Origin of the sequence: Agrobacterium sp. 10MFCol1.1 (assembly GCF_000381165.1) — a bacterium.
In the GTDB taxonomy this organism is placed as follows: domain Bacteria; phylum Pseudomonadota; class Alphaproteobacteria; order Rhizobiales; family Rhizobiaceae; genus Agrobacterium; species Agrobacterium tumefaciens.
On record NZ_KB906072.1, the window covers coordinates 719,539 to 832,346 of the forward strand.

A 112,808-nucleotide genomic window follows, 5' to 3' on the forward strand; every position below is an offset into this window, starting at 1 on the left:
TCTCACCGCCTGGCTGAAGCGCATTGAAACCGCGAATGGCGTTCGCCACTTCCTCACCCGAGCCTTCCCCCTGCACCTTGACCGGCCAGACGACGACATGGACCGGAAAACGATCCGAAATGCGGTGGAGAATATCGCGAATGACTGCGCCCGTGGGCGATGTGACAACACCGATGACACGCGGCATGAACGGCAGGCGGCGTTTGCGTTCCGCATCGAACAGCCCTTCCGCCGCCAGACGCCGGCGGCGGTCCTCCAGCAAAGCCATCAGCGCGCCCGCGCCGGCCGGTTCCAGGCTTTCTATGACGATCTGATATTTCGAGGAGCCGGGAAAGGTGGTGACCTTGCCGGTGGCGATGACCTCCATGCCCTCTTCCGGGCGGAACTTCAGCCGCGAGAAAGTACCCTTCCAGATAACCGCATCGATGCGGGCGCGATCGTCCTTCAGGGAGAAATAGGCGTGACCCGAAGAATGCGGACCCCGGTAGCCGGAAATCTCGCCGCGCACCCTCACCTGATCGAAAGCCGTCTCCACCGTTCGCTTGATGGAACCCGACAGTTCGGAAACCGAGAACTCGGCAAGATTGCTCAATGCGGCATTGGAGAAAATATCGCTCATGCCCGTTTGTAACCAAAACCCGTCGATTCGGAAATGCCGGTACTGGCCGGGTCTATTTTAACGGCGGTGAAACCATATCCTCAACTAACGAGTTAGGAAAATGGGTGAGGGAGGAGAAAACAAGGGTTCGTTAGGGAAGAGGACGCTACGTCTTATCCTAGACCCGGCAACCAAAGAGGAGGCGGCATTCATGATTTTTCTTACCGCCACATTGCTCGGCGTAACCGCAGTTGCGTTGCGTTCGGTATTCAGCATCATTTTCATCTGCCTGATGGTTATCGGCGCCTATGGTGTCGCGATGGCGATTTCTGCAACCGCCGTGCCGCTGATGTCGCTGCTCCTGGCGCTTGCCGGTTATAATTTCGGCGTTGTGAGTGTGGTCATCGGCCTTCTCGTGCTGCAACGTCCGCGTTCCACCCAGCCGACGCTTTAAAGCACACGGCCTTGCGGCTTCGCCACTTCGCCCTGACCGAGGTTTACGGACTGGCTGTAGACCTTTCCATCTCTTTTCTGCTGATTTTTTATATCGGCATCGACCCGCTTGCCGCCCGTCTTCCGGGCGCTTTGGCAGGGCTTGCGACGAGTTGGAGGCTAAACCATTCGAATGGCGATGGCCCCAATGAGCTGAACGGCTTTCTGATGAACGCCGTCACGCTTATCTCCCGCATGGTTGGCGTCGGGCTGTTCGCCCTGCTGCAATGGCGCAATCCACTGGTGCAGCCGCTGGTCCCGCTCGCCTTTTCCGCACTCGCGGCACTGGTGCTGGCGCTTTACGGCTATAGGCGGCTTCAAAAGCAGCGTGCGGATCAGGATTAAACCGTCTCCCAACCGTCCTTTTCCGCCGCACGGTAGATGGCATCGATGAAAAGCTGGTTCTTCCTCGAGCTTTCCAGGGTGACGACCTCGCCCTCACCTTTCACCGCGCGGGCAAAGGCCTCCGCCTCCAGCTTGTACTGGCGACTATCCTGAAACCGGAAGACTTGCGACTGGTTATGGCCCTGGTTGGTCAACTCGATTTCCTCCGCACCCCAGCGATTTGCATTGAAGGGAGACTTGATCTCGATGTACCCGTCCGTGCCGTGGAAAACCATCAGCTGGCGGGCGGCAAGCTGCGTCGCGAGATAAAAGCTCAGTTCGAAGCCGCCGAAATCGGCCCTGACGCTGGAATAGATATCGGTACCGAGTTCTTTATCACGCTCGACGCTCGCCTGTACGCGCTTCGGCTCGGCACCCGTGGCAAAACGGGTGACGATGGTCGGGTAGACGCCGATATCCGGCAAGGCCCCGCCGCCCAGTTCGGGAATATTGCGCATATTGCCGGGATCGCGGTTGAAGTAGCTGAAAGCGCCCTGCACATGCTTCAGCGTTCCGATTGCACCTGATGCCAGCAATTCCTTCACCTTGGCCCAAACAGGAGAATAGGTGACCATGAAAGCCTCCGACACGACAACGCCATTGTCGTCCCGCGCCGCGATGATGGCGTCGATCTCTTCAGCCTTGAGTGAGATCGGCTTTTCACACAGCACGTGTTTGCCGGCATTGGCAGCTTTTATGGTCCATTCCACATGTTGCGAGGTTGGAAGCGGAATATAGACGGCATCGATCACATCGGATGCAAGCATTTCCTCATAGGAGCCGAAGGCATGCGGGACGGAAAAACGATCTGCAACCGCACGCGCCTTGGCATGATCGCGGCTGGCGATGGCGCTGACCACACAGTTCCGCGCATCCTGAATCGCCGGAATGACGTGATCCTGAGCGATTTTCGCCGTTGAAATTATTCCGAAGCGCAGCATCTCATTCTCCCACTTTGTAATTCCGGGAAACTTACCATTGTCGCGACGACTGGCAAGTCGCACGAGACGTGATTGCAACCACTATGGCCGGATTCGTCCTTCCTTTGTCGGTTTCCATGCTTTTATCCAGCCTTTCAAAGGTGAATTATGCTATGCATGAACCCAATGGAGAATCATGAAATGTCCTCTTCTCACACAGCACTCCTTGTCATCGACGTTCAGGAATCCTTTCGGCACACCCCCTATTTCGAGGAAAGCGAACTTCCCGCCTATCTGGAAAAACAGCAGGTACTGATCGACGGCGCCAAGGCGTCGGGCATTCCCGTCGTGCAAATCTTTCATGTAGATGGCGACCGGGCCTTTGCAGAGGAGAGCGGCTATATTCGCGCGCTGGAAGGTGTGCGCATTACCCCTGACGTCACCTTTCGCAAGAACCGCCACTCTGCTTTCGCCGGCACCGGCCTCGATATCTGGCTGACGCAAAAGGGTATCAACCGGCTGATCGTATCCGGCATCCGCACCGAACAGTGCTGCGAAACGACCACACGGCATGCATCGGACCTCGGTTACACAGTCGATTACGTCACCGAGGCGACGCTTACCTTTCCAATGACGCACGCCTCAGGCACCGTGTTCAGCCCTGATGATATTCGCACCCGAACCGAGCTGGTGCTGGCTGGTCGCTTTGCGCGCATCGCAACCGTCGGCGACGTTCTCGAAACGGTACGAAAGGCCGCCTGATGGACAATGGCGGCACGCGGACCATTCCCTTTTATACGCTTGTGCCGCCACACGCGCTGTTGCTCGATATTGCCGGCCCGCTGGAGGTGATCCGTTATGCCAACGCGGAACAGCGGGACGTCCATTTCGACTGCCGTTACATCGCGGAACATGACCAGCAGCAATCCTCCATCGGCCTTGGGCTTTGCGGGCTGGAGGCCTTGCCCGAGAGCCTGCCGGACAATGCTTTCCTGCTGATTTCCGGCAGCATCTCCCGATTCGACAACGCGCCGGAGATGCGACGGGAGCGGCAGGCGCTGGTGGCATGGTTGCGCCGCGCAGTGCGCGCGGACACCACAGTCATTTCCATTTGCTCCGGCGCACTGCTGGCGGGCGAAGCAGGACTTTTCGACGGGCGGAGCTGTACTACACATGCGGATTGCATCGAAGCGCTGCGCCGCACCGCACCGCTGTCGCAGGTAGCCGAGAACCGTCTTTTCGTGGAGGATGGCAACCGCTTCTCCAGCGCCGGTATTTCCACCGGCACCGACCTCATGCTGCATGTCGTTTCCCGACTGACATCGCCTGCGGTCGCGGCGCGCATTGCCAAAAATATGGTCGTTTATCTCAGGCGCAGCGGCAGTGATCCGCAAATCTCCCCCTGGCTTACCGGCCGCAACCACATTCACCCCGCCATTCACCGGGTGCAGGACCGGGTGATGACTGAACCGGCTCAGGACTGGTCGCTGGAACGGCTGGCCGATATTGCCGCACTCAGCGAGAGGCACCTGTCCCGCCTGTTTCGCGAGCATACCGGCATCAGCGTCATCGACTACGTCAACCTGATGCGGGTCAATCTTGCCCGCGACATCCTTGCAAACAGCCGTCTGGATATGGAGACAATCGCGGAGCGGGCGGGCTTTGCCTCCGCCCGGCATTTGCGGCGCGTGTGGCAACAGCACAATCACCTCCCGCCCAGCCATTATCGCGGCTTTCAGGCCTGATCTCACCCGCTTTTGCCCGTTGCCTGATGAATGCCATCAAAGGAATTGAATGGTTATGCCGGCAAGCAGTTGATAACCTTGCCGCCAAAGACAGCAACAGGAGCATTCCCCGTGGAAAAACGAAGCCTTGGCCGCACCGGCCTCTCCATCGCCCCGATCGTCTTCGGCGGCAACGTGTTCGGCTGGACAGCGGACGAGAAGACTTCCTTTGCCCTGCTCGATTCATTTTTCGACGCCGGGTTCAACGCCATCGACACGGCAGACGTCTATTCCGCCTGGGTAGACGGGCATGAGGGCGGCGAGTCCGAAGCCATCATCGGAAAATGGCTGAAACAGTCGAGCGTCAAGCGTGAGGACGCGGTGATCGTTACCAAGGTCGGTTTCGACAATCGCGGTCAGAAGACAGGCCTCAGCGCCAAATGGATCGCAGAGGCTGTCGACGCCTCGCTGAAGCGCCTGCAAACCGACTATATCGATCTCTACCTCGCCCATAAGCCGGACGCGGATGTGCCGCTGGAGGAAACGCTTGCAGCCTTTGCAAAGCTGAAGGAACAGGGAAAGATACGCGCCATCGGCTGCTCCAACTATTCGGCGAGCCAGCTTCAGGAGGCGCTGGACACGGCCGCGAAGAACGATCTGCCCCGTTACGATGTGCTGCAGCCGGAATATAATCTCTACAACCGTGCGGATTTCGAAGGCCCGCTTGCCGATCTTTGCGTCGCCCAGGAAATTGGTGTCATCAATTATTATAGCCTCGCGGCCGGGTTCCTCACCGGGAAATATCGCGCCAAGGCGGATACCGAAGGCGTCGCCCGCAGCTACCGGGTGGGTGAATATGTCAACGCCCGCGGCCTTGCCGTTCTGGGCGCCATGGATGCGGTTGCCGTGGAAACCGGAGCCAAGCTTGCCGATATCGCGCTGGCGTGGCTATTGCGGAAGAAGGCCGTGACGGCACCGATTGCCAGCGCCACCAGCCTGTCGCAACTCGAAAGCTTCAAACGTGCGGTCAATCTCAAGCTGACGGATGAGATGATGACGCTGCTCGACAAGGCGGGCGCGTGACATGGATCTTGTAATTCGCGACGCGGAGCCGGAAGACCGGGCAGAATGGCTGCGCCTGTGGAACGACTATCTCGCCTTCTATAACGTACACCTTGCCGAGGAAGTTACGGACCATACATGGGCGCGTATCCTCGATCCGGCATCACGCGTTACCATGCGCGTGGCTCTTCTGGGCGACAGGATGGCCGGTTTCGCCATCCATCACTTCCATGATTCCACCTGGGTGAAAACGCCCGACTGCTATCTGGAAGACCTGTTCGTTGACGGCGCGATCCGCGGCAAGGGAACAGGCCGGGCGCTGATGGATGACCTCATTGCCATATGCAAGGAAAAGGGCTGGTCCCGGCTTTACTGGAACACGGACGAGCACAATCACCGTGCCCAGAAGCTTTACGACAGCTACGTCAAAAGCGACGGCCATATCCGCTATCGCATCAAGTTCTGATCACCCTCTGAAGCGGAAGAAATCCACGAAAGCCCTTAGCGCCGGGCGCATCTGCCGGCGCGAGGGGTAATAGATATAAAAACCATCAAAGGGCGCGCACCAGTCCTCCAGCACCCGGACCAGCCTGCCTTCCTTGATGTCGTCTTCTACGCGCTGTTCGAAAACGAAAGCCAGACCCGCACCGTCAATCGCCGCCCGGCGAATAAGGCTCTGGTCCGACAGGACGAGCGGCCCCTGCACATCGACCACCAAAGGTCTGCCGTCCTTTTCCAGCTCCCAGCGGTATAGCAGACCGCTGGAGAAGCGACGGAGAATACAGCGATGCCGCATCAAATCCCTCGGCTCACGGGGCGGGGGATTTTCTTCGAAATAGGTGGGCGCGCCGACAATCGCGCCACGCCATGGGCCGCTCGCCTTCACGGCAATCATATCCGCTTCAAGATTCTCGCCGAGCCGCAGGCCGGCATCGAAACCTTTCGCGACAATATCCTCGAAGCGGTCATCGGTCGAAATCTCCAGCGAGATATCTGGATATAGCCGCAGGAACTCGCCAAGCCGGGGCATGATCAGGTCCTCCGCCGCAAGTCTTGGCAGGGTTATCCGCAACGGTCCGGCCGGCCTTCCGCCATGCTCGGCAAGCGTATCGATGACGGCATCGATTTCAGCAAGGGCCGGCCCAAGCGTCTCGAGAAGCCGCCTGCCCTCCTCTGTCGGCGAAACGCTGCGGGTGGTACGATGCAGCAGGCGCAGGCCAAGGCTCGCTTCGAGCGACGATACTGCATGGCTGACGGCGGAAGGCGCAATGGCAAGTTCGGCGGCAGCTTTACGAAAGCTGCGGCCTTCGGCAACGGCAGCGAGGACAGCGAGTTGAGAGAGTTGCACACGGTTCATTGTTCTAAATAATAGAACAACCCGCAACGATTTGCAGCGATTATTTTTGCCGTCTTAGGGCGCTATCTTCTCACCACGCCCCTGACAACGGGCGGCTCCTCATGGAAGGACGAACAGATGAAAAAAAGAACTCTCGGAAACAACCTTTCCGTTTCGGCGCTTGGCCTCGGCTGCATGGGCATGACCCATGCCTATAGCCCGACCGGCGACGAAAATAGTGCAATAGCGACGCTGCACCGCGCCGTCGAACTCGGTGTCACTTTTTTTGACACGGCAGAGGTCTATGGGCCCTACAACAACGAAATCCTCGTCGGCAAGGGTTTGAAGCCCTATCGCGACAAGGTGGTCATAGCTACAAAGTTCGGTTTCAAAATCGACGCCAGCAAACCCGCAGGCCAGATGATGGTGGGCACCGACAGCCGCCCGGAAAATGTGCGCGCCGTCGCCGAAGCCTCTCTCAAACGCCTAGGCGTCGACACCATCGACTTGTTCTATCAGCATCGCGTCGATCCGGATGTTCCAATCGAAGATACGGTCGGCGCCATGGCGGAACTGGTCCGGCAGGGCAAGGTGAAACATCTAGGCCTTTCGGAAGCGAGTGCCGAAACACTTCGCAAGGCGCATTCCACTCACCCGATCGCTGCCATACAGAGCGAATATTCGTTGTGGACCCGCGACGTGGAGGAAAACGGCGTGCTGGAAACCTGCCGGGAACTCGGTATCGGTTTCGTCCCCTTCAGCCCGCTCGGGCGTGGTGCCCTGACGGGCGCGCTGAAATCGCTCGACGGACTTGCATCCGACGATTTCCGCCGCGGCCTGCCGCGCTTCCAAAGTGAGAACTTCGATGCCAATCTGGCGCTCATCAAGCTTCTGGAAGATATGGCTGCCGAAAAGGGTGTTGCCGCCGGGCAACTGGCGCTGGCCTGGGTTCTGGCGCAGGGTGACTTTATCGTTCCGATCCCCGGTACGACGAAAATCGCCAATCTTGAGACAAACGTGGCGGCAGCGAATATATCGCTGACGGCAGAAGAAGTCGCCAGCCTTGGCGCGTTGCTTTCTCCAGCAAAGGTTGCCGGCCAACGATATCCCGAGCGTATGTCCCAGATGGCGAACCGCTAAAAACAAAAAAGCCGAGGCGACTGCCTCGGCTTTTTCAATTCATGGAAACAGAGCTTTACGCTCTCAGCACGCCGCCCGTCGATTTCTCGACGTTACCGACGATCTTTGCGGTCAGCGCCTCGAAATCCTCGTCCGTCAGCGTCTTGTCGACCGGCTGGATCTGAACTTCAATGGCGATGGACTTGCGGCTTTCGCCAAGCGATGCACCTTCGAAGACGTCAAAGACATTGACGCCGGTGATCAGCTTGCGATCAGCGCTTGTTGCAGCCTTGATGATGGCCCCTGCCTCGACCGACTTGTCGACCACGAAGGCGAAGTCGCGCTTGACCGCCTGGAAGGGCGAAAGCTCAAGGGCCGGCTTTGTGCGGGTCGCCTTCTTCTTCGGCTCCGGCATGGCGTCGAGATAGATCTCGAAACCGCTATAGACACCGGAAACATCCAGCTCTGACAGAGTCTTCGGGTGGAATTCACCGAAATAGCCGAGCACGACCTTCGGACCCATCTTGATGGTGCCGGAGCGGCCAGGGTGATACCAGCCGGGAGCGCCGGCCTCGATCTGCACATTGGCCATCGGCAGGCCACAGGCTTCGAGCACCGAAAGCGCATCGGCCTTGGCGTCATAGACATCCACCGGCTTGCCGCCGCCCTTTGTGGCATTGGACCACATGCGGCCGCTGCCTGCGAGCGAGGCCGTGCCACGGCGTACACCGCCGGCAACACGGCGCTGGGTGTCTGGCGTGTCACCCTCATAGGTGCCGGAGACCTCGAAGATTGCCACATCGCCATGGCCCTTGTCGGCATTGCGCTGTGCTGCGGTCAGAAGGCCCGGCAGAAGCGAAGGACGCATATCCGACATATCGGCCGCGATGGGGTTGGCCAGTTTCAGAGCGGGCGAACCGCCACCGAAAAGCTTCGCGTGAGCTTCCGGGATGAAAGACCACGTGACGGCCTCCAGCATGCCACGGCTGGCAAGCGCACGGCGCGCGGTGCGGGTGCGCACCTGCAGCGTCGTCAAGATGCGGCCGTTGACGGCACCAAAGCTCTCCAGCGGTTCCGGCTTGATGTTGTCGACGCCATGAATGCGCATGACCTCTTCCACCAGATCGGCCTTGCCGTCGACATCCGGGCGCCAGGACGGCACGGTGACGGAAACACGCTCGCCCGTTCCCTCGATGCCGAAACCGAGACCCTTGAGAATGGCCAGGCTTTCTTCCGCCGAAACTTCGAGGCCGGTCAGACGCTTCACTTCCGAGAGCGGAAAATCAACGACCTTGGGCTGATGCCCCTTGTAACCGACGACCTTGGCTTCGCCGGCAACGCCGCCGCAGAGTTCCAGAACCAGTTCGGTGGTGCGTTCCAGACCCGGAACCATATATTCCGGATCGACGCCGCGCTCGAAGCGATAACGGGCATCGGTGATGATGCCGAGCGAACGGCCGGTCTTGGCGATGTTGATCGGATCCCAGAGAGCGGACTCGATCAACACGTCAACGGTGTTTTCATCACAGCCGGAGTGTTCGCCGCCCATGACGCCGCCGATGGACTCGAGGCCCTTTTCGTCGGCGATGACGACATTGTTCGGGCCGAGCTTGTATTCGCGCTGATCAAGCGCGAGGATCGTCTCACCCTCCTTCGCACGGCGGACCGTCAGATCGCCCTTGACCTTGGCGGCATCGAAGACGTGCATCGGCCGGCCCTGATCGAAGGTCATGTAGTTGGTGATGTCCACGAGCGCATTGATGGGACGCAGGCCGATCGCCATCAGACGCTGCTGCATCCACTTCGGGCTCGGGCCGTTCTTCACATCGCGCACGATGCGCAGCGAAAAGCCGGGGCAGAGCGCCGCGTCATCCAGCTCCAGCTTCACGTCGACCGGGGTTGAGCCTTCGACCTTGAAGGACGGCGCTGGCTTGGTCTTGAGCTTGCCGAGACCGGAAGCGGCGAGATCGCGGGCGATGCCATAGATCGAGGTGCAATCCGGGCGGTTTGGCGTCAGATTGATCTCGATGACCGGATCGTCAAGTCCGGCATAGGTCGCGAAAGAAGTGCCGACCGGCGCGTCTTCCGGCAGATCGATGATGCCGTCGTGATCGTCGGAAATGTTCAGCTCTTTTTCCGAGCACATCATGCCGTGGCTTTCGACACCGCGTATCTTGCCGACGGCAAGCGTGACATCGATGCCCGGCACGTAAACGCCAGGACGCGCCAGCGCACCGACAAGGCCGGCGCGCGCATTCGGCGCGCCGCAGACGATCTGCACCGGCTTGCCGTCACCGGCATCCACCATCAACACCTTGAGGCGGTCGGCCTCGGGATGTTTTTCGGCGGAGACGACCTTGGCAATGACGAAAGGCTTATAGGCCGCCTTGTCGTCGACGTCCTCGACCTCGAGCCCGATTGCCGTCAACCGTTCGCAAATCTCGTCCAGCGTCGCATCCGTTTCGAGATGCTCTTTCAGCCAGGAAAGAGTGAATTTCATGTCTTTGCTCCTTGGCTAACCGGATTAAACGCTCAAACCGCCGAACAGCGTCGGCATGTCGAGCGGGCGGAAGCCGTAGTGGTTCATCCAGCGGACATCGGCGTTGAAGAAGTCACGCAGGTCCGGCATGCCGTATTTCAGCATGGCGATGCGGTCGAGGCCCATGCCCCAGGCAAAGCCCTGATATTCATCCGGGTCCAGACCGCCGGCGCGCAGCACATTCGGGTGCACCATGCCGCAGCCAAGGATTTCCATCCAGTCGTTGCCTTCGCCGAACTTGACGATCGGGCCGGAGCGGTCGCACTGAATATCCACCTCGAAGCTCGGCTCCGTGAAGGGGAAGAACGACGGGCGGAAGCGCATGACAACGCTATCCACCTCAAAGAAGGTCTTGCAGAACTCTTCAAGTACCCAGCGCAGATTGCCAACATGGGCCTTCTTGTCGATCACCAGACCTTCGACCTGATGGAACATCGGCGAATGGGTGGCATCGGAATCCTGACGATAGGTCTTGCCCGGAATGACGATGCGGATCGGCGGCTTCTGGCTTTCCATGGTGCGAATCTGCACCGGCGAGGTGTGCGTGCGCAGCACCTTGCGCTCGCCGTTTTCATTCGGCTGGAAGAAGAAGGTGTCATGCATTTCGCGAGCCGGATGGCCTTCAGGGAAATTCAGCGCCGTGAAGTTGTAATAGTCCGTTTCGATATCCGGACCTTCGGCGATCGAGAAGCCCATATCCGCAAAGATCGCGGTGATTTCATCGACGATCTGGCTGATCGGATGAATGCGGCCGCGCTCGGTCGGAGACTGGCGGACCGGCAGGCTGACATCAAGCGTTTCCGCCTTCAGGCGGGCGGCAATCGCGGCATCTTTCAGGCCGCTCTTGCGTTCACCGATCAGATCGGTGATTTCGGTCTTGAGCTGGTTGATGGCAGCGCCCCGGGTCTGGCGCTCTTCCGGCGTCATCGACCCCAGCGTCTTCAGAAGCTCCGAAACCGAGCCCTTCTTGCCAAGCGCGGAGACGCGCACGGCTTCGATGGCCGGCTCATCGGCGGCGGCGGCGATCTCCGACATCAGTTGCGATTTCAAGGTATCAAGTTCAGTCATCTTTTCCTGCCTTGCCGGTATTTTTAACAGCGGCTTCGGGGTTCACAGCATTCATCAGATAGTCGGTCGCCATGATAAAGCGTCGCAGATCACTACCCATCCGCACGCGCCCGATCAACCGGGCAAGCGGTAAAAATCGCCCCAGAATGCCGATCAGACGGCACAATTCTTCAAGCGCCCGCGGCGGGGCGTTTTCACGCCAGCGGGCAAAGGCGGCGTCGCAGGTTTTAGGCGCATCGCAGGCGCGGGTCGCGACCTGCAAAAACAGCAGCCAGATATCGCGCGCCTGCGCCGTCTCCAGCGGCATGACCTCCTGAGGGCGCTCCTCGAAATCCATGAAACCGATACGGTCGTCTTTTAAAAAGAAGTCACGCACATGCGGGCGGCCGTGGCAGAGGCCCGCCGCATGCAGCTCGCCAAGCGCTTCTGCGGATTTCACAAGCAAGGCGTCATGTTGCACCGGATCGGACGCCTTTAGCGCATCCATCCGCTCCATGAGCGTCGGACCGACATCTCCCAGCACCATTGCTGTGCGCGACGAGTAGATCAGCGGCGGAACCGGGAAACCGCCTTGCTGGAACTGCTGCAACGTTTCCAGTTCTCGCTGCATGAGGCCCGCGCCGTCCAGCGGTTCAGAAGGGCGAAGAAAAGCATAAGGCAGAAGTTTTGACAGCAGCTTCTGCATTTTCATCCACCAGGTCACACGTTCCGTGCCCTGCCGTTTGATCCACACCGTCAATTGCGAGAGCTCGACCTTTTGAATGCGCCGGTCACTTTTCAGGAGGACGCGCATCAGGGTTGCGATGTCGTCATCGTCGAGATGAACGCGAAAGCCTTCTGCTTCCACAACCTGAATTTTATTGACCAGCATTTCCGTCCACCAAGGATTTCGCTTCAAACGGCGTGAATACTCCAACTCTTCTAAATTTCTAAATTAAAAAACGCCGATAGAGCTGTATCAGAAACTGAAAACGAAAAACCCGCGCCGGAGGACCGGCGCGGGTTTCAAATGAACAACAGATTGTCCGCGCCGTAATTACTTTACAGCGGTTTCAAACTCGTTGGTCGTACCAGCTTCCTTGAGGTACTCAAGAGCCTTCTTAGCGGTCTCGACGAGCACGCCGAATGCTGCCGGCTCATGGATAGCCATGTCGGACAGAACCTTGCGGTCAACTTCGATACCAGCCTTGTTCAGGCCGTCGATGAAGCGGCCGTAGGTCAGGCCGAATTCGCGAACAGCAGCGTTGATACGCTGGATCCACAGAGCGCGGAAGTTGCGCTTGTTGACCTTGCGGTCGCGGTAAGCGTACTGCTTGGAACGATCCACAGCAGCCTTTGCTGCGCGGATGGTGTTCTTGCGGCGGCCGTAGAAGCCCTTGGCTGCCTTGAGTGTCTTGGTGTGCTTGGCGCGGGAAGTTACGCCACGTTTTACGCGTGCCATGTCATGATCTCCTTAAAGTGTCCAAAAGTGCGGAAAAGTCTCAGAGACCGTTCGGCAGGTAGTTCTTGACGACTTTTTTGCCGTCAGCTTCGGCGAGAACCATGGTTCCACGCGCGTCGCGAATGAACTTGTTGGTACGCTTGATCATGCCGTGGCGCTTACCGGCGGCGGCTGCAACAACCTTGCCGGTGGCGGTGATCTTGAACCGCTTTTTTGCAGCGGACTTCGTCTTCATCTTGGGCATTTTGCTACTCCGTGTTTTTGTATCGAAACAGGCAGACGAGGCCTATTTCAAGCTATTCAGGAACGGCCTCGGCATGCCCTGCCGGACCGTTCGGACGCGCGCTTATAACCGCAGTCGGTTAAAAGCGCAACGGGGAATACGAACTTCCCCTTGCGGTGGTGCTTCATGCCGCCCAGGCGGTGTGCGCGAAAGAGTTATTTCGGCGCGAGAACCATCATCATCTGACGGCCTTCCAGCTTCGGCTCGGCTTCAACCTTGGCAATCGCCTGGGTATCTTCCTTCACTTGGAGGAGAAGCTTCATGCCGAGTTCCTGGTGGGCCATTTCGCGGCCGCGGAACTTCAGCGTCACCTTCACCTTGTCACCCTCGTCAAAGAAACGGTTCATCGCCTTCATCTTCACGTCATAGTCATGCGTGTCGATGTTGGGGCGCATCTTGATTTCCTTGACCTCGACGATCTTCTGTTTCTTGCGCGCTTCAGCGGCTTTTTTCTGGGTCGAGTATTTAAGCTTGCCGAGATCGAGGATCTTGCATACCGGCGGTTCAGCGTTCGGCGAAATCTCAACGAGATCGAGACCGGCATCCTCCGCCATTTTCAAAGCCTGGTCCGTCGGCATGCTACCGAGGTTCTGGCCCTCTTCATCAATAAGCTGAACTCTGGGAACCCGGATTTCCCGGTTGGAGCGCGGGCCCTCCTTGACGGGGGCATCGGCTTTGAAAGGTCTGCGAATGGTCGTATTCTCCTGATCTGTTTCTGGATCACATCGGCAAAAAACAGCTTGTTTGGTACAAGCGGCGGAAATGTCGTTATTGCCGTGGCGAAGTCAATAGCATATCTGCCCGAAAAGATCACCTGTTGTCACGGTTTTTGCAAATACGCCGCCTTTGTTGCGCGAAATTCAGGAGAATTGCATATACATGACTGAACAAGCCGCTGAATTCCTGCGTGTAGGCATGGGCGACGACGCCCGCGACATCGCCGTCCTTCATCGCCCGGCAACTTCACGAGAAGATGCACCCACGCTTGTCTGGCTCGGCGGTTACCGTTCCGACATGACGGGAACCAAGGCGGTGGAACTCGACCGCTTTGCAGCGGAAAACGGCATTGCGTGCCTGCGGCTCGATTATTCCGGGCACGGCGCTTCCGGCGGTGACTTCCAAAAAGGCACGATTTCAAGATGGCTGGAAGAGGCACTTGCCGTCGTGCGCGAAAAGGCGCCATCGCGCGTCGTCCTTATCGGTTCGTCGATGGGTGGATGGATCGCGCTGCGCATGGTCGAGGAACTGCGCAAGGCTGGCGGCACGCCGTCCGTCGCTGGTCTGGTCCTCATTGCGCCAGCCCCCGATTTCACGGCGGACCTGATAGAGCCGAGCCTCACGGATGCGGAAAAACGGTCGCTTGAAGAAAAAGGTTATTTCGAGGAACATTCGGAATACAGCCCCGAGCCGAACATCTTTACGCGCGCGCTGATGGAAGACGGGCAGCAGAACCGCGTCCTCACCGGCATCATTACCACGGGCTGCCCGGTTCACATCCTGCAGGGAATGCGCGATCCCGATGTTCCCTATCAGCATGCGCTGAAGCTCCTCGAACATCTTCCTGCTGACGACGTCGTCTTGACGCTGATCCGCGATGGCGACCACCGGCTGTCCCGGCCGCAGGATATCGACAGGATGCTGGCTGCCGTCAAAGCCCTTGCAACATAGGCATTTGCGCAACGATCTTAACCATATTTAACGAGTCTTGCGCGCCGCCGATGGCTAGTGATTGACTCCTGCCCCCCAACCCTCTTAACTTTTCATTAAGAATTAAGGGACGGGTTTCATGATGAACGCACCGCTGGCGCGTGCGCTGCTGTTTGCAGTTGCCGCCGGGCTATTGACTGCTGCCTCCGCCGTGGCGGAAACCAAGGGAAGCCCTTCCATGGTGACGGGCGGGATCACATCCCAGCCGATCGGCCATTATGAGTTCTGCCAGAAATACGCGAGCGAGTGCAACATTCGAAGCAAGCTGACGCCGCCACCACGCGTCACCGAGTATGGCTGGGGTGTAGTTCGCGAGATCAACACATCCGTCAACACCTCGATCGTCGCCATGACCGACATGGAAATCTACGGCAAGGAAGAAGTCTGGGAATATCCCACGACCGCTGGCGATTGTGAGGACTTCGTGCTGCTGAAGCGCAAGAAGCTGATCGAGCGTGGGTTTTCCGTTGCTGACCTGCTGATCACTGTCGTGCGCAAGCCTGATGGCGAGGGCCACGCCGTGCTGACGCTCCGCACCACCGATGGCGATTATATTCTCGACAATCTCACCGACGACGTGAAGCTCTGGACCGACACCAACTACACTTATCTGAAGCGGCAGGCGTCCTTCAATTCGGGCCGTTGGGTTTCCATCGAGGATGGCCGCGACGTTCTGGTCGGCGCATTGCGCTGATCGACAGATATTATAGGCTCAATGCAGAAAGCCCGCAGCAAACGCTGCGGGCTTTTTTATTCACTAGGCGTTGCCGATGATGATACCCGCGGCCAGCACCAGCGAACCGCCGAGCACTACCTGAAACACTGCCCGCAGGAACGGCGTTTCCATGAAGCGGTTCTGAATAAAGGCGATGGCCCAGAGTTCCACGAAGACGACGACCGCGGCGATGGCCGTTGCTGTCCAGAAATGCGGAATGAGATAGGGCAGCGCATGGCCAAGGCCACCAACGGCCGTCATGATGCCTGAGGCGAGACCGCGCTTTACCGGAGAGCCACGACCGGAAAGCTTGCCATCATCATGGGCCGCCTCGGTGAAGCCCATGGAAATACCCGCGCCAACGGAGGCCGAAAGGCCGATCAGGAAGGTTTGCCACGTATCCTGCGTGGCGAAGGCGGCTGCGAAGATCGGCGCCAGCGTCGATACGGAACCATCCATCAGTCCCGCAAGACCCGGCTGCACGAAGGTCAGAAGAAATTGCCGCTTTGCGGTTTCCGCCTCTTCTGTCTTGCCGTTTTCGTCGAGATGTTTCTCTTCCAGCATCTGCGCGATGTCTTCGTGACCACGCTCCGCCTCGGCCAGATCGCCGAGCAGCTTGCGGGTCGAGGCATCGCTGGTGCGCTTGACAGCCTCATCGTAAAAACGGATCGCCTGGGCCTCCATCAATTCCGCCTGCGCACGAATTTTGTCGAGCGACAGGTTCTTCACCAGCCAGTCCGGCGTGCGCTCGTAAAAGCCACGCACATGCTCACGGCGGATCAGGGGGATCGTTTCCCCAAATCGCCTGCGGTGCATGTCGATCAGCACGTTTCGATGCTGCTGCTCCACCTCGGCCATATCATCGAAGATTTTTGCGGATTGCGGATATTGCGCGCGCAGATGATCGGCATAAGAGCGGTAGATGCGGGAATCGTCTTCTTCGGACGAGATGGCAAGTGCGAGGATTTCCTGTTCGCCAAGCGAGGAGAACGGGCGTTTGGACAGGGAAAAAAGACTGCGGAACATGGCTGGAACCTCTTTAGAATAATTCTAAATACATCCTGGTCATGTCACAATCAAGCCTTTTAGAATTATTCTAATATGCCAAAGGGTCGCATTGCGGAGTGTCGAAGAGCCACGTAGGTTCTGCCGCAAAAGGAAGCACAATGCAGGACCAGATCGCGGCAAAGGCCGCCCACAACGCGGAAATTCAGAACAGGGCGGAAAAGGCCATGGCGGCTATCGGCATCGACGCCGGTTTCATCGACCTGCTGGTCGAGACATTTTACGGCCGCGTTCTGGAACATCCCACGCTGGGCCCTGTCTTCGATGCGCGGCTTTCCGGGCGCTGGCCGGAGCATATGGCCAGGATGAAACAGTTCTGGGCCGCCGTCGCCTTCAAGAATGGCGGCTACGGCGGCAAGCCGGTGCAGGTGCATCTTGGCGTAAAAGGCATGTCGGCGGAACTGTTCCCGCAATGGCTGGCGCTTTTTTCGGCCACCCTTGACGATATCGCGCCGAGCCCACAAGCCCATAGCTGGTTCATGGAAACTGCGGAACGTATCGCAAAAAGCCTGACGCTTTCGCTGTTTTATAATCCTGCAATGGATGATCCGGCGTTAAGACGCATGCGTCCGTAGCCCCATCCGGGCGATGATAGCAGGCCCGGCAAGTTCAAATATTCCCCTTGATGGCCGCAAGGATAAATGTTTAGTAGCCAGTGGGAGGCGTACCGTACGGTTCGCCTGTAATATGCAGACATATCAGGGCTTATCGACATGGATCGCAGATCATTTATTCGCAAGGCGGGCGCTGTTGGTGCCGGTGTTACCGCAACCGTGCTGGCCGCTCCGGCCATTGCGCAGGAAAACCCCAAAATCACCTGGCGCATGACGTCGTCATTCACCAAGGGCCTCGACATTCTATTCGGTGCCGGCCAGATCGTCGCCGATCATGTCAAGGAAGCATCCGGCGGCAACTTCGTCATCCAGCATTTCGCCGGTGGCGAAATCGTGCCGGCGCTGCAGGCAGCGGATGCGGTGACGGCCGGAACCGTCGAAATGGCGCATACCTGCTCATACTACTATGTTGGCAAGGACCCGACCTTCGCGCTCGGGACCTCGGTTCCCTTCGGTCTCAATGCACGCCAGACGAATGCATGGTTCAATCAGGCGGGCGGCAACGAGTTGCTCAATGAGTTTCTTGCCCAGCACAATATCTACTCGATCCTGCTCGGCAATACCGGCGCCCAGATGGGCGGCTGGTTCCGCAAGGAAATCAACACCATCGATGACCTGAAGGGCTTGAAAATGCGCATTGCCGGCCTGACCGGCCAGGTGATGCAGAAGGTTGGCGTGACACCGCAGCAGATCGCCGGCGGCGATGTTTACGCCGCTCTCGAAAAGGGCACCATCGATGCAACCGAATTCGTCGGTCCCTATGACGACCAGAAGCTCGGCTTCTACAAGGTTGCGAAATATTACTACTACCCCGCATGGTGGGAAGGTGGCCCAGCCGTTCATGCTTTCGTGAACCTGCAGAAGTTCAACGAGTTGCCGGAGAACTACAAGCGTATTCTGAAAGATGCCTGCGCCGCCGGCAGCGCCAGCATGCTGGAGCGTTATGACGCACGCAATCCGAAGGCTCTGAAGGAACTCGTGGCGCAGGGCGCCATCCTGCGGCCGTTCAGCCAGGAAATCCTCGACGTCTGCCACAAGGCGGCTCAGGACACCTATGCGGAGATTTCGGCCAAGAACGAAAGCTTCAAGAAGATCTACGAAAGCCAGCAGGCGTTCAAGAAGGACGCCTATCTCTGGGCACAGATCGCCGAATATACCTATGACACCTATATGATGATCCAGCAGCGCAACGGCACGCTCTGATCCTCATCTCAGTATCTTCAAACGGCCATCCGGCATCTGCCGGGTGGCCGTTTTTGTATTCGATACCAGCTTCCACACCTCGCGTTCACGCCAGTCCATCGGGCTCATGCCGGTGACGCGGCGAAATTCCCGGTTGAAGTTGGATTTGGTCTGAAAGCCGGAAGATAGCATGATCGCAGTGACCGACTGATCCGTCTCCTCCAGCAGCCGACAGGCTTCGCGGATGCGCAGCTGGTTGACATATTGCGAGACGTTAACGCCGAGCGAGCGATTGATCGCGCCCGAGATTTGCCGGCTCGGCAGACCGAGACGTTTTGCGAGCCGTGACAGGTTTAGGTTCTCATCGCGGTAGAGCGTGTGGGTCTCCATCAAGCGATCAAGCCTTTCGACAACGTCCCGGTCCTGTTGTGAAGGCGCCGGCAAAGACAACTCCGCAGCAGGCTGGGCAGCCGTTTGCGGCGCTTTGCTTTTGCCGGCAAGTGCAGCCATGAGACCGATCAGCAGAAGCCCGAGAAGATTGGCATTGCTGACAAGTGCGGCGACATTTTCTCCATGCGCCCACTCGAAATCGAAAAACACCAGAAGATCGAAGAACGCGGAAACGCAGAGAGCGACCGCGGCGACAATAAGCGCCTTATGCGCAGATGCGACGCTGGCAAATTGCGCCTCGTCCAGCCCATCCGGCCCTTTTCTTGCCAAAAGAAGCAAGGCAATGGCGTGCCCGACAAAAATCACGATCAGCGCAAAATCGATCGCAACGGGAAGGACGAACTCCAGAAAGACGACGAATAAAGGTGAAAGCACAAGACTGGCAAACATCGCTCTCCTGCTTTCAACTCCAACGCCCATCAGTCCGCGAAAGGCGATGTAGACGAGAGGCGGCAGGCAGGCAGCCAGAACAGGCAAAACATAACGCGCTTCGCTCACACCATATCCCCAGCGCAAGCCGACAAGAACGGACTGCACGGCGCAAAGCGCGATGAGCGCCAGAAACGCCCGGTTGGTTCGCATATCCTCTGCGCCTCGAAAAAAGATGATGAACATGACGACCAGCAGAAGTGCGACGACAAAAGGCAATGGAATGAAAAGCACGGATAACGATCCCGAAGCTAGGAATTACCACCCATTCATGGACCAGATCGCGTTTCGGCACGACCTTTAACGCGATCAAGGACGCATTTATTCGCCCTAAAAGGAAAACGGGAGCATCCACCTTGTCAAACGGAGAGGCTCTCATGACACTGAAAAACACCCTTGTCGCACTTCTTATGTGCGCGGCTTTTTCCCCGCAGGCATTTGCCGCAGAGGATGTCGGGCTTACAAGCATCCCTGTTCCTTCCAAGGCCCGCAACACAAACCTTGACGTTACGATCTGGTATCCGGCCAAAGGCGGAGACGGCACACCGGCGCTTTCCTCCGAGAACCGTATCTTTCAGGGAACGGCGGTTCGGAAGGACGCGACCATCAAAGACGGCCATTTCCCCCTCGTGTTGATTTCGCACGGGTCCGGCTCGCGCGCTGAAGGCATGGCCTGGATCGCCGCGAAACTCGCCAGCGAAGGTTTCATCGTCGCCGGAACCAATCATCCCGGCACGACCAGTGGTGACTCGACGCCTGCCGATACGCCGAAAATCTGGGAACGGACGAACGATCTATCCACAATCGTCACGGCCTTGACGACGGACGGCACGTGGTCGGGTGCAATCGATGCGCAACGCATCGGTGTTCTCGGCTTTTCGCTGGGCGGTAGCGCGGCGATGGAGATTGCAGGTGCACGCGCCGATCTTGACGCCTATGTGCGCTATTGTGAAGAGAATGCAGCAATGATGGATTGCCAGTGGTTTGCCGGCGGCCGGGCCTATGTCAATAACGAGCCGGTCAGCGTACCGAAGCTCGATCTCAGAACCATCGACAAGACCCGTTTCGAGCAGCAGAACCGCGATCCACGCATCCGTTCCGCCGTGTTGGTCGATCCGGGTCTGGCGCTGGCGTTCCAGCCGGACAGCCTGAGACAAATCGATATTCCGCTGACCTTCATCAATCTTGGCAGCGAAGGTAAAATACCGCCCGCTGTCCTTGCCGACGAGCTTGCAGCACAAGTGCCTGCCTCTACTTACCAACAGGTCGACGAGGCCAACCATTTCAGCTTCCTGCCCCTTTGCAAGCCGGATGCCGACGCGTTTCTCAAATCCGTTGGCGAGCGCGATCCGATCTGCGAACCGGCCGGGCCCCGCGACCGTAACGATATTCATGCACAGCTGGAAATGATGATCGTCACCGCCTTCAACCGCACGCTGAAGCCGGGTCAATAACCAGAAGAACCTAGCCGATCCTTTTGTAAAACAGGGTCGTGCCGCAATAACGCCCGTCGGGAAAAAGCGCATAGTCGGGGATGACGCCGACGCGTTCCCAGCCAAGACGGGGATAAATTGCCTCCGCATCGCTACCCGTGGCCGTATCCAGCACCAAAAGGGTACGGCCACGTTTTGCCGCTTCCTGCTCCACCTTTTCCATGAGCTTTCGTGCAAGTCCCAGCCCGCGTGCCGACCGATGCACAAGAAGCTTCATCAGATCACCGCGATGTGGCTGGTTGGGCTTGGAGGCCAGACCGACCTGCACCGTGCCCACCACTTTATCGTTTACTTCCGCCACCACATGAATGGTGCCGCCTGCTTCCACGGCATCGGCTACATCCTGCCAGAACGGCTCGGCATCTTTTGGGGAGAAAGGCAGCATGAAACCGACAGACGCGCCGCCATTAACGCAGTCGGCGATAACGTCACAAAGTTCGGGCAAGGCATTGATCGTCTCTGCCCGGTTCAATACGCGGATGGTGGCCATTAATAACTCCTGTCGGGGAAAATCAGCGCTGTCTTTGATCCAGCACGACGGCATAACGGGCAGGTTTTTCTGAGGGATTGTGGAAGACATGTCCCTCACCCACCGGCATGAAAAGGCAATCGCCGGGTTCAAGCCGGTGCACGTCTCCACCGCTCGTCATCTCCAGCACACCGTCAAAAAGCCAGACATATTGCGTCATTCCGCGGCTTGCCGCATGCGGCGGGAAACCGACCCGTGCGCCCGCCGGGAACTCGACCTCGACAATATCGACATCGGAACCGACGCGTGGCGGGGAGATGGCACGGCGCACATAACCGGTCTCCGGGTCTGTCCAGAGCTGCTGGTCACGCTTTTTCACCAGCGGTGAAACAGCCTCTTTGTCTTCGGCGAAAAAGCCGGAGAGCGACAGGCCTAGCGCTGCGCAGATGCGGGCAAGAAGCGAGGCCGTGGGGCTCGCCTCGCCACGTTCGATGCGGGAAATCATGGCGCGGCTGACGCCGGATTCGGCGGCGAGCCGGTCCAGGGTCAAACCATTTTCGGCGCGCAACGTCTTGATGCGGTCGCCGATAGAGCGTTCGAGAATATGATCTTCGTTTTCCATCATGCGAGAATACATTCTCACATGATGGAGTCAATATCTACCATAATGGAAATTACGATCGCTTTTTTATCGCTTGGTCTGCGCGCGTCAAAGATGCATCAGGCACCGACCTGGGCGATCCAATCGTTCAGATTATAGTAGTTCGTTACTCGACTAACTTTTCCATCCTTCAGGTCAAAGAATGCACCAGCCGGCAGGACGTATGTCTGGCCATCGGCTTCCGGCAGGCCTTCATCGGTTGCGAGATATTCGCCGTTCACGATGAATTCCGCAGAGGCGCGCTTACCGTCCTCGCTCGCCATGATGACCATGTCGGTGAGGTTTTCCTTATAGCAGCGGTTCATGTGCTGCATGAAGGACGCAAAAGCCGGCTTTCCGGTCTGACGCTCGCCCTGATTGATGTCATGTACCACCTCGTCGTGAAGAAGCGCCAGAAAGGCATCCATGTCCTGACGGTTGAAGGCATCGTAATAGGCGCGGATGGTCTCAGTGGCGGTCATTGTCTTCTCCGTTCAATGCTTGCGCGGGTTTTCCATGACGGTATAACCAGTGCAACCGAAAGTGAAAATGCCCATGACCGTCGAAATCAAGTCTCTTTCCGGCATCGAGGCCGCGCCCTATTTCGATGACCTTGCGCGCCTGCGGATCGAAGTGTTTCGCGCCTTTCCCTATCTCTATGACGGATCGCTGGATTACGAGCGCAAATATCTCGCCACCTATGCCGACACGAAAGGCGCGGTTTTCGTGCTGGCGCTGGATGGCGCACACGTGGTGGGCATGTCCACCGGCATGCCGATGGCTGCCGAGACCGACGAGGTGAAGGCGCCCTTCCTGAAGGCGGGTTACGATCCGGACCGGATATTTTACTTCGGCGAAAGCGTGCTTCTGCCCAGCTATCGCGGGCATGGCATCGGGGTGCGGTTCTTTGTGGAGCGGGAGGCGCATGCGAGCAAGCTCGGCTTCAACTGCTGCACCTTCTGCGCGGTCGAGCGCCCCGCCGACCACCCGCGCCGGCCATTGGATTACGTGCCGCTGAATACCTTCTGGGAAAAACGCGGCTATCGCCATCACCCGGAATTGCACACCAGCTTCACCTGGCGGGATCTAGACGAGAGCACCGAAAGCCCAAAGCCCCTGTCGTTCTGGATGAAGACCATTGCTGCCGGAGAGGAAAACAGATGACGAAACTCGCCGCCAGCCAATATGCCATCGAACTCATCGAGACATGGGAAGGCTATGCCGCCCATCTTTCCGCGATCGTGCGCGAGGCGAAAGAAAAAGGCGCCGAGCTGCTGCTGTTGCCGGAATATTCGGCCATGACGCTGACCGGGCAGTTGCCGCCGGATGCGCGCTCGGACCTACACCGCTCCATCGAAGAGATACAGCCGCTCATCCCCTCATGGGTCGAGCTTTGCGAAGAGCTGGCGCGGCAACATCAAATCCTGTTTCAGCCGGGCAGCGCGCCAGTGAAAGACAAGGACGGCAAGTTCCGCAACCGCGCATGGCTGTTCGGCCCCAACGGACTGATCGGGTATCAGGACAAGCAGATCATGACGCGGTTCGAGCGGGAGAAATGGAACATCCATGCCGGCATCGAGGGTCTGAAAGCCTTCGAGACGCCGATCGGCAGGCTCGGCATCCTCATCTGTTACGACAACGAGTTCCCGATGCTTGGCCGGAAGCTGGCCGAGCTTGGCGTCGAACTGGTTCTCGCTCCCAGCTGCACCGATACGCTGGCCGGCGCCTACCGGGTGCGCATCGGCGCGCAGGCGCGGGCATTGGAAAACCAATATACCGTTCTCTCCTCCCCCACGGCGGGTGAGGCTCCATGGTCTCCCGCCGTCGATGAAAATCGTGGCCGCGCAGCACTTTACGTGCCATCCGACTATGGCATGCCGGCATCGGGTATCGTCGCGGAAAGCGAAAGCGATGCGGTGACACACAGCACGTTGCTGATCGCCGATATCGACCTTGCTGCCGTGGCCAAGCTTAGAACCGAAGGACAAGTGGCCACCCGCCGCGACTGGCCGGAGCAGTTTGCGATCTGAAAAGCCCATTTTAAAGGGCTTTTAACCAAATTCCCGCTTTGCGGCATGAGAAGCCCCTGCTATAGCGCGGGGCATGAGCACAAATTCGACCCGCACGCCCCTGGACCATATCCGCAACTTCTCGATCGTTGCCCACATCGATCACGGCAAATCGACGCTGGCCGACCGGTTGATCCAGTCGACAGGCGGCCTTGCCGAGCGCGATATGTCGGAACAGGTTCTCGATTCGATGGATATCGAACGCGAGCGCGGCATCACCATCAAGGCCCAGACCGTGCGCCTGCACTACAAGGCGAATAACGGCGAAACCTATGTGCTGAACCTCATCGACACGCCCGGTCACGTCGACTTTGCCTATGAAGTGTCCCGCTCGCTTTCGGCCTGCGAAGGTTCGCTGCTGGTGGTGGACGCATCTCAGGGTGTGGAAGCCCAGACGCTGGCCAACGTTTATCAGGCGATCGACAACAATCACGAGTTGGTGACGGTCTTGAACAAGATCGACCTGCCGGCTGCGGAGCCCGACCGCATCAAGGAACAGATCGAGGAAGTAATAGGCATCGATGCTTCCGAAGCTGTGTTGATTTCGGCCAAGACCGGGCTTGGCATCCCCGATGTTCTCGAAGCCATCGTCAACCGCCTGCCACCGCCCAAGAGCGAAGTCGGCGAGAACGGGCCGCTCAAGGCGCTGCTCGTCGACAGCTGGTACGACACCTATTTGGGCGTCATGGTTCTCGTGCGCGTCATCGACGGCGTGCTGACCAAGGGCCAGCAGATCCGCATGATGGGTTCCGGCGCGAAATACGGCGTCGAGCGCGTTGGCGTACTTACCCCGAAGATGGTCAATGTCGACAGCCTCGGCCCCGGCGAGATCGGTTTCATCACCGCCTCGATCAAGGAAGTCGCCGATACGCGTGTTGGTGATACCATTACCGACGACAAGCGCCCGACGGCGCAGGCCCTGCCCGGCTTCAAGCCAGCGCAGCCCGTGGTTTTCTGCGGCCTCTTCCCTGTTGATGCAGCCGACTTCGAAGATCTGCGCGCGGCGGTGGGCAAGCTTCGCCTCAACGACGCCTCCTTCTCCTTCGAAATGGAATCGTCTGCCGCTCTCGGCTTTGGTTTCCGTTGCGGCTTCCTCGGTCTGCTGCATCTTGAAATCATTCAGGAACGCCTCGAGCGCGAGTTCAATCTCGATCTCGTCGCCACAGCACCTTCGGTCGTCTATGAAATGACGCTGACGGATGGCACCGAGAAGGAACTGCACAACCCGGCGGATATGCCTGATGTCGTGAAGATCAAGGAAATCCGCGAACCGTGGATCAAGGCGACGATCCTGACACCCGACGAATATCTCGGTGGTATCCTGAAACTCTGTCAGGACCGGCGCGGCCTGCAGACGGAGCTGACCTATGTCGGCAACCGCGCGATGATCACCTATGAATTGCCGCTCAACGAAGTGGTGTTCGATTTCTACGACCGCCTGAAATCCATCTCGAAGGGTTACGCCTCGTTCGACTACAACATTATCGACTATCGTGAAGGCGATCTCGTCAAGATGTCGATCCTCGTGAACGGCGACCCGGTGGACGCACTCTCCATGCTGGTCCACCGCTCGGCGGCTGACCGGCGCGGACGCGGCATGTGCGAAAAGCTGAAGGAACTCATTCCGCCACACATGTTCCAGATCCCGATCCAGGCGGCCATTGGCGGCAAGGTCATCGCCCGCGAAACCGTGCGCGCGTTGCGCAAGGACGTGACGGCGAAGTGCTACGGTGGCGATGCGACGCGTAAACGCAAACTTCTGGACAAGCAGAAGGAAGGCAAAAAGCGCATGCGCCAGTTCGGCAAGGTGGAGATTCCGCAGGAAGCTTTCATCGCTGCGCTGAAGATGAACGACGAATAAGCGGCCGCTAAATCGTCGCTGATTTGACAAGGGAGGCTCACGGCCTCCCTTTTTACATTCACGGCAGCTGCTCAGGCATGCAGCTTCGCGCCCTTGGTAATCTTGTCTACGATTTTCTTGTCCGCCCTAAGCGCCATGCCGACGACCTTTGCATTGTCGGGAGAAAATTCCGAAAACACCTGGCGGTTGGCAACATCATGACCGGTTGCGAACATTTCCTCGATATAGAGCGATGTCGTGACCTCGCGTTCCAGGGATCGCTGATGGATTTTGCGCAGTGCCTCCTGATCCGTGGCCATGACGACTATCGGCTGGACGGACAGGGGATTGTAGACGTTACCCGCCCCGTCGCGGTATGGTTCCCCGATGATCTCTCTGGTCTGGGCGACGATGCCGGACATGAGAAATGCGGTGACGTTCAGTTTTTGCCACACGGCAAGGTCATCACGAAGGATGACGGCGATCTTGGTATCAAACATGCGAACTCAATCTGGCTGTGGTTACGAAAGAGAAGCGACCCTAGCCCCTCAGGGTACGAGCGATCTTGAACGTTCGTGCAAATTCGAGGGGATCGTGCAGGCCCCTTCCAGCGAAGGGATCGAGCGCATTGAAGCGCGCTTTCACGGCAACGCCTATGCACCCCATCGCCATGACACCTATGCTCTGGGTGTGACGCTTTCTGGCGTCCAGACGTTTTCCTATCGTGGCACATCGCATTTCAGCACGCCCGGAAAGGTTATCGTGCTGCATCCGGACGAAGTTCACGATGGTGGTGCCGGCACCGACGAAGGTCTGCGCTACCGTATGCTCTACCTTCCGCCGGAAAAAACCATGCAGGTGGCGACTGGATTTTACGCGCTGCCATTTGCAAAAAACCCCGTCATCGAAGACGATGAGTTCCGGCAATGCCTGATAGAGGCTCTCGGCAATCTCGAAGGCGAGCCGGACAATCTGCTCCTGACCGACTGGCAATCGAGACTTTCGGATCTGCTCTGGAAGCATTCGAACGGAAACCAGAGAACAATCAAGCGGCTTGACCGGATCGCCGTTTTCCGTTGCCGGGATTACCTGCTGGAGAACAGCGCGCTTGCCGTCAGCTCAGAGAAGCTGGAGCAAATAAGCGGGCTTGATCGCTTCACGCTCTTTCGGCACTTCCGCTCCCTGTTTGGCACGAGCCCGCACCGTTATCTCATCATGCGGCGTCTGCAAAAATGCAAGGACATGATGCGGGCGGGTGCGGGTCTTGCGGAAACGGCGTTTGCCTGCGGCTTCGCGGATCAGGCGCATTTTACCCGCCACTTCAAGAATGCCTTCGGAATGCCTCCGGGGCGCTGGCTAAGCCTTGTTTCGCACTGATCATTCCGGAAACATGATCGACCTGTGAGCCGCAGTCCCTGCCATGGCGCCATCGCCCACGGAAAGAGCGACCGAGCCGGAGGGCCTTGCCACATCACCGCAGGCGAATATTCCGCGCACTGTTGTCTGTTTCATGGCATCCGTCACGATGCTTGAACCCATCGGCCCTTCTTCCACGGTGCAACCGAGCTTTTCGATCCAATCCGAGGCAATCCGCAATTTCGGTTGCGTGAAAAGACCGGCCAAAGCAATGCTGCACCCATCCGCAAGAACAACATCCGCATGCCCTGCGATCTCTCTGATACGCTCTTTTTCCACCCGAACGCCCCGGGCTGACAAAAGCGCACTCTGTTCGGCATCCGGCACGAATATACCGTTGGTAAAAAAGGTCGTTTCACCCCAGTCCGGAAGCATCAGTGCATGGTGGATGGCCAGCGGTGAGGCCGCGATGACGCCGATCCTGCGCTGATCCAGTTCGTATCCGTGGCAATAGGGGCAATGGAAGACGGCGCTGCCCCAGCGTCCCTTCAGCCCGGCTATATCAGGCAGTTCATCCGTAACGCCTGTGGCAAGGATTAGTCTGGCCGCCCTTTCGCGGCGATTGCCATCGATCTCGATGACGAAGTCATCGAATGATCCTTCGGCATTCGTTACCCTGCCCTTTGCCCAGTGTATCGTCGGGTAGCGCTCGATCTGGCGGCGTGCCTCGGCGATGATGTCGCCCGGCGCCTTGCCGTCCTGTCCGAGAAAACCGTGGGAATGGCTGGCGAAGCGATTTCTCCGCTCACCCGCATCCACCACCAAGATGTTTTTTCTCGCGCGCCCGAGCTGCAGGGCGGCGGACAGGCCCGCATAGCTGCCGCCGATGATGATGACGTCGTATTTCATGATGCACCTATCGTTCACCGAGCCGGAAGCGCCCGTTCGTTTCACGATACTTATATTGTTACATGAATTTTAGAGTCAATAGTCACGCAACTTATATTGTTACGTCATATGCTAACTGGTAATGTCGCGAAAAACAGGCGGATTTCACCGATGAGACACGACACGCGCCTTTCACGGGTGCTGCATATTCTGATCCATATGGAGAAACACGAGGGTGCGGCGACCTCGGAAAGCATCGCGGCGATGTTGCAGACGAACCCGGTGGTGGTGCGCAGAACCATGGCGGGCTTGCGGGAGCACGGTTACGTGTCATCGGAAAAAGGCCATGGCGGTGGCTGGGTTCTGGCGCGACCGCTCAGCGAAATCACGCTGCTCGATATTTACCGGGCGCTTGGCGCGCCGGAATTGTTCTCGATTGGGCTGGCAGGAGATAATCCTAACTGCGTCATAGAGCAGGCCGTCAATGCTGCCCTTTTCGACGCCATGAACGAGGCGGAGACCATTCTCCTGTCCCGCTTCGGAAACATTACGCTTTCGGCGCTGGCGGAGGAATCGATGGGCCGCTGGTCCAGATTGTCCAACCACCCCTCCGCGATGGATCAGCTCTAACGCCGCAGAGTTGGCGCAATAAAAAACCGCCTGCCGGAAGGCAGGCGGTTTTGTCAGATGATCTAACCCATTACGGCTGCGTCTGCGTGCCGCCGGTATTCGGGCTTGCCGGTGCTGCATTGTTGGCAGGCGGTGTTGCCGGGACAGTCGGAGTCACGGGCGCCGGTGCCTGTTGCGTTGCCGCAGGCGGCATGGTCGAGGATGTCGTGGCCGGATCGGTGTTCGGGCCGCTCATCTGCGACCAGGCAAAAACGCCTACCAATGCGACAACGAGAATCGCCAGCCATGGCATCCAGGACGGAGACTTGCGGGCAAGCGGTTCATTGCTGATATTCAGTTCCGGACGAAGATCACGGTCCGGGCGCGGATTGTTTGGATCGAATGTCATGGTATTTCCTCCTCTTCATTCTGAGAAGAAAACGGCGTTCACGGGATTTTGTTCCGATTCTCCTCGGCCAGCACGATATGAGCGACAATTACGCGCTCTGCCTGAGGGCATCTGCCAGCACCGCCATGACCTGAGGAGCGGCCATTTGCGACACATTGAAACGCATGAAAGCGGATGCGTTCTGCGCGGAGCTGAAAACATTGCCGGGTGCCAGCACCACCTGTTGCGCCAGTGCCCGACGTGCAACATCGGCGGCGTCGACCCCCTCCGGCAGGCGGCACCATAAGAACATGCCCGCCTGCGGTTCGATCCACGGCACACATCCAAGCGCTTTCAAACGCGCCGCCGCCTCAGGCACCGCCGCCGCGAGACGCTGTCGAAGAGCCTCGACATGCTTGCGATAACTACCGTCAGTCAAAAGCGACAGGATCAATGCAGCCGAAAAATTTGCTCCACCAAAAGCAGTGGCAATCTTGAGATCGGTCAGGGCTTCCACCCATGCCGGAGGCGCTGCGATGAAACCGCACCGCACGGAAGCAGACAGGGTTTTAGAAAAACTGCCGATCTGGACGACCCGGTTCAGACCATCGAAAGCAGCCAGCCGTGGTGCCGCCTGCGTTTCAAAATCGGCAAAAATATCATCCTCGATGATGGTGAGGCCCGCCTGTTCGGCCAGCATCAGCAGGCGATGGGCGGAAACGGCGGAAAGCCTTGCGCCTGTCGGATTATGGATCGCGGAATTGGTGATATAAAGGCGCGGCTGATGCTCTTTCACTGCCTGCTCGAAAAGCGGCAGGTCCGGTCCAGCCGGCGTATAGGGCACACCAACGATTTTCACCCGATGCGCCCGCAAGAGAGCGCGGAAGTTAAAATAGCAGGGATCATCGACAATCACCGTATCCCCTGGCTGCAGCAGGAAACGACACAGGAGATCGATCGCCTGCGTGCCGGAGTCGGTGAGCATGATCTGGCTGGCGCCCGCCTGTACGCCATGTTCGGCAAGTCTGCGGGACAAAAGCTGGCGTAGCGGCAAGAGCCCCATCGGGCTCGCATAATCCGTCAGCAAGGAAGCATCCGCACGGGCAAGCGCCCTCATCGCCCGCCTTAGCGCTTGCTCCGGCATCCATGACGCTGGAAGCCAGCCGCAGCCGGGCTTGGCAAGCGCCGCCCCCTCGTCCAGCGCCTGGCGCGACACCCAGAGCGGATCCACAGCCCTGTCCAGCCGAGGCTCGATATCGGCCAGAGACAGGGGCGCGAGCGGACCCGCCACATAAAATCCCGAACCCGGTCGCGAGCTTATGGTGCCATCGGCAACCAGCCGGTCATAGGCCTCGACGACGGTTGAAGTGGAGACCTGCATGGCCTTCGCAAGCGCTCGAACGGATGGCAATCTGGCGCCGGGAACGAGGCTTCGCGAGGCGATGCGTTGCCGCATGCTGGTCATCACCTGTTCTATGCGCGTTCCAGTCGCGAGTTGCCCGTCCACATTTCTCTCCAACCGTACCGTCCAAGTAACCATAACAGTTTCTTGAAATTGTATATGATTGTCGCTGTTTTCACCAGCCGTTCCGGATCAAGAAAGGGAAATTGCAGGAGACGGTCATGGACAAGACGACAAGCGGTTGGCTGAGCGGCCTTATCGGCGTGGTGATATTCAGCGGCTCGCTGCCCGCCACGCGGGTTGCGGTAACGGGTTTCGATCCGGTGTTCCTGACCCTCGCCCGCGCCAGCATAGCCGGCCTTCTGGCGCTCGCTTTGCTTTTTGTGTTCCGGCAAAAACGCCCGGCGCGCGATGATCTGGCATCGCTTTTCATCGTATCCTTCGGCGTGGTGGTTGGCTTCCCGCTGTTGACTGCTCTCGCCTTGCGGCACATCACCTCGGCCCACTCCATCGTCTTTGTCGGGCTTTTGCCGCTCGCAACCGCGGTTTTTGCCGTGCTGCGTGGGGGAGAACGCCCGCGGCCCGCCTTCTGGTTCTTTTCCTGCCTGGGCAGCGTCCTCGTTGCCGGCTTTTCATTGTCGAATTCGCTGGCCTCCGGGCTCGGAGCCTCACTTGCCGGCGATCTCTTGATGCTGGGCGCGATTATCGTCTGTGGGCTGGGATATGCTGAGGGTGCTGCCCTTTCCCGCAAACTGGGGGGCTGGCAGGTCATCTCATGGGCATTGTTCCTCTCCCTGCCTCTGATGCTGCCGCTTGCCTTTTTCACAGGGCCGCAAACCCTCGCAGGCATCGACCCGCAGGCCTGGGGCGGCCTTGCCTATGTCTCGCTGTTCAGCATGCTGATCGGCTTCATCTTCTGGTATCGCGGGCTGGCGCTTGGCGGCATTGCCGCAGTGGGCCAGCTGCAATTGCTGCAGCCGTTCTTCGGGCTGGTGCTTGCAGCAACCCTGCTTCACGAGGAGGTCAGCCCTGCGATGATCGGCATCACGCTCGTGGTGGTGCTCTGCGTTGCCGGCGCGCGAAAATTTTCGCGCTGACGCCCGCCCCGTCAACTCGAGCGGCGGTCTACCCAGCGATGCCAGGCATCCTCATTGCCGTTGAAGACATTGAGATCGATGCGGCCATCGACACCATGCGACAGGCCGGAGCCGGAATACTGCCAGAACAACCACTTGCGGCCGGGATAGACCACGGACGGATGCTGGGCAACGGCGCGCAGCCAGAAGGGATAGTCCTGGAACTCGCCGGTCAGATTGTCCTTATAAAAATCGGGCGCCGTATAGATAATCGGACGCTGGCCGTAATGGCGCTCCAGCTTGTCCATGAACACGCGCATCTTTTCCAGAATACGCTCGCGGGAATGGCGCATCTTGCAGCTCGATTCGCCGTTATATTCCACGTCGATCACCGGCGGCAGCGCATCCGGATCGCGCGGTACGTTGCGAATGAACCAATCCGCCTGCTCGCCGGCCGACCGGCACCAGTAGAAGAAGTGGTAGGCGCCACGACGGATGCCCGCTTCCTTTGCACGCTGCCAGTTGGTGCGGAACATCGGGTCAAGATGATCGCCGCCATCCGTCGCCTTGATGAAGGCGAAGTTGGCACCGCGTGTGCGCAGCTGCGGCCAGTCTATATTGGCCTGCCAGCGCGAGACATCCACCCCGTGGACCTGAAAATGGCGCGGCTGGACCCTGCCGAAATTGATGGGTTTGGCATCGCTGAAGCTGGAGCGGAAAATACGCGAACGGATCTGCGCACCGGCACTGGCCGCCGGGGCTGCAGCCATGGCCAATTGCACCGGACGCTCCATCGGACGCTCTGCCGGTCGTACCATTCCAGCCTGTGACGGTGAGGGCAAACGGGTTTCAAGCGCGTTCTGCGGCACGGGCGCTCGTGGGGTAACGGCTGAAAAGGCCTTTAGCTCTTCGGGCACCGGCCCGCCCCATGCCAGAACTTCCTGTCGCGGCTGGGCCGTGATGGGTTGGCTGCCCACGCTTGCCTGCGGCACCGGCGCGGATGGCGTAACCGAACTCGTGGTTTCCTTCGACGGCAGGCCGGCCATCAGGCTTTCCGGCCCGGAACTGGACGTACAGCCACCAAGCAGAAGGCAACCGAAGAGAAGTGCTGGCACAGCCGATGAACGCATGAGAACCCGTACGCAAAACAATCCAGGGGCACTCTGACGCCGCCCGGGAACCTCGAAATACAATTGCTAACGGAAGATTATCAAAAAAGACTGAATCTTATCTTTACGCCGACACCTTCCAACGCGCCCGTCATTTCTGGCAGGAGAATGCCTCGAGGTTTCGCGAAACGGAGAGCTTCAGGCGGTCATCGTGCTCAGATCGACCGTATCGGCGCCGGGGGAATTTTTCTTGATCGATTCGATGGCGTGGATGGCCGATGCCTTGGCCTTGTATCCTTCGGACGAAAACATCGTTTCCCCATTGGATGCTTTGAAGCGGAAGCGATATTCCCCGGCCCTGTCCTGATAGATTTCGAATTTATACATGATCTTGGTGCCTCCTTGGCAAACGTCGGTGAAACACACTCAATTCTGAGCGGCCTTGGCCATATTCGCAACCGATAATTGCCAGATCAGACAAGCCGTACCCAGGCACGGGCAATTTCCAGACCGGTCGCATCGGCCACATCTGCACGCCCGCCACGGTGATCGCGGTAATTGTTGATCCAGCCGGGCGCCATTTTTTCTACGGAAGCAGGGAACGCCTCACACCATCCTTCGACCACAGCCGTGGATGCCTCAAAATGAAATTGCGTGCCATAGGCAGCGCGGCCAACGCGAAAAGCCTGATTTCGCGTTGCACCATTGGTCGCAAGTCTCGTCGCCTCGGGAGGAAGCGTGAATGTGTCGCAATGCCACTGAAAAATGGGAAATGTCTTGTCGAGTCCCGCCAATAGCGGATCGGACGCGCCCTCTTCCGTGAGGGATACGTCTTCCCAGCCGAATTCGGGCGGGCCGGCCAGAATATTCTCTCCGCCATAGGCGCGCGCCAGCAACTGGCTGCCGAGACAGACGCCCATCACGGCCTTGTCCGCATCGCCAAACGCTTTCATCAAAAGTGCGAGGTCTGGAAGATAGGGATAAAGCACGTCGTCAAGAGCGTTCTGCTCCCCGCCCAAAACGACGAGCGCATCGTGTGCAGCTGCATCGAGAGGAAGAGGCTCACCCGCATAGGCGCGGATGACATGCACGTCAGCCCCTGCCTCTTCCAGAGCGACGCCGATCTGTCCATGCGGCGTGCCCGCCATATTTTCGATAATTGCAACGCGCATGGGGCCTCTTGCCGACAACGGGGAATTCGATCGGCCGGTATCGCCGATCGAATTCAGCTTCACCACGAGAAAAACGGATTTTCAAGAGGCGCAATATCGTCAGCAAGGCAATAAGCGGACAAGCCGGCCTGTGGCATCTTAAAATTCCCGCGACAGCTTCGCGTCGACGGAATGCCGGTTGCCGCCGCGGACAGCGAAGAACAGGAAAATGGCTGCCCAGAGAACTGATTTTTCCGCGCCACCCAGACCTTCCGCCTTTACGATACCGTGAAAATAGACCGTTACTAAAAGCACGATCATTGCGGCAAAGGATGCCGGCCGCGTGAACAGCCCAATGGCCACGAGAATTCCACCGAAAAATTCGGTGGCGGCCAGGAGAGGTGACCAGAATACACCCGGATAAAAGCCGAGGCTCTCCACCATGCCGACAGCCCCGAACGGATTGGCGATCTTGCCGAAGCCGTGGGTGACAAGAAGAAGCCCGGCCACGACGCGCAGAACGGTCTCCACCAGATCATGTGTCGAATTATAAAGAGGTGCGACCGCCGGAACGAAAAGACGCTGACGATTATTGTCGAACTGGGCCATGGGATCTCCGCGTTTTAGCCTTCGATGGCTTATCTGTTCGCAAAGCAGCATGATAAGAACAAGCATGCCGCAGGTAAAAACATGAGTGTCATAGTTGACATTATCGTGAGCATTATTGTCATCGGGCGCTGAAGGAGACGTGATCATGGCCGAGACCAAGCCCCGCATAACCATCCGCTACTGCACACAATGCAACTGGCTGCTTCGTGCGGGATGGATGGCGCAGGAGATTTTGCAAACCTTCGCTTCTGATATCGGCGAAGTCAGCCTCATTCCCTCAACGGGTGGCCTGTTCGAGATCACCGTAGATGGTGAAACCATATGGGAGCGTAAGCGCGATGGCGGTTTCCCCGGTCCAAAAGAGCTCAAACAGAGAATCCGCGATGTCATCGACCCGGAACGTGACCTCGGTCATGTCGACAGGACGAAGCATGAGGGGCTCGACAATTGACGCGGCAACATGTTTCAACAGCGTCTAACCAAGTTTTTTCCCTTTAAAATCAATGATCTTCATAAAAGTTCAAAAAGTCTGTTGACACCGGGCGGCTGCCCTCGTACATCGCTCTCCGTCGCCCAGATGGCGGAATTGGTAGACGCGCCAGCTTCAGGTGCTGGTACTCGCAAGGGTGTGGAGGTTCGAGTCCTCTTCTGGGCACCATTCCATTTTTGATCTTAGCCAGATCAAACACTTAGACGAAAAAACAGCAACATTCAGTCCTCCTGCAAAACGCAGGGGAACATGTTGCGGTTTTTCGTTTTGCTGGCGATCAACCCCGATTTTTCCCATAAAAATACTGCCCAGGACGAGCACTAAGCATTTGTCACTTTGACAAAATGCCAGCCATTCCCGCGCGCGGAATTCCGATATATTCAGACCTGGTATTGGGTTGCAGTTCGCTTAAGGCTGGGCGTCTTTGTCGCCACTGTTTTGCGAATGCTGTTCGCAATTCGGCGTACAGGAAAGCACGGTCCGTTCCGTTTGTCGAAAAACGCGAACCGTATTGCCCTCATCGATGGAGACGAGAATGCGCTCATCGACGATTGGATTGCCCTCGGCATCGAGAAGAACAAGATTCGTCGTACCGAAACTGCGCCCGGTCAGCACGATCGTGGTGGCATCGGCAACCGTCGCATCGGCGACTTTCGAGTTGCCGACAATAACCTTGCTCACGGGGCGGTCGAGGCGAAGGACACGGGCGTGGTTCATCGAAACGCGCAATATATCTTCCTGAGCAAAAACAGGCTGTAACGAACCCGATAGGATGACGGACAAGCCGACCACGATTTTCGCCAGTTTTCCGGATGACACGCGTTTCGCCCCTGCTCACTACCCGCACTTACTGTGCAGCAGAATGCGTGTTTTTAGTGAATGAAGCGTTAAATGATAGAGGCCCCTAATGTGAACGGTAACCATGCCTGACATGGCAACATTTTCGAGGCTCTCGCTGTCCTGCACCAAAACTGAACATCTATGTCTCACCGGGAGGACACTTTGCCGGAAATAAGAAACTGACAGTCTCTGGAATATATTTGTTTATCAGCAACAATAAAAATAGAGACAATACTTTTTTGTTTTGTTTACCAAGAGAAACTCATCCTGTCGTTTACTTTGGATTAATCCTCTTCTTTAAGCGCTTGGAAATCGCTCACCTGTAATTTGAACGCAACCGAACAACGGAAAACAGTTGTCGGCGTGCTGAACACAACACAAGAGTTAGGAGAGACCCATGACCAAGATTTTCGCTCGCTTCCTGAAGGATGAGTCCGGCGCCACGGCAATTGAATACGGCCTGATTGCTGCGCTTATTTCTGTTGCCATCATCGGCGGCGCCACGACGGTGGGCACGAAGCTCAATACCGTGTTCTCCAACCTTGGCACCAGAATTGGCAACAATACGCCTTCCGCCACGAACTAAGCCTAGACGCGTGTAAATTAGATGTAAGTACGCCGCCAATAAGGCGGCGTACTTTTATTACAAAACTTACGGTCTTGAACAGAAATGCCTTGGGAGGCGACCATGGTAATAGCTGCAATTTTCCTGATCGTACCCCTTTGTCTCGCCTTTGCCGCTCTCAACGATCTTTTCAGTATGACTATCCCCAACAGGATACCGCTTCTACTGCTCCTATCCTTTGCTGTGGTTGCCCCCTTTTCCGGCATGGACTGGCAGACTTATGTAATGAGCCTTGTTGCGGGTATTGTTGTATTGTTTGCTTGCTTTGCGCTATTCGCTACCAATGTCATGGGTGGAGGAGACGCAAAGTTATTGACTGCTGCAGCGGTCTGGTACGGCTTTAACATCTCCCTTATAGAATTTCTACTTTCGGTCACCTTCATCGGCGGCGTTTTGACGCTTGGAATCCTGCTTTTGCGATCGCGATCGCAGGAAATCATGGCGGCCGGCATTCCCATTCCGGATTCCCTGCTGGTTGCGAAGAAAATCCCCTATGGCATAGGCATCGCCATTGCCGGGCTTTTGACCTATGGCGAAACACCAATTGTGAAAGCCGCCATCGCAAGTCTTTCCTGAGAAATCTGCGTTCACTGCAGGTTAAAGGCCTGTTAACCAGAAATCCAAGCATAATATTAACCATAATTATACCAATGACGGGCCATCCTGACGGGAGAAGAATCTGATTCCCTCAAGGATCGAGCATGAAACCGTCGCGTATCGTCATTCTGTCCGTTGCCCTGGTCGCCGCCGGTCTTGCCGGCATCGTTGCCATGCAGATTTCCGGCGCGAAGCAGGTCATCGAAAAAGCGGAAACGATCATAGAGAAGGAACCGACGGTTAACGTTCTCGTTTCCTCGGTCAACCTACCCGTTGGCAGCCGCCTGAACGATAGTTCGGTACACTGGACGCCCTGGCCCACTGGTAACGTCATCGACAGCTTCATAACGGAAGCGAAAAACCCGAACGCCATAACCCAACTATCCGGCGCTGTCGTGCGGCTGCCTTTGTTTCAGGGCGAGCCGGTACGGCCTGAAAAAGTGGTAGATTCCAGCACCCGCATCATGTCCTCGCTTTTGCCGGCCGGCAAACGCGCCGTCGCCACGGAAATTTCCGTCTCGACAGGTGCTGGCGGTTTCGTGCTGCCGAATGACCGAGTCGATGTCATCATGGTCCGCAAGGGCGATTCAGGTCATTTTTTAACTGAAAATGTTTTGAACAATGTCCGTGTTCTGGCGATCGACCAGCAGATCAAGGAAGGCGAGGACGGCACCTCAGCCGTCGTGGGCGCAACCGCAACGCTCGAACTCACGCCCGAACAGGCCAAAATAATCACCGTGGCGCAACAGATGGCGGATCGCCTTACGCTGGCTTTGCGCTCAGTCGCCGATGCGCAGGAAAACGACACGCTTTCAGCAGGTTACCTTCTCAACGGCGGCTCCGGGCAGCCGGAGATTCAGGTGATCAAATCCGGTTCGATCGTCAAAGCCGGACAGGGAGCATCGCAATGACCGGGGGTTCCATGGCAAAGCGCATTAAACAACACCTGCGTTCCTCGATGGCGGGCAGCCTTGCATTTTGCCTGGCTTTTTCAGGTATTCCGGGTCAGCACTCACCCGCGTTTTTGCGTATCAGCGAAGCCGAGGCTCAAAGCGCGAGCATCGTGCGGATCACCGAAAGCGGTAGTGGCATTCGCAAGCGCCTGAAGCTCGGTCTCAACAAGGCACTGGTCATCGATCTGCCGGAGGATGCCCATGATATTCTCGTCGCCGATCCGAGCCTTGCCGATGCCGTAACCCGTACGTCCAAGCGCATCTATCTGTTCGGAAAAACGGTGGGCCAGACCAATATCTTCATTTTCGGAGATGGCGGGCGCGAAATCGTCAGTCTTGATCTTGAGGTCGAGCGCGATATCTCCGGGCTTGAGGCCAATATCCGTCGTTTCATTCCCGAATCGGACATCAAGGTAGAGATCGTTTCGGACAACATCGTTCTCACGGGATCAGTGCGCACACCTCAGGATTCGGCACGCGCTGTCCAGCTTGCCGAAGCATTCCTGAAAGGCGGCGAAGCCACTACCCGCAACATATCGCTGACGGGCGGCAATAACGGCGGTGACGCTGCGATTTTTGCCGAAAACCGCCAGACATCGCAGATCGTCAATATGCTGACGATTGAGGGCGAAGATCAGGTGACGCTGAAAGTCACCGTAGCTGAAGTTAGCCGGCAGGTGCTGAAACAGCTTGGCTTCAATGGTTCCATCAGCAGCTCGACAAGCAGTAACGGTTTCGAATTTTCAAATCCGTCCAATCTCGGAAATGCAATTAGCGGTGCGTCGCGAATAGCCAGTGGCGCGATTGGCTCCGGCTCGCTCAACTTTGCTTCCTATCTCAACGCCATGGAACAGGCGGGTGTCGTGCGCACTCTGGCCGAACCAAGTCTTACCGCCATCTCCGGCGAACAGGCCAAGTTCTACGTGGGGGGCGATTTCCGTCTGCCTGCAGAGCAGGAAGTTACCATCGATAAGGAAACGGGCCAGCCAACCATAACGCGTACCACCAACACGGTCGACTACGGCATCACGTTGAACTTCAGGCCCGTCGTGCTTTCACCGGGACGGATCAGCCTTAAGATCGAGACCAATGTTTCCGAGCCGACATATGAAGGCAACGTTGTAACCGGAAATGCGGGCCGCACCATCCCAGGTTCTACCTACATGTCGATCCGCAAACGCGAGACATCGACAACAGTCGAACTTCCATCCGGCGGCTCAATTGTCATAGCGGGTCTGGTTCAGGACAATATTCGCCAGGCCATGTCAGGACTTCCCGGCATCTCCAAAGTCCCGATCTTCGGCACGCTTTTCCGCAGCAAGGATTTCATCCGCAACGAGACGGAGCTTGTCATCATAGCAACGCCCTATCTGGTACGTCCTGTTGCGCGCAACCAGATCGCCCGGCCGGATGACAACTTCAACCCGGAAAACGATGCCGCCATGTATTTCATGAACCGTGTCAACAAGGTCTATGGCCGCAAGGACCAGGTTCAGGCGGCTCCCTATCAGGGATCAGTGGGGTTCATCTACAAATGACGACACGCGCACGAAATCCCCTTTTCACAGCAAGCCCGGTCCGGGCAGGAAACGCCATGCAGGAAAACCCTTCCTCCTTTTCCTCAAGCCTGCCGGGCAGACGGGCAGGTCTCGTCGCAATGGTAGCGCTTGCCGCCGGCCTGTTGCAGGGTTGCGCACGCGACCCGATGACGACCAACGCCATTCCTGACGACTACCGCACGCGCCATCCGATCACCCTGTCGGAAGCCGAGCATTCGCTGGATATTCCGGTATCAGCAGGCGATAGCCGGCTGACCACGGCAATGGCGGATAATGTCCGTGGTTTCGCCCAGAATTACGCCTCGATGTCGACCGGTATCGTCAATATCCAGATGCCATCGGGATCAGCCAACTCGGCAGCGGCTTCAAAAATGGCGAGACAAATCCGCTCCGCGCTTTCCGGCGCTGGTGTGCCTTCTGGCAAGATCATGGAAACACGTTACGCTGCATCCCCGAATGGCGACGCCGCCCCCATTCGACTGAGTTATGTGGCCGTTACCGCCATGACCGGGCAATGCGGCCAATGGCCCGAAGACCTTTCCGACAATACCTTTGCTAACAAGAACTGGTACAATTTCGGATGTGCCTCCCAGAGCAATCTCGCGGCACAGGTTGCCAACCCCATGGATCTGGTTGGCCCGCGTGGCATGAGTCCGATCGATGCGGAGCGCCGAGCAGTGGTGATTGACGCCTATCGCAGCGGCAAAAACACGGCGACGCCAAATTGACGCGGTTCCAACAATTGTCAGGGCAGGAAAGACGATGAGCGCTGTAGAATACGATATCAAGTCAAGCGGCGACGCGGAAGCCGAACAGCCGGCGCCGCGTGCCTCGGATATGGATCGCCTGCGGCCCCTGCCCCGCATATCCGTCCATGCCTTCTGCGTCAGCGAAAACATGCAGCGCGTGATGGATGCCTTATCCAGTGACAGGCGGATGAGCAAGGTCACCCTGCGGGTAACCAAGGGCGACATCAACGCGGCGGCGACGATGTTTTCCGCCTCACCAACGCCCAACCTCATCGTTCTCGAAACAGCAAGCTCACCGTCTTCTCTGCTGGATGATCTCGCTCCTCTGGCAGAGGTCTGCGACCCCACCACCCGCGTCATCATCGTTGGCCGGCACAACGACATAACGCTTTATCGCGATCTCATCCGTAACGGCATTTCCGAATATCTCGTCGCACCGATCAACATGGCCGATCTATTGGCCTCGATCGCGACGATCTTCGTTGATCCGGAAGCGGAGCCGCTCGGTCGCAACATCGCCTTCATCGGTGCCAAAGGCGGGGTGGGCTCGTCGACGATCGCGCATAATTGCGCCTTCGGCATCTCTACCCTCTTCTCCACCGAAACCATTCTGGCGGATATGGATCTTGCCTATGGCACGGCCAACATCGATTTCGATCAGGATCCCGCTCAGGGCATGGCGGAAGCGGTGTTTTCGCCGGAACGGCTGGACGAGGTGTTCCTCGACCGTCTGCTGACGAAATGTTCCGACCACCTCTCACTTTTGGCCGCACCCTCTCTCCTCGACAGGACCTATGATTTCGATCGTCAGGCGTTTCTGCCGATTCTTGAGGTCCTGCAGCGCAGTGCGCCCGTCGCGGTTCTCGACCTTCCCCATCAATGGTGTGACTGGACGCGAGCGGTGCTTGCGGAAGCCGACGAGGTGGTCATTACGGCGGTTCCGGATCTCGCAAACCTGCGCAATACGAAGAACCTGTTCGACGCGCTGATAAAACTGAGACCCAACGACAAGTTACCGCATCTCGTTCTCAATCAGGTCGGCATGCCGAAACGCCCGGAGATCGCCCCTGCGGATTTTCTCGACCCACTGGAAATCGAGCCGGTTGCCATCATTCCGTTCGACACCCAGCTGTTCGGAAATGCCGCCAACAGCGGTCGCATGATCAGCGAGATGGACGAAAAATCCCAGATCGCGGAAACGTTCTCGCAAATTGCCCATACCATTACAGGCCGTACCATTCTGCGCAAAAACAAGCGCGGCGGTCTGGACAAGCTCAAGAATATTCTCAAGCGCAAATAGGCTCCCTTTCTGGGCCTTTAGACGGAAACGCCGATGTTCGGAAAACGCGGGCCAGAAGGCCCAGCCAGAACCATAAAGCCGGATTTTGTCGCGCCTGCCATACAGCAGGTGAAGGCAACGCCTGAGCCGCGATCTCTGGCGATCGACACTTTGGAGCCCGGCCAATCGCCTGCAACGCGGCAGGCACAATCTCCCATGCAATCGCCGCAGAAAAAGCGTGCCCGCACGGAAGATTATTACAATACCAAGGGCCAAGTCTTTTCCGCGCTCATCGATACGATCGACCTTTCGCAGCTCGCCAAGCTCGACGCGGAGAGCGCACGCGAGGAAATCCGTGATATCGTCAACGATATCATAACGATCAAGAATTTCGCCATGTCCATCGCCGAGCAGGAAGAGCTGCTCGAAGACATTTGCAACGACGTTCTTGGTTATGGGCCGCTGGAGCCGCTTCTCGCACGCGATGATATTGCCGATATCATGGTCAACGGTTCCGGCCAGACCTTCATCGAAGTCGGCGGCAAGACCATCGAATCCGACATACGGTTCCGTGACAATGGTCAATTGCTTTCCATCTGCCAGCGCATCGTCAGCCAGGTCGGCCGACGCGTGGACGAATCGAGCCCGATATGCGACGCCCGCTTACCCGATGGATCGCGTGTCAACGTCATCGCACCACCGCTCGCCATCGATGGTCCGGCGCTTACGATCCGAAAATTCAAGAAGGACAAGCTCACGCTAGACCAGCTGGTGCGTTTCGGCGCGATCACGCCTGAAGGCGCGACCCTGCTCAAGATCATCGGCCGCGTCCGCTGCAATGTCGTCATCTCTGGTGGTACCGGCTCGGGCAAGACCACGCTTCTCAATTGCCTGACGAGCTTCATCGACAAGGATGAACGCGTCATCACCTGTGAGGACACCGCCGAACTGCAACTGCAGCAACCGCATGTGGTGAGGCTGGAAACGCGCCCGCCGAATATCGAAGGTGAAGGCGAGATCACCATGCGTGATCTGATCAAGAACTGCCTTCGTATGCGGCCTGAACGTATCATCGTCGGCGAAGTGCGTGGACCGGAGGTTTTCGACCTTCTTCAGGCGATGAACACCGGCCATGACGGATCGATGGGAACGCTCCACGCCAATACGCCGCGGGAATGCCTCAGCCGTATCGAATCGATGATCGCCATGGGCGGGTTTACCCTGCCGGCAAAGACGGTACGCGAAATCATCTCGGGCTCTATCGATATCGTCATTCAGGCCCAGCGCCTTCGCGACGGCTCGCGCCGGATAACGCAGATCACCGAAGTGATCGGCATGGAAGGCGACGTCATCGTGACCCAGGATCTGATGCGATACGAAATTGACGGCGAAGACGCGCACGGCAAGCTGATCGGCAAGCACGTCTCCACGGGCATCAGCAAACCCCATTTCTGGGATCGCGCGCGCTATTATGGCGAGGAAAAACGCCTGGCCACCGCGCTCGACGAGATGGAAAAGACATCCTAGAGCAAGTCTTGTTTAAACGGAATTGTCTGACGTGCTCTAACTCTTTGTTTCTACGCATTTTCCGGACGGAAAACCACTACGCAATTTTACCGGAAATGCTCTAAGGAAGGCGACTGCCATGGACCCCACAATCCTGTTACTGGCCGCACTTGTCGCTATTTCGGCAGGGGCGCTTGCTTATGCCTTCCTCTTCCAGCAGATCGAGGTCGAGAAAAAGACCACTAGTCGCGTCAAGCGGGTCAAGGCCGCCGAGACGGATCACGCAAACATCAAGGCCGCGCGGGACCGGGTCCAGGAACTTGGCAAACGCCGCAAGTCCATGCAGGACAGCCTGCGGGAAATGGAAAAGAAACAAAGCGAAAAGGCGAAGAAAGCAAAGAATGTCGGTTTGCGCGAAAAGCTGGTTCAGGCGGGACTGCAACTTTCTGTCCGGCAGTTCCACCTTCTGAGCGCAGGCGCGGCTGCTTTCTCCGTCGTCATTGCGCTTCTTTATGGCCTGTCGATGCTTATCGCTCTGCTCATAGGAGCCGTCGTGGCTTTGGGACTGCCGCGATGGGTATTGGGATTTATACTCAAGCGCCGGCAGAAAAAATTCCTCGAGGAATTCCCAAATGCGCTGGATGTCATGTGCCGGTCGATCAAATCCGGATTGCCGCTCAACGACGCCGTGCGACTGATCGCGTCGGACGGACAGGAACCGGTGAAGACGGAATTCCAGCGCGTCGTCGATGCGCAGCAGGTTGGCATCGGCATTCCGCAGGGGATCGAGCGCATGATGCTGACCGTGCCGCTTTTCGAAGTGAGCTTCTTCAGCACCGTCATCAACATTCAGGCGCAGGCGGGCGGCAATCTTTCGGAGGCTCTTTCCAACCTTTCGAAAGTTCTGCGTGAACGCAGGAAAATGCGTGCCAAAGTCAACGCGTTATCGATGGAAGCAAAGGCCTCGGCAGTTATTATTGGCGCGCTGCCTTTCATCGTCATGCTGCTGGTGCACTTCACCTCGCCCGACTATCTGTCGGTGCTCTTCACCGACATGCGTGGGCACATCATTCTGGGGGTGTCGGGATTATGGATGCTGATCGGGATTTTCATCATGCGCCAAATGATCAATTTCGACATATGAGGGCACGACCATGACAGGAAGCCTCTTTTCCAGCCTGACGGACCCGCAAACGATCATTGCCATTCTCGTCACCCTTGCGGTTTTCGCAACCCTCTATACGCTCATCATGCCGCTCTTCGAGCGAAAAGACTTCGCCAAGCGCATGAAAGCCGTGTCATCGGAGCGCGATCTCATTCGCAGCCGCGAGCGTGAGCGCCTGGCCGCCGCCACCAGGGACGGGAAGGCCTCCCTGCGTGGCAATAATAATAAATCGGCGCGCCGCATCGTCGAAAAATTCAACCTTCAGGAAGCGCTTGCCGACAAGAACACGATGAACAAGCTGCGCGCTGCGGGTTTTCGTTCACAGAATGCGCTCAACACATTTCTTGCCGCCCGGTTCGTGCTGCCATTCGTTTTTCTGGCCCTGGCCTTTACCTGGGTTTTCGTTCTCGGAAACCTCGCCGATAAGGCTTTCGTCGTCCGGCTGATGGCAGTGCTCATTTTCGGTTATCTGGGTTTTTACGCACCCAATATCTATGTTTCCAACGCCATGAACAAGCGGCAGGCCTCGATCAGGCGCGCTTGGCCGGATGCGCTGGATCTGATGCTGATCTGCATCGAATCCGGTGTGTCCATGGAGGCCGCCATGCGTCGTGTTGCGGAAGAAATGGGTGAGCAGTCGCCCGAACTGGCGGAGGAAATGATGCTGACGACAGCGGAGCTTTCCTTCCTTCAGGACCGGCGCATCGCACTTGAGAATTTTGGCATGCGCACGCAGCTGGACGGCGTCAAAAGCGTGGTGCAAGCACTTATCCAGGCGGAACGATACGGCACGCCATTGGCTCAGGCGTTGCGCGTTCTGGCCCAGGAAGGCCGCGACGAGCGGATGAACGAAGCCGAAAAGAAGGCCGCCGCCCTGCCGCCAAAGCTGACCGTGCCGATGATCATATTTTTCCTGCCGGTGCTCATCGCAGTCATTCTCGGACCAGCCGGCATTCGCGTCGCCGATACGTTCTGACACGCTAAACGCGACCGCACTGTAGGCGGTAGCGAGTGATGAGACGGAGCTGTGAATATTATCTGCGATCTGGTATTGATGGACGTGCCTGAACCCGCATCAGCCTGCTGGCTTGTTGTCCTTCTTCGCCAGTTGCTGCCAGGAATTCTGCTGCGACAGCATTGCACGCAGATAACCGAGATTTGCCTGTGCCTGCTGTGGCGAAAGTTCCTGAACCGCGATGCGCTCAGCCTCGGCAAACCGTCCCTGAAGACCCACCACGAGCGCGAGGTTCTGGCGAACGCGGCTGTCGGCGCCCGGCTGGGCGATGGCCGATTGCAGATACGTCTCGGCGGTACGGGGATCGCTCGACAGGACATAGGACATGCCAAGGTTCGAGAGCACACTTGGATCGTTCGGTTTGAGATCGAGTGCCTGTCGGTATTTTGTGCGGGCCTCGTTCGACCTGCCAAGCTGGTCGAGCACGGCACCTTCGGCAGAATACAGCCGCCAGTCTGGACGATCAGGCGTCTGTGCTCTCTGGATGGTTGAAAGGGCCTGTTCGAGCTGGCCTGATGCTGCCTGCGCCTTGCCATAGGCGGCAAGCACCTCGCGGTCGGCCGGATTGGCGATGGCGATCTGCTGCATGACCGCGAGCGCCTGCGTGTTCTTGCCGGTCATCATCAGCACGTTGGCATAATTCATGCCGACGGACCTGTCCTTGGGGCTGCGTTCATAGGCCTTGCCGGCCGTCTCTTCCGCCTGCCGGAGCTGGTCCATGTTCATGTGGTCATAGGAGCGTGTGGTGGCAGGAATGGAGCCGGTGGACATGCGATCCGGCTTGTTGGTGCTCGCGCATCCGGAAACGGCGAAAACCAGCGCTGCGAGACATGCTCCCCGCAGTAAGCCTGTCCGACCTGTCTCGCTCAAAGAAAAAGCAGTCATGGCAGTGCTCCAGCCCAAGAATTATCGATCTTGCGCCCGACATACGACAGACTCACATGACGCAACTTTCGCTTAAGCAATAATCTGTTAACCCTAACAGAGCGTTAATCGCACCGATTCTCGACAGTTACGAAAGCAGACCATGGCGCCCTATCAGTTCATCGAACGCCCGACACCTTTCAGCTCCAAGGCTGGCAGCACCCTGCCGGTTTTCGCCGTGACGCCAGCCCATATCGAACAGGGTGCCATCGATCCTGTTGCTCTGGACTGGGCGAAAAAAGCGGGTTTCAAGGCCGAAGCAGGCGCCGTATTGCTTGTTCCCTCTTCCGATGGTTCGCTGGGTGGCGTTCTTCTCGGCCTTGGCGGCAATCCCTCAGAAATCCCGTTCATAACCGGAAAACTGGCCCGCGAGCTGCCCGAAGGCGAGTGGCATATTGAAACCGCGCCATTGACGGCCAATCGGCTGGCTCTCGGTTTCGGCCTCGGCAGCTACCGCTTCGACAAATACAAGACAACCAAAACCAGCGGGGCCAAGCTTCTCATTCCGCAGGATGCCGAAGATGGCGAGATCAAGCGCGTTCTGGCCGGCGTCTTCCTCGCCCGCGATCTCATCAATGTTCCGGCCAACGATATGGGACCGGACGAGCTTGAGATCGCCTTCCGCAGCCTTGCCGCACACTACAAGGCAAAGGTGGGCGTCATTACCGGCGACGATCTGCTGAAGGAAAACTTCCCACTCATCCACGCCGTCGGCCGCGCCAGCGAAAGCGCACCGCGCCTTCTGGAAATGAACTGGGGCAAGAAGGGAAATCCCCGCCTGACCCTCGTTGGCAAGGGTGTCTGCTTCGATACTGGTGGTCTCGATATCAAGCCAGCCGCCTCCATGGCGCTGATGAAGAAGGACATGGGTGGTGCGGCCAATGTTCTCGGTCTTGCGCTGATGATCATGGACGCGAAACTGCCGGTCAATCTTCGCGTCCTCGTGCCCGCCGTCGAAAACTCCATTTCCGCCAACGCCTTCCGTCCCGGTGACATCTACAGGAGCCGCAAGGGCCTGACGGTACAGATCGACAATACGGATGCGGAAGGCCGTCTCGTTCTGGCCGATGCGCTGGCCTATGCAGACGAGGATGCGCCGGACCTGATGATTGACATGGCAACGCTCACGGGTGCCGCCCGCGTTGCTCTCGGCCCGGATCTGCCGCCCTTCTATACCGATGACGACGATCTGGCCCACGATATTGCGGAAGCCAGCATCGATACCGACGATCCCCTTTGGCGCATGCCACTCTACATGGGGTACGACAAGGATATCCGCTCACGCGCGGCCGATATCACCAACGCGCCATCAGGCGGCATGGCAGGATCGATCACCGCCGCCCTGTTCCTGAAGCGTTTCGTCACCAATACGAAAAAATGGGCACATTTCGATATTTACGGCTGGTCCTTGAGCGAAAGGCACCATTCATCGATCGGCGGCGAGGCTCAAGGTATCAGAGCACTCTTCCATTACATCACACACCAGTTTGCGAAGTAAGTCGGTACCACGGTTGATCTGACTGGCCCACGGGCGCTTCGTTAAGAGGAGCGCCCGGCCTTAATCAAACCAGAACCTTCTGTTCCTTGAGATCTTCCTCACCAAAGAACTTCAGATAACGCTCCACCTCGGATCGTTCGCCTGTCGCTTTTTGCGGATTATCGGAGAGTTTCACGGCTGGCCGACCATTGGCGTCGCTGACCTTGCAGACAATGGAAATCGGCTTCAAGCTGGCGATGGTCTTCGGCGCGCAACCGGCGAAATCATTGGTCAGATTGGTGCCCCAGCCGAAGCTCATGCGCACCCGGCCTTCGAAATGCCTGTATGTATCGACGATGGCATCGACATCGAGACCATCTGAGAAAATCAGCATCTTCTTGCGGGGGTCACGGCCCATCTTCTGCCACCACTCGATGATCTTTTCCCCGCCTTCGATCGGCGGCGCGCTGTCGGGACGGAAGCCCGTCCAGTCCGCCACCCATTCCGGCGCGTTGCGCAGAAAGGCCGCCGTGCCAAAAGCATCGGGCAGCACGATCAGCAGATTGCCGCCGTAAAGCCGGTTCCAGTCCTTCAGAACCTGATAGGGTGCTGCGGCCAATTCCTCGTTGGTCTGCGCCAGCGCCGCAACCACCATCGGCAATTCATGCGCATTGGTGCCGACCGCCTCAAGGTCGGAATCCATGGCGAGAAGGACATTGCTCGTGCCGGTGAAGGCAGGGCCGATGCCTTCCTTCAGCGCCTCGACGCACCAGCGCTGCCACAGAAAACTGTGGCGGCGACGGGTGCCGAAATCGGAAATGCGCAGGCCCGGCAGTTCCCGCAACCGTTCGACCTTTTCCCACATCTTGGCCTTTGCGCGGGCGTAGAGAACATCCAGCGTGAAATAACCAAGCGAGCGCATTGCGCTGCGCGAGCGTAGCTCATTGATGATCGCCAGCGCCGGGATTTCCCAGAGTGTCGTATCCATCCAACGGCCGTGGAAATTCAGCTCATATTGCCCGTCGCGCTTGAAAAGCTCGTATTCGGGCAGTTGGTAGCTCGAAAGCCAGGAGAGGAATTCAGGCTCGAAGATTTGCGAGCGGCCGTAGAAGGTGTTACCCGCAAGCCAGATGTTCTCCTTCTTGGAGAGGCGCAGGGTACGCGCGTGATCGAGCTGCTCGCGCAGTTCCATCTCGTCGATCTCTTCCGCCAGCCGCACCGTCTTCGTGCGGTTGATGAGCGAAAACGTCGCGTCGACTTCCGGATAGAGTTTCCAGATCATCTGCAACATCAGCAGCTTGTAGAAATCCGTATCGATCAGGCTGCGGACGATCGGATCGAGTTTCCAGGTGTGATTGTGGACACGGGTTGCTATATCGGTCTTCGTCATGCTTGCATTCCCCAGCATCGGCCCAGAACATCGGCAGGGCCGACGTCACCCCGCACCTCGGCAGGTATTATCAACCTGTCATGTCAAAGATTTATCTGAAAAAGCAACAACAAGTCCAGAGTGCGGGCGGCGCAAACGCCGCTTTAAGTCATATTACTTCAGAAGGTCGGGTCGACTGGATTGATGCCGGGATACCAGTCCTTGGAGATGGGATTTCTGCCACCGAAGCTGGAGATGCCGTTCTCATCGGTGCAGCGATAGCCCTGAACCGGCAGACCGCGGCTACCGAAAACATCCCGGTATGGGCCGCGGGCATATCCAGTTACACCGAGTTCGCTATGGCAATTGTAACGCACCTTGGGCTGTAGCGTTCGCGGGTCCTTGACACCCGGCAGGTTCGCATAGGCATCTGGAGCCGGAGCAAAACCATTCTGAAAAACGGTCTGCGCCTGCGCGGAAGCGCTCATTAACACCGCTGCCAGGATCGCTGCCAATCGTGTTGCCATTTTTGTCTTCATCGATGCCGGTCCCGTACCATCACTCAACCGATGTAGGCTTTCGGCTGTGGTCGCACAAAGGGCGAGGCAGGCACAATTTCGTGAAGCCGCCGCCTCAGCCTTCCAGACGCCGGAAAGCCGTCGGCTTTTCGTAAAGCCAGCCGATGCGCTCGATGGCCTCATTGAGATTTTCGCGTGCAACATTCATCGTGTGGCCATTGGCATGCAGCAGCGTCTCTTCGTTTTCCATAAGGCCGACATGGCCCTTCCAGAAAACCAGATCGCCGCGGCGCAATTCATCGCGTTCTATTTCCACGCCGAGCGATTTCACCTGCATGTCGGTATCGCGCAGAACCCGTCGGCCCGTCATCGCCATGGACAATTGCACGAGGCCCGAGCAATCGATGCCAAAGCCGGAGCGGCCGCCCCAGAGATAAGGCGTCTCGATAAAGCGCAAGGCCACCGCAACATAGTCCTCTTCGAGAGCGGCATCGACTGGTCGGCAATGGGCAGCGATTATGCCTTCGCCTTTTTCGGTCAGCAGATAGCGGGTGCCGCGTGTCTCGGCCTCACCAACGATCCGGACCATGCTGCCCATGGAAATGGCTGCGACCGGCGGTTTGCGCAATTCGGCGGAAGGATAGAGGAAGGTGCGTGGCGCAACCACCTGGTGGGTAACGGCAACGACATCGCCGATTGCCGTCTCCGGCACGTAACCGGCATAACCGTCAGCATCCGCCTGCACCCAGGCCCAGCCATTCGCCCGGTCGAAAATGCGCACGGTTTCACCAAACAGCAGCTCCGTATCGATGCCGGCGGCAAGGTCAGGCGTTGGCCGCAGGCCAATAACCGGCACCGCGATCTGGGCGGGCGAACCGCTGACGAAACGCTCGGCCTGAACCACGCCTTGCAGTTTCTCATCGGCCAGATCGGAGCGGAAGACATTCAGGCGGCGGTCGAGCATCATGGTTTCACATCCAGAGGTTAGATCTTGCGTGCCTGATCAATAATCAGATCGCCGAATTTTTCCAGATAGAGCGCACCTGCCACGGTGCGTTTTATCACGACATTGCGCTTGTCCCGTTCGTCCCGCACCCTGTCAACCAGCCCGAGCGCCCCCAGACTGTCGAGTGCGCGGGTGATGACCGGTTTGGTCACGCCCAGCAAGGCGGCGAGGCCCCGGACTGTATGTGGCGGCGGCACGAGGTATATCTGCAGCAGGATTGTAGTCTGCCGCAAGGTCAAATCCGGCGCATCGGCCGTGACCTGCGCAGCAGATACGCGATGCCAAAGCCCCAAGGCCTCCGTAGGCGAAAGTTCTGCAGGCAAACCGGTAACCTTCCAGTCGTTATCTCACCGTTTTCATTCAACGGAGCGGAAAACTCAAGAAGCATACCGCACAAACAGAACCGCCGCGCCTTCGCAGATCATAAAAGATCGCGCGGCGCGGCGGTGTTGTTTAAACCCGTTTGTCGGGCCTTTAATGTCCCCTCTGGACTTGCAAGATGAGATGCAGGAAGCGTGCCAGTTTTACTGCAGTGCACAAATACGAGCAAAAACAGGTGCTTGGGGTATAATTCCGATGTTATGTTCAAATTTTCCGCAAGGCGGAAACAGCAACAAAAACAGGCAATCAGCAATTCAGTGCTTAAAAACTGCCTTCCGCCGTAACAGCGGAAGGCTGGGATCGGGATGGGTCAGATTTCCGCACCGCGAGCGGCATCGGTCGCATCTGCATTGTGCCGCCGGTTATGTCGGATCGACGACCAGAGCGAAATGCCGATCAGGGTCGCGCCACCAAGGCCGGTAATGACCTCCGGAATGTGGAACATCGTCTGCACGTACATGATGACGGACAGGATGAGGATCGCGTAGAAAGCGCCGTGTTCCAGATAGCGGTATTCGGCGAGCGTTCCCTTTTCCACCAGCATGATCGTCATCGAGCGCACGTACATGGCGCCGATACCGAGGCCGATGGCGATGATGAACAGGTTCTGCGTCAGCGCAAAAGCACCGATGACGCCATCGAAGGAGAAGCTTGCATCGAGCACTTCGAGATAGAGAAACGCACCGAAGCCGCCTTTTGCAGCGCCTTCGAGCACTTCCTGGCTACGATCGAGAATACCGCCGACGACTTCCACCAGCAGGAAGGTCAAAAGACCCCAGATTGCCGCATGGAAAAAGGTGTTGGCCGCAACCGGACCAAGCTCCGGATTGTCGCTGGCGCCGATGATACGAGAGAAGGCCAGCATGACGACCAGCACGAAGGCGATCTCGATACCCTTGACGGAGGAATAGACCGCAGCCTTTTCCTCGATCCAGCGCACCCAGTGCACGTCCTTTTCATGGTCGAAGAAGAAGTTGAGACCGACCATCATCAGGAAGGTACCGCCGAAAGCAGCGATTGGCAGATGGGCGTCACGCATGATTTCTGCATAACGTTCCGGCTGCGTGGCCGCCATGACGAGCGCCGTCCAGGGGCCGACATTGGCGGCAACGACCACGATCAGCAGCGGGAAGACGATACGCATGCCGAAAACGGCAATCAGAATACCCCAGGTCAGGAAGCGATGCTGCCAGACTGGCGTCATCTCTTTCAGCTTGTTGGCGTTGACGATGGCGTTGTCGAAGGAAAGCGAAATTTCCAGCACGGCAAGCACCGCACAAATGAAGAAGATCGTCGCTGTTCCACTGACAGTTCCGGTCATTTCCCAGCCGAGATAGCCGCCAAGGATCAGACCGACGATGGTGACGATAAAAGCCCACTTGAAGTAGGAAAGTGTGGTTTTCTGGGCGGCGCTCATGTCCGGTTACCTCCGGTAACGAGAGCGATTGCGGAACGACGCAGGACGTCGGGCCGCACGCAGAAAGCACGCGCGCGAAGCACATTCAGGTTTTTCATAGTTTTTAATCCGCCGGCCAATTTTTGCAGGCGGTACCGACATCACGAGAGCGCCGTAAAACTCTCGCCAGAGGGGCCCGGCACCTTTGTTTCCTCTGCCCTTGCGAGACATATGATCGCAGGACCTTCTCTTACTCCTCGAAGATCACCTCTTCGTCAAGTCCCGTGATGATTTCGGCGGCAACATCACGGGTAAACAGAGGAAATGTCTAGTCCGCAGCCAGTATATCCACCTTTTCGCGACCGCGTTTGAGCGTATTTTCACGGAAGAAAATATAAAGGCCGGAAAGAACGATCAGGCCCGCACCGACGACGATACTGGTCTGCGGCACATCATCAAAGAACAGCCAACCAAAGACCACCGCCCAGAGCAGCAATGTGTATTGCAGCGGCGCGACGGTCGCGGCGTCCGCGAGCTTCAGAGCGCGGTTGACCAGCACATGCGCCGCCATGGCGACCACGCCGAGCAGGCCGAGGAAAGCGAGATCGAAACCGGACTGGACCGGCAACCAGCCAGACGGCGTGACGAACACCGCAACGAGGCCCGCAAGCCCCGCACCGATGATCTGCCAGAAAGCGAGCACCGTGTCAGGCGTGTTGCGTAGCTGGCGTCCGGACAACATCATGAAGGCGAAGGCGGCGCTGCCGAGAATGGAAAACAGTGCGGCCGAGGTGAGGCTTGCCGAGCTTGGCTGCAAGGCAATGAGAACACCGACGAAACCAATGGCGATGGCCGTCCAGCGACGCCAGCCGACCTTTTCTCCCAGGAGAAACGGCGATAGAGCCGCCACATAAATGGGGGCGGCGAGCCAGTAGGTCATCACGTCTGCCAGCGGCAGGGCAGCGACTGCGAAATAGAAACAGAAAAGCTCGGCGGTGGAGAAGAATACGCGCGCCACCTGAAGAGACGGTCGCTCGATTTTCATGAGGCCGGAAAGACCGCCTTTCCACACGATCGGAACCAGAATGACAAGGGCAGCGACGCTGCGGATGAGGATCACCTGCCCCTGGCTGTAGGTCGAAACCAGCCATTTTCCCATAGCGTCGTTCAACGCGAAAAGCAGCATTCCAAGCAGCATGACGGCCACGCCGAGGCCAGTCGGCGAAAGCTTTCGTAATATATTCGGCATGTCAGGTTCCGTTCTCTCCCAATGGCTGCATTGGTCGTTCAGCCAGCCCTCGTTTGTCAAGCCCGAAGCGGGAGGAGTCGCGTATTAATAGTACTAATAAATCGGCAATTTCGATGTCACGCGAACATGCGCTTCTCTTCGGCAACGAGTTCCTGGAGAAAATCGACCACCGTGCGCACGCGGACCAACTGACGGGCGGATTCGTGATAGGCCGTCCAATAGGACCGACTTATGCTCATATGCGGCATGATCCGCAGAAGTTCGGGATATTGTCCGGCAATGTAATTGTGCAGGATGCCGATACCGGCGCCCGAGCGCACCGCCTCGGTCTGACCGGTGGCGCTGGATATTTCAAAGGCGGCGTCCCAGTCGCGCATGATCTCGCCGGTATAGTTCAGAGAAGGCGAGAAGATCAGATCCTCGACGTAGCCGATGCGCCGATGGCGCTTGAGTGTTTCCACATCCGCCGGCGTTCCATATTCGGAGAGATAGGACTTCGATGCGTAGAGCCCCAGCGAATAGTCGGTGAGCTTGGAAAACATCAGCCTACCCTGTTCCGGCCGCTCGATGGTGATGGCGATATCGGCCTCTCGCTGCGACAGGGAAAAGGAGCGCGGCACCGGCACGAGCTGGATTTTCAGGTCGGGATAACGCGCGGTCAGCCGGCCAAGCCGTGGCGCAAGAAAAGAAACCCCGAGACCATCGGGCGCGCCGATGCGCACCGTTCCCGCCACTGCCGTATCGACACGACCGAGATTTGCCTGCGCATTCAGCATTTCGGTTTCCATGCGCTCGGCGGCGCCCAAAAACAGCTGACCTTCTTCGGTCAGTTCGCAACCGTTCGTCCGGCGGATGAATAATTGGGTCTTCAGTGCCTGCTCCAGCGACGTCAATCGTCGCGAAAGCGTTGCGTGGTTGAGGCCGAGCCGTTTCGATGCGGCAAGGATCTGCCCGGAGCGGGCAACGGCGAGGAAGATGCGGACGTCATCCCAATTCATGGTTTGCTGCGCAGCATTATGGGTTCGACGTCAAGCAAGGTCAGCGACGTCACCATTCCTGCCACACCCTCTTTGTATTTCAGAAAATGCGGCGTTTGCAGATGCGCTTCATATGCCGCCCGGTCCGCGTAGACTTCGAGGATGCGAATCTTTTCCGGGCTGCCTTTAATTGCCACCGCATTTAATGCAAGCACACCAATTTCCAGGCTGACCGAAGCTTCGATCTCTTCTGCAAGCAGTCTGCGGTAGGCATCCAGCTGGGTTGGATCGATTTCGATTTCAGCCATCCGCACGACCGGTTCATCGCTCATCAAGCTTCTGACCTTCTGTTGACCGGCGAACGTGTGGGTGTCGGAAATCCGCCGCCACCCTCAAAATACTCGCCTTGCTTCAATTTACGCACAACGGTTTCTTATCTGAGTTCATTGATTTGTACAAATTCAAGTGCAATGCTACACCCATCAAAAAATCGCGGAGGAAAGCCCCATGAGGGAAATCGGTCACTTCATCAACGGCAAGCATGTGTCTGGCACAAGTGGCCGCACATCTAACGTCTACAACCCGGCAACCGGCGAAGTGCAGGCGACTGTCGCGCTTGCCAGCGACGCCGAGCTGCGCGCTGCCGTGGAAAGCGCAAAAGCGGCACAGCCGAAGTGGGCCGCCACCAACCCGCAGCGCCGCGCCCGCGTTTTCTTCAAGTTCGTCGAACTTCTTAACCGCGACATGAATGAGCTGGCGGTGCTGCTCTCCAGCGAGCACGGAAAGACCGTCGAAGATTCCAAGGGCGATATCGTGCGCGGCCTCGAAGTCTGCGAATTCGTCTGCGGCATTCCGCATCTGCAGAAGGGTGAGTTCACCGAGGGCGCAGGTCCCGCGATTGACATGTATTCGATCCGCCAGCCGGTCGGCATCGGTGCGGGCATCACGCCGTTCAACTTCCCCGGCATGATCCCAATGTGGATGTTTGCGCCGGCAATCGCCTGCGGCAACGCCTTTATCCTCAAGCCTTCCGAGCGCGATCCGTCCCTGCCGATCCGCCTTGCCGAACTGATGATCGAGGCAGGTCTTCCGGCCGGCATCCTCAACGTCGTCAATGGTGACAAGGGCGCTGTCGACGCCATCCTGACCGATCCGGATATTGGCGCGGTTTCCTTCGTCGGTTCCACGCCGATTGCCCGCTACGTCTACGGTACTGCCGCCATGAACGGCAAGCGCGCACAGTGCTTCGGCGGCGCGAAGAACCACATGATCATCATGCCTGATGCCGATCTCGATCAGGCCGTGAACGCCCTGATGGGCGCCGGTTACGGTTCGGCCGGCGAACGCTGCATGGCTGTGTCGGTTGCGGTTCCGGTTGGCGAAGAAACGGCCAACCGTCTCGTTGAAAAGCTCATCCCGCAGATCGAAGCACTGAAGATCGGCCCCTACACCGACGACAAGGCCGATATGGGCCCGCTCGTTACCAAGGAAGCCCAGACGCGCGTCAAGGGTCTGATCGACAGCGGTGTCGAGCAGGGCGCGAAACTGCTAGTCGATGGCCGCGACTTCAAGCTCCAGGGTTATGAAGACGGCTATTTCGTCGGTGGCTGCCTGTTCGACCACGTCACCCCTGACATGGACATCTACAAGACGGAAATCTTCGGACCTGTTCTCTCCGTCGTTCGCGCCAAGAACTACGAAGACGCGCTGGAACTGCCGATGAAGCATGAATATGGCAACGGTGTTGCGATCTACACCCGTGACGGCGATGCTGCGCGTGACTTCGCCAGCCGCATCAATATCGGCATGATCGGCATCAACGTTCCGATCCCTGTTCCGCTCGCCTACCACTCCTTCGGCGGCTGGAAGGCCTCAAGCTTCGGCGATCTCAACCAGCATGGAACGGATTCGATCAAGTTCTGGACGAAGACCAAGACGATCACCTCGCGCTGGCCGTCCGGCATCAAATCGGGTGCCGAATTCGTCATGCCGACGATGAAGTAAGCAATGCGTCTCTAAACAATGAACCGGCGGGCGATTGACCCGCCGGTATCCTAACCGGTCACAGGCGTGTTAACGGCGTCAATTGGTCGGGCCGTCGTTGAAACCCACTTCGTCCACCAGCTCGGATGCCTGTTTGCGGTGGGCGGCAATATCCGTCAGTGGCAGCTTGTCCGGATTGATGGGGCCGAAGCCCTTCACGACATCGGAAGGCTCCGCGCCGGGCAGCACCGGGTATTCGAAGACCTGCTTGGCATAGATTTCCTGCGCCTCGCGCGATGCCAAGAATTCCATCAGCTTCAGCGCATTGTCCTTGTTGGGTGCGTATTTGGTCAGCGCCATGCCGGAAATATTCACATGCGTTCCGCGATCTCCCGCATTGGGAAAGATCACCCGCACCGATCCCGCCCAGACCTTTTCCTCCGGCTCGCGGTCGTTGGTCAGCATCAGGCCGACATAATAGGTATTGCCGAGCGCGATATCGCATTCGCCGGAAAAGATCGATTTGGCCTGGCTGCGGTCTGTTCCATCAGGCTTGCGGGCAAGATTGTTCTTAAGGCCGGTCAGCCATGTCCGGGTATAATCGACGCCATGATGGGCGATCATCGAGGCGATCAGCGCGATATTGTAGGAATGCTGGCCGTCGCGAATGCAGATCTTGCCCTTCCATTTCGGATCGGCAAGCTCTTCATAGGTGATGTCTTTCTGGGTGACCCGCTCCTTCGAGGCATATACCACGCGGCCACGCGTCGTCAGGCCGAACCATTCGCCTTGCGGATCGCGCAGATTGGCCGGGATATCCTTTTCAATGACGGGATCGTTCAGCACCGGCTGTGTGACACCGCCTTCTTTTGCCTCGACAAGCCGGGCGATATCGACCGTCAACAGCACGTCGGCCGGCGAATTGACGCCTTCTGCCTGAATGCGCTCCACCAGACCCTTGTCGAGGAAGAGAACGTTGGCCTCTATGCCCGTTTCTTTCGTAAAGGCATCGAGCAGCGGCTGGATCAACTCGGGCTGCCGGTAGGAATAGACGTTCACCTCGCCGTCCGCAAAAGCAGCGGGCGCGGCCCAAAGGATCGTCAGACCCGAAAAAACGGCAGCGGAAAAACACGATTTCAAGCTTGCCATTAAGAATGCCTCCATTACATTCAGATTCTTGACTTGTTTGTTCATGAATCATCAAAGCGGTCAACAACGCTGTCCGAGAAATATCGGATGGCTGCCAGTTTTTTCAGTTTCTGGAATTGTTCTAAACTGAAAAAGAGACTATATAACTCCACATTGAGAGTTAGGAGACCAGCATGCGTTTGACCAAACAGACCAACTATGCCGTTCGCATGTTGATGTATTGCGCCGCAAATGAAGGCAAGTTGAGCCGCATTCCGGAGATCGCCAGGGCTTATGGCGTATCTGAGCTGTTCCTTTTCAAAATTCTGCAGCCGCTCAACAAGGCCGGTCTGGTGGAAACCGTGCGCGGCCGTAACGGCGGCGTGCGTCTTGGCAAACCCGCTGAGAAAATCAGCCTGTTTGACGTGGTGAAGGTGACCGAAGACAGTTTTGCCATGGCGGAATGTTTCGAGGACGGTGCTGTCGAATGTCCGCTTGTAGATAGCTGCGGCCTCAACTCGGCGCTTCGCAAGGCGCTCAATGCCTTCTTCGATGTGCTGGCGGAATATTCCATCGACGATCTCGTCAAGGCGCGGCCGCAGATCAACTTCCTGCTCGGCATCGACACGGAAATGCCGAAGATCGCCGCCTTGCCGGCCGCCTGATCATCCCATTGCCCAAGCAACAATTGCGCTAGCCCGTGTCCGCCGGTCACCGGCTTTTCTTTTATAGAATACTTCGGAAATGCAATATTTTTGGTCGAGCGTGTTGACGCCAGGAGACGAAGCGGCGCATTTGGTCGCGAGCTTTTTTGAAGCAATCAGCCAGCGTCGCAATGATCATCAAGCCTGAATTCCATACATTTGCACTTACCGCGCTCGTCGGCAGCATGGGTGCGCTGCTTGCCAGTCTCCTTAACGTTCCAGCGCCGTTTCTGTCCGGTCCGGCGCTCGCCGTGACGATTACGGGACTGGCGGGCGTGAAGCTTGGGATTCCCGCCTTCATCCGCAATGCCTGTTTCGTTGTGGTCGGCATTTCGATGGGAACGAGCGTAACGCCGTCGGTGATCGATGCCGCGAAGACATGGCCGCTGAGCTTCGTCATCGTGCTCGTTGCTGTCGTCATCATGCTGTATGTCGCCTATTGGATCCTGCATTACGGCTTCGGATACGACAGGACGACGGCAATGCTGGGCGCTTCGCCCGGGCACCTCAGCTATATCATCAGCCTCGGCGCCGAGACGAAAAGCGACCTTGCGACCGTCAGCATCGTGCAAAGCGTGCGGGTGCTGGCGCTGACGCTTTCCGTGCCGCTGATTGTTGAATATTTCGATCTCGTCAGCACGGAACCGCTCATCGCCAATCCACCGATGGGCCTGTTCACACTGGCCCTGACCATTGGCGCGTCGCTTGCGATGGGATGGCTGTTCCTTCGCTGGAGATTTCCCGCAGCCCTGCTGCTGGGCGGCGTCGCGGTTTCCATCGGCACCCATATTACCGGCCTTACCGAGGGCGGCGTTCCGAGCTGGCTCAGCCTGCCGGTCTATGTGCTGATCGGCTGTCTCATCGGCACGCGCTTTTCGAATGTGTCGCTGATGGATGTGCGAAAAGGCTTTCTGGCAGGTTTCGTCGTCACCATCGCCGTGATGGTGATCGCCGGAAGTATCGCCTGGATGATTTCCAACATTACAGGCGTTCCGCTCAATGCGGTGATGATCGCCTATTCGCCGGGCGGGCTTGAAACCATGGCGGCGATGGCCGTGATGATGCATGCCGATACCGCCTATGTCGGGTCACATCACGTTCTCAGACTTCTGTTCCTGTCGGTTCTCATGCCGCTCGTCATGGGCAAGGATGCACGCAAGCGGGACGGCGAAATCTAAGCTGGGCCAGCGCCCTCGCCATTCAGGTAAAAAACGCCAATGGCGTTGCAACCATTTGTTCCTCTGGCCGTTCATGTTTCTCCGCAATTGCGGCGGCGATTTTTCGCGTGTTCGACAGGCTGACCCACCGGAGGACTATTCATGAACCGCTTGATGATGTTGACAGGCGCCGGATTTGCGCTCGCCCTTTCTGTTTCCTTCGCTCAGGCGCAGGTGGTGGTGTCGTCTAAGATCGACACGGAGGGTGGCGTTCTCGGCAACATCATCCTCGCCGTGCTGAACAAGAACAATATTGAGACGACGGATCGCATCCAGCTCGGCGCTACCCCGGTCGTCAGAAAAGCGATCACGGCTGGCGAGATCGACATTTATCCGGAATACACAGGCAACGCCGCCTTCTTCTTCTCCAAGGCGGACGACCCGCTCTGGAAAGATGCCGCCAAGGCTTACCAGGAAGCCAAGACACTCGACTATGACGCCAACAAGATCGTCTGGCTGACACCATCGCCCGCAAACAACACCTGGGCGATTGCGCTGCGCAAGGATGTTGCCGACAAGAACAATCTGAAGACGCTTTCGGATTTCGGCAAATACATTGCCGGTGGCGGTGAGGTGGTTCTTGCCGCCTCCTCGGAATTCGTCAATTCCGCAGCCGCCCTGCCGGCATTTCAGACCACCTACGGCTTTACCATGAAGCCGGATCAGCTGATCACGCTTTCCGGTGGCGACACGGCTGCCACTATCGCTGCCGCCGCAAACCAGACGAACAATGCCAATGCTGCCATGGTCTATGGCACCGATGGTGGCATAGCGCCGTCCGGTCTTGTCGTGCTTGAGGACGACAAGCATGTGCAGCCCGTCTACCAGCCTGCGCCGATCATTCGCGAGGAAGTTCTGAAAAAGAACCCCAATATCGAGACATTGCTGAAACCCGTTTTCGAAAAGCTGGATCTGGCAACCTTGCAGGAGCTGAACGCCCGCGTGCAGGTGGGAGGCGAACAGGCCAAGGCAGTTGCGACCGACTTCCTGACGAAGAACGGTTTCCTCAAGTAATTGCCAGAGAACCGTTGGGGCGGGATATCGGAAACCATGTGAGGTTCACCATCCCGTCCGAACCTATGATCCGGGGGAGCGGAATTTGACGAAATGGCCTGACAAGGTAGGCGTACTGATTTCGTGCCTGCTTCTCTACGCGCTTGCAGTGTCCCCCTTCATGACATTCCGAGCTAACCGGATCATTCAGGGTGAAACGCGAACGATCTTCGAAGCGCTTCCGGTTGCTGCTGCTTCCCTCCTCGTCGCCATCATTGTTGTCGCCGCCTTCATCGCCTTTTTCCGGTTTCCGCCGCGCCTGAAACTCGCCGCTGCGCTGGTCGGTCTCGCGGCACTGGCGATCTTCGTCGGGCAGGCGGCGTCTGCGCTGACACCTGAGGGCAACAGTTTTGCCCGCGTATCGCCCGCCAGCGGTTTCTGGTTGATGTTTGCAGGGCTTGCATTGCTCGCCGCCGATTGCATTGCACGTCTCCAGCCGAAACCCACTTTGCGGATTTTGCTGTTGCTGGTGGCAACCGGGACGCTTGCGGCGGTACTGACAAGCGGCCTCTGGGACGATCTCTCCATCATCAAGGAATATACCGGCCGGGCAGATATCTTCTGGACCGAAGCACTGCGGCATGTGGAACTTGCCATCGGGTCGCTGGTTGCAGCCACCCTCGCCGGTATCCCGCTCGGCATTCTCTGTTACAAGGTCGAGCGTTTGCGCTCCGGTCTACTGAACGCTCTCAATATCGTCCAGACCATTCCCTCCATCGCGCTTTTCGGCCTTTTGATCGCGCCACTCGGATGGATGGCAGCCAATGTGCCGGGTGCGGCGAAGATCGGCATCGCCGGCATCGGCATGGCGCCGGCCTTCGTGGCGCTATTTCTCTATTCGCTGCTGCCCGTTGTCTCCAATACGGTGGTCGGCCTGTCCGGCGTTTCGCAGGCAGTGCGGGAAGCCGCGCGCGGGCTTGGCATGACGCCTCTGCAAAGGCTGCTGCGGGTGGAGTTTCCACTCGCCATGCCCGTCATCCTCACCGGCATCCGTATCGTGCTGGTGCAGAATATCGGTCTTGCGACCATCGCAGCGCTGATCGGCGGCGGTGGATTTGGCGTTTTCGTGTTTCAGGGCATAGGGCAGACCGCGATGGACCTCGTACTGCTCGGCACCGTGCCGACCGTTCTGCTCGGCTTCGCCGCCGCGATTACGCTCGACGCCCTTATCGACAGCAATCTCTTCAGCGCAGGCGGAAGGCAAAAGGCATGATCGAGATCGACACCATCACGAAACGATATGGCGATACGGTCGTGGTCGACCAGGTCTCCCTGACTGTGGCGCCGCGCACCGTCACCGTCATCGTCGGCACTTCCGGGTCGGGAAAAACCACGCTGCTGCGCATGATAAACCGGCTGGTGGAGCCGACCTCCGGCACTATCCGCATCGACGGAGACGATGTGAGCACCATGCCGGGCTACAAGCTGCGCCGTCAGATCGGCTATGCCATTCAGGGCCATGGGTTGTTTCCGCATCGCACCGTGGCGGAGAATATCGCGACGGTTCCGCAGCTCATCGGCTGGGACCGCAAGCGAATCGATGCGAAAATAGACGCGCTGATGCAGCTCTTCCAGCTGGACCCGGCGCTTTATGCCAACCGCTTTCCGCATGAGCTTTCAGGCGGCCAGCAACAGCGTGTCGGCGTGGCGCGCGCGCTTGCAGCAGAACCGAACATTCTTCTGATGGACGAACCTTTCGGTGCACTGGACCCGGTTATCCGCGCAAAGGCCCAGAACGATCTTCTCGATATCCAGAAGAAGCTCGGTGTCACCATCGTTCTTGTCACGCATGATATGGACGAGGCCTTTCACCTGGCGGATCGTATTGCCGTCATGGACAAGGGCCGTATCGTTCAGGACTGCCCGCCGGCCGAGCTGGTGCTGAAACCGGCAACGAATTTCGTCCGCACCATGATCGGCGAAAACGAGCGCGCCCTGAAACTGTTATCCGTCCTGTCGGTTGCAGACGTCGTGGAGCCGGGAAGCGCTGAAGGCGAACCATTGAATGAACATACCAGCCAGCGCGACGCCCTGTCTGCAATGTTGTGGGCGGGCTGCGATACCTTGCCGGTGCTGAAAGACGATGGCAAACCCGCAGGTATCGTGCGGCGCGATGTTCTGCTCCAGCGGGCTGCCGGAACCCCATGAAAAATGCCGCTTCGTTTTTCGCCCCCGGGCTTCTGGTGCTGGCGCTAATCGCCTTTCTCGCGGCGCCGCAGGTTTTCGCACCGATATTCCGCCCTCTTGTGCAGACCAATGCGCCTGCGATCTACACGCAGGCCAATCTGCTTTCTCTGACACTGTCGCATCTGACCATTGTCGCAATCGCAACGGGGCTGGCCACGCTGGTGGCGGGAGCCCTTGCGGTTCTCGTCACCCGCCCTTTCGGCGCGGATTTTCTGCCGCTATCGCGCAGCATCGTCAATATCGGCCAGACCTTTCCGCCGGTGGCGGTGCTGGCGCTTGCCGTGCCGATGATCGGTTTTGGCGAGAAACCGACGCTCATTGCGCTGTTTCTCTATGCGCTTCTACCGGTTTTCGAAAATACGCTGACAGGGCTGACCACGCTGCCGCCAACCGTCATGGATGCCGCGAAGGGCGCCGGCATGACCGGCTGGCAAAGACTTGTCAAAGTGGAGCTGCCACTTGCCCTTCCGGCGATCCTCGCAGGCATCAGGCTTTCGGCGGTGATCAGCCTTTCAACAGCAACCATCGGTTCCACGGTCGCGGCCCGCACGCTCGGAGAGGTGATCATCGCCGGCCTGCAATCCAACAATCTCGCCTTCATCCTTCAGGGCGGATTGATCGTCGCTGTGCTGGCAATCCTGATCCACGCCAGCTTTTCTGCACTGGAAAAGGCAGCGGCCCGCAAAACCGGGCACTGACAAATGCAAGCTCCTCATTTTTATGTTCCCGACATCCGCCGCGCATGTTAGGGGCTGACCGTCGAAACAGAAACATTCGAGGTTCGGGTGACAAAGGCAATCGTCGTGATGGGAGTGAGCGGCTCTGGCAAGTCCACGGTCGCAGAGGAACTGGCGGAAAAACTGGGCATTGCCTTTATTGAGGGCGACAAGCTTCACCCGAAATCCAATGTCGACAAAATGTCAGAGGGCATTCCGCTGACCGACGAAGATCGCTGGCCCTGGCTCGATCTGATTGGCGCAGAACTGCGCAAGGGAAACGAAAATAACGGTGTCGTCGTTTCCTGCTCGGCGCTGAAGAAAATCTATCGCGACCGCCTTCGCGAGGCTACCGGTGGCCCGCTCGCTTTCGTTTATCTGGACGGCAGCCTGGAACTTCTCAGCAGGCGTATGGGCGAACGCAAGGGGCACTTCATGCCGCTCTCGCTGCTCCAGACCCAGCTTGCCACGCTGGAAGTGCCGACGGGCGAACCCGGCGTCGTAACCGTCAGCATTGACGCCACGCCGGAGGAAATTACCGCAAACGCACTTTCGGGCCTGAAAGCGGTGATTTTTTAAAATCCGAGCCTGTCGCGCAGGCCGTACCACCATGCACCAAGCACGGTCAGCGGCACGCGGAACGTCTTACCGCCTGGGAACGGATAATTCGGCAGGGAACTCCAGACATCGAAACGCTCGGCGTGGCCTGCAACGGCCTCGCCCAATATCTTTCCGAGCAGATGCGTGGTGGTGACACCGTGGCCGCTGTCGCCATGCGAAAAATAGACATTGTCCGACAGTTTGCCCATATGCGGGATGCGCGTCAGCGTCAGCGCGAAATTGCCGCTCCAGGCAAAATCGATCTTCGTCTTTTCCAGTTGCGGGAAAGTCTTCAGCATATTCGGACGGATCACCCCGGTCAGATCCGCCGGATCGCTGCCGCCATAACCGATACCACCGCCATAAAGCAGGCGGTTGTCGGAGGTGCGGCGATAATAATCGAGAATATAATTGGCATCCTCGACGCAATAATTGGCTGGCAAGAGTTCCTCGATCAGATCGGCATCAAGCGGCTCTGTCGCCATGACCTGGCTTGAGACCGGCATCATCCGGTCGCCGATTTCCGGCAGCAGCTTGCCGAGATAGGCATTGCCGCAGACGAGAACATATTTCGCCTTCACGCTGCCCGTCGCCGTGCGGACGACAGGGTTTACGCCCTGCTCCAGCGAAATGACCCTCGAATTTTCGAATATGCGCGCACCGAGACTTTCGGCCGCCGCTGCTTCCCCCTGCACCAGATTGAGCGGATGGATGTGGCCGCCGAAACGGTCGATCATGCCGCCGGCATAACGATCGGTCCGCACGTATTTTCCGACATCGGCTTTGGAGACCATCTCAAGCCCGCCATGGCCGTGTTTTTCCCAATGGGCCTTGTGGGCCTCCATCTCGCGAATCTGTTTCGTCGTGAAGGCCGCAAAGAAACCGCCATCGACGAGATCGCAATCGATAGCGTATTTCGAAATGCGGCTGCGGATGATCTCCCCGCCTTCCAGCGACATTTCGCCGAGTTTCACCGCCTTGTCGTGGCCGTAACGGCTGGCGATTGTTTCGAGGTCGCGGCTATAGCCATTGACGATCTGGCCGCCATTGCGCCCCGACGCGCCGAAGCCGACCCGCACGCCTTCCAGCACGATAACGGAATAGCCGCGTTCGGAAAGTTCGAGTGCCGCGGAAATCCCGGTAAACCCGCCACCGATGACGCAGACATCCGCTTCCATTGCGCCTTCAAGCGTTGGCCGCACGGATTTGACATTGGCGGAGGCCGCATACCAGGAGGATGTGTGGCCGGGATTGGGAATAGTCGTCACCTCAGCCATCTCACACCGTCCTGATATAGGCGTCATATTCGACGTCGGTTACACGCAGGGAAAATTCGGAAAGTTCCTGCTGTTTGCAGGCAGAAAACAGCGTGCGGTAACGCTGGCCAAGCGTCGCATAGGCGAAACTCGAACGCGTGAAACGCTGCAATGCATAATCCCAGTTGGTGGGCAAAGGTTCGTGATTGATGGCGTGGCTGTCGCCGGAAATCGCGCCGCCCGGCTGGCGTTTTTCCTTCATGCCGGCAAGGGCAGCACTCAGGATCATCGCCACAACAAGATAGGGATTGGTATCGGCACCGGCGACACGATGTTCGATGCGGGTTGCGGCCTTGCTGGCAGTGATAACGCGCACCGCCGCCGAGCGGTTGTCTATGCCCCAGGAGGCATAGGTGGGCGCATGTTCGCTGGGCGTCAGGCGGCGATAGGAATTGGCATGGGGAGCGAAGATCGCCATGCTCTCCCCCATGTTTTCCAGAAGGCCGCCGACGGAATGCATCAGCGCGTCCGATGGGCCATTTTCGCCGGCGTAGATATTCCTGCCGTCACTATCGAGAACAGAAAAATGCACATGCATGCCATTGCCGGCCTGTAACCCGTACGGCTTCGCCATGAAGGTGGCGTCGAGATCGTGCCGCCGCGCCACACCCTTGACGATACGTTTCAGGAAAACAGCGAAATCGGCGGCCCGCAACGCGTCCGGCACATGATTGAGGTTGATTTCATATTGGCCGGGGCCGTTTTCCCGCAGCGTCGTGTCGGCAAGAACACCCTGCGCCCTGCATGCGGTTGCGATATCATGGAAGACATCCTCGAAATCCTGCAATTCGGAAATCGACAGAACCTGTGTCTGGCCCGTGTGCCACCGGCCTTCGCGGCTGTGCGGCGGACGCACCGGATCGAGCGCAGAGCGAACCGGATCGATCAGGTAAAATTCAAGTTCGGTCGCCACGACCGGCGTGAGGCCGGCCTTTTTGTAGGCTTCCAGCACCCTTGCCAGAACATTGCGCGGATCGCCATAAAACCCGGTTCCATCAGGATTTTTCATCGCGAGCAGGACTTGCGCGGTCGGCCGGCCGAGCCATGTCACCCGAGACAGCGTGCCGGGAACAGGAAAGCAGAACCCGTCCGGATCGCCCGTCCCTTCGGCGAGGCCTGCGGCATGCACATCGCGGCCCCAAATATCCAGCGCATAGACCGAGCGTGGGATCGCCATTCCCTTTTCAAGGACATCGATCGCCCTTTCGCGCGGAATCCATTTGCCGCGCGGCACGCCGTTCGCATCTATGACGAAGGCTTCGAGAATTTCGATATCGGGGTTATCGTCGAAAAATTTCTTTGCTTTTTCAATATCATCCATCATGCACCAGCAGGCCGTTTCTCTTCTGTTTCGCGCGCAGAAGCGCTTCGCTAACGAAAATCGTCCTGCTGTTGATAGATGAGAAACCTCGCCGTCATGATGACGCTTGCCCCTTTTCCCTTTTTATAAACCCATGTTACGTGGCTCGCCGCGGGAAGGCCAGCGGATTCGACCATCAGAGCGGGATGGCGAAAAGTGTACACGGTTTTCGCCAGAGATGACTTCAGTTCATCAGGATCTAGGGATTGAACCTTTCGGGTCGATAGGCATCGATGGCGATGACCGGCGTTTCTCCCAGCATGGTTTCCGCCAGCACACGGCCAGTGATGGGCCCGAGTGTCAGGCCGTGATGGGCGTGACCGAACGAGAACCACAATGTCCTGTGGCGCGGCGCCTTGCCGATGATCGGCATCATATCCGGTGTGCAGGGACGCGCGCCCATCCAGGGTTCCGCATCCAGCCTGCCGCCCAGAGGAAAGACGGTGCGGGCGACCCGTTCCGCCCGCTCGATCTGCACGGGAGATTTCGGCGCATCACGTTCGGCAAATTCCGCGCCGGTCGTCAGGCGGATGCCTTTGCGCATTGGCGCGAGGAAATAACCGCGCTCGGCGTCGATCAACCAGTTGTTGAGCTTGGTGCCCTCCTGCGGCGCATAGTGCATGTGATAGCCGCGTTTCACGCCGAGCGGAAAGCGGTAACCGAGCCGTTCCGTCACCGTATCCGCCCAGGGGCCTAGTGCGACAACGGCATGTTCAGCCTCCATCGCCCCGGTTTCGGTGCGTACCGTCCAACCACTTGTCGTCTGGCTGAGCGTGGATGCATCACCCCGGACAAAGGTTCCGCCAAGGCTCTCGAACAGTCTGACATAGGCGAGCGTCAGCGCATGTGGATCGCGCACCGACCATGGATCATTCCATTTCAAACCGCCGACGAAATCCCGGCTGAGATGCGGCTCCGCCGCGGCGAGTTCCGCCCCATCGAGTTTCGTGTGGGAGATGCCGTGGTCGCGCGCCAGACGTTCGGCGAAAGCAAAGTCTGCATCCCGCCTTTCGGCGGTCCTGTAGGCCTCCATCCAACCGTTTTTCACGATTAGATCGCCGGCCTTGGCTTCATCGATCAGGATGCTGTGTTCGGAGACCGAGTGCTCAATCAGCGGCGCGTAGGCGCGGGCAATTGCTGCGTGGCGCGTGGCTGCGGAATTATACCAGTAGCGGCCAAGAAAAGGCGCGATCTTCGGCAGGGCAGAGAGATGATAACGGGCATCGATGCTGTTGTTCAGGGAATAGCGGAGAAGCCGGCTAACTTCCTGCGGGAAGGCGTAGGGAACGACACCCTCTCTCTGGATCAGTCCGGCATTGCCGAAGGAGGTTTCCTCACCCGGTCCCCGCCGGTCCACCAGCACCACCGATTTGCCCCTGCGGGCCAGTTGCAAAGCGACGGAGACCCCGATGATCCCCGCCCCCAAAACGATCACATCCGCTGCCATGGCATTCAATCCGTTTGCGTATCTCGTCCCCGCAACATGGGTCGGCATTTTGCGCAAAGCAACAGAAAAATCATCGTCTTAATAGAAACAGCAATGCGCCTGCTACTGGCTCACCGCTTTAGTTTCGACTGCCTCGATATTGAAAGCAGCAGCCAGCAGGGCCTTGGTGTATTCCTGTTGCGGATCGGCGAATATCTCCGCTGCCGGGCCGCTCTCCACCACCTTGCCGTTGCGCATGACGATTACGTCGTTGGCAAGCGCTTTAACTACCTTCAGGTCATGACTGATGAAGAGATAGGCGAGTTCGTGGCGGGCCTGAAGATCGCGCAAGAGATCGACCACCTGTGCCTGCACGCTCATGTCGAGCGCCGATGTGGGCTCGTCCAACATGACGAAGCGAGGTTTCAACACCATGGCGCGGGCAATGGCGATACGCTGACGCTGGCCACCGGAAAATTCATGCGGATAGCGCCAGCGCGTCGCCGGGTCGAGCCCGACTTCTTCCAGCGCCTGGGCGACACGGGTATCCCGCTCATCGGCGGAAAGTTGCCGCTCGTGCACCTTCAGACCCTCGGCAACGATTTCGCCCACCGACATGCGTGGGCTGAGCGAACCGTAAGGATCCTGAAACACCACCTGAAGCCGATTTCTGAGCGGCTTCATCATTTCATAGGAATAGCTGTCGATCGACTGACCGATGAAACTGATACGCCCCTCAGACGCTATAAGACGCGATAGGGCGAGACCGAGTGTCGTTTTGCCGGAGCCGGATTCGCCCACGACGCCAACGGTCTGTCCTGCGCGCAGGGTAATATCGATACCGTCAACCGCCTTCACGTGGTCGACCACCTTGCGCATCAGCCCCGCCTTGATCGGGAACCAGACTTTTATGTCGTCGCCCTGCATGACGACAGGTTTGCTGGCATCGGAAAGCGGCGGTTCGCCCTTGGGTTCGGCAGCCAGAAGATGGCGGGTATAGGCATGCTGCGGATCGGTAAACACCTGCTCCACCGTGCCGGTCTCGACGATCTTTCCCTTGGTCATCACGCAGACACGATCGGCAAACTTACGGACAATGCCGAGATCGTGGGTGATGAACAGCATGGACATGCCGTGCCGGTTTTTGAGGTCGCTCAGCAGTTCAAGGATCTGCGCCTGAACGGTTACATCGAGTGCGGTCGTGGGTTCATCTGCGATCAGCAGTTTCGGCCGGTTGGCAAGCGCCATGGCGATCATCACGCGCTGCCGCTGGCCGCCGGACAATTCATGCGGATAGGCCTTCAGGCGCTTTTCCGGCTCGCGGATGCCCACCTGCAATAACAGTTCCAGCGTGCGCGCCCGCGCTTCAGCGCCGGTGATTGCCTGATGCAGCTCCAGAATCTCGCCGATCTGCCGCTCGATGGTGTGGAGCGGGTTGAGCGAGGTCATCGGCTCCTGGAAAATCATGGTGATGTCGTTGCCGCGAACAGCGCGCAACGCGCGTTCCGGCAGGGTCAGCATATCCTTGCCGTCGAACAGGATTTTGCCCGAAGGATGGCTCGCCGCCGGATAGGGCAGCAATTTGAGAATGGAGTTCGCCGTGACCGATTTTCCGGAGCCGGATTCCCCGACTAGGGCGACAACTTCGCCCGGCATCAGGTCGAAGGAGACATGATCTACGGCGATGCTGGTCGCTCCACCCTGATGAAAGGCAACGGAGAGATCACGGACGGAGAGAAGCGGCTGGGTCTTTGTTTCCATCATGGCAATCACCGGAACGTCTTGCGTGGGTCGAAGGCGTCTCGCACCGCCTCGCCGACGAAGATCAGCAGCGACAGCATGATGGACATGGTGAAGAAGGCCGTGAGGCCAAGCCAGGGCGCCTGAAGATTGTTCTTGCCCTGCGCGATCATCTCGCCCAGCGACGGCGATCCCGGCGGCATGCCGAAGCCGAGGAAATCGAGCGAGGTCAAAGTGGTGATCGAGCCGGAGAGGATGAACGGCAGGAAGGTCAGTGTTGCCACCATGGCGTTTGGCAGAAGATGCCGGAACATGATTGTCCAGTTGCCGACACCAAGGGCGCGGGCGGCGCGGACATATTCGAAGTTTCTGGCACGCAGGAATTCCGCGCGCACGATGCCGACGAAGCCGACCCATGAAAACAGCAACATGATGCCAAGCAGCACGAAGAAACCCGGCGGCAGAATAGCCGCGATGATCAGCAGGATGTAAAGCACCGGCATGGATGACCAGATTTCAATGAAACGCTGCAAAAGCAGGTCCGTCCAGCCGCCGAAGTAACCCTGGATGGCGCCGGCAGTCACCCCAACGAGGGCGGATGCGATCGTCAGCGTCAGGCCGAAAAGCACGGAAATACGGAAGCCATAGATCATCCGCGCCGTGACGTCGCGCGCTTGATTGTCGGTTCCGAGCCAATTGAGATTGCCGAGCGTACAGCCGGGATCGGCATTACCCTGCGGATAGGCCGAGCAACGGTCCTTTTCATCCATCAGCCAGAAGGGTGCCGTGGGGGCGGAATGCGGAATGTTGGAATTGACCGTCTGATAGGAATAGCGGATCGGCGGCCAGATCATCCAGCCATTGGCGTTGATCTCGTCCTGAATGAAGGAGGATTTGTAGTCAGTCTGGGCAAGGAACCCGCCAAACTTTTCCTCCGGATAATCGACCATGACCGGCACCAGAAATTCGCCCTTGTAGGAAGCGAAAATGGGTTTGTCATTGGCGATGAATTCCGCAATCAGGCTCAGGAAAAACAGGATCAGGAACAGCCAGAAGGACCAGTAACCGCGCCGGTTTGCCTTGAAATTCTGCCAGCGGCGCTTGGTGGTTGGTGAAAACCACGGGCGCTTCGGCTTTACCAACGTTTCCGTTGCGGCGGTATGGGCAAGCGTCATCACACGTCCCTCCGCTCGAAATCGATTCGCGGATCGATCCATGTGTAGATAAGGTCGGATAGGAGGCTGACCACGAGGCCCATCAGCGAAAAGATGAAGAGCGTGCCGAACACGATCGGGTAGTCGCGATTGACGACCGAGAGATAACCGAGGCGGCCTAGGCCATCCAGCGAGAAGATGTTCTCGATCAGCAGCGAACCGGTGAAGAATGCCGAGATGAAGGCGCCCGGAAAACCGGCGATCACGATCAGCATAGCATTGCGGAAGACGTGGCCATAAAGAACCTTACGTTCGCTGAGCCCCTTGGCGCGGGCGGTCACGACATATTGCTTCTTGATCTCGTCGATGAAGGAGTTTTTCGTCAGAAGCGTCGTCGTCGCGAAAGCCGAAAGCGATAGTGCGATCAGCGGCAGGGTCAGGTGCCAGAAATAGTCGATGATCTTCTGCCACCAGTTCAGCTGGTCAAAATTGTCCGATACCAGACCGCGCAGCGGGAACCAGTCGAAGAACGATCCGCCGGCGAAAAGCACGATGAGAAGAATGCCGAACAGGAAGCTTGGAACGGCATAACCGATGATGATGATGCCTGATGTCCAGATATCAAAGGTCGAGCCGTCGGAAACGGCTTTCTTGATGCCGAGTGGAATGGAGATCATGTAGGAGATGATCAGGATCCAGAAGCCGAGCGACATCGAGACCGGCAGCTTGTCGATGATGAGATCGATGACCGAGGAATTGCGGAAGAAGCTGTCGCCGAAATCGAAGCGTATGTAATTCCACATCATTTCGAGAAAACGAGTGAGCGGCGGCTTGTCGAAACCGAACTGTTTCTCAAGTTTGGCGATCAGCTCCGGATCAAGGCCCTGCGCACCGCGATATTTCGAGCCGCTTTCATCGAAACCGCCGGACTGGCCCATAAGATCGCCGCCGCCGGAGAGGCGGTCGGAGGCGCTGTCGCCCTGCCCAGTCAGTTGCGCGACGACCTGTTCCACCGGCCCGCCCGGCGCGAACTGGATGACAAGAAACGAAATGCCCATAATGCCGATAATGGTCGGGATCATCAGCGCCAGACGTCTGAGAATATAGGCGCCCATCAGCCTTTGCTCCCGGCTGATACGTCAGCGGTTTTCGTTTCTGTCAAACCCGGTCCTTTCCTGAAAGCGCTGCCTTGCGCGATCCAAGCGATTCGTCTCGCCCTATGTGAATCAAGCCTTCGGCGCGAAAGCAAGCGCGGCGTCAGTTCGCGGCCTGGCTGGACCACCATGCCTCTGGAAAACCGACGCCATATTGCGGCAGGTTTTCCGGACGGATGAGCGTGTTCCAGTAAGCGATGAACATCTCGCCGCGATAAAATTGCGGTATGACGTAGCTGTTTGCCAGAAGCACCCGGTCAAGCGCCCGCGCGGCGGCCACCTGCTCATCCCGGTTGGGCGCAAATATGACCTTCCTGACCAAAGCGTCGACGGCAGGGTTCTTGATGCCGGCGAGATTGTTTGAGCCCTGCCGGTCGGCCGCCGCCGAACCCCAGAAATCCGCCTGTTCGTTTCCAGGATTTGCCGACGTCGCCCAGAGCTTGACCGCAACGTCGAAATCAAAGCTGCGGGTACGGTTGGTATATTGCGAGGCATCGACGGTGCGGATGGTCGCATTGACGCCGATCTTCTTCAGGTTCTGGACATAGGGCAGGATGGTTCTTTCCATGCCGGAGGAATCGATCAGAAACTCCATATCCAGCGGCTGCCCGCTCGCCGCGTTGACCATGCGGTTGCCGCGAAGCTCATAACCGGCCTCCTTCAATAGCTTGACCGCCTCGCGCAGATTGTCACGCTGTTTGGCGGGTTCACCCGCGACGGGATTGCTATATTCGGTGGTGAAGACCTCCGGCGGCACCTGATCCTTCAACTCCTGAAGAATTTCGAGTTCACGACCCGTCGGCAAGCCGGAAGAGGCGAGCTCGCTGCCCATGAAAAAGCTGTTGATGCGCTGAAACTGACCGTAAGCCAGCGTCCTGTTCAGCTCTTCGAAGTCGAAAGCATAGTTAAGCGCCTTGCGCAGTTTCGGGTTCTGGAACTTCTCCCGCCGCATGTTCGGCACGAAGGCCTGCATGATGCCGACGGCGCGATAGATGTTCGGCAATTCCTCCTTTGTGACGCGGCCTTCCTTGACGGCCGGAAAATCATAACCAGTGACCCAGCGGCTGGAAGAAGCTTCCTGCCGGAAATCGACTGTGCCTGATTTGAAAGCCTGGAACTCGACGTCCTGATCGGCAAAGAAGGTATAGGTGATTGTTTTGAAATTGTGCTGGCCGACATTCACATTGATGTCCTTGCCCCAATAGTCGTCACGTCGCTCATAGGTCATCGTCGATCCGGGAGACAGCGACGCTATTTTATACGGGCCAGAACCCATTACCGGCTCCAGCGTGCCACGCGATATGTCGCGCGGCTTGCCATCCGGACCAACGCCCTCCCACCAGTGTTTGGGAACAATCAGCAACTGCCCGACGATCTGCGGCAATTCGCGATTGTTCTTTTCATCGAAGGTAAAGGTGATGTCCCTTTCACCCGTCACCTCTGCCTTGGTGACATGGGTGTAATAGGTCGCAAGCTGCGGGCTGAGATCTTTGGCTTTTTCAAAGCTGAAGACGACATCTTCCGGCGTCACCGGCTTGCCGTCGGCCCATTTCGCTTCTGCGCGCAGCCTGAAGGTGGCTTTGGAGATATCGTCGGGAAAGCTCACGCCCTCGGCCAGGAGACCGTAGGAGGCCGAGAGTTCCTCTTCCGTCGATTTCATCAGAGTGTCGAAAACCAGTGAAAGACCTGTGGCCGCCTCACCCTTGGCGAGCAGCGGATTGAGCGTGTCGAAGGTTCCCGATGTCGACAGGCGTAGTGTGCCGCCTTTCGGCGCCTTGGTGTTCACATAGTCAAAATGATCAAAACCATCGGGATGCTTCAATTCACCGACCGTCGAGATTCCCTTTCGCCACACATCCGCAGACTGTGCGGAGGCGGCGGCCGGCATCAGCATGGCGGAGGCCGCAAGAGCGACGAGGAGCCGGGATTTCAACGGTGCCAATTTCATTCGGGACGTTCCCTGTTTTCGTGTTTGTTGAAGAGAGCATAAAACAAACATTGGCAAAAAACAGATGCTCCGGCTCACAAGCTCTTTATTGAGGCCTTTATTCGCATGCCTTGGTGCGGGCGGCTTGAAACATGGTTTCAACAAAATCCCGATCCAGTTTATCCTGAGGGGCGAGAGAATCATTTAGTCGGAACGGGCACGAATATATGACGGCGGGATCATCCAGAGTTTTCAAGGCGGCCATGCTGGCGATTTCGGTCGTTTCGGCGCTCCAGTTGCAGACGCAAATCGCATCGGCCGAGGACAGGCCCGCAAAAGAAGTATTCGGCCACATCGACCTGCCATCTGCGAATAGCTCCCAGCCGATCGGCTCCTATGCAAAGGGATGTCAGTCCGGCGCCATTGCCATGCCCGCAGATGGCCCGACGTGGCAAGCCATGCGCCTTTCCCGCAATCGCAACTGGGGCCAACCGCAGCTGATTTCCTTCCTCGAGCGGTTTTCGCAGGATGCACAGAAAATCGGCTGGCCGGGCCTGTTGCTCGGCGATATCTCACAGCCGCGCGGTGGACCGATGCTGACAGGCCATGCCTCGCACCAGATCGGCCTCGATGTCGATGTGTGGTGGCGGCCCATGCCGAACCCAAGGCTGACGGTGCAGCAGCGCGAGACGCTGCCTTTCATTTCCATGCTTGATAAGTCCAAGTTCCTGACGGTCGATGACCGCAAATGGTCGCCGCTCAATGCGCGGCTGGTAATGATGGCAGCGAGCTATCCGCAGGTGGAGCGGGTCTTCGTTAACCCGGCAATCAAGCAGAAACTCTGCCAGACATGGACCGGCGACCGCACCTTCATGGGCAAGATCAGGCCAATCTACGGTCACGACGAACATTTCCACATCCGGCTGGAATGCCCGCCCGGCGCGCCCAACTGCAAACCTCAGGCCGAAGTTGGCAAAGGCGACGGTTGCGACAAGTTGCTGGCCTGGTGGTTCACCAAGGAACCATGGGCGCCGCCGAAAAAAGACCCCAATGCCAAGCCGGTGAAACCCCGTCAGGTCATGGTCTCCGATCTGCCCGCAGCCTGTGCCGCCGTGGCCGCCGCCCCATCCGCCAATACGGAAGGTTTTGCTGCCCAGGCATATTCCCCGGCCCAGGCCGTGCGCCAGCAAGGCGTGGAACAGATCATCCAGAACGCTCCGGCCATTCAGCCACCTGCGGATATTCCGCTTCCGACCCAGCGCCCGACATTGAACTGAAACAGAAATGCGGCATTAAACGGCTTCCCTTTTCAAATGGGGACAAGCTGTTATAGAAGGCTTCAAATCGATTTAATTCTTTATGGGAACAGGCTGGGGACATGGCAGAACAACGCTGTATCGCACTCATCGCTCACGACGAGAAAAAAGACGATATGGCGGATTTTGCGCGTCATCACCAAAAGGCGCTTTCCGGCTTCAAGATCGTCGCCACCGGCACCACCGGCGGGCGCGTTCAGGAAGCCTGCCCCGGCCTCAGCGTCATTCGCCTCAAAAGCGGCCCGCTTGGCGGCGACCAGCAGATCGGTGCGATGATCGCCACCGGTGAGGTCGATATGCTTATCTTCTTCACCGACCCGCTGACGGCGATGCCGCATGATGTGGATGTGAAGGCGCTTACGCGGCTTGCCACGGTTTACGACATTCCCATGGCGCTCAATCGCGCCACCGCAGAAAACCTGATCGACTTCAACCTCGCCGAATGACGCGCCAACATGGAACAGGTAATGCCGAAGACGTCCGATACCGAATATCTTTCCTTTCCGATCCTTCTTGGCGACATCGGCGGGACCAATGCCCGCTTTTCCATTCTGATCGATTCCTTTGCGGAACCGGTGCACCTCACCACCGTGAAAACAGCGGAATATCCGACAATTGACGACGCCATCCAGCAGGCGGTTCTGGACAAGACCTCGCTTCAGCCCGTGTCGACCATCCTTGCGATCGCCGGCCCCATCGAAGGCGACGAAATTCCGCTGACCAACTGCCATTGGGTTGTGAAGCCGAAAGATATGCTGGCCAAACTCGGCCTGAAGGACGTCATCGTCATCAACGATTTCGAGGCGCAGGCACTGGCTATTGCCGCGCTCGACGACGACAACCGCGATTCTATCGGCTCCGGCAAAAAAGACATGCTGGCATCGCGCGTCGTTCTCGGACCAGGCACGGGCCTTGGCGTTGCCGGTCTGGTTTACGCCCGGCATATGTGGTTTCCCGTACCCGGCGAAGGCGGCCATATCGATATCGGCCCCAGAAGCGCGCGTGACTATGCGGTCTTTCCACATATCGAGACCATCGAGGGCCGTATCGCCGGCGAACAGATCCTTTGCGGGCGCGGGCTGGTCAATCTTTACCGGGCCATCTGCACCGCCGATGGCATCGAGCCGATCTTTTCCGATCCGGCCGACATAACCTCGCAGGGGCTTTCGGGCCAGAACCCGCAGGCGAAAGAGACGCTTTCGCTTTTCAGCACCTATCTCGGCCGTGTGGCGGGTGACCTTGCCCTGATCTTCATGGCCAAGGGCGGTGTCTATCTCGCAGGTGGCATTTCGCAGAAAATCGTTCCCGCGCTGAAAAGCCCTGAATTCCGGGCGGCGTTCGAAGACAAGGCGCCGCACAGTGCACTGATGCGCAGCATTCCCACCTTCGTCGTTACCCATCCACAGGCGGCCCTTTCCGGTCTCGCCACCTACGCGCGCACCCCTTCGGATTTCGGCCTTTCACTCGACGGGCGGCGCTGGAGAGCCTGATCTGCGCTTGGGACAGGCTTGCGAAGCGGGCGGGCGGTCATTAACGTCGGTGAGGTATGGGTCAGTCAATTGAATGGCGACCTTGAACGGCAGGACGTGAAAAGTGAGTGAAGGCATGAGCGGCAGCGATATGAAACTGGTGGTGGTTGGTGCGGCGGGCCGCATGGGACAGGCGCTGATCCGCCTTATTCACCAGACACCGGGTGTAACGCTGCATGCCGCTGTCGCACGCGAAGGGTCTGCTTTTGTTGGCCGCGATGCCGGCGAGATTGCCGGTCTCGGACCAATCGGCATAGAGATCACCAGCGATCCCTTGCAGGCATTCCTGCATGCGGAAGGGGTGATCGACTTCACCTCGCCTGCAACCAGCGTCACTTTCGCCGGTCTCGCCGCGCAGGCCCGCATCGTACACGTCATCGGCACCACCGGTTGCTCACTGGGCGACGAGGAAAAATTCAAGGCAGCGTCACGCCATGCCCGCATCGTCAAATCGGGCAATATGAGCCTCGGCGTCAATCTGCTCAGCGTTTTGACGCAGCAGGCCGCCAAGGCACTGGATGCGCAGAACTGGGATATCGAAATCCTGGAAATGCACCACAAACACAAGGTGGACGCGCCCTCCGGAACAGCGCTGCTGCTCGGCGAAGCGGCTGCAGCGGGCCGCAAGGTCGATCTCGCCACCTCCTCTGTTCGCGTGCGTGACGGGCATACGGGTGCGCGCGAAGCGGGTACAATCGGTTTTGCGACGCTGCGCGGCGGCTCGGTGATCGGAGAACATTCGGTGATCTTCGCTGGCGAGGGAGAGCGCGTCGAGCTTTCCCACTACGCCGGCGACCGCTCCATCTTCGCACGCGGCGCGATCGCGGCGGCGGTCTGGGCCTTCGACAAGAAGCCGGGCTTCTATTCGATGCTGGATGTTCTCGGCCTTTCGCAGGCAGAATAACACTTCAATCTATGTCTGCGCCTTAATTTTCCACGGTAAACTCAACCGTATCTGCCGAGAACCGGCTGATGGCATATTGCACGGGAATGCCGTCCATATCAGCGTTCAGCGCCTGGGTGACGAGCAGGATTGCGCCCGGCGACAATTCGAGATCGGCCAGATCCTGGGTATCAGCGTGGCTCGCGGAAATAACGGTAGAGATGCGCACATAATCCGCGACGCCCAGCATTTCGAAGGCGGCGGTGATCGACCCACTTTTTTGATAGGCTTCCCCTATCCCTGAAAAACGGTCCGCCGGAAACCACGTGGTCGAGCGGGAAACCGGCCGGCTGTCGGCCTTTCGCAGGGTTTCCAGACGCACAAGCGGTGCACCCGGCTGTAATTGCAGCCGTGCCGCCAGGTCGGCATTTGCCGGCTCGGTGGTGTGGGAAAGAAGCAGCGCCTGCATATCCTTCACCTGATCGCTGATACCGGCCGTGAACCGTGTGCGCAGTGAAATCGGAAAGCTCAGTCGTTCCTTGCGCGCAATCATCGTGCCGCGCCCCTGCCTCGCCTCGAGAATGCCTTCGCTTGCCAGCGCGGCAATGGCGCTCCTGACGGTATGGCGGTTGACACCGAATTTTTCGGCCAGCGTCATTTCTGGCGGCAACATGCCGGTTTCGTCGTGATCGCCCGCTGCGATCTCGCCCCTGATCCTGTCGGCGATCTGTCGCCAGAGCGCCACGCCGTTCTTTCTTTTCATCGCTGCCGAAGGGCTCATGTCACACGCTTGTCATTCATCGACGTTAATTGTAACTTATATTGTATAGTTGTCTATATCAATAGACATTAGAGGTCAAGCGATGAATAACGAAGCTGCGAATTCACATGCGGAAAGGAAACGGGCGGCAGCACTTCTTGCCCGCGCCACCGTTCAGGAACTTGAGGCCGTCTGGAGCCGGCAGGATGCCAGCCCGCAGACGGAAAACGTGCGGGGGCCTGAAACCGGCCTCGTAATGGTCAAGGGCCGTATCGGCGGCGGCGGTGCGCCCTTTAATCTGGGCGAAACCACCGTGACCCGGGCAACCGTGAAGCTCGCATCCGGCACCGTCGGCCATGCGTATGTGCTCGGCACCGGTCGCAAGAAGGCCTGGTACGCTGCGGTTTTCGATGCGCTCTGGCAGGAAAACCCGACACGCGGCTTTATCGAGACCGAGCTTCTTTCACCGGTCGAAAAAAGACTGGCCGAGGAGAAAGACCGGAAAACGAAAGAAACAGCCGCAACTCGTGTGGATTTCTTCACCATGGTTCGAGGAGAGGATTGATGGGCGTGAAAGCCGAAGCATTGACGGGCGGTTTTTCCGACGCCGTTTTCGATTCACAGCGAATCTTCAAGAAGCTCATGGACGGCATGGCCCGGCCAGGCACAGCGCAAACGATCGAAACAACAGTTGCCCCGCCGCTGCCGCTTGGTGCGGCCAGCGGCGCCGTTCTTCTTGCACTTTGCGACCATGACACGCCGGTCTGGCTGAGCGGCGCGCTACGCAAAACCACGGTGCCGGGATGGATCGGGTTTCACACCGGGGCGGTTACAACAGAGGAAAAAAGCGCGGCGCATTTCGCCGTCATTGAGGCGGGAAGCGCAATTGCCTCCTTCGGTCTCTTTGCCCAAGGCAGTCAGGAATACCCCGACCGTTCCACGACGGTCATCATTGAATTGCCCGATCTTGACGGCGGACGGGAACTGCTGCTGTCCGGCCCCGGCATCCGCCATATCAACATCATTAGCCCATCCGGCCTGCCGGACATATTCCCGAGGCTATGGGCGGAAAACAACGCCATCTTCCCGCGCGGCATCGACATCATCCTGACGGCTGGTGACAAATTCGTCTGCCTGCCACGCACAACGCGCATTCAACCCGTGGAGGCATAAGATGTATGTTGCTGTCAAAGGCGGGGAAACCGCCATCGCCAACGCCCACCGGCTTCTGGCCGACAAGCGGCGCGGAGACCGCGACCTGCCCGCCATGACGGTGGCGCAGATCGTTTCGCAGCTTTCGCTCGCCGTTGACCGGGTCATGGCGGAGGCTTCGCTTTACGACCAGTCGCTGGCCGCCCTTGCCGTCAAGCAGTCTCGCGGCGACATGATAGAAGCGATTTTCCTGCTGCGCGCCTACCGCACGACCCTGCCCCGTTTCGGCTACTCTGTTCCCGTGGATACTGCGAAGATGACGGTCCAACGGCGCGTTTCGGCAACCTACAAGGATTTGCCGGGCGGGCAATTGCTGGGACCGACCTTCGATTACACCCACCGCCTGCTCGATCCCTCGCTGCTGGAGGACGGAGCTGTCGAGATCCCTGCCATCCGTGAAGGCGAGACAGAATACGTCATGCGCGTATCCGACATTCTCGCCGAAGAAGGCTTGATCGAAAGTGACGGCGACATGCCGGACGACCATGTTGCCGGCGATCTGACACGCGAACCAATAGAGTTTCCGATGGCGCGCGACCTGCGCCTGCAATCGCTTGCACGTGGCGACGAGGGCTTTCTTCTGGCGCTCGCCTATTCGACGCAGCGCGGTTACGGACGCACACACCCGTTCGTCGGTGAAATCCGCATCGGCGAGGTGGAGGTCGAACTGGATGTGCCGGAGCTCGGTTTTGCTGTCTCGCTCGGCGACATCAAGGTCACTGAATGCCAGATGGTCAACCAGTTCAAGGGTTCTGCCAAGGCACCTCCGCAATTCACCCGCGGTTACGGTCTGGTGTTCGGCCAGAGCGAGCGCAAGGCGATGGCCATGTCACTGGTCGACCGTGCGCTACGCGCCGCTGAATTCGGTGAGGATGTGGTTGCCCCGGCGCAGGACGAGGAATTCGTCATCTCGCACGCCGACAATGTGCAGGCGACGGGCTTTGTCGAACATCTGAAATTGCCGCATTACGTGGATTTTCAGGCCGAACTGGGCTTGGTGCGCAAAATGCGCGCCGATTTCGACGCGACCGACACCCATGCCGGGGAATGGATGAGCGATGCAGCCGAGTAAATCAGCGACTGTGCTGCTCGCCGAACCAATAGGCGCAAAAGACGGTCAATGCTGCAAATGCGGCAAAGAACACGGCTGCAAGAATTCCAATCTCCATGAGCTTGTACTCCTTTTTTCGCAAGGTTAACGCGCAATGCTTAAAGAAGTTTCATTCGACGACGGGCTGGCTGCCTACAACTTCGCCTATCTGGACGAACAGACCAAGCGGATGATCCGCCGGGCGATCCTGAAGGCAATTGCCATTCCCGGTTATCAGGTTCCCTTCGCTTCCCGTGAAATGCCCATGCCTTACGGCTGGGGCACCGGCGGCGTGCAGGTGACCGCCGCCATCCTCGGTCCAGACGATGTCCTGAAGGTTATCGACCAGGGCGCCGACGACACCACCAACGCCGTTTCCATCCGCGCCTTCTTCCAGAAAGTCGCTGATGTCGCCGTCACCACCCGCACCAAGGATGCAACCATCATCCAGACGCGGCACCGCATTCCCGAAGAAGAACTGCATTCGGGGCAGGTCCTTGTCTATCAGGTTCCCATTCCTGAACCCTTGCGGTTCCTCGAGCCGCGCGAGACCGAAACCCGCGTCATGCATGCGCTGGAGGAATACGGCCTGATGCACGTCAAGCTTTATGAGGATATTGCCCGCAACGGCCGTATCTCCACCACCTATGCCTATCCGGTGAAGGTTGCGGGGCGCTATGTGATGGACCCCTCGCCAACCCCGAAGTTCGACAATCCGAAAATGCACCTGTCGGACGCCCTGCAATTGTTCGGGGCCGGGCGCGAAAAGCGCATCTATGCCGTGCCACCCTACACCGATGTCGTCAGCCTGGATTTCGAGGACCATCCGTTTGAAATCCAGAGCTTCGACAAGCCCTGCGCGCTGTGCGGCGGGGAGAATGTCTATCTGGACGAGGTGGTGCTGGACGACAAGGGCGGGCGGATGTTCGTCTGCTCCGACACCGACCATTGCGAAGACCGCCGCGCCCATGGCCACAAGGGCCATTTGCTGGCGGATGTGAAGGAGGCCGCAGAATGAGCGACGCACCGCTTCTGAAAGTCAGGGACGTTTCGAAATATTACGGCGACCGCGCCGGTTGCCGCAACGTCTCCTTCGAGCTTTATCCGGGCGAGGTTCTGGCAATCGTCGGTGAATCCGGCTCCGGCAAGACCACGCTTCTCAACTGCATTTCCACACGGCTCGTGCCGACGGCTGGCAGCGTGGAATATCGCATGCGCGATGGCTCGGTGCGAGACCTCTATCATATGGGCGAGGCCGAACGGCGTTTTCTGATGCGGACAGACTGGGGTTTCGTGCACCAGAACCCAGCGGATGGGCTGCGCATGGCGGTTTCGGCGGGCGCCAATGTCGGCGAGCGGCTTATGGCTGTCGGTAACCGGCATTACGGCAACATCCGGCAATCGGCCAGCGAGTGGCTGGAACGGGTGGAAATCGGCACAGACCGCATTGACGACCAGCCTCGCGCCTTTTCCGGCGGCATGCGTCAGCGTCTGCAGATTGCCCGCAACCTGGTGACCTCACCGCGCCTCGTCTTCATGGACGAACCGACCGGCGGCCTCGATGTTTCGGTGCAGGCACGCCTGCTCGATCTCGTGCGTGGTCTCGTCAACGATCTCGGCCTCGCCGTTATCGTCGTCACCCATGATCTGGCGGTCGCGCGGCTGCTTTCCCATCGCATGATGGTGATGAAGGGTGGTGACGTCATCGAACACGGTCTGACAGACCGGGTGCTGGATGATCCGCGCGAACCCTACACGCAATTGCTTGTTTCCTCCATTTTGCAGGTTTGACGCCATGCCGACACCCCTCATCGTTTCGGAAGTCTTCAAAAGCTTCACCATGCATCTTCGCGATGGCATCGAACTGCCTGTTGTCCGCGATGTCAGTTTCTCCGTGTCCGGCGGAGAATGTGTCGTGCTCGGCGGCCCGTCCGGCATCGGCAAAAGCTCGATCCTGAAAATGCTCTATGGCAATTATGCCATCGACAGCGGCCAGATTCTCATCCGCCACGAGGATCAGGTCATCGACATGGGCAGCGCCTCGCCGCGCACCATCCTCGAGATTCGCCATCGCACCATCGGGTATGTCAGCCAGTTTCTGCGCACCGTGCCGCGCGTTCCGGCGATCGACGTCGTCGCCGAGCCGCTTTTTGCGCGCAAGGTTGCCGCGGAAGAGGCCCGCGAGCAGGCAGCCGTTCTGCTTTCGAAACTCAACCTGCCGCGGGAATTGTGGTCGCTGCCGCCAGCAACCTTTTCCGGCGGCGAGCAGCAGCGCGTCAACATCGCACGCGGTTTCATCACCGATCACGCGATCCTGCTTCTCGATGAACCGACCGCATCCCTGGATGCCGCCAACCGACGGGTGGTCGTGGAGATGATCGCGGAAAAGAAGTGCAAAGGGACGGCCTTGCTCGGTATTTTCCATGACGAGGAAGTGCGGGAAGCCGTGGCCGATCGCGTTCTGGATGTCTCGCAATTCTCCCCCCGGAAGGCAGCGGCATGAGTGTGAAGGTCGGTCTCGAACCTGTTGTCCACGAAAGTGCCCGCGTCACCAATTCATCGATCGGCCGCTATACCGAAATCTCGGAACGCTGCCGCATCGAGGAAGTGGAGATGGGCGACTATTCCTATGTCATGCAGGACGGTGCGATCTGGTGCGCCACCATCGGCAAATTCGTCAACATCGCCGCATCCGTCCGCATCAACGCGACCAATCATCCGATGTCGCGCGCCACACTTCACCATTTCACCTATCGTGCCCACAGTTATTGGGACGATGCCGAAGATGAAAATGACTTCTTCGCCGCCCGCCGCGCCAAGCGCGTGGTGATCGGCCACGATGTCTGGATCGGCCATGGCGCGACCATCCTGCCTGGCGTCACAATCGGAAACGGTGCGGTAATCGGGGCCGGTGCGGTCGTGTCGAAAGACGTTGCGCCCTATACCATCGTCGGCGGCGTACCCGCCCGGCTGATCAGGAACCGCTTCCCGGCGGACCTTGGCCAGCGCATGGACGATCTCAAATGGTGGGACTGGGACCACGCAACGCTGCGCGGCGCACTGGACGATTTCCGCACCCTCGCCGCCGAGGATTTCGTGGCGAAATACGCCGGGTAAAATCGCGCCACACCGAAGAAACTGCAGATTCCGGGGGTCGTGCTCCGGGGTCTCCCTAACCATGTCTGCGAGACGCCCGCCGGCCTCAATCCGGTGGCACGACTACTAAAAGGTTCGCAGGCGACCACGCGCACGCCTTATCTGCGCATTCTGTAATATTTTCTTCATCAAACTGACATTCACGCTTCACGCACCGCTGTTAGGTCGAACCCCATCAGAAGAAGATTGGACGGGGAAATGAGCTTTCACCTGAAGCAAGTCACGCGCCGTTTCGGCAACCACACTGCGGTCGATTCCGTGAATGTGGAAATTCCACAAGGCCAGATGGTTGGCGTGATTGGACGTTCTGGCGCAGGAAAGTCAACGTTGCTGCGCATGATCAACCGCCTCGTCGATCCCTCCTCGGGTTCCGTTCATTTCAACGACACGGAAGTCTCTTCGCTGAAGGGTGCCGCCCTGCGCAACTGGCAGCGCGACTGCGCGATGATCTTCCAGCAGTTCAATCTGGTGCCGCGTCTCGACGTGCTCACCAATGTCATGCTCGGCCGCCTGAACCACCGTTCGACCGTGCTCAGCCTGTTCAACATCTTCACGGATGAAGAGCGCCTGATGGCGATTGCTGCCCTCGAGCGGCTCGGCATCGAGCACGTAGCCATGCAGGCGGCGGGCACGCTTTCCGGCGGCCAGCAGCAGCGCGTCGCTATCGCCCGGGCACTAATGCAGTCTCCGAAGATGGTTCTCGCCGACGAGCCGATCGCCTCTCTCGATCCCCTGAACGCCAAGATCGTCATGGACGCCCTGCGCGACATCAACGAGCGTGAAGGCATCACCGTCATCACCAATCTGCATACGCTGGATACGGCGCGCAATTATTGCGAACGCATCATCGGCATGTCGCAGGGTCGAGTCGTTTTCGACGGAACACCCGCCGAACTGACGGCGGCGGCGGTCACGGAGATTTACGGCACGGATTCACACGGCGCCGGCATCGACGAGACCATGACCTCGACCAGCATCAATATTCCCGGCGCGCAGCTTGCCGCGCGTCCGGTTCAGCAATCTGCCGGTCCCGAACCGCTGGCTCTCGCCGGGCTCTGAGGAACCGCTCAGCATCGTTTGCGCCCGCGTCAAGGGCCGATACTTCACAACAAACTCCGGCTCGCCGGGAAACAGGAGAAAGTCCATGTTGAAGAAAATCCTTCTTTCGGCAGTCGCCCTTGGCGTTCTGGCCGGTTCGGCCATGGCTCAGGACGTCAAGGTCCTGCGTATCGGTCTCGACGGTTCGGAAAATGAAGCCGACCAGATCCGCAACACGAAGTGCGTTGCCGATGGCCTCAAGGCTGCAACCGGCGTTTCCGAAGTTCAGGTTTTCCCGTCGCCGGACTATAACGGCGTTATCCAGGGCCTGCTCGGCGGCACCATCGACATTGCATCCATGGGCGCTTCTTCCTACGCCAAGATCGCCATTGCCGATCCCAAGGCCGTCGATCCGATCCTGACCTATACCGGCTCTGACGGTTCCAGCGGCTACTACACGATCATGGTTGCCCGCAAGGACAGCGGCATCAAGTCTCTGGCTGACGCCAAGGGCAAGAAGATCGGCTTCGCCGACCCTGACTCCACCTCGGGCTTCCTCGTCCCGAACGTATCGATCCCGAAGGAGACCGGCGTTCCGGTCAAGGAATATTTCTCCGAAACCGGCTTCGGCGGCGGCCATGAGAACCTCGTTCTCGCCGTTCTCGACAAAAAGTTCGACGTCGGCACGACATTCGGTTCGGGCGTCGGCAAGTGGGAAGAAGGCTACTCCGGCGGCAACCTTCACCAGATGGTCAAGAAGGGCAACCTCGACATGGACGATATCGTTCAGGTCTGGAAGTCCCCGCTGATCCCGAACGGTCCGCTTCTCGTCGCCAACAAGATCGGTGACAGCATGAAGCAGAAGGTCGAAGACTTCTTCATGGAACTGCCGAAGAAGGATCTCGCCTGCTTCCAGGGTTACACCCAGGGCAAGAACACTGCCTACATCAAGGTCGACCCGGCTTTCTACCAGACGATCATCGACGCCCGTAAGTCCGTTATCGGCGGCTGATCCTCAGATCATATCCGGAAGCGGCGGTGCCTTGCGGCACCGCCGCTTTTGCCAATAAAGGAAAGCGGCATGGCGACCACACTGCAACATGGTACCCTCACGCCCGAGGGATTGAGCGCATCGTCCCGAACGGTGATGCGTCATTATCAACGGCAGCTTAGGACACGGCGGATTTATACCGTTATGTCGCTCGTTATCTTCCTCATCGTCCTTGCCGCCTCACTGAATTTCGCCAATGAGGCCAATTCGGGCAAGTTCTTCGAGCGCCTGCCATATTTTTTCGACTTCATGAAAACATTCGTGCCGGATAGCCCGCTCGAGGTCTTCCGGGCGATGTTCGACCTGCCGTCGCCCTATGACAACGGTTCGCTGAAATACAACTATGTCGCGGATCGCGTTTACATCACCAACGGTTTCTACATACCGCATTTCATCTATCAGCTGATCATCACGCTCAACATCGCGCTGGTCTCGACGATAATAGGCACGACCTTCGCATTTGTGCTGTGCTTCTTTGCCTCCACCAACCTTATCGGTGCCGGCCTCGTGCGCTGGGTTGTACGCCGGGTAATGGAGATCCTGCGCGCCTTTCCGGAGATCGTCGTCGCGGGATTGCTGACTGCCATCTTATCGATCGGGCCGATCGCGGCGATCATCGCGATTTCCGTGCACACCATCGGGGCTCTGGGGAAGCTATTCTTCGAAGTCGTGGAAAATGCCGACATGAAGGCGGATGAAGGCCTGCGTGCCGCGGGTGCCAACTGGCTGGAGCGGGTTCGCTTTGCCATCGTGCCGCAGGTCCTGCCCAATTTCGTGTCCTATGCATTGCTGCGTGCCGAAATCAACGTACGCGCCTCGACCATCATCGGCGCCGTTGGTGGTGGCGGCATTGGCGAGGTCTTCCGGCTGTCGATCGGTAACGATCACGCCTCCAAGACCTATGCCATCATCATCCTGCTGCTGATCACCATCATCGCCGTAGACCAGTTTTCAAGCTGGTTGCGCCGCAGGCTGATCGGCCATCAATCCTTCGAATTCGGACGGGGAGCGGCCTGATGTCGTCCAGCTTCATTCTCAATACCGCAGACCGCGAGAGGCTGACGGCCGCACATCCCGCAATTTTCAATCGCGGCTTCATGCAGCGATACGGCTTGCTGACCGGTATTGTCGCCGTCCTCGTCTATCTCACCGCCTGCTTTTTCTTCTTCAATGTCGGCCCCGCTTTCATGCAGGGTCGATGGGATCGCGCTTCGAGCTACATTCAGGACTGGTATTCCTGGCGGGCCCAGCCACGCCTTCGTTTCGAAGACGGCAAGGTGAACCCGCAGTGGTCAAGCCGGATGCAATATCCCGCCGATGCGCCGATCGACTGGCTGCAACCCTTGCCGGATGGCGGCTACAGCGTCGTTTACGCGGGCACGCAAAACCGTCTCGACGTAACGCCGACCCGGGTGGACGTCTATGTGGACGGCAAGAACTATCCCGTCATCATCGATGGCGACAAGGCTCTGGCGCCTGAGGTCCTGCCGCAAGAGATCACGCAGGACGGCAACAAGGTTCTCGTGCATTACGGTTTTGCCGGACAGGCGGAAATCCGCACCAGCCAGGTTTACGTGCAGCGGCGGTTCCTCGGATGGGCGAACTTCCTGTTCGATACCAAATCGGAATTCTGGGGCAAGGGCTACGGCGACCTTGCCGCACTGGCGCTGTGGGGGGAAAGGCTCGATCCCACGCGCTCCAATATCAGCCACATGGTCGATGATTTCCTCGACAATGGTGTCTGGCAGCACGCCGATATTCTTTCCAAGCTGATGCAGACGCTGGTGATGGCCTTTGTGGGCACGCTGTTCGGCACGCTCGTTGCCCTGCCGCTCGCCTTTCTAGCCGCACGCAATATCACCGCCAACAGGGCCGCCAACTGGGGCATGAAGCGTCTGTTCGACTTCCTGCGCTCGATCGACATGCTGATCTGGGCGCTGTTTTTCACCCGCAGCTTCGGTCCGGGGCCGATCCCCGGCATTGCCGCGATCTTCTTCACCGATACCGGCGCGCTCGGCAAGGTCTATGCCGAGGCGCTGGAGAATGTTGACGACAAGCAGCGCGAGGGCGTCAAATCGGTTGGCGCTTCCCCCATCGCCGTCAATCGTTTCGGCGTGCTTCCGCAGGTCCTGCCGGTCTTCATTTCCCAGTCGCTTTATTTCTGGGAAAGCAACACCCGTTCAGCCACGATCATCGGTGCGGTTGGCGCTGGCGGCATCGGTTTGAAACTGCTGGAAGCAATGGGTACCAATGCCGACTGGGACAAGGTCGCTTATATGGTGCTGCTCATTCTCTTCGTGGTTTTCCTGTTCGACCACATCTCGAATTCCCTGCGGTCGCGCCTGATCGGGAAAACCCAGCATTAATTCATAAAGCAGGAGCGGGGTTTGGCTATCCCGCTTCCCGAGACGTGCGCAAAACCGGAACCTCTTTGCAAAGTCAGATACATCCCCTCAATGCGCCAGCATCCGTCTTGCGGACATTCGAGAGACACGCGGCGTTTCAAGCGCTTTTTTTCCTGGGGCATCATCATTCTGTCACGGAAAGCGATTACCTCGCACTCCTGACCTTGCGGGAAGCGGGCGAGTCACGCCAAATAGCTTTTCATCCAGGTTTTCCATGACACCGAAGAGTGCTTGCCGTGCGCTACGCCATCTATTTTTCTCCGGCTAAAGATCATCCACTGACTGAAGCGGCGTCGCGCTGGCTGGGACGCAATGCCTTTTCCGGCGCGCAACATGATGACCATGCCGCTTATGCGGAGATGACTGAGGAGCCGCGCCGTTACGGTTTCCACGCGACGCTGAAAGCCCCCTTCGAGCTTTCCGAAAAATACAGCGAAGCGGATCTCGTCGCCGCCCTCGAACAGTTTGCGGCCAGCCAGTCCGTCTTCGATATTCCGCGTGTTGTCATCGGTGCACTCGGGCCGTTTTTCGCGCTCGTTCCGGATCGCACCTACCAGCCGCTGCAGGATTTTGCCGCTGAGATCGTCGACCATTTCGACCGGTTTCGCGCGCCCCTGTCCGAGACCGACATTGCCCGCCGCCGCCCGCAAAACCTGACCGAAAGCCAGCGGCAAAATCTGTCGCTCTGGGGTTATCCGCATGTCATGGACGACTTCCGCTTTCATATGACGCTGACGGGCCGCATCGACGAAAGCGACGCGCCCGCTATCCAGGATGTGCTTTCGACCAAGTTTTCCGAGTTCGTCGACCGGCCTCTCACCATTTCCGGCCTCGCTTTGTTCGTTGAGGAAACGCGCGGCGCACCATTTACCGTTCATCGCTGGCACCCGCTTGGCCAGCCGCCAAAGAAAGATGCTGACCCATGACCGAGCATGCCCTTTCCAACGCCCGTATCGTTCTGGAAGACGATATTATTCTGGGATCCGTTCTGATCCGTGACGGCAAGATCGCCGATATCAGCGAAGGCGCCTCCAAGACCGGCGAGGATCTCGAAGGCGATTTCCTCATCCCGGGTCTGGTGGAACTGCACACCGACCATCTGGAACAGCACTATTCGCCGCGTCCCGGGGTTATCTGGGATAAGATCGCCGCCATTCAGGCTCACGATGCGCAGGTCGCGTCATCAGGCATTACCACTGTTTTCGACTGCCTGCGGCTGGGCTCCGACGAAGATGGCGGGTTCAAGAAGGGCGAGATGCGGGAAATGGCGGATGCCATTGAAACCGCTGCCGATCAGAACCGCCTGCGGGCAGATCACCTGCTGCACCTGCGCTGTGAAGTCGCCTCCGCCGATGTCCTCGAGCATTTCGAAGATTTTGAGACCGATCCGCGTGTACGGCTGATTTCGATGATGGATCACTCCCCGGGACAGCGCCAGTTCCAGTCGATGGACCAATATATCTTCTATTACCAGAAGAAGCGCGGACTGAGCGACGAGGCTTTCGCCGAGTTCGTCAGACGCCGGCAGACGGCATCGGCGGAGTTTTCTGCCAAGCACCGGGATTACCTGGCGGCCCGCTGCGCCGAGCGCGGCATAACCGTTGCAAGCCATGACGACGCTACAGAAGCGCATGTGGGCGAAGCGATCGGACACGGCGTGAAACTCGCGGAGTTCCCCACCAGCGTCGAGGCGGCAAAGGCTTCGCACAGCGCCGGCATGAGCGTGCTGATGGGCGCACCGAACATCGTTCGCGGCAAGTCCCATTCCGGCAACATCGCCGCGCGTGATCTTGCCGAACTTGGCGTGCTGGATGTTCTCTCTTCCGACTATGTGCCGTTCAGCCTGCTTTACGCACCGTTCCTGCTCGCCGACCAGGTGGAAGCCATCACTCTGCCGGAAGCGTTGCGCATGGTCACCTTCACGCCGGCACGAACGGTGGGCCTTCGCGATCGCGGCAGCATCGCAACGGGATTGCGGGCCGATCTGGTCCGAGTTCACCGCGAGGACGGCGTTCCCGTCGCCCGCTCGGTCTGGCGTCAGGGCAAACGTGTGGCATGACCGGCAACGGACAGGATAGCCGGCTTGACGGCCAGACGCTGGGTACGGTGCCCGGAACCATGATCGTAATTGTCGGCCCGAGTGGGGCCGGCAAGGACACGCTGATGGATTATGCGGCAGCGCAGCTGTCCGGGCGGCCGGGCTTTCATTTCACACGCCGGGTCATTACCCGCAGCGGCGATGCCGGCGGCGAAAATCACGATGCCGTTTCCATGCACGAGTTCAACCGGCTGGAAGACGAAGGTGCTTTTGCCGTTTCCTGGCAGGCGCACGGGCTGAAATATGGCATTCCGGCCGCCGTCTATCGTCATCTTAATGCGGGAGACGTGGTCATCGCCAACGGCTCCCGCTCGGCCCTGCCCCAGTTCGGCACCGCCTTTGCGCGCCTCAAGGTCGTGAACATCGTTGCACGGCCGGACGTGCTGGCGAAGCGGCTGGAGCAGCGCGGGCGGGAAAGCCGGGAGGATATTCTCCGGCGGCTGGAACGCAGTTCGCTCACGGTCGTCGGGGATTTTGATGTGACGACCGTGGACAATAGCGGTGCCATGGAAGATGCGGGCAAAACCATCATGGAGGTGCTGGAGCAGAGCGCCTGCCGTCGCCACATTTAAACTCCACAGGCCGAACTGCTCGACAAATGGCTTCCCAACGCTTACCATCAGGCGACAATTTCCAAACATGGTACGCCAAGGCGAGGGATGCCTGAAAAGAGGGTCAGCGACGAGATAACAGTGGTGGCCGGTCTGGCCGCCGGCGTCGCCAATTATGCACGGTCGCGGGGCATCGATATTGCCCCCATCTGCAAGGCTCTCGATATCGATCCCGCCACTTTCGGCAGCGTGACGGAGCGCATCAGCCTCGACCGATTTTGCCGCCTGCTCGAGACATGTGCGTTGATTTCCGGCGACGACGCCTTTGGTCTGCAATGCGCGTCCACCTTTCCCGCCGGCGCATCCGGCGCGTTCGGATATGGCCTGATCAGCGCGCCGACAGTGCGGGCTTTCCTGCGTTTTCTTCAGGATCACGTTTATTACGCGACCAATAACAGTAATTTCACCATGGTCACGGATGCCGCGCACGTAACCCTGTCGTGGTCCTTTGCGCCTGTCATCGCCAAACGCGATCAATATGTGGATTTGTCGCTGACAGCTCTGATCCAGCGCCTTCGCGATATTCTGGGGGAGCGCGTCAACCTGATCGAGATCGGTCTGGAACGGCCGAAACCGGTTAATATTCAGCAATTTAAAGAAAAAATGACCAAGCGCGTCAGCTTTTCGCAACCCATCCATACCATGCGTCTTCCCACATCACTTCTGGACGTGGTCAACCCAAATGCAGATGAGCGGCTGTTCGAGCTGATGAACTTGCAATGCCGGATGCTGCGGCCGGAGACATCGGCAGACGCCACGCATTTCATCGATCAGGTGAAGCGTTACATGCAGGTGCGGCTGTCGGATGCCGAGCTTTCGCTGAGCGAGATCGCCCCCTATTTCAACCTGTCGGAACGCAGTTTTCAAAGACGGCTTGCCGAGCTTGGGACTAATCTCAACGAGATAAAGGACGCCATTCGCAAGAATGCCGGCTTCAAGCTCCTCGTGGAAAGCGATCTTCCGGTTTCCGATATCAGCTACAGGCTCGGCTATTCCACGCCGGGTGCGTTTTCGCGTTCCGTTTCCCGCTGGTTCGGGGCAACGCCCACGGATATTCGCAAGAAACACGCGCATCATTCCGCCGTATAGGGCGCATTCCCAGCATCAATATTCCATATAACCAAAACAAATTTGGGAAATATGTCGGCGTTCATTGGATTATGTATCGAAACATAACAATAAAAACGCAAAACTTGGCGCGAGATGTTATTCTCTTGAGATGGCAGACCGCCTAATAGAACGCCGCAATATGCCTTCGGGCATGACGGAAAACATTCCAAAGCTTTGAATTTTACATTGTTCTGGACAAGAACCGATTTCAGGTTTTTGGGAAGGACGGTGCAGTCATTCTTTCATCGCCGAGGATATGCCCATGCCGGGACCGGCTGGCTGCGAGATCAGCCGCTTATTGCCTGGATCCTGAGGCCACATCCGGCTTTGGGAAGATCAATCTCTTTTGAGGCTGAAAGACTATGTCGTCAAAAACGCAGCATGAACGTCACCAGGCGCGTGAAATCGTCCTTTCGGATCGTGAGCGGCAATATCTGGGGCTCGTTGCGCGGGGCCGACATCCTTCTCACATTGCCTTGATAACGGGAGCGGACGAAGCGGATGTTAAAGATATTCTGGAACGGGTCCGCCTAAGGCTGGGTGCGGCCAATCTGCTGAATGCCGTCAGCATCGCCCTGCTGCGTGGACTGATCGAACAGGATATTTAGAGCTTCCCTCTCGCTCCAAAAGCTTACGCGAAATCGTCCCCTTCCCGTAAGCCAAAACCGGATGTGTTGCTTTCTGCGCCAAAAACCCACCATTTCGATGGCGGGACGGCGGACCAAAAGGCGGGTCGGAAATGATTTCCGGCCTATCGGCGCAACTGCAAGGCAGCCATACACGGTTTACCCGGCGGACTTTCCGGTCCGCTGGGTTTTCATTTTCAGTTCCTCACAGCGACTGAATCTCGGCAAGAATATCGCTTTCGACGATGATACCGCTTTCCAGCGCCTGCCTTCGAATGCCCTGGCTTCGCCGACCGGGCAAACGCACGTTTTCCTGCTTCTCTATCTCTCCGGCGATAAGCGCCAGTCGCTCGGTAAAGGCCGCACCGCCCGACGATACGGGGTCTATGGCGATGATCGTGTGGCCGAGAGAGGGTGGCGCACCCTTGTCGTCCAGAAGGGAAGAGGCCTCGAAGGCGAAGCTTCCACCGGTGAGCGCGGCGGCCATGATCTCCACCATCAGCGCCAGGGCAGCACCCTTGGCCTCGCCCGCAGGCACCATCGTTCCGGCTAGGGCTTCTTCGGGATCGGTCGTGGGCCGGCCATTCGTATCAAGCGCCCAGTCGCCCGGAATGGTTTCGCCCTTCTGGCGGGCCGCCATGATCTTTCCGCGCGCAACCTTGGAAAGCGCCAGATCGATCACCAGCGGATCTGCCTCGCCAACAGGGCTGGCGAAAGCAATCGGATTGGTGCCATAGAGCGGTTTGGTGCCACCCCAAGGCGCCATGGATGCAGGCGCATTGGCGAACATCAGCGCCACGAGGCCCATTTCCGCGAAACGCTCGACTGTAAGTGCCATGACGCCTGCATGATGGGAGCGATGGATCGCGGCGAGCGCGATGCCCTGCTGCCGGGCCATGTCCGGCAACTCGTCTACGGCGCAGTCGATCGCGGGATAGGCGTAACCGTTGTTAGCGTCGATTGACAGCACACCCGGTTTGACACGACTTGCCACCGGCCGCGCATTGCCATTGACCTTGCCAACCCGCGCCTGACGGACATAAACGGGGATACGCCGAAAACCGTGGCCGCCCTGGCCTGCAGCCTCGGATGCCACGAGCGCCTTCGCCACGGAGCGGGCGTTTTGCGGCAGAACGCCGTTACGCTCAAAGATAGAGGATACGAGATCCTCCGCCTCTGCGATTGAGAATTTCATTCCGGAATGCCTCTGCGTGTTAAGTCGACAAGACCTACACCATCGAAAACATTCGCGAAATGCAATTCAGGCCCGAATGGATATCTTATCGAGAATAACGGTCGGGCACGCATTCGCCCTTTGGCAGGGCGTCATACCAGGCAAGAGCTTATTCCAGCAGAACCGCGACGTGGCCTTGGAATCGATCTAGCGGATGCTGATCGGCAAGGTGATTGTCTTATTTGCATCCGGTGGCGGCGCGGGCACGGGTGACGCGCTCTGGATCCAGGCCGCAATCTGCTGGTCGATGGAGGAATCACCAGTGGACTGCACCACACTGACACCGCTGATGGCGCCTGTATCGTTAACCCGGAACCGCACGGTCGCTGTCATCGCATCGCTGCGAAGCGAGCGGGGCTTACGCCTCTGGATATGCGAGCGAACCTTCGATCCCCATTTTGCCGGCGAGGCGGAGGATGAAGAGAAGAAACCGGCATTGTTGCGCGATGCCGCCGTCCGGTCGGATTGCTGTGTCTCGGCCTTGGCCGTTTCGCGCAGTTCCGATGCCTGTTGCGGTTTGGGGCGCTGGCGCTCGACCTTCTTCTTGTCGTCCGGTTCTTTCTTCTCCACCTTCTTTTCGACCGGCGGCGGCGGCGGCCGGATGACGGGCAAGGGAACCTCGACATTTTCGAGTTCCGCCATCATCTGTTCCTGCACGGGATCGATCGGCTCCACCGGTTCGGGAATTTCCTGCGGCTCGACGATCTCCTCGACCGGCAGTTCCGGCGGCTGCACGGGTTCCGGCGGCGGCGTTTCCACAACCGGCTCAGGCGGCGGCGGCTCCTCCGGGGTGACTTCCTCTACCGGCTGGCTGTTGTCGCTCTTTACCTCTTCGGCATCTTCAACGTCCTGCGCAGGCGTCGTTTCCTCGGTGTTGACGGCTTCCGGTATGGCTGCCATTTCGATCATGATCGCGGCAGGCGGCGGCCCGCCGGCATCCAGTTCTTCTGGTTCCTGCATCAGGTAATAGGCAAACCCCGCATGAACGCCCAGCATGAGCAGTGCTGCGGCGGACCACAACGCCGCTTCCCCGAGGCGGGAATGCCGGGACTGCGGGTAGCCATTTCCAGTCATGGCGCGGTTCCTGGCACTGCGGGCGCGGCGGGCGGAACGGCACCGGCTGGCTGCGTTGCCGCAGCGGCATTTTCCAGCCCTACCAGAGCGATTTTCAGATATCCGGCATCGCGAAGCAGGTTCATGATTTCCATGAAGTGGCCATAGTCGACGGCTTTGTCGGCGCGCAGGAAAATTCGCGTATCTTTCTTGCCGCCCGTCTGCCGGTCGATCGCCGCTGCCAGGGCTTCGCGGGCAACCGCATCATTGCCGAGATTGAGCGACAGATCATCCTTGACGGTCAGATAAAGCGGCTCTTCCGGGCGCTCCGCCGGCTTGGCGGTTGATGCGGGCAGATCGACATTCACATCCACGGTCGCCAACGGTGCGGCCACCATGAAGATGATGAGCAGAACCAGCATCACGTCGATGAAAGGCGTGACGTTGATTTCGTGGTTTTCGGAGAGATCGTCTCCGCTATTTTCGCGAATACCGCCAGCCATGACCGATCACCGCCCAACCAACGACACAGCCGGCTTGCTGCTGCCCGGCGGAATGCGGCGGAAATCGAGGTCGCGGCTGACGAGGCGTTCCACGCCGGCTGCGGCATCCGCCAGCAAATGCCGGTATCCCGTGATCGAGCGGGCGAAGACGTTGTAGATCACCACCGCTGGAATAGCAGCAACAAGGCCGATTGCCGTGGCAAGCAGCGCCTCGGCAATGCCGGGTGCCACGACGGCAAGATTGGTGGTCTGCGATTCCGAGATGCTGATGAAGGAATTCATGATGCCCCAGACGGTACCGAACAGACCGACAAAGGGAGCGGTGGAGCCGATGGTCGCCAAGGCGCCCGTTCCGCGCGACATGCGGCGACCGGCGTGGGTTTCAATGCGTGACAGGGCCGAGGATACACGCTCCTTGATCCCGCCGCCGTCGGTGTGTTCGACCACCGCGTCGGAAAGCTGCATTTCGTGAGTTGCCATGCGCAACATCAGCGCTGCCGGCCCGCCCTTCTTTTCGACGGCCTCAGTCGCCTCGTTCAGGGTTTTCGCCCTGCGAATAACCTTTAGTGTCGCACCGGCGCGCACCCGTGCACCGGCAAGCTCGATAGACTTCGCCACCCAGACCGTCCAGGTGACGAGCGATGCAAAAGCGAGACCGATCATCACGCCCTTCACGACCCAGTCTGCCGCCATGAACATGCCCCAGGGAGACAGGTTGTGCGGGATATCAGCACGATGTCCGGCACTTGCGGGTTCGGCGACTACCGGTTCAACCGGGGTGGAGACCTCGTTCGGCGCTGCCGTACCGTTCGTCGGAGCGGGTTGCTCCGTCTGTGTCGGCTGCGGTGAAACACCTTCGGCTGCCGGCGTGGGATTACTTGCGGCGGGCGCAGGCTGGGCCGGCGCGGGCTGTGTGGGCGCGGCAGCGGAAGGCGGCACAGGCTGGACTGCCGGAGCGCTCGGCGTCTCAGCCGGCGACTGCGCGGGCTGCATCGTTTCCGTTGCCGGTGCAGGTGCTGGTTGGATCGGGGTCTCGGATGCCGACTGAGCAAAAACCGCTCCGGCACTCAAGCCGGCCAGCAAAGTGACCGTCATGGCAAGTGAGATATGCCGTGTTTTGTTTGCCTTGGTGAAGCACGCGGAAGAAGTTGAGGTCTCAGCTGACATAATTTTTATCCCGGATTTCCGTCGATGAACTCATCCGCAGATTGACCGGTTCATTAAAACCGGGGCCATGAACGGATGCCGTCGTGAAAGCTTGACGTTCCGATAATAAACCTGAGTTCTTTTGACAACTATTATATTGCCAAAAGACGACCCGTAAACTCTTCTTTACAAAAAATTGACCGACCTGCGGTCTTCAGGTGTTTTGCGAAGGCGAAAACTGCGCCACCAGCGCGTGTCGGTCGCCGGGATAGGTGACCCGAACACTGGTGACATAATCCGCTCCGTGCCAGGTGCGGCGGTGGATGACCAGACACGCCGCACCGGAAGCAATGCCGAGCGCGGTCGCATTTTTGCGATCAGCGGAAACTGCGCTGATGCGATGTTCCGCGGCACTCCAGGGAACCATTTTCAGCAGCCAAGTGCCCGGCCCGATCTGTGAAAAATCCGCTGCCTCAGCCTCCGGAACGGCGGTGACATTGATGATGCGTTCCTCGAGGCAAAAGGGAACGCCGCCGGCAAAATGCGTGCAGGTGAGTTCCAGAACTGAGGCATCCGCGGCAAGCGCCATGGCCGCGCCGTCTTCTTCCCCCGCAGGGCGCAGTCGCCGTCTGTCGAGACGGTAACCGTAAACGAGGCCGAGGGCCTGCACCTCCCGCTCGATATCGTGGATTTCCAGCACGGCCGATTGCGCATGGGGCTGGCGAACGAAAGTGCCGAGACGCCGGCGGCGCTCGATAAGGCCGCGCTGCACCAGTTCGCCGAGCGCCTTGTTCACCGTCATGCGCGAGCAGGCATATTGCCGGGTCATCTCGTGTTCGTAGGGAATACGGTACCCCGGCGGCCACTCGCCCGACATGATGTGGCGCTCGACATCGTTGCGGATGCGCTCGTGCAGTGATTTTTCCTGAAGATCGGCGCCTGTACTCCTCATACCGATGCTTCCTTCCTCCCGGTTCTATGGATCAACTATCCATGGGCAGCGGCGGCAATCGCCTCGCTGCGAATTTCCTCCGTCAACTTGGCGCGTAGCTGCGAAAACTCCGGGCTGGCCTTGACGGTGTAGTGACGCGGATGCGGCAGGTCGACCGGCATGATCGACTTGATGCGCCCCGGCCGCGCTGACATCGTCACAACCCGCGACGCCATGAACACCGCCTCCTCGATGTCATGTGTCACAAAAATGACGGTCTTCTGCTCGCGCTCCCATATGCCGAGCAGCAATTCCTGCATCAGCCCGCGCGTCTGGTTGTCGAGTGCGCCGAAAGGCTCGTCGAGCAGCAGGATCTTCGGGCCGTTTGCCAGAGCGCGCGCGATGGCTGTTCTCTGCTGCATGCCGCCGGACAGCTGTTTCGGCCAATGGTTCTCGAAACCGCGCAGGCCAACCTTGTCGATATAGCTGTCGACGATCTCCCATTTTTCCTTCTCGGCCACACCACGCTCGCGCAGACCGAAGGCGACGTTTTCCCGGATCGTCAGCCAAGGAAACAGCGTGTAGGACTGGAACACCATGCCGCGATCCGCCCCCGGCCCTGTCACTGCCCGGCCGGACAAAAGGACTTCACCCGTCGTTGGACGGTCAAGACCGGCGATGATGCGCAGCAAGGTCGACTTTCCGCATCCGGACGGGCCGAGAATGGTGACGAAATCGTTGCGGGAGATTTCCAGATCCGTGGGCTGCAAGGCCAGCGTTGGCTGGCCGCCCTGAACGCCGGGGAAAGTGCGGCTGACGCCCTTGATAACGAGTTCGCTCATCAGGCAAGCCTCCAGGCGAAAAGCTTCCGGTTCAGCGATTTGAACGCGAAGTCAGAAATAAGTCCGATGACACCGATGACGATGATGCCGAAGATGATCTGCCCGGTCGCCATCAGCGCCTGGCTGTTGATGATCATATAGCCGATGCCCGACGACGCGCCGATCAACTCGGCAACAATCACATAGGTCCAGGCCCAGCCGAGGACGAGACGGAGAATTTCCGCAATATCGGGCGCATTGGCGGGAATGAGAACGCGGCGGACCACGCCCCGGTCTTTTGCGCCAAGTGTATAGGCAGCCTCCACCAGATCGCGTCTTGTGCCGGCAACCGCCACGGCAACCATGAGAATGATCTGGAAAACTGCGCCGATGAAGATCACCAGCAGCTTCTGCATCTCGCCGATGCCGGCCCAGAGAATAAGCAGCGGCACGAAGGCAGAAGCCGGAAGATAGCGTGCGAAGGAGACGAAGGGCTCAAGCAGCGCCTCGACCGGCTTGTAAGCGCCCATGGCGATGCCGACTGGTACGGCAACGAGCGAGGCCAGCACGAAGCCGCCGACAACACGCCAGATCGTCATTCCGATATCGCTGGCAAATCCCTGATCGGTCAGCAGATAGATGCCGTCCTTCAGCATAGTGATCGGGTCAGCCAGAAAGGTCGGCGATACGAAACCGCCGAGCGTGGCAAAGCCCCAGGCGGAGAAAAAAAGCACGAAGAACAGAATGCCGAGAAAAATCCGCGTGCTGTTCTTTATGGGTTGAAGAGGTTGCATTCTGTCGCCTGTCCGGAAAACGGGCGCGGCACTCCATCGCCGCACCATCTAAGCGCCGTGCGTCGTCCATGACGCACAGGCGCTGTAAGGCTTCTCACTGGCTGCAATAGTCCCCGAAGGAAAAGCAGCAGTTTGCTTCTGTTACTTGATGAAGGACGTGTCCGCGAGTGTCGAAAGATCGGGTTTCGATTTTATCACGCCGATTTCCAGAAGCAGATCAGCCGATTTTTCGGAGAATGTCTTGAATTCACCGTCGAAGAACTTCTGGTTGGCGGCCTTGTCCTGCCATTCCAGGAATTTCGCCGAAGCTGCGAATGCCTCGCCGGTCTGTTTTACGTCCGCTCCCATGGTCTCATAGGATTTTGCAGGGTCCGTCTTGATGAGCTCGAGCGCCTGGAAATAGCTGTCCGCAAGGGCTTTTGCCGCCTGCGGATTGGCCTTCAAGAAATCCGGCGTGCAGCCAAACGTGTCCATGACGGCGGGATAATCCAGCGTCGTCGCAAGGATTTTCCCCTTGTCCGGTGCGGCGCGCACTGTGGACAGATAAGGCTCATAGGTCATGGCGGCTTCATTCTGGCCGGCGACGAATGCCTGCGCGGCCGGTCCCGGCTCAAGGTTGACGACCTTCACGTCCTTCAGGGTCAGGCCGTTTTCCTTCAGTATCCAGGCAAGGAAGAAATAGGGGGATGTGCCCGGTGCAGAAGCGGCAACCGTCTTGCCTTTGAGGTCCGACACCTTTGCAACATCACTGCGCACCGCAATGCCGTCGGCTCCGTGCGACTTGTCCATCTGGAAAATCTGGGTGGACTTCACGCCGTTGGCATTCCACGCGATCCATGTTTCGACCGTGGTGGCGGCGCACTGTATGTCGCCGGAAGCAAGCGCCAGATGCCGGCTTGCCTGCGGAATCTTCTTGATATCGACCTTGAGGCCATTCTTTTCGAAAATGCCGGCCTGCTTGGCAAGCGTCAGTGGCGCAAAGCCGGTCCAGCCGGACATGCCTATTGTAACCGATGTTTCGGCATAGGCGGAAGCAGATGAAACAAGCGTCGCGATTGCGGCGATAACCCATGTCTTTTTCATGATCGGAACCCCTTTTGATTTATTTTTGTGCGATATTTTTTTCGCTTTATTTGAGGCATGCTAGGCAGGGATTTTACATTTGTCTAGACAAAATAGAGGCGCTCAAACGCTTCCAGAAAGATTGCAAACAAGCCGCCCGGCATTCTAGACATAGGATAGCATAGCCCGGCGCATCGGCCCGCTGTTTTCCATATCGAGCTTTTCCATGACCAGACAGAGACGCCGTAACATCATCAGGGCAAGGCGCACCGGCACCGGCATTGCGCTCGTCGCCGCCATTTCATTCATCGCCGGAATGACAGATGCGGTGGGTCTTCATCTTTCCGGCGATTTCGTTTCCTTCATGACCGGCAACACCACCCGCGCGGCCATTTCGGTGGAAGCTGGCGTTTATTCCCATGCGGCCAAACTACTCTTCGCGATCATCGCTTTCGTGGCGGGCAATGCTGGTGGTATCGTGGTCGCGCATAAATTCGACCGGAGCATCTTTGCCGTTCTCGTGGCCGTCGGGTCGCTGGTGGCGATTGCCGCATTGCTGCGCGGCGATGCTTCCGCCCTGGCGCAGTTTTATCTTGTCGTTTTCGCCATGGGGATGGTCAACGCTGCCGTCGAACATATTGAGGGGCTGCCTATTGGCCTCACCTACGTGACCGGCGCCCTTTCCCGTTTTGGCCGTGGCATCGGTCGCTATCTTCTGGGGGAGCGAAGCCTCGATTGGGGCATCCAGATCGTGCCCTGGCTCGGTATGATAAGCGGCGCAATCTGCGGGGCGGTGTTGGGCGCCACGCTGCAGTACGATGCCCTGTGGGTGGTTGCGGCAACCGTTTTTGCGGTCGCCATCGCCACACTCGTCATTCCGCGTTCGCTTCGCCACCGCTATAACCAAAGGGTCCGGATCAGGCGCATCGCGCCCTGACGGACTGCGTCTTCACTTGCGTGAGATGGTGACGAATTTTGTGCCGCGCACCCGCACCGTCATCAGGCAGGCTTCCTTGTCGGTTCGATCGCAATAACGCGGGTGCATCTTCAGTACGAAGACCATGTTGCCGAAACGTTTGATGAAATCGTAGCCGTAAATCCGGGCCGTCGCGATCATCAGATATCCGCCCTCTTTGACCTGGACGTAAAAATTGTAAGGGCAACCTTCGTCATCGCAGCTACGGCCTTTTTCGCCATCGCAATCCAGCACGCCGTGATTGACGACGGCATCCATCAGGCCATCATTGTTGATATCCAGTCTGGTGATGAAATCATCGCCGAAGCCAGCCGTCTTGCACTCCTTGCGGAAATGATCCTTTTCATAGATCTCGGGATCGTTCACCAGCTGCTGCTGTGCCGCCAGCGCGACCGGAAACATCAAGAGGACCAGCGCCTGAAGAGCGGCAACGATAGCGATTCGCACGGCATTTTCCTTTGCATCCGTTTCGTTTATGGATGTTGCGATCATCCGGGCGGCCAGCCTAGAGTTCCGTGCTTGCGCGACACTGACGCAAACGCATCCAAATTTCCGGGGGGACCTTTTCCATGACACTGCTGGGTTTTCTCGATTATGCCGGCGTTGCCGTGTTTGCCGCAACCGGCGCATTGGCCGCCTCACGCAAGCAGCTCGACCTGATCGGCTTCCTGTTTTTCGCCGCCGCGACCGGGATCGGCGGCGGCACGGTGCGCGATCTCGTGCTGGGCAGGGCGCCCGTGTTCTGGGTGTTGAACCCGACCTATATTCTGGTCTGCGTATCGGTTGCGGTTCTGCTTTTCTTCACCGCCTACCTGTTCGAATCCCGGTATCGGGTGCTCATCTGGCTCGATGCCGTCGGCCTCTCAGCCTATTGCGTTATGGGAGCCGCCAAGGGTCTGGCTGCAAGCGGCTCCGCAACCGTGGCGATCGTGACAGGCGTTTTGACAGCGACGTTCGGCGGCGTATTGCGCGATGTTCTCGCGGGAGAACCCTCCGTGCTGCTGCGCCCGGAAATCTACATCACCTGCGCGCTTTTGGGGGCCTCCATCTTCACCGGCGCTTATTTCCTCGGCGCGCCGCTTTATGTCGCGTCGGGCATCGGCGTATTGACGGCTTTCGGTGTCCGGTCCGGAGCGTTGATCTTCGGATGGACCTTTCCGCCCTACAAGGGCAAGCCCGGCAGACGGCCCGAAGATATATTGAAGTGAGGCGGCGAAGGCTGCCTGAAACAAAAATGGCGCCCACAGGCGCCATGTTTTTTTGTTTATCAAGCCGAAGCTTCAACCGCGCTTGCGACGCAGGCGAATGACCACGTCCACATGGGCGATTTCCATGCCTTCGGGCGCCTCTGGCAGATTGTCGATCTGGAGATTGTTGACGGGAATGTCGAGAACCTCGTTCTCTCCTTCCACGAAGAAGTGATGGTGGTCGGACACGTTGGTGTCGAAATAGGTGCGCGCACCTTCGACGGCCAGAACGCGGATCAGGCCGGCTTCGGTAAACTGATGCAGCGTGTTGTATACCGTCGCGAGAGAAACGGGCACGCCGGCGGTCACCGCCTCGTCATGCAGTTCCTCAACCGTCAGGTGGCGATCACCCTTTGCGAAAAGAAGATCGCCCAAAGCAACGCGCTGGCGCGTGGGGCGCAGCCCCGAGCGCCGCAGCCTCGTCCCGATATCCAATGTGGCGTCAAATGCCATGCAATCCCATTCCAAACACAGGGGTGAAACCCATCAATTGCAATAGCATATATCTTTTGCGGTGAATGCTTTCAATAGTTTCAGCGTCGCCGAGTGTCGCAAATGGCTGCAAACCGGCCATTCTTGCAAATTTCCTCTGGTTCCTGCCGGATGGTTCCTGTATGCGGACGGCATATTGAGGTAATGACTTCTCTAAAGAAGGTTCGAAGACAAAGAATGGGGGCATAATGGCCTCTGCCCTTGCAGCGCTTCATTTTGAACCTAACTTGCTCTAGTGAAGTCGATAAACACCAGTGATTGAGGAAGTGAAAGCGGTATGGCAACGAGGCAATCAAGTTACAATTACGAGGAGATCCTTTCCTGCGGACGCGGCGAATTGTTCGGTCCGGGAAATGCCCAGCTTCCGTTGCCTCCCATGCTCATGGTTCACCGCATCACCGAAATTTCCGAAACCGGCGGCGCGTTCGACAAGGGTTTCATCCGCGCTGAATACGATGTCAGCCCAGACGACTGGTATTTCCCCTGCCATTTCCAGGGCAACCCGATCATGCCGGGTTGCCTCGGCCTTGACGGCATGTGGCAGCTGACCGGCTTCTTCCTCGGCTGGCTGGGCGAAGAAGGCCGCGGCATGGCGCTCTCCACCGGCGAAGTCAAGTTCAAGGGCATGGTTCGCCCGGAGACGAAGCTCCTCCAGTACGGCATAGACTTCAAGCGTGTGATGCGCGGACGTCTCGTTCTGGGTACCGCAGACGGATGGCTGAAGGCAGACGGCGAAACCATTTATCAAGCGACGGACCTTCGTGTGGGGCTGTCGAAGGAAAAGACCGCCTGAAGCGGACGGAATAGTCCTGGCAAACGCCGGGCGGCTTCGGTCGTCCAGCCGAAATCTTAAGAAAAGGTCCATTTCATGAGACGAGTTGTTGTCACCGGCCTCGGCATTGTTTCTTCCATCGGTGGTGATGCCGCCGAAGTCACCGCATCACTGCGCGACGCCAAATCCGGCATTTCATTTTCACCGGATTTTGCTGAACACGGTTTCAAGTGCCAGGTATGGGGCAAGCCGTCTCTCGATCCGACCGAGCTGGTCGACCGTCGCGCCATGCGCTTCCTTTCGCAGGGCGGCGCATGGAACCACGTTGCCATGAAGCAGGCGATTGCCGATTCCGGTCTCGAGGAAAGCGACATCAGCGGCAACGAGCGCACCGGCATCATCATGGGTTCGGGCGGTCCTTCCACCCGCACCATCGTCGAAGCGGCCGATATCACGCTGAAGAACAACAGTCCGAAGCGTATTGGCCCGTTTGCCGTGCCGAAGGCCATGTCCTCGACCGCATCGGCCACACTTGCGACCTGGTTCAAGATCCACGGCGTCAACTATTCGATCTCTTCGGCCTGCTCCACATCGGCGCATTGCATCGGCAACGCCGCCGAGATGATCCAGTGGGGCAAGCAGGACGTGATGTTTGCTGGCGGCCATGAAGACCTCGATTGGTCCATGTCCAACCTCTTCGACGCCATGGGCGCGATGTCGTCCAAATATAACGAGACGCCAAACCTCGCTTCCCGCGCCTATGACGTCAACCGCGACGGTTTCGTGATCGCCGGCGGTGCTGGCGTACTGGTTCTTGAAGAGCTGGAACATGCAAAGGCGCGCGGCGCCAAGATTTACGCCGAGATCGTCGGTTATGGCGCAACCTCGGATGGTTACGACATGGTGGCTCCTTCCGGCGAGGGCGCGATCCGCTGCATGCGTCAGGCCCTTTCCACCGTCAAGGGCGATATCGACTACATCAACACCCACGGCACCTCGACGCCGGTTGGCGACAGCAAGGAAATCGGCGCGATCCGGGAAGTCTTCGGCGACAAGATCCCGCATATCCAGTCGACCAAGTCCCTAACCGGCCACTCGCTTGGCGCAGCAGGCGTTCAGGAATCGATCTACGGCCTGTTGATGATGCAGGAACGCTTCATCGGCGAGAGCGCGCATATTTCCGAACTCGATCCGGAATTTGCGGGCGTCCCGATTGTTCGCAGCCGCATCGACAATGCCAAGATCGACACGATCCTTTCCAATTCCTTCGGCTTCGGCGGCACCAACGCCACGCTGGTCTTTCAGCGTCATAACGGATAATTGCCATGAACGGCATCATGCAGGGTAAACGCGGCCTCATCATGGGCGTCGCAAACAATCACTCTATCGCCTGGGGTATCTCCAAGGCTCTTGCGGCGCAGGGCGCAGAGCTCGCCTTCACCTATCAGGGTGAGGCGCTCGGCAAGCGGGTAAAGCCGCTCGCCGCCGAGCTCGGATCCGACTTTATCGTGCCTTGCGATGTCGAGGATATCGCCTCGGTTGACGCGCTTTTTGCGGCAATCCGCGAAAAATGGGGTACGCTGGATTTCGTCGTGCACGCGATCGGCTTTTCCGACAAGAACGAGCTGAAGGGTCTTTACGCGGATACGACCCGCGAGAATTTCAGCCGCACTATGGTCATCTCCTGTTTCTCGTTCACGGAAATCGCCAAGCGTGCCGCCGAACTGATGACGAATGGCGGATCCATGCTGACGCTGACCTATAACGGTTCGCAGCGGGTCATCCCCAACTACAACGTCATGGGCGTTGCCAAGGCAGCTCTAGAAGCGTCCGTGCGTTATCTCGCTGCCGACTATGGCCCGCGCGATATTCGCGTCAACGCCATCTCGGCCGGACCGGTCCGCACACTGGCGGGCGCCGGCATTTCCGATGCGCGCGCAATCTATGCGTGGAACCAGAAAAACGCACCGCTGCGGCGAACAGCGGATATCGACGATATAGGCGGATCGGCTCTTTATCTGCTGTCCAACATGTCGCGCGGCGTTACCGGCGAGTGCCACTACGTGGATTGCGGCTACAATATCACCTCCACACCCACCCTTGAGGTTCTCTCAAAAGCGGATGCGGAATAAGCTATCGTTTTTCCAGTAAGTAAAAGCCCGGGGATATGCCGGGCTTTTTGCTTTTATAGCCTGTGCCATTTTTGCGAACTGATAAAGTATAACTCTTCGGGGTAACTGAATTTAAACACCGGCTGGTTATGGTCCGCAACAAATTCAACGGTTGCGCTTGCCGCATATTCTAAAGATCGACACCGACATATGCGACTGGCCAAATTGAAGCCATTGCTGGAAAAATTCGGGCTCTCGCGTGACGGGACAGCAGCCATCGAATTCGCGATCCTGGCGCTTCCCTATTTCCTCGTCGTCTTCGCGATCATCGAAACTTTCATCGCCTTGATGGCGGAGCAAGTGGTCGTCAATGCTACCGACACGATGGCGAGGCGTCTGCGCACCGGGCAGATCAGCAGTTCGATTTCCAAAGAGGATTTTCGCAAGAGTTTCTGCAACGAAGTTTCGGTGATTATCACCTGCTCGGCTGATGAGATCAAAAAAGAACAGAAGCTTTATATCGACCTTCGCTCCTTCACCGCCTTCAAGGATATTCCAACTACGATACCCTTGAAAGCTAACGGCGAATATTACGATCTCGACACGGCGCAATTCGGCTTCAAGCCGGGTGGACCGGACACGATCAACATGCTGCGCGTCTATTATCGCTGGCGTGTAGTCGCAGATATCATCCGACCATATCTTACCAAAATACGCCCAGCCGACGGGTCGATGCCCTCGCATTTCCTCATTGTCGCGACCGATGCTTTCATGAATGAGAAATACACCACGAGCGGGGGTTCATGATGGCAGGGCTTGTTTCCACCATCACGAACGGCCGACTTCGTTTTATCGCGCTCGTTGCACGCTTCGCAAGGGATCGCCGTGGCGTGGGTGCGGTAGAATTTGCGATCGTCTTCCCGATATTGCTTGCGCTTTATCTGACGTCCTTCGAACTCACCATCGGCTATAATACCTACAAGCGGGCAAGCAGCGCCTCCGCAACGATCAACGACCTGATCTCCAAAACAAATTCCGTCGACAAGGCTTATCTGACAAGCATGCAGGACGTAACGGCTGCCGTCTTTGCGCCTTATAGCACCAAGGGTCTGCAGCTGAAGATCAGCGGCATCAAGATCGACAAGCAGAAACAGGCGACTATCGCCTGGTCCTGGAACGAGAAAAACGCGCGGCCCTATGTGGTGGGATCGCCAGTCTCCGTTCCCACACGTTTGCTTGTAGCGGACAGTTTCCTCATCCACGTCGAGCTTTCCGTGCCGCATGAATTGTTGATGTTCATGCCAGATATTTCTTCGTCCGGCGTAAGATCGATCACGATCGCACGCGATTATTTCTTCAAGCAGCGCGACGCTGAGATAACCTGCTCCAATTGCTGATGCGCCTCAGCGCTTTGCTCTAATAAACATCGCGCAGATACCGTTTTTCGCGCTTCAGCCGGTTTACATAGTCGCTTGCCGCTTCCGCAGAGATGCCCGCCTCGTCAATAACGATCTGGTGCAGGGCATCGTCAACATCCTTCGCCATGCGGGTCGCGTCGCCGCAAACATAGAAATGGCCGCCCTCTTCGAGCCATTGATAGAGTGCCTTGCCGTTTTGGCGCATACGGGTCTGAACATAGATCTTTTCGGCCTGATCCCTCGAGAAAGCGAGATCGAGACGGGTCAGCACGCCATCGCGACTCATCTTTCCAAGTTCGTCTTCGTAGATGAAATCCGACTGCCGGTGCTGATCGCCGAAAAACAGCCAGTTCCGGCCCTTTGCGCCCCGCGCCTGCCGTTCCTGCAAAAATGCCCGGAATGGCGCAATGCCCGTGCCGGGTCCCACCATGATAACAGGTGCGTCATTGTCCTGAGGCACGCGAAACGCCTTGTTCGGAGAGACGAAAATCCCGGCACTCTGCCCCGCTTCTACCCGGTCCGCGAGATAGGTGGAGCACACGCCGCCACGCTCGCGACCTTCGGCGCGATAACGCACGCTGGCGACTGTCAGATGCACGCTGTTGTGCGCGGCCAGAGGGCTGGAAGAGATCGAATAGGCGCGGTGCTGTAACGGCTTCAGGAACGTCACGAATTCAGCAAGCTCGAATACGGGTTTTTCACCGAGACTAAGCAGGTCGAGAATATCCTTGCTCCAGAGAAAGGCGGCAAGCTGATCCCTGTCTCCATTCGCAAGGATGTGGCTGAGTTCATCGTGCCCTGCGCGCTTGCCGATCTCGGCGACCAGTTCACGCGACGGTGTCGATATCTCGAACATATTGAGAAGCGCATCGCCGACCGGACGGTCGAGTCCGACGACTTCGCCATCCGCGCTCACTCCGAAGCGTTCGAGCAGCGCGCCCACTAGTTTCGGGTCGTTTAGGGGAACGACGCCCAGAGCATCCCCCGCCTCATAGTCGAGACCACTTTCGCCGAGATCAAATTCGTAGTGGCGAATTTCCTTGGACGAAGCAGGCCCGGAAAGAAGGCGATTGACGCTCACCTGCGCGGCATAGGGGTTCTTGCGGCTCCAGCCCTGTTTTGCCCGCGCGGGCGCCTCGGCGATCGCCGGCACAACCGCCACCTTATTGCCACCATCGATGGCGAGCGCGAGTGGCAGGGTCTCGCCGATCCAGTTGGCGGCGACATCTTCGAAATCGATATCGCAATCGATACGCGTCTTCATCCGTTTGCCGCCAAGCTGCTCGAAGCGGGTATCGATGAGCTTACCCGCCTGGCAGAAGCCATCGTAACCGGTGTCGCCAAGCGCAAGCACGGCAAAGTTCATCTCATCCAGCCGGGGTGCGGCCTCGTTGGAAAGTGCCTCCCAGAAAAGCTGGGCATTGTCAGGCATTTCACCTTCGCCGTAGGTGGAGGTGACGACAATGACGCGCTTCATGGCGCCCAGACTATCCATGGACACATCATCCAAGGCAGTTACCACAGGCTGCATGCCCTGGGCACGGGCGGCGTCGGCTATATCCATCGCCAGCGCCTCGGCATTGCCGGTCTGGGTGCCAAAGAGAATGTTCAGCACGCTGGCCGCCGCCTTGGGAGCGGCAGCGGCAACCGATGTGTCCATACCCATTGCTGCGCGGGAATGAAGCCCGGCCAGGAAGCCGGATAGCCAGGCGCGCTGGTCGCCATTGAAAGGGGCATCTTGAGGAATGTAAGGTATCTTCATCATGCTGCCCTGTTCTGGCTGGATGCGGTGGCAAGGTCGGGAATGGCACGCGCCGCGAAAAGCTCCTCAAAGCCCGGCAGACGACCGATCTTCTCGATGTTTTTGCGGTCCTGCTGAATGATCCAGCCATAGGTGCCGGGACTATCCACCGACCAGATGTTGCGGCGCGCGAGCGCCTGCTTGTAATCGTCGAGCCGCTTGGCGGCGATCATCACCGCAAGCTGCTCGTCATCATGATCGGAAAGCGCCTCGCGCGCATATTTCAGCAGCCGCTGCATCAGCGCATAGTCCTCCGTGAGGACGAGATTGCGCACGGCTTTTTCGATGGCGGGATCGGAAGGACCGGATGCCATCGGCAACCGTTGGAGAGCAATGGCCTGCGCCATGCTCAAAACCGTGTAGTTGTTGATGAGCGCATACATGTCTTCCGTATCCGTCTCACCATAACCAGGGACGGTTCCGTTCAACACGGCCTTGCGGTCGCGATAAGCCAGCTTGAACTTCCGCACCTGATGGGCGGCAAGCGCGGACGCCAGTTCCTCCAGCAGTTCCTTGCGGGGCTTGGCTTTCAGAATTTCGTCGCTGTCCTGATAAAGCAGCAGGGCGCGCGGCATGCCGTAGACGAAATTGTGCTGTTCGCTTTCCCAGTTTTCCAGAATCCATGCGGCCTTGGCCGACCCTGTTTCGTCGACATGCCAGGTCAAAAGCTGGTGAACGGCCTGATTGTGGATAGATGCCTGTTCGTCCTCGCCGGTGATGGAGCCGAGCAGGATGGAATCATGGCTCACCTTCTTCGGCAGATCGCCGTAAGGGTCATATTGATAGACGAAGCCGCCGCTCATGCCGTTGCCGAAACCCTTGCCGAAACTGCCGAGGTTAAGCACAGCGCCATTGGTCATATATTCGCAGGCGAAGTCGCCCACACCTTCGACAACGGCTGTCGCACCCGAATTGCGCACCGCAAAACGGTCGCCCGCCTGCCCTTCCACGAAAGTGCGACCGCCGGTGGCGCCGAACAATGCAAAATTACCGACCAGCACATTGCCATCAGCATCTTGCGAACCGCCACCGGGGGAGCGCACTACAATGGTGCCGCCGCAGGCGCTTTTGCCGACGCCATCATTGCAGGTACCGGTATGGACCATGACCATGCCGTCATTGCAGAAAGCGCCGAAGGACTGCCCGGCTGAACCTGATGTGTCGATGCGCACCGACCCAGCCTCCAGAAAACGGCGGCCACGGCTATCCCGCTTCACAGCCGGAAGCGCATCCGCCTCTTCGTCGGAAAGTTCGTGGTTCAGCAAGCGCTCGATATCGACGGCGAGCTGGCCGCCAACACTCTTGTTGCAATTGTTGAGGAAGCGGTTGCCGCCAAGCTCGATGTTTTCCCGTCTGCTGTCGATCAGAGCCGAGCGCACGAGTTCAATGAAGGCATCGTCCAGCGCGAAGTTCTTTTCCATATAGACCGGGCTGTCGATCTTCACTTCCTCCACCACCGAAAGCATCGCCCGCAGGTCAAGCTGGCCGACACTCGCCGGATGATCGAGGAGGTGAAGAAGATCGGAGCGGCCCCGAGCTTCGCGCAGCGAGCGCAGCCCGAGTGCGGCCAAGATCTCGCGGGTTTCATGGGCGATGTTCATGAGATATTGCGCCAGCGCGCGTGGATCGCCGTTGAAGGCTTCCTGATTGGTGGTGAGGCCGGCGGGGCACTTGATGTTGCAGTTCTTCGCCATGACGCATTTCAGCATCATCAGCGCCGTGGTGCCGAACTCGAAGCTGTCGCCGCCGAGAAGGGCCGATTTCACCACGTCGCTCGCCGTCTGGTGCGCGCCGGAGCAGCGTAGCAGCACCTTGGCACGAAGGCCTGTGGCACAAAGCGCCTGATGCACCTCGGCGATGCCGATTTCCGCCGCGCGGCCGGTATATTTGAGGCTGGTGACAGCGGCCGCACCCGTGCCACCGGTATTGCCGGCAACATTGATGACATCCGCACCCGCTTTCGCAACACCGACTGCAATCGTGCCGATGCCCTCCGACGAAACGAGCTTGACGATGACGCGCACGCGCGCCGCCTTGGCGTCGTGGATAAGCTGGGCCAGATCCTCGATCGAATAGGTATCATGGTGCGGCGGCGGCGAAACCAGCTCGACGCCTGGGGTGCCGCCACGGGCCGCGGCTATTTCCACCGTTACCTTGGGAGACGGCAATTGCCCGCCCTCGCCGGGCTTTGCACCCTGGCCGATCTTGATCTCTATTTCCTCCAGCATCGGGTCGGCAAGATAACCCGCCCAGACACCAAAACGGCCAGACGCGAACTGCTTGATGCGCGAGGCGCGGATGGTGCCGTAACGGGAAATATGCTCGCCGCCCTCCCCCGAATTCGACATGCCGCCAACCATATTGGTGCCATGCGCCACCGCCTCATGGGCGGCTGCGACCAGCGCGCCATGGCTCATCGCACCCGAAGCGAGGGTCTTGGTGATCTCACTCGCCTTTTGCACAGCGTCGAGCGCAATGCTGTCAGGTGCGGTGCGGATCAGCGACAGATAGGTGAATGCTTCACCCTTCGCCTGAACCAGAAGCGCGCCGCCCTCCAGCCAATGGCCAGCAATATCCCCACCGAAACGATCGAGCAGCGACTGACCGAGTGCGGCAAGCCGGGCAAGCTCATGACCGTGCGGGCCGGTCAATTGCAGCCGGAACGCGCCTTCCCCGGCACTTTCGCAGAGCAATCCGCGCACCATGAAGCTGTTGTTGCCACGTCTGGAAAAGCGCCCCATCTCGCGGCGGAATTCTTCGGCCGAACCGGCAAAGGTCACATCAGCCGGCAATTCCAGAACATCACGCAGGGCTGCCGGACGGCGGGCCCTTTCTTCGACCATCATGCGTGCGAAGGCGCGGTAACCCGGCGTTACCTCGAAAGCGTCGATTGCTTCGGGCGTCAGCCGGTCGAAGCTGTTGTGATAATAGGCCGCATCGTTGAGGCCGAAAGCATCCTCCAGCCGGTTGAGCGGCAGGAGACGCAGCGCCTCTTCGTTGTCGGTTCCCTTGTCGAAACCGATTTTTTCCTCCGTCATATCGACGAAACCGCGAACCGCCGTCGTGCCATAGGAATGGCCAGCACCTTCGGCGCGCTCCTTGAAGAGACCGAGCAGCGGAATGTCGTTTTCACCCTTTACCGACAGCGCCTTTCGATGCCAGTCCGACACCGCCTGCGCGATGACAGCGAAGGTAACGCCACCGACCGGGGTCCTAACATTGGGGAAATAACGCTTCAGCACAGGATCGTTGGTGTCGAGGAAGTTCGGTTCGAAGAACTCGCCGCCAATATAGCTTTCCGCCGTGCACAGCCCGACCTTGCCCATGGTCTTCATCAGCGACTTTTCAGCCGCCTTGGCAAAACGCTTGAAGGCCTTATCAGCATCGGCGCCGAATTTCTCCTCGGCACGGAACTGCACGCCGAGTGGGTAGACAGCCGAAGCCCCGAAACCAAGGCCCGCCGCGATGTGATGCGAGGAGGAAAATTGCCCACTTTCAACGATCAGGGACACGCGTAGCCGCAGACCCTCCTCGATCAGCCGCTGGTTGATGGCGGAGACGACCATGATCATAGGCAAGGCCGCACGACCTGCCG

General features: G+C 58.3%; 118 protein-coding genes and 1 tRNA gene (2 of these 119 only partly in view). 65 read left to right on the forward strand and 54 right to left on the reverse strand.

Annotated features, from left to right (window positions below):
- Nucleotides 1-619: the start of an exodeoxyribonuclease VII large subunit gene (xseA, locus tag F617_RS0103740; RefSeq protein WP_019564470.1), read on the reverse strand. The gene continues 986 nt to the left of window position 1, outside the view; only the first 619 of its 1,605 coding nucleotides appear in the window; the start codon lies at nt 617-619; its stop codon lies off the left edge, out of view.
- 190 nt (nt 620-809) lie between these two features.
- Between xseA and F617_RS0103745 the strand changes: the two genes are divergently transcribed.
- Nucleotides 810-1,052 carry a hypothetical protein gene (locus F617_RS0103745; RefSeq protein ID WP_003514644.1) on the forward strand — a complete coding sequence of 81 codons (243 nt, stop codon included), beginning with the start codon at nt 810-812 and terminating at the stop codon, nt 1,050-1,052.
- A gap of 11 nt (nt 1,053-1,063) precedes the next feature.
- Nucleotides 1,064-1,435, forward strand: coding sequence for a hypothetical protein (locus tag F617_RS0103750; RefSeq protein ID WP_019564471.1), 372 nt, complete (start codon nt 1,064-1,066; stop codon nt 1,433-1,435).
- Here F617_RS0103750 and F617_RS0103755 read toward each other — a convergent pair.
- Nucleotides 1,432-2,415, reverse strand: a complete 984-nt coding sequence (locus F617_RS0103755; protein WP_019564472.1) for a Gfo/Idh/MocA family protein — start codon at nt 2,413-2,415, stop codon at nt 1,432-1,434. The genes F617_RS0103750 and F617_RS0103755 overlap by 4 nt on opposite strands.
- 180 nt (nt 2,416-2,595) lie before the next feature.
- Here F617_RS0103755 and F617_RS0103760 point away from each other — a divergent pair, with 180 nt between their 5' ends.
- The 4 genes from F617_RS0103760 (at nt 2,596) to F617_RS0103775 (ending at nt 5,646) form a co-directional block, all read left to right on the forward strand.
- Nucleotides 2,596-3,156 (forward strand): isochorismatase family protein, encoded by a 561-nt coding sequence (locus F617_RS0103760; protein ID WP_003514638.1) that lies wholly within the window; start codon nt 2,596-2,598, stop codon nt 3,154-3,156.
- Complete coding sequence (locus F617_RS0103765) at nt 3,156-4,139, forward strand: GlxA family transcriptional regulator (protein WP_019564473.1); 984 nt, start codon at nt 3,156-3,158, stop codon at nt 4,137-4,139. Before F617_RS0103760 ends, F617_RS0103765 begins: the two co-directional genes overlap by 1 nt.
- 111 nt (nt 4,140-4,250) lie before the next feature.
- Nucleotides 4,251-5,201: an aldo/keto reductase gene (locus F617_RS0103770; protein WP_003514634.1), complete on the forward strand. Its 951-nt coding sequence runs from the start codon at nt 4,251-4,253 to the stop codon at nt 5,199-5,201.
- 1 nt (nt 5,202) lies between these two features.
- Complete coding sequence (locus tag F617_RS0103775; protein WP_019564475.1) at nt 5,203-5,646, forward strand: GNAT family N-acetyltransferase; 444 nt, start codon at nt 5,203-5,205, stop codon at nt 5,644-5,646.
- On the opposite strand, the gene F617_RS0103780 is transcribed toward F617_RS0103775, so the two are convergent.
- Nucleotides 5,647-6,537: a LysR family transcriptional regulator gene (locus tag F617_RS0103780; protein ID WP_019564476.1), complete on the reverse strand. Its 891-nt coding sequence runs from the start codon at nt 6,535-6,537 to the stop codon at nt 5,647-5,649. It abuts the gene before it with no gap.
- Nucleotides 6,538-6,654: 117 nt separating this feature from the next.
- On the opposite strand from F617_RS0103780, the gene F617_RS0103785 reads away from it, so the two are divergent.
- Nucleotides 6,655-7,656: an aldo/keto reductase gene (locus F617_RS0103785; protein WP_003514629.1), complete on the forward strand. Its 1,002-nt coding sequence runs from the start codon at nt 6,655-6,657 to the stop codon at nt 7,654-7,656.
- Nucleotides 7,657-7,711: 55 nt separating this feature from the next.
- Here F617_RS0103785 and pheT read toward each other — a convergent pair whose 3' ends face one another.
- The 6 genes from pheT to infC all read right to left on the reverse strand — a co-directional run bounded on the left by pheT (nt 7,712) and on the right by infC (nt 13,658).
- Entirely contained in the window at nt 7,712-10,135 is a 2,424-nt protein-coding gene (gene pheT / locus F617_RS0103790; RefSeq protein ID WP_019564477.1) for a phenylalanine--tRNA ligase subunit beta, read from the reverse strand.
- Nucleotides 10,136-10,159: 24 nt separating this feature from the next.
- The gene (pheS, locus tag F617_RS0103795) at nt 10,160-11,242 is read right to left on the reverse strand and encodes a phenylalanine--tRNA ligase subunit alpha (protein WP_019564478.1); all 1,083 of its coding nucleotides are present in this window, start codon (nt 11,240-11,242) and stop codon (nt 10,160-10,162) included.
- Nucleotides 11,235-12,113 carry a lipopolysaccharide kinase InaA family protein gene (locus tag F617_RS0103800; protein WP_019564479.1) on the reverse strand — a complete coding sequence of 293 codons (879 nt, stop codon included), beginning with the start codon at nt 12,111-12,113 and terminating at the stop codon, nt 11,235-11,237. Before F617_RS0103800 ends, pheS begins: the two co-directional genes overlap by 8 nt.
- Before the next feature lie 165 nt (nt 12,114-12,278).
- On the reverse strand, nt 12,279-12,683 hold the full coding sequence (gene rplT / locus F617_RS0103805; RefSeq protein WP_003514622.1) for a 50S ribosomal protein L20: 405 nt from the start codon (nt 12,681-12,683) through the stop codon (nt 12,279-12,281).
- Between the two features lie 40 nt (nt 12,684-12,723).
- The gene (gene rpmI / locus F617_RS0103810; protein ID WP_003493355.1) at nt 12,724-12,927 is read right to left on the reverse strand and encodes a 50S ribosomal protein L35; all 204 of its coding nucleotides are present in this window, start codon (nt 12,925-12,927) and stop codon (nt 12,724-12,726) included.
- Nucleotides 12,928-13,121: 194 nt separating this feature from the next.
- Nucleotides 13,122-13,658 carry a translation initiation factor IF-3 gene (infC, locus tag F617_RS0103815; protein WP_060641871.1) on the reverse strand — a complete coding sequence of 179 codons (537 nt, stop codon included), beginning with the start codon at nt 13,656-13,658 and terminating at the stop codon, nt 13,122-13,124.
- A gap of 187 nt (nt 13,659-13,845) precedes the next feature.
- Here infC and F617_RS0103820 point away from each other — a divergent pair, with 187 nt between their 5' ends.
- Together F617_RS0103820 and F617_RS0103825 are read left to right on the forward strand one after the other, a co-directional pair.
- Complete coding sequence (locus tag F617_RS0103820) at nt 13,846-14,634, forward strand: carboxylesterase (protein ID WP_019564481.1); 789 nt, start codon at nt 13,846-13,848, stop codon at nt 14,632-14,634.
- 118 nt (nt 14,635-14,752) lie between these two features.
- A complete protein-coding gene (locus F617_RS0103825) occupies nt 14,753-15,367 on the forward strand; it encodes a transglutaminase-like cysteine peptidase (protein ID WP_003514617.1) in 615 nt (204 codons plus the stop codon).
- Nucleotides 15,368-15,430: 63 nt separating this feature from the next.
- On the opposite strand, the gene mbfA is transcribed toward F617_RS0103825, so the two are convergent.
- A complete protein-coding gene (mbfA, locus tag F617_RS0103830) occupies nt 15,431-16,414 on the reverse strand; it encodes an iron exporter MbfA (protein ID WP_003514615.1) in 984 nt (327 codons plus the stop codon).
- A gap of 140 nt (nt 16,415-16,554) precedes the next feature.
- On the opposite strand from mbfA, the gene F617_RS0103835 reads away from it, so the two are divergent.
- Nucleotides 16,555-17,028: a group III truncated hemoglobin gene (locus F617_RS0103835; protein ID WP_019564482.1), complete on the forward strand. Its 474-nt coding sequence runs from the start codon at nt 16,555-16,557 to the stop codon at nt 17,026-17,028.
- A gap of 138 nt (nt 17,029-17,166) precedes the next feature.
- Nucleotides 17,167-18,270, forward strand: a complete 1,104-nt coding sequence (locus F617_RS0103840; protein WP_003514611.1) for a TRAP transporter substrate-binding protein — start codon at nt 17,167-17,169, stop codon at nt 18,268-18,270.
- 3 nt (nt 18,271-18,273) lie between these two features.
- On the opposite strand, the gene F617_RS0103845 is transcribed toward F617_RS0103840, so the two are convergent.
- Nucleotides 18,274-19,362 (reverse strand): helix-turn-helix transcriptional regulator, encoded by a 1,089-nt coding sequence (locus F617_RS0103845; protein ID WP_019564483.1) that lies wholly within the window; start codon nt 19,360-19,362, stop codon nt 18,274-18,276.
- Between the two features lie 143 nt (nt 19,363-19,505).
- Between F617_RS0103845 and F617_RS0103850 the strand changes: the two genes are divergently transcribed.
- On the forward strand, nt 19,506-20,582 hold the full coding sequence (locus F617_RS0103850; protein WP_019564484.1) for a serine aminopeptidase domain-containing protein: 1,077 nt from the start codon (nt 19,506-19,508) through the stop codon (nt 20,580-20,582).
- 10 nt (nt 20,583-20,592) lie between these two features.
- On the opposite strand, the gene F617_RS0103855 is transcribed toward F617_RS0103850, so the two are convergent.
- From F617_RS0103855 to F617_RS0103865, 3 genes are all read right to left on the reverse strand, one after another.
- On the reverse strand, nt 20,593-21,111 hold the full coding sequence (locus tag F617_RS0103855; RefSeq protein WP_019564485.1) for a GNAT family N-acetyltransferase: 519 nt from the start codon (nt 21,109-21,111) through the stop codon (nt 20,593-20,595).
- A gap of 22 nt (nt 21,112-21,133) precedes the next feature.
- Nucleotides 21,134-21,715 (reverse strand): helix-turn-helix domain-containing protein, encoded by a 582-nt coding sequence (locus F617_RS0103860; protein ID WP_019564486.1) that lies wholly within the window; start codon nt 21,713-21,715, stop codon nt 21,134-21,136.
- A 95-nt stretch (nt 21,716-21,810) separates the two neighbouring features.
- The gene (locus F617_RS0103865) at nt 21,811-22,212 is read right to left on the reverse strand and encodes a ketosteroid isomerase-related protein (RefSeq protein WP_003514602.1); all 402 of its coding nucleotides are present in this window, start codon (nt 22,210-22,212) and stop codon (nt 21,811-21,813) included.
- Nucleotides 22,213-22,285: 73 nt separating this feature from the next.
- Here F617_RS0103865 and F617_RS0103870 point away from each other — a divergent pair, with 73 nt between their 5' ends.
- The 3 genes from F617_RS0103870 (at nt 22,286) to lepA (ending at nt 25,660) form a co-directional block, all read left to right on the forward strand.
- Complete coding sequence (locus F617_RS0103870; protein ID WP_003514600.1) at nt 22,286-22,894, forward strand: hypothetical protein; 609 nt, start codon at nt 22,286-22,288, stop codon at nt 22,892-22,894.
- Entirely contained in the window at nt 22,891-23,760 is an 870-nt protein-coding gene (locus F617_RS0103875; RefSeq protein WP_019564487.1) for a carbon-nitrogen hydrolase family protein, read from the forward strand. Before F617_RS0103870 ends, F617_RS0103875 begins: the two co-directional genes overlap by 4 nt.
- A 61-nt stretch (nt 23,761-23,821) precedes the next feature.
- Entirely contained in the window at nt 23,822-25,660 is a 1,839-nt protein-coding gene (lepA, locus tag F617_RS0103880; RefSeq protein ID WP_025592156.1) for a translation elongation factor 4, read from the forward strand.
- Between the two features lie 71 nt (nt 25,661-25,731).
- Here the strand turns inward: lepA and F617_RS0103885 are convergent, their stop codons facing one another.
- On the reverse strand, nt 25,732-26,139 hold the full coding sequence (locus F617_RS0103885; protein WP_003514594.1) for a DUF2000 family protein: 408 nt from the start codon (nt 26,137-26,139) through the stop codon (nt 25,732-25,734).
- Nucleotides 26,140-26,233: 94 nt separating this feature from the next.
- On the opposite strand from F617_RS0103885, the gene F617_RS0103890 reads away from it, so the two are divergent.
- Nucleotides 26,234-27,016 (forward strand): AraC family transcriptional regulator, encoded by a 783-nt coding sequence (locus F617_RS0103890; protein ID WP_019564488.1) that lies wholly within the window; start codon nt 26,234-26,236, stop codon nt 27,014-27,016.
- Here the strand turns inward: F617_RS0103890 and F617_RS0103895 are convergent, their stop codons facing one another.
- On the reverse strand, nt 27,017-27,904 hold the full coding sequence (locus F617_RS0103895; RefSeq protein ID WP_019564489.1) for an NAD(P)/FAD-dependent oxidoreductase: 888 nt from the start codon (nt 27,902-27,904) through the stop codon (nt 27,017-27,019).
- 150 nt (nt 27,905-28,054) lie between these two features.
- Here F617_RS0103895 and F617_RS0103900 point away from each other — a divergent pair, with 150 nt between their 5' ends.
- Entirely contained in the window at nt 28,055-28,513 is a 459-nt protein-coding gene (locus F617_RS0103900; protein WP_019564490.1) for an Rrf2 family transcriptional regulator, read from the forward strand.
- 70 nt (nt 28,514-28,583) lie between these two features.
- On the opposite strand, the gene F617_RS0103905 is transcribed toward F617_RS0103900, so the two are convergent.
- Nucleotides 28,584-28,901 carry a hypothetical protein gene (locus tag F617_RS0103905; RefSeq protein ID WP_003514590.1) on the reverse strand — a complete coding sequence of 106 codons (318 nt, stop codon included), beginning with the start codon at nt 28,899-28,901 and terminating at the stop codon, nt 28,584-28,586.
- Between the two features lie 88 nt (nt 28,902-28,989).
- Nucleotides 28,990-30,387: a PLP-dependent aminotransferase family protein gene (locus tag F617_RS0103910; RefSeq protein ID WP_019564491.1), complete on the reverse strand. Its 1,398-nt coding sequence runs from the start codon at nt 30,385-30,387 to the stop codon at nt 28,990-28,992.
- Nucleotides 30,388-30,503: 116 nt separating this feature from the next.
- Between F617_RS0103910 and F617_RS0103915 the strand changes: the two genes are divergently transcribed.
- A complete protein-coding gene (locus F617_RS0103915; RefSeq protein ID WP_019564492.1) occupies nt 30,504-31,379 on the forward strand; it encodes a DMT family transporter in 876 nt (291 codons plus the stop codon).
- A gap of 11 nt (nt 31,380-31,390) precedes the next feature.
- On the opposite strand, the gene F617_RS0103920 is transcribed toward F617_RS0103915, so the two are convergent.
- From F617_RS0103920 to F617_RS0103935, 4 genes are all read right to left on the reverse strand, one after another.
- Nucleotides 31,391-32,488, reverse strand: a complete 1,098-nt coding sequence (locus tag F617_RS0103920; RefSeq protein ID WP_026330660.1) for a GH25 family lysozyme — start codon at nt 32,486-32,488, stop codon at nt 31,391-31,393.
- 177 nt (nt 32,489-32,665) lie between these two features.
- Nucleotides 32,666-32,854: a YegP family protein gene (locus F617_RS0103925; protein ID WP_003514584.1), complete on the reverse strand. Its 189-nt coding sequence runs from the start codon at nt 32,852-32,854 to the stop codon at nt 32,666-32,668.
- An 86-nt stretch (nt 32,855-32,940) separates the two neighbouring features.
- Entirely contained in the window at nt 32,941-33,639 is a 699-nt protein-coding gene (locus tag F617_RS0103930) for a type 1 glutamine amidotransferase (RefSeq protein ID WP_026330661.1), read from the reverse strand.
- Nucleotides 33,640-33,777: 138 nt separating this feature from the next.
- Nucleotides 33,778-34,227, reverse strand: a complete 450-nt coding sequence (locus F617_RS0103935; RefSeq protein WP_003514571.1) for a DoxX family protein — start codon at nt 34,225-34,227, stop codon at nt 33,778-33,780.
- A 145-nt stretch (nt 34,228-34,372) separates the two neighbouring features.
- Here F617_RS0103935 and F617_RS0103945 point away from each other — a divergent pair, with 145 nt between their 5' ends.
- Together F617_RS0103945 and F617_RS0103950 are read left to right on the forward strand one after the other, a co-directional pair.
- On the forward strand, nt 34,373-34,678 hold the full coding sequence (locus tag F617_RS0103945; protein ID WP_003514570.1) for a SelT/SelW/SelH family protein: 306 nt from the start codon (nt 34,373-34,375) through the stop codon (nt 34,676-34,678).
- A 120-nt stretch (nt 34,679-34,798) separates the two neighbouring features.
- Nucleotides 34,799-34,885 (forward strand) — tRNA-Leu (locus tag F617_RS0103950).
- A 240-nt stretch (nt 34,886-35,125) separates the two neighbouring features.
- On the opposite strand, the gene F617_RS0103955 is transcribed toward F617_RS0103950, so the two are convergent.
- Nucleotides 35,126-35,509 carry a pilus assembly protein N-terminal domain-containing protein gene (locus tag F617_RS0103955; protein ID WP_046205577.1) on the reverse strand — a complete coding sequence of 128 codons (384 nt, stop codon included), beginning with the start codon at nt 35,507-35,509 and terminating at the stop codon, nt 35,126-35,128.
- 445 nt (nt 35,510-35,954) lie between these two features.
- On the opposite strand from F617_RS0103955, the gene F617_RS0103960 reads away from it, so the two are divergent.
- The 9 genes from F617_RS0103960 to F617_RS0104000 all read left to right on the forward strand — a co-directional run bounded on the left by F617_RS0103960 (nt 35,955) and on the right by F617_RS0104000 (nt 44,966).
- Nucleotides 35,955-36,143 (forward strand): Flp family type IVb pilin, encoded by a 189-nt coding sequence (locus F617_RS0103960; protein WP_019564496.1) that lies wholly within the window; start codon nt 35,955-35,957, stop codon nt 36,141-36,143.
- 102 nt (nt 36,144-36,245) lie between these two features.
- On the forward strand, nt 36,246-36,758 hold the full coding sequence (locus F617_RS0103965; RefSeq protein ID WP_026330662.1) for a prepilin peptidase: 513 nt from the start codon (nt 36,246-36,248) through the stop codon (nt 36,756-36,758).
- 125 nt (nt 36,759-36,883) lie between these two features.
- Nucleotides 36,884-37,690 (forward strand): Flp pilus assembly protein CpaB, encoded by an 807-nt coding sequence (gene cpaB, locus F617_RS0103970; RefSeq protein WP_019564498.1) that lies wholly within the window; start codon nt 36,884-36,886, stop codon nt 37,688-37,690.
- Nucleotides 37,687-39,270 (forward strand): type II and III secretion system protein family protein, encoded by a 1,584-nt coding sequence (locus F617_RS0103975; RefSeq protein ID WP_019564499.1) that lies wholly within the window; start codon nt 37,687-37,689, stop codon nt 39,268-39,270. Before cpaB ends, F617_RS0103975 begins: the two co-directional genes overlap by 4 nt.
- 56 nt (nt 39,271-39,326) lie before the next feature.
- Nucleotides 39,327-40,019 (forward strand): CpaD family pilus assembly protein, encoded by a 693-nt coding sequence (locus F617_RS0103980; protein WP_003514564.1) that lies wholly within the window; start codon nt 39,327-39,329, stop codon nt 40,017-40,019.
- Nucleotides 40,020-40,053: 34 nt separating this feature from the next.
- The gene (locus F617_RS0103985) at nt 40,054-41,340 is read left to right on the forward strand and encodes a CpaE family protein (RefSeq protein ID WP_003514563.1); all 1,287 of its coding nucleotides are present in this window, start codon (nt 40,054-40,056) and stop codon (nt 41,338-41,340) included.
- A 33-nt stretch (nt 41,341-41,373) separates the two neighbouring features.
- On the forward strand, nt 41,374-42,846 hold the full coding sequence (locus tag F617_RS0103990) for a CpaF family protein (protein WP_003514561.1): 1,473 nt from the start codon (nt 41,374-41,376) through the stop codon (nt 42,844-42,846).
- A gap of 118 nt (nt 42,847-42,964) precedes the next feature.
- A complete protein-coding gene (locus F617_RS0103995; RefSeq protein WP_019564500.1) occupies nt 42,965-43,969 on the forward strand; it encodes a type II secretion system F family protein in 1,005 nt (334 codons plus the stop codon).
- Nucleotides 43,970-43,979: 10 nt separating this feature from the next.
- Nucleotides 43,980-44,966, forward strand: a complete 987-nt coding sequence (locus F617_RS0104000) for a type II secretion system F family protein (RefSeq protein ID WP_013635294.1) — start codon at nt 43,980-43,982, stop codon at nt 44,964-44,966.
- A 99-nt stretch (nt 44,967-45,065) separates the two neighbouring features.
- Here the strand turns inward: F617_RS0104000 and F617_RS0104005 are convergent, their stop codons facing one another.
- On the reverse strand, nt 45,066-45,890 hold the full coding sequence (locus F617_RS0104005) for a tetratricopeptide repeat protein (protein WP_019564501.1): 825 nt from the start codon (nt 45,888-45,890) through the stop codon (nt 45,066-45,068).
- 142 nt (nt 45,891-46,032) lie between these two features.
- Here F617_RS0104005 and F617_RS0104010 point away from each other — a divergent pair, with 142 nt between their 5' ends.
- On the forward strand, nt 46,033-47,427 hold the full coding sequence (locus F617_RS0104010; RefSeq protein ID WP_013635292.1) for a leucyl aminopeptidase: 1,395 nt from the start codon (nt 46,033-46,035) through the stop codon (nt 47,425-47,427).
- Nucleotides 47,428-47,491: 64 nt separating this feature from the next.
- Here F617_RS0104010 and pncB read toward each other — a convergent pair whose 3' ends face one another.
- The 8 genes from pncB to F617_RS0104050 all read right to left on the reverse strand — a co-directional run bounded on the left by pncB (nt 47,492) and on the right by F617_RS0104050 (nt 54,634).
- Nucleotides 47,492-48,796: a nicotinate phosphoribosyltransferase gene (gene pncB, locus F617_RS0104015; protein ID WP_003514549.1), complete on the reverse strand. Its 1,305-nt coding sequence runs from the start codon at nt 48,794-48,796 to the stop codon at nt 47,492-47,494.
- Nucleotides 48,797-48,954: 158 nt separating this feature from the next.
- Nucleotides 48,955-49,314, reverse strand: a complete 360-nt coding sequence (locus F617_RS0104020) for a hypothetical protein (RefSeq protein ID WP_026330663.1) — start codon at nt 49,312-49,314, stop codon at nt 48,955-48,957.
- Between the two features lie 94 nt (nt 49,315-49,408).
- Nucleotides 49,409-50,260 (reverse strand): C40 family peptidase, encoded by an 852-nt coding sequence (locus tag F617_RS0104025; protein WP_013635290.1) that lies wholly within the window; start codon nt 50,258-50,260, stop codon nt 49,409-49,411.
- A gap of 17 nt (nt 50,261-50,277) precedes the next feature.
- Nucleotides 50,278-50,622, reverse strand: a complete 345-nt coding sequence (locus F617_RS0104030; RefSeq protein ID WP_003514544.1) for a MarR family winged helix-turn-helix transcriptional regulator — start codon at nt 50,620-50,622, stop codon at nt 50,278-50,280.
- Between the two features lie 368 nt (nt 50,623-50,990).
- Nucleotides 50,991-52,097, reverse strand: coding sequence for a DUF475 domain-containing protein (locus tag F617_RS0104035; protein ID WP_003514542.1), 1,107 nt, complete (start codon nt 52,095-52,097; stop codon nt 50,991-50,993).
- Between the two features lie 307 nt (nt 52,098-52,404).
- On the reverse strand, nt 52,405-53,325 hold the full coding sequence (locus F617_RS0104040; RefSeq protein ID WP_019564504.1) for a DMT family transporter: 921 nt from the start codon (nt 53,323-53,325) through the stop codon (nt 52,405-52,407).
- Nucleotides 53,326-53,441: 116 nt separating this feature from the next.
- Entirely contained in the window at nt 53,442-54,323 is an 882-nt protein-coding gene (locus tag F617_RS0104045; protein ID WP_003514539.1) for a LysR family transcriptional regulator, read from the reverse strand.
- Entirely contained in the window at nt 54,320-54,634 is a 315-nt protein-coding gene (locus F617_RS0104050; RefSeq protein WP_013635289.1) for a putative quinol monooxygenase, read from the reverse strand. The genes F617_RS0104045 and F617_RS0104050 overlap by 4 nt, the downstream gene beginning before the upstream one ends.
- 175 nt (nt 54,635-54,809) lie before the next feature.
- On the opposite strand from F617_RS0104050, the gene F617_RS0104055 reads away from it, so the two are divergent.
- The gene (locus F617_RS0104055) at nt 54,810-56,306 is read left to right on the forward strand and encodes a CoA-acylating methylmalonate-semialdehyde dehydrogenase (protein WP_003514535.1); all 1,497 of its coding nucleotides are present in this window, start codon (nt 54,810-54,812) and stop codon (nt 56,304-56,306) included.
- Nucleotides 56,307-56,384: 78 nt separating this feature from the next.
- Here F617_RS0104055 and F617_RS0104060 read toward each other — a convergent pair whose 3' ends face one another.
- Nucleotides 56,385-57,434, reverse strand: coding sequence for a Fe(3+) ABC transporter substrate-binding protein (locus F617_RS0104060; protein WP_019564505.1), 1,050 nt, complete (start codon nt 57,432-57,434; stop codon nt 56,385-56,387).
- Between the two features lie 173 nt (nt 57,435-57,607).
- On the opposite strand from F617_RS0104060, the gene rirA reads away from it, so the two are divergent.
- The 7 genes from rirA (at nt 57,608) to F617_RS0104095 (ending at nt 63,869) form a co-directional block, all read left to right on the forward strand.
- Nucleotides 57,608-58,078, forward strand: a complete 471-nt coding sequence (gene rirA / locus F617_RS0104065; RefSeq protein ID WP_003514531.1) for an iron-responsive transcriptional regulator RirA — start codon at nt 57,608-57,610, stop codon at nt 58,076-58,078.
- Between the two features lie 170 nt (nt 58,079-58,248).
- Nucleotides 58,249-59,295: an AbrB family transcriptional regulator gene (locus F617_RS0104070; protein ID WP_003514529.1), complete on the forward strand. Its 1,047-nt coding sequence runs from the start codon at nt 58,249-58,251 to the stop codon at nt 59,293-59,295.
- A 141-nt stretch (nt 59,296-59,436) separates the two neighbouring features.
- On the forward strand, nt 59,437-60,348 hold the full coding sequence (locus F617_RS0104075; RefSeq protein ID WP_013635286.1) for an ABC transporter substrate-binding protein: 912 nt from the start codon (nt 59,437-59,439) through the stop codon (nt 60,346-60,348).
- A gap of 85 nt (nt 60,349-60,433) precedes the next feature.
- A complete protein-coding gene (locus F617_RS0104080; protein WP_019564506.1) occupies nt 60,434-61,600 on the forward strand; it encodes an ABC transporter permease in 1,167 nt (388 codons plus the stop codon).
- Nucleotides 61,597-62,535: an ABC transporter ATP-binding protein gene (locus F617_RS0104085; RefSeq protein WP_003514521.1), complete on the forward strand. Its 939-nt coding sequence runs from the start codon at nt 61,597-61,599 to the stop codon at nt 62,533-62,535. Before F617_RS0104080 ends, F617_RS0104085 begins: the two co-directional genes overlap by 4 nt.
- The gene (locus F617_RS0104090) at nt 62,532-63,272 is read left to right on the forward strand and encodes an ABC transporter permease (protein WP_019564507.1); all 741 of its coding nucleotides are present in this window, start codon (nt 62,532-62,534) and stop codon (nt 63,270-63,272) included. Before F617_RS0104085 ends, F617_RS0104090 begins: the two co-directional genes overlap by 4 nt.
- Nucleotides 63,273-63,380: 108 nt before the next feature.
- On the forward strand, nt 63,381-63,869 hold the full coding sequence (locus F617_RS0104095) for a gluconokinase (protein WP_003514519.1): 489 nt from the start codon (nt 63,381-63,383) through the stop codon (nt 63,867-63,869).
- On the opposite strand, the gene F617_RS0104100 is transcribed toward F617_RS0104095, so the two are convergent.
- The 7 genes from F617_RS0104100 to F617_RS0104135 all read right to left on the reverse strand — a co-directional run bounded on the left by F617_RS0104100 (nt 63,866) and on the right by F617_RS0104135 (nt 73,988).
- Complete coding sequence (locus F617_RS0104100; RefSeq protein WP_019564508.1) at nt 63,866-65,167, reverse strand: FAD-binding oxidoreductase; 1,302 nt, start codon at nt 65,165-65,167, stop codon at nt 63,866-63,868. The genes F617_RS0104095 and F617_RS0104100 overlap by 4 nt on opposite strands.
- A gap of 1 nt (nt 65,168) precedes the next feature.
- The gene (locus F617_RS0104105) at nt 65,169-66,530 is read right to left on the reverse strand and encodes a glutamine synthetase family protein (RefSeq protein WP_003514517.1); all 1,362 of its coding nucleotides are present in this window, start codon (nt 66,528-66,530) and stop codon (nt 65,169-65,171) included.
- Between the two features lie 235 nt (nt 66,531-66,765).
- Nucleotides 66,766-68,013, reverse strand: a complete 1,248-nt coding sequence (locus F617_RS0104115) for an FAD-binding oxidoreductase (protein ID WP_019564510.1) — start codon at nt 68,011-68,013, stop codon at nt 66,766-66,768.
- Nucleotides 68,014-68,115: 102 nt separating this feature from the next.
- Complete coding sequence (locus tag F617_RS0104120) at nt 68,116-69,756, reverse strand: ABC transporter ATP-binding protein (protein ID WP_034501848.1); 1,641 nt, start codon at nt 69,754-69,756, stop codon at nt 68,116-68,118.
- 5 nt (nt 69,757-69,761) lie between these two features.
- Complete coding sequence (locus F617_RS0104125; RefSeq protein WP_003514514.1) at nt 69,762-70,907, reverse strand: ABC transporter permease; 1,146 nt, start codon at nt 70,905-70,907, stop codon at nt 69,762-69,764.
- Nucleotides 70,907-72,001 (reverse strand): microcin C ABC transporter permease YejB, encoded by a 1,095-nt coding sequence (locus F617_RS0104130; RefSeq protein ID WP_003514512.1) that lies wholly within the window; start codon nt 71,999-72,001, stop codon nt 70,907-70,909. Before F617_RS0104130 ends, F617_RS0104125 begins: the two co-directional genes overlap by 1 nt.
- Nucleotides 72,002-72,143: 142 nt before the next feature.
- Complete coding sequence (locus tag F617_RS0104135) at nt 72,144-73,988, reverse strand: extracellular solute-binding protein (RefSeq protein WP_019564512.1); 1,845 nt, start codon at nt 73,986-73,988, stop codon at nt 72,144-72,146.
- Between the two features lie 206 nt (nt 73,989-74,194).
- On the opposite strand from F617_RS0104135, the gene mepA reads away from it, so the two are divergent.
- The 4 genes from mepA (at nt 74,195) to dapB (ending at nt 77,716) form a co-directional block, all read left to right on the forward strand.
- Nucleotides 74,195-75,244 (forward strand): penicillin-insensitive murein endopeptidase, encoded by a 1,050-nt coding sequence (gene mepA / locus F617_RS0104145; protein WP_019564514.1) that lies wholly within the window; start codon nt 74,195-74,197, stop codon nt 75,242-75,244.
- A gap of 101 nt (nt 75,245-75,345) precedes the next feature.
- Nucleotides 75,346-75,729: a methylglyoxal synthase gene (locus F617_RS0104150; protein ID WP_019564515.1), complete on the forward strand. Its 384-nt coding sequence runs from the start codon at nt 75,346-75,348 to the stop codon at nt 75,727-75,729.
- A 21-nt stretch (nt 75,730-75,750) separates the two neighbouring features.
- The gene (locus F617_RS0104155) at nt 75,751-76,773 is read left to right on the forward strand and encodes a glucokinase (protein WP_019564516.1); all 1,023 of its coding nucleotides are present in this window, start codon (nt 75,751-75,753) and stop codon (nt 76,771-76,773) included.
- Nucleotides 76,774-76,888: 115 nt separating this feature from the next.
- On the forward strand, nt 76,889-77,716 hold the full coding sequence (gene dapB / locus F617_RS0104160; RefSeq protein WP_019564517.1) for a 4-hydroxy-tetrahydrodipicolinate reductase: 828 nt from the start codon (nt 76,889-76,891) through the stop codon (nt 77,714-77,716).
- A 22-nt stretch (nt 77,717-77,738) separates the two neighbouring features.
- Here the strand turns inward: dapB and phnF are convergent, their stop codons facing one another.
- The gene (gene phnF, locus F617_RS0104165) at nt 77,739-78,476 is read right to left on the reverse strand and encodes a phosphonate metabolism transcriptional regulator PhnF (RefSeq protein ID WP_003514498.1); all 738 of its coding nucleotides are present in this window, start codon (nt 78,474-78,476) and stop codon (nt 77,739-77,741) included.
- 82 nt (nt 78,477-78,558) lie between these two features.
- On the opposite strand from phnF, the gene phnG reads away from it, so the two are divergent.
- The 16 genes from phnG (at nt 78,559) to F617_RS0104250 (ending at nt 92,834) form a co-directional block, all read left to right on the forward strand.
- Nucleotides 78,559-79,020: a phosphonate C-P lyase system protein PhnG gene (gene phnG, locus F617_RS0104170; RefSeq protein ID WP_019564518.1), complete on the forward strand. Its 462-nt coding sequence runs from the start codon at nt 78,559-78,561 to the stop codon at nt 79,018-79,020.
- Complete coding sequence (phnH, locus tag F617_RS0104175) at nt 79,020-79,628, forward strand: phosphonate C-P lyase system protein PhnH (protein ID WP_019564519.1); 609 nt, start codon at nt 79,020-79,022, stop codon at nt 79,626-79,628. The genes phnG and phnH overlap by 1 nt, the downstream gene beginning before the upstream one ends.
- Nucleotide 79,629: 1 nt before the next feature.
- Nucleotides 79,630-80,739, forward strand: a complete 1,110-nt coding sequence (locus F617_RS0104180) for a carbon-phosphorus lyase complex subunit PhnI (protein WP_019564520.1) — start codon at nt 79,630-79,632, stop codon at nt 80,737-80,739.
- Between the two features lie 133 nt (nt 80,740-80,872).
- Nucleotides 80,873-81,775 (forward strand): alpha-D-ribose 1-methylphosphonate 5-phosphate C-P-lyase PhnJ, encoded by a 903-nt coding sequence (locus F617_RS0104190; RefSeq protein ID WP_003514490.1) that lies wholly within the window; start codon nt 80,873-80,875, stop codon nt 81,773-81,775.
- Complete coding sequence (gene phnK / locus F617_RS0104195; protein ID WP_003514488.1) at nt 81,772-82,548, forward strand: phosphonate C-P lyase system protein PhnK; 777 nt, start codon at nt 81,772-81,774, stop codon at nt 82,546-82,548. Before F617_RS0104190 ends, phnK begins: the two co-directional genes overlap by 4 nt.
- Before the next feature lie 4 nt (nt 82,549-82,552).
- Nucleotides 82,553-83,260 carry a phosphonate C-P lyase system protein PhnL gene (phnL, locus tag F617_RS0104200; RefSeq protein ID WP_019564521.1) on the forward strand — a complete coding sequence of 236 codons (708 nt, stop codon included), beginning with the start codon at nt 82,553-82,555 and terminating at the stop codon, nt 83,258-83,260.
- The gene (locus F617_RS0104205; RefSeq protein ID WP_019564522.1) at nt 83,257-83,874 is read left to right on the forward strand and encodes a DapH/DapD/GlmU-related protein; all 618 of its coding nucleotides are present in this window, start codon (nt 83,257-83,259) and stop codon (nt 83,872-83,874) included. The genes phnL and F617_RS0104205 overlap by 4 nt, the downstream gene beginning before the upstream one ends.
- A gap of 237 nt (nt 83,875-84,111) precedes the next feature.
- Entirely contained in the window at nt 84,112-84,972 is an 861-nt protein-coding gene (phnC, locus tag F617_RS0104210) for a phosphonate ABC transporter ATP-binding protein (protein ID WP_019564523.1), read from the forward strand.
- A gap of 85 nt (nt 84,973-85,057) precedes the next feature.
- Entirely contained in the window at nt 85,058-85,963 is a 906-nt protein-coding gene (gene phnD, locus F617_RS0104215; RefSeq protein ID WP_003514479.1) for a phosphonate ABC transporter substrate-binding protein, read from the forward strand.
- A gap of 69 nt (nt 85,964-86,032) precedes the next feature.
- Entirely contained in the window at nt 86,033-87,019 is a 987-nt protein-coding gene (phnE, locus tag F617_RS0104220) for a phosphonate ABC transporter, permease protein PhnE (protein WP_026330665.1), read from the forward strand.
- The gene (gene phnE / locus F617_RS0104225) at nt 87,019-88,368 is read left to right on the forward strand and encodes a phosphonate ABC transporter, permease protein PhnE (RefSeq protein WP_019564524.1); all 1,350 of its coding nucleotides are present in this window, start codon (nt 87,019-87,021) and stop codon (nt 88,366-88,368) included. Before phnE (F617_RS0104220) ends, phnE (F617_RS0104225) begins: the two co-directional genes overlap by 1 nt.
- A 266-nt stretch (nt 88,369-88,634) precedes the next feature.
- The gene (locus F617_RS0104230; RefSeq protein WP_019564525.1) at nt 88,635-89,333 is read left to right on the forward strand and encodes a DUF1045 domain-containing protein; all 699 of its coding nucleotides are present in this window, start codon (nt 88,635-88,637) and stop codon (nt 89,331-89,333) included.
- Nucleotides 89,330-90,466, forward strand: coding sequence for an alpha-D-ribose 1-methylphosphonate 5-triphosphate diphosphatase (locus tag F617_RS0104235; RefSeq protein WP_019564526.1), 1,137 nt, complete (start codon nt 89,330-89,332; stop codon nt 90,464-90,466). Before F617_RS0104230 ends, F617_RS0104235 begins: the two co-directional genes overlap by 4 nt.
- Complete coding sequence (gene phnN / locus F617_RS0104240) at nt 90,463-91,077, forward strand: phosphonate metabolism protein/1,5-bisphosphokinase (PRPP-forming) PhnN (RefSeq protein ID WP_019564527.1); 615 nt, start codon at nt 90,463-90,465, stop codon at nt 91,075-91,077. The genes F617_RS0104235 and phnN overlap by 4 nt, the downstream gene beginning before the upstream one ends.
- Before the next feature lie 87 nt (nt 91,078-91,164).
- A complete protein-coding gene (locus F617_RS0104245; protein WP_026330666.1) occupies nt 91,165-92,205 on the forward strand; it encodes an AraC family transcriptional regulator in 1,041 nt (346 codons plus the stop codon).
- 383 nt (nt 92,206-92,588) lie between these two features.
- Entirely contained in the window at nt 92,589-92,834 is a 246-nt protein-coding gene (locus F617_RS0104250) for a LuxR C-terminal-related transcriptional regulator (protein ID WP_019564529.1), read from the forward strand.
- A gap of 223 nt (nt 92,835-93,057) precedes the next feature.
- Here F617_RS0104250 and F617_RS0104255 read toward each other — a convergent pair whose 3' ends face one another.
- From F617_RS0104255 to F617_RS0104295, 8 genes are all read right to left on the reverse strand, one after another.
- Complete coding sequence (locus F617_RS0104255) at nt 93,058-94,047, reverse strand: Ldh family oxidoreductase (protein WP_019564530.1); 990 nt, start codon at nt 94,045-94,047, stop codon at nt 93,058-93,060.
- A gap of 186 nt (nt 94,048-94,233) precedes the next feature.
- Nucleotides 94,234-95,160 (reverse strand): TonB family protein, encoded by a 927-nt coding sequence (locus F617_RS0104265; protein ID WP_026330667.1) that lies wholly within the window; start codon nt 95,158-95,160, stop codon nt 94,234-94,236.
- Entirely contained in the window at nt 95,157-95,642 is a 486-nt protein-coding gene (gene exbD / locus F617_RS0104270) for a TonB system transport protein ExbD (protein WP_013635265.1), read from the reverse strand. Before exbD ends, F617_RS0104265 begins: the two co-directional genes overlap by 4 nt.
- A gap of 6 nt (nt 95,643-95,648) precedes the next feature.
- Nucleotides 95,649-96,809: a tonB-system energizer ExbB gene (gene exbB / locus F617_RS0104275; RefSeq protein WP_019564533.1), complete on the reverse strand. Its 1,161-nt coding sequence runs from the start codon at nt 96,807-96,809 to the stop codon at nt 95,649-95,651.
- A 193-nt stretch (nt 96,810-97,002) separates the two neighbouring features.
- A complete protein-coding gene (hutC, locus tag F617_RS0104280) occupies nt 97,003-97,740 on the reverse strand; it encodes a histidine utilization repressor (RefSeq protein ID WP_019564534.1) in 738 nt (245 codons plus the stop codon).
- A 35-nt stretch (nt 97,741-97,775) separates the two neighbouring features.
- On the reverse strand, nt 97,776-98,561 hold the full coding sequence (locus tag F617_RS0104285) for an ABC transporter ATP-binding protein (RefSeq protein ID WP_013635262.1): 786 nt from the start codon (nt 98,559-98,561) through the stop codon (nt 97,776-97,778).
- Complete coding sequence (locus F617_RS0104290; RefSeq protein ID WP_003514452.1) at nt 98,561-99,334, reverse strand: ABC transporter permease; 774 nt, start codon at nt 99,332-99,334, stop codon at nt 98,561-98,563. The genes F617_RS0104285 and F617_RS0104290 overlap by 1 nt, the downstream gene beginning before the upstream one ends.
- 141 nt (nt 99,335-99,475) lie before the next feature.
- Complete coding sequence (locus F617_RS0104295) at nt 99,476-100,417, reverse strand: ABC transporter substrate-binding protein (RefSeq protein WP_003514451.1); 942 nt, start codon at nt 100,415-100,417, stop codon at nt 99,476-99,478.
- Nucleotides 100,418-100,622: 205 nt separating this feature from the next.
- On the opposite strand from F617_RS0104295, the gene F617_RS0104300 reads away from it, so the two are divergent.
- A complete protein-coding gene (locus F617_RS0104300; RefSeq protein ID WP_019564535.1) occupies nt 100,623-101,333 on the forward strand; it encodes a YoaK family protein in 711 nt (236 codons plus the stop codon).
- A 12-nt stretch (nt 101,334-101,345) separates the two neighbouring features.
- On the opposite strand, the gene F617_RS0104305 is transcribed toward F617_RS0104300, so the two are convergent.
- Nucleotides 101,346-101,864, reverse strand: a complete 519-nt coding sequence (locus F617_RS0104305) for a hypothetical protein (RefSeq protein ID WP_019564536.1) — start codon at nt 101,862-101,864, stop codon at nt 101,346-101,348.
- 77 nt (nt 101,865-101,941) lie between these two features.
- Here F617_RS0104305 and F617_RS0104310 point away from each other — a divergent pair, with 77 nt between their 5' ends.
- A complete protein-coding gene (locus F617_RS0104310; protein ID WP_003514444.1) occupies nt 101,942-102,580 on the forward strand; it encodes a trimeric intracellular cation channel family protein in 639 nt (212 codons plus the stop codon).
- A 72-nt stretch (nt 102,581-102,652) separates the two neighbouring features.
- On the opposite strand, the gene irrA is transcribed toward F617_RS0104310, so the two are convergent.
- On the reverse strand, nt 102,653-103,072 hold the full coding sequence (gene irrA, locus F617_RS0104315) for an iron response transcriptional regulator IrrA (RefSeq protein WP_003507276.1): 420 nt from the start codon (nt 103,070-103,072) through the stop codon (nt 102,653-102,655).
- Complete coding sequence (locus tag F617_RS29025) at nt 103,062-103,193, reverse strand: hypothetical protein (RefSeq protein WP_003514443.1); 132 nt, start codon at nt 103,191-103,193, stop codon at nt 103,062-103,064. Before F617_RS29025 ends, irrA begins: the two co-directional genes overlap by 11 nt.
- 195 nt (nt 103,194-103,388) lie before the next feature.
- Here F617_RS29025 and fabA point away from each other — a divergent pair, with 195 nt between their 5' ends.
- From fabA to F617_RS0104345, 5 genes are all read left to right on the forward strand, one after another.
- Entirely contained in the window at nt 103,389-103,904 is a 516-nt protein-coding gene (fabA, locus tag F617_RS0104325) for a 3-hydroxyacyl-[acyl-carrier-protein] dehydratase FabA (protein ID WP_003514441.1), read from the forward strand.
- Between the two features lie 75 nt (nt 103,905-103,979).
- Complete coding sequence (fabB, locus tag F617_RS0104330; RefSeq protein WP_003514438.1) at nt 103,980-105,203, forward strand: beta-ketoacyl-ACP synthase I; 1,224 nt, start codon at nt 103,980-103,982, stop codon at nt 105,201-105,203.
- 5 nt (nt 105,204-105,208) lie between these two features.
- Nucleotides 105,209-106,015: an enoyl-ACP reductase FabI gene (fabI, locus tag F617_RS0104335; protein ID WP_003514436.1), complete on the forward strand. Its 807-nt coding sequence runs from the start codon at nt 105,209-105,211 to the stop codon at nt 106,013-106,015.
- 189 nt (nt 106,016-106,204) lie between these two features.
- On the forward strand, nt 106,205-106,801 hold the full coding sequence (locus F617_RS0104340) for a TadE/TadG family type IV pilus assembly protein (protein ID WP_003514434.1): 597 nt from the start codon (nt 106,205-106,207) through the stop codon (nt 106,799-106,801).
- Nucleotides 106,798-107,391 (forward strand): TadE/TadG family type IV pilus assembly protein, encoded by a 594-nt coding sequence (locus F617_RS0104345; protein WP_003514432.1) that lies wholly within the window; start codon nt 106,798-106,800, stop codon nt 107,389-107,391. Before F617_RS0104340 ends, F617_RS0104345 begins: the two co-directional genes overlap by 4 nt.
- Before the next feature lie 19 nt (nt 107,392-107,410).
- On the opposite strand, the gene F617_RS0104350 is transcribed toward F617_RS0104345, so the two are convergent.
- On the reverse strand, nt 107,411-109,177 hold the full coding sequence (locus F617_RS0104350) for a sulfite reductase subunit alpha (protein WP_019564538.1): 1,767 nt from the start codon (nt 109,175-109,177) through the stop codon (nt 107,411-107,413).
- Nucleotides 109,174-112,808, reverse strand: the 3' portion of a protein-coding gene (locus F617_RS0104355; protein WP_019564539.1) for a glutamate synthase-related protein. The gene runs 1,870 nt beyond the window's last position; 3,635 of the gene's 5,505 nt are visible here — the last part of the coding sequence; the start codon falls outside the window, past its right edge; its stop codon occupies nt 109,174-109,176. Before F617_RS0104355 ends, F617_RS0104350 begins: the two co-directional genes overlap by 4 nt.

Bases quoted from the DNA above. Each gene is read 5' to 3' on its own strand.
- F617_RS0103745 (WP_003514644.1), top strand. From the start codon at position 810: ATGATTTTTCTTACCGCCACATTGCTCGGCGTAACCGCAGTTGCGTTG.
- F617_RS0103755 (WP_019564472.1), bottom strand. From the start codon at position 2,415: ATGCTGCGCTTCGGAATAATTTCAACGGCGAAAATCGCTCAGGATCAC.
- F617_RS0103760 (WP_003514638.1), top strand. From the start codon at position 2,596: ATGTCCTCTTCTCACACAGCACTCCTTGTCATCGACGTTCAGGAATCC.
- F617_RS0103765 (WP_019564473.1), top strand. From the start codon at position 3,156: ATGGACAATGGCGGCACGCGGACCATTCCCTTTTATACGCTTGTGCCG.
- F617_RS0103775 (WP_019564475.1), top strand. From the start codon at position 5,203: ATGGATCTTGTAATTCGCGACGCGGAGCCGGAAGACCGGGCAGAATGG.
- F617_RS0103780 (WP_019564476.1), bottom strand. From the start codon at position 6,537: ATGAACCGTGTGCAACTCTCTCAACTCGCTGTCCTCGCTGCCGTTGCC.
- F617_RS0103785 (WP_003514629.1), top strand. From the start codon at position 6,655: ATGAAAAAAAGAACTCTCGGAAACAACCTTTCCGTTTCGGCGCTTGGC.
- pheT (WP_019564477.1), bottom strand. From the start codon at position 10,135: ATGAAATTCACTCTTTCCTGGCTGAAAGAGCATCTCGAAACGGATGCG.
- pheS (WP_019564478.1), bottom strand. From the start codon at position 11,242: ATGACTGAACTTGATACCTTGAAATCGCAACTGATGTCGGAGATCGCC.
- F617_RS0103800 (WP_019564479.1), bottom strand. From the start codon at position 12,113: ATGCTGGTCAATAAAATTCAGGTTGTGGAAGCAGAAGGCTTTCGCGTT.
- rplT (WP_003514622.1), bottom strand. From the start codon at position 12,683: ATGGCACGCGTAAAACGTGGCGTAACTTCCCGCGCCAAGCACACCAAG.
- rpmI (WP_003493355.1), bottom strand. From the start codon at position 12,927: ATGCCCAAGATGAAGACGAAGTCCGCTGCAAAAAAGCGGTTCAAGATC.
- F617_RS0103820 (WP_019564481.1), top strand. From the start codon at position 13,846: ATGACTGAACAAGCCGCTGAATTCCTGCGTGTAGGCATGGGCGACGAC.
- F617_RS0103825 (WP_003514617.1), top strand. From the start codon at position 14,753: ATGATGAACGCACCGCTGGCGCGTGCGCTGCTGTTTGCAGTTGCCGCC.
- mbfA (WP_003514615.1), bottom strand. From the start codon at position 16,414: ATGTTCCGCAGTCTTTTTTCCCTGTCCAAACGCCCGTTCTCCTCGCTT.
- F617_RS0103835 (WP_019564482.1), top strand. From the start codon at position 16,555: ATGCAGGACCAGATCGCGGCAAAGGCCGCCCACAACGCGGAAATTCAG.
- F617_RS0103840 (WP_003514611.1), top strand. From the start codon at position 17,167: ATGGATCGCAGATCATTTATTCGCAAGGCGGGCGCTGTTGGTGCCGGT.
- F617_RS0103850 (WP_019564484.1), top strand. From the start codon at position 19,506: ATGACACTGAAAAACACCCTTGTCGCACTTCTTATGTGCGCGGCTTTT.
- F617_RS0103855 (WP_019564485.1), bottom strand. From the start codon at position 21,111: ATGGCCACCATCCGCGTATTGAACCGGGCAGAGACGATCAATGCCTTG.
- F617_RS0103860 (WP_019564486.1), bottom strand. From the start codon at position 21,715: ATGATGGAAAACGAAGATCATATTCTCGAACGCTCTATCGGCGACCGC.
- F617_RS0103865 (WP_003514602.1), bottom strand. From the start codon at position 22,212: ATGACCGCCACTGAGACCATCCGCGCCTATTACGATGCCTTCAACCGT.
- F617_RS0103870 (WP_003514600.1), top strand. From the start codon at position 22,286: ATGACCGTCGAAATCAAGTCTCTTTCCGGCATCGAGGCCGCGCCCTAT.
- F617_RS0103875 (WP_019564487.1), top strand. From the start codon at position 22,891: ATGACGAAACTCGCCGCCAGCCAATATGCCATCGAACTCATCGAGACA.
- F617_RS0103885 (WP_003514594.1), bottom strand. From the start codon at position 26,139: ATGTTTGATACCAAGATCGCCGTCATCCTTCGTGATGACCTTGCCGTG.
- F617_RS0103895 (WP_019564489.1), bottom strand. From the start codon at position 27,904: ATGAAATACGACGTCATCATCATCGGCGGCAGCTATGCGGGCCTGTCC.
- F617_RS0103900 (WP_019564490.1), top strand. From the start codon at position 28,055: ATGAGACACGACACGCGCCTTTCACGGGTGCTGCATATTCTGATCCAT.
- F617_RS0103905 (WP_003514590.1), bottom strand. From the start codon at position 28,901: ATGACATTCGATCCAAACAATCCGCGCCCGGACCGTGATCTTCGTCCG.
- F617_RS0103915 (WP_019564492.1), top strand. From the start codon at position 30,504: ATGGACAAGACGACAAGCGGTTGGCTGAGCGGCCTTATCGGCGTGGTG.
- F617_RS0103920 (WP_026330660.1), bottom strand. From the start codon at position 32,488: ATGCGTTCATCGGCTGTGCCAGCACTTCTCTTCGGTTGCCTTCTGCTT.
- F617_RS0103925 (WP_003514584.1), bottom strand. From the start codon at position 32,854: ATGTATAAATTCGAAATCTATCAGGACAGGGCCGGGGAATATCGCTTC.
- F617_RS0103930 (WP_026330661.1), bottom strand. From the start codon at position 33,639: ATGCGCGTTGCAATTATCGAAAATATGGCGGGCACGCCGCATGGACAG.
- F617_RS0103935 (WP_003514571.1), bottom strand. From the start codon at position 34,227: ATGGCCCAGTTCGACAATAATCGTCAGCGTCTTTTCGTTCCGGCGGTC.
- F617_RS0103945 (WP_003514570.1), top strand. From the start codon at position 34,373: ATGGCCGAGACCAAGCCCCGCATAACCATCCGCTACTGCACACAATGC.
- F617_RS0103960 (WP_019564496.1), top strand. From the start codon at position 35,955: ATGACCAAGATTTTCGCTCGCTTCCTGAAGGATGAGTCCGGCGCCACG.
- F617_RS0103965 (WP_026330662.1), top strand. From the start codon at position 36,246: ATGGTAATAGCTGCAATTTTCCTGATCGTACCCCTTTGTCTCGCCTTT.
- cpaB (WP_019564498.1), top strand. From the start codon at position 36,884: ATGAAACCGTCGCGTATCGTCATTCTGTCCGTTGCCCTGGTCGCCGCC.
- F617_RS0103975 (WP_019564499.1), top strand. From the start codon at position 37,687: ATGACCGGGGGTTCCATGGCAAAGCGCATTAAACAACACCTGCGTTCC.
- F617_RS0103980 (WP_003514564.1), top strand. From the start codon at position 39,327: ATGCAGGAAAACCCTTCCTCCTTTTCCTCAAGCCTGCCGGGCAGACGG.
- F617_RS0103985 (WP_003514563.1), top strand. From the start codon at position 40,054: ATGAGCGCTGTAGAATACGATATCAAGTCAAGCGGCGACGCGGAAGCC.
- F617_RS0103990 (WP_003514561.1), top strand. From the start codon at position 41,374: ATGTTCGGAAAACGCGGGCCAGAAGGCCCAGCCAGAACCATAAAGCCG.
- F617_RS0103995 (WP_019564500.1), top strand. From the start codon at position 42,965: ATGGACCCCACAATCCTGTTACTGGCCGCACTTGTCGCTATTTCGGCA.
- F617_RS0104000 (WP_013635294.1), top strand. From the start codon at position 43,980: ATGACAGGAAGCCTCTTTTCCAGCCTGACGGACCCGCAAACGATCATT.
- F617_RS0104005 (WP_019564501.1), bottom strand. From the start codon at position 45,890: ATGACTGCTTTTTCTTTGAGCGAGACAGGTCGGACAGGCTTACTGCGG.
- F617_RS0104010 (WP_013635292.1), top strand. From the start codon at position 46,033: ATGGCGCCCTATCAGTTCATCGAACGCCCGACACCTTTCAGCTCCAAG.
- pncB (WP_003514549.1), bottom strand. From the start codon at position 48,796: ATGACGAAGACCGATATAGCAACCCGTGTCCACAATCACACCTGGAAA.
- F617_RS0104020 (WP_026330663.1), bottom strand. From the start codon at position 49,314: ATGAAGACAAAAATGGCAACACGATTGGCAGCGATCCTGGCAGCGGTG.
- F617_RS0104025 (WP_013635290.1), bottom strand. From the start codon at position 50,260: ATGATGCTCGACCGCCGCCTGAATGTCTTCCGCTCCGATCTGGCCGAT.
- F617_RS0104035 (WP_003514542.1), bottom strand. From the start codon at position 52,097: ATGAGCGCCGCCCAGAAAACCACACTTTCCTACTTCAAGTGGGCTTTT.
- F617_RS0104040 (WP_019564504.1), bottom strand. From the start codon at position 53,325: ATGCCGAATATATTACGAAAGCTTTCGCCGACTGGCCTCGGCGTGGCC.
- F617_RS0104045 (WP_003514539.1), bottom strand. From the start codon at position 54,323: ATGAATTGGGATGACGTCCGCATCTTCCTCGCCGTTGCCCGCTCCGGG.
- F617_RS0104050 (WP_013635289.1), bottom strand. From the start codon at position 54,634: ATGAGCGATGAACCGGTCGTGCGGATGGCTGAAATCGAAATCGATCCA.
- F617_RS0104055 (WP_003514535.1), top strand. From the start codon at position 54,810: ATGAGGGAAATCGGTCACTTCATCAACGGCAAGCATGTGTCTGGCACA.
- F617_RS0104060 (WP_019564505.1), bottom strand. From the start codon at position 57,434: ATGGCAAGCTTGAAATCGTGTTTTTCCGCTGCCGTTTTTTCGGGTCTG.
- rirA (WP_003514531.1), top strand. From the start codon at position 57,608: ATGCGTTTGACCAAACAGACCAACTATGCCGTTCGCATGTTGATGTAT.
- F617_RS0104070 (WP_003514529.1), top strand. From the start codon at position 58,249: ATGATCATCAAGCCTGAATTCCATACATTTGCACTTACCGCGCTCGTC.
- F617_RS0104075 (WP_013635286.1), top strand. From the start codon at position 59,437: ATGAACCGCTTGATGATGTTGACAGGCGCCGGATTTGCGCTCGCCCTT.
- F617_RS0104085 (WP_003514521.1), top strand. From the start codon at position 61,597: ATGATCGAGATCGACACCATCACGAAACGATATGGCGATACGGTCGTG.
- F617_RS0104090 (WP_019564507.1), top strand. From the start codon at position 62,532: ATGAAAAATGCCGCTTCGTTTTTCGCCCCCGGGCTTCTGGTGCTGGCG.
- F617_RS0104095 (WP_003514519.1), top strand. From the start codon at position 63,381: ATGGGAGTGAGCGGCTCTGGCAAGTCCACGGTCGCAGAGGAACTGGCG.
- F617_RS0104100 (WP_019564508.1), bottom strand. From the start codon at position 65,167: ATGGCTGAGGTGACGACTATTCCCAATCCCGGCCACACATCCTCCTGG.
- F617_RS0104105 (WP_003514517.1), bottom strand. From the start codon at position 66,530: ATGATGGATGATATTGAAAAAGCAAAGAAATTTTTCGACGATAACCCC.
- F617_RS0104115 (WP_019564510.1), bottom strand. From the start codon at position 68,013: ATGGCAGCGGATGTGATCGTTTTGGGGGCGGGGATCATCGGGGTCTCC.
- F617_RS0104120 (WP_034501848.1), bottom strand. From the start codon at position 69,756: ATGATGGAAACAAAGACCCAGCCGCTTCTCTCCGTCCGTGATCTCTCC.
- F617_RS0104125 (WP_003514514.1), bottom strand. From the start codon at position 70,907: ATGACGCTTGCCCATACCGCCGCAACGGAAACGTTGGTAAAGCCGAAG.
- F617_RS0104130 (WP_003514512.1), bottom strand. From the start codon at position 72,001: ATGGGCGCCTATATTCTCAGACGTCTGGCGCTGATGATCCCGACCATT.
- F617_RS0104135 (WP_019564512.1), bottom strand. From the start codon at position 73,988: ATGAAATTGGCACCGTTGAAATCCCGGCTCCTCGTCGCTCTTGCGGCC.
- mepA (WP_019564514.1), top strand. From the start codon at position 74,195: ATGACGGCGGGATCATCCAGAGTTTTCAAGGCGGCCATGCTGGCGATT.
- F617_RS0104150 (WP_019564515.1), top strand. From the start codon at position 75,346: ATGGCAGAACAACGCTGTATCGCACTCATCGCTCACGACGAGAAAAAA.
- F617_RS0104155 (WP_019564516.1), top strand. From the start codon at position 75,751: ATGCCGAAGACGTCCGATACCGAATATCTTTCCTTTCCGATCCTTCTT.
- dapB (WP_019564517.1), top strand. From the start codon at position 76,889: ATGAGCGGCAGCGATATGAAACTGGTGGTGGTTGGTGCGGCGGGCCGC.
- phnF (WP_003514498.1), bottom strand. From the start codon at position 78,476: ATGAGCCCTTCGGCAGCGATGAAAAGAAAGAACGGCGTGGCGCTCTGG.
- phnG (WP_019564518.1), top strand. From the start codon at position 78,559: ATGAATAACGAAGCTGCGAATTCACATGCGGAAAGGAAACGGGCGGCA.
- phnH (WP_019564519.1), top strand. From the start codon at position 79,020: ATGGGCGTGAAAGCCGAAGCATTGACGGGCGGTTTTTCCGACGCCGTT.
- F617_RS0104180 (WP_019564520.1), top strand. From the start codon at position 79,630: ATGTATGTTGCTGTCAAAGGCGGGGAAACCGCCATCGCCAACGCCCAC.
- F617_RS0104190 (WP_003514490.1), top strand. From the start codon at position 80,873: ATGCTTAAAGAAGTTTCATTCGACGACGGGCTGGCTGCCTACAACTTC.
- phnK (WP_003514488.1), top strand. From the start codon at position 81,772: ATGAGCGACGCACCGCTTCTGAAAGTCAGGGACGTTTCGAAATATTAC.
- phnL (WP_019564521.1), top strand. From the start codon at position 82,553: ATGCCGACACCCCTCATCGTTTCGGAAGTCTTCAAAAGCTTCACCATG.
- F617_RS0104205 (WP_019564522.1), top strand. From the start codon at position 83,257: ATGAGTGTGAAGGTCGGTCTCGAACCTGTTGTCCACGAAAGTGCCCGC.
- phnC (WP_019564523.1), top strand. From the start codon at position 84,112: ATGAGCTTTCACCTGAAGCAAGTCACGCGCCGTTTCGGCAACCACACT.
- phnD (WP_003514479.1), top strand. From the start codon at position 85,058: ATGTTGAAGAAAATCCTTCTTTCGGCAGTCGCCCTTGGCGTTCTGGCC.
- phnE (WP_026330665.1), top strand. From the start codon at position 86,033: ATGGCGACCACACTGCAACATGGTACCCTCACGCCCGAGGGATTGAGC.
- phnE (WP_019564524.1), top strand. From the start codon at position 87,019: ATGTCGTCCAGCTTCATTCTCAATACCGCAGACCGCGAGAGGCTGACG.
- F617_RS0104235 (WP_019564526.1), top strand. From the start codon at position 89,330: ATGACCGAGCATGCCCTTTCCAACGCCCGTATCGTTCTGGAAGACGAT.
- phnN (WP_019564527.1), top strand. From the start codon at position 90,463: ATGACCGGCAACGGACAGGATAGCCGGCTTGACGGCCAGACGCTGGGT.
- F617_RS0104245 (WP_026330666.1), top strand. From the start codon at position 91,165: ATGCCTGAAAAGAGGGTCAGCGACGAGATAACAGTGGTGGCCGGTCTG.
- F617_RS0104250 (WP_019564529.1), top strand. From the start codon at position 92,589: ATGTCGTCAAAAACGCAGCATGAACGTCACCAGGCGCGTGAAATCGTC.
- F617_RS0104255 (WP_019564530.1), bottom strand. From the start codon at position 94,047: ATGAAATTCTCAATCGCAGAGGCGGAGGATCTCGTATCCTCTATCTTT.
- F617_RS0104265 (WP_026330667.1), bottom strand. From the start codon at position 95,160: ATGACTGGAAATGGCTACCCGCAGTCCCGGCATTCCCGCCTCGGGGAA.
- exbD (WP_013635265.1), bottom strand. From the start codon at position 95,642: ATGGCTGGCGGTATTCGCGAAAATAGCGGAGACGATCTCTCCGAAAAC.
- exbB (WP_019564533.1), bottom strand. From the start codon at position 96,809: ATGTCAGCTGAGACCTCAACTTCTTCCGCGTGCTTCACCAAGGCAAAC.
- hutC (WP_019564534.1), bottom strand. From the start codon at position 97,740: ATGAGGAGTACAGGCGCCGATCTTCAGGAAAAATCACTGCACGAGCGC.
- F617_RS0104285 (WP_013635262.1), bottom strand. From the start codon at position 98,561: ATGAGCGAACTCGTTATCAAGGGCGTCAGCCGCACTTTCCCCGGCGTT.
- F617_RS0104290 (WP_003514452.1), bottom strand. From the start codon at position 99,334: ATGCAACCTCTTCAACCCATAAAGAACAGCACGCGGATTTTTCTCGGC.
- F617_RS0104295 (WP_003514451.1), bottom strand. From the start codon at position 100,417: ATGAAAAAGACATGGGTTATCGCCGCAATCGCGACGCTTGTTTCATCT.
- F617_RS0104300 (WP_019564535.1), top strand. From the start codon at position 100,623: ATGACCAGACAGAGACGCCGTAACATCATCAGGGCAAGGCGCACCGGC.
- F617_RS0104305 (WP_019564536.1), bottom strand. From the start codon at position 101,864: ATGATCGCAACATCCATAAACGAAACGGATGCAAAGGAAAATGCCGTG.
- F617_RS0104310 (WP_003514444.1), top strand. From the start codon at position 101,942: ATGACACTGCTGGGTTTTCTCGATTATGCCGGCGTTGCCGTGTTTGCC.
- irrA (WP_003507276.1), bottom strand. From the start codon at position 103,072: ATGGCATTTGACGCCACATTGGATATCGGGACGAGGCTGCGGCGCTCG.
- F617_RS29025 (WP_003514443.1), bottom strand. From the start codon at position 103,193: ATGGCCGGTTTGCAGCCATTTGCGACACTCGGCGACGCTGAAACTATT.
- fabA (WP_003514441.1), top strand. From the start codon at position 103,389: ATGGCAACGAGGCAATCAAGTTACAATTACGAGGAGATCCTTTCCTGC.
- fabB (WP_003514438.1), top strand. From the start codon at position 103,980: ATGAGACGAGTTGTTGTCACCGGCCTCGGCATTGTTTCTTCCATCGGT.
- fabI (WP_003514436.1), top strand. From the start codon at position 105,209: ATGAACGGCATCATGCAGGGTAAACGCGGCCTCATCATGGGCGTCGCA.
- F617_RS0104340 (WP_003514434.1), top strand. From the start codon at position 106,205: ATGCGACTGGCCAAATTGAAGCCATTGCTGGAAAAATTCGGGCTCTCG.
- F617_RS0104345 (WP_003514432.1), top strand. From the start codon at position 106,798: ATGATGGCAGGGCTTGTTTCCACCATCACGAACGGCCGACTTCGTTTT.
- F617_RS0104350 (WP_019564538.1), bottom strand. From the start codon at position 109,177: ATGATGAAGATACCTTACATTCCTCAAGATGCCCCTTTCAATGGCGAC.